At 46.3% G+C, this 101,933-nt stretch carries 81 protein-coding genes and 8 tRNA genes; 32 read left to right on the forward strand and 57 right to left on the reverse strand.

Going from position 1 to position 101,933, the window contains the following annotated elements; translation table 11 throughout:
* Nucleotides 1-38 precede the first annotated feature (38 nt).
* Nucleotides 39-1,097, reverse strand: coding sequence for an LPS export ABC transporter permease LptG (gene lptG, locus AAA952_RS18050; RefSeq protein ID WP_105251819.1), 1,059 nt, complete (start codon nucleotides 1,095-1,097; stop codon nucleotides 39-41).
* Nucleotides 1,094-2,206 (reverse strand): LPS export ABC transporter permease LptF, encoded by a 1,113-nt coding sequence (lptF, locus tag AAA952_RS18055; RefSeq protein ID WP_113939369.1) that lies wholly within the window; start codon nucleotides 2,204-2,206, stop codon nucleotides 1,094-1,096. Before lptF ends, lptG begins: the two co-directional genes overlap by 4 nt.
* Nucleotides 2,207-2,449: 243 nt before the next feature.
* Between lptF and pepA the strand changes: the two genes are divergently transcribed.
* From pepA to AAA952_RS18070, 3 genes are all read left to right on the forward strand, one after another.
* Nucleotides 2,450-3,958 (forward strand): leucyl aminopeptidase, encoded by a 1,509-nt coding sequence (gene pepA / locus AAA952_RS18060; protein ID WP_338258746.1) that lies wholly within the window; start codon nucleotides 2,450-2,452, stop codon nucleotides 3,956-3,958.
* A gap of 343 nt (nucleotides 3,959-4,301) precedes the next feature.
* Nucleotides 4,302-4,805, forward strand: a complete 504-nt coding sequence (locus AAA952_RS18065; protein WP_131523599.1) for a DNA polymerase III subunit chi — start codon at nucleotides 4,302-4,304, stop codon at nucleotides 4,803-4,805.
* Between the two features lie 20 nt (nucleotides 4,806-4,825).
* The gene (locus AAA952_RS18070) at nucleotides 4,826-7,702 is read left to right on the forward strand and encodes a valine--tRNA ligase (protein ID WP_338258747.1); all 2,877 of its coding nucleotides are present in this window, start codon (nucleotides 4,826-4,828) and stop codon (nucleotides 7,700-7,702) included.
* 604 nt (nucleotides 7,703-8,306) lie between these two features.
* Here the strand turns inward: AAA952_RS18070 and AAA952_RS18075 are convergent.
* The 13 genes from AAA952_RS18075 to recA form a co-directional block, all read right to left on the reverse strand.
* Nucleotides 8,307-8,383 (reverse strand) — tRNA-Arg (locus AAA952_RS18075).
* A 103-nt stretch (nucleotides 8,384-8,486) separates the two neighbouring features.
* Nucleotides 8,487-8,578: transfer RNA gene (locus AAA952_RS18080), tRNA-Ser, on the reverse strand.
* A 45-nt stretch (nucleotides 8,579-8,623) separates the two neighbouring features.
* Nucleotides 8,624-8,700: transfer RNA gene (locus tag AAA952_RS18085), tRNA-Arg, on the reverse strand.
* 49 nt (nucleotides 8,701-8,749) lie between these two features.
* A tRNA-Arg gene (locus AAA952_RS18090) sits at nucleotides 8,750-8,826 on the reverse strand.
* A gap of 49 nt (nucleotides 8,827-8,875) precedes the next feature.
* Nucleotides 8,876-8,952 (reverse strand) — tRNA-Arg (locus AAA952_RS18095).
* An 86-nt stretch (nucleotides 8,953-9,038) separates the two neighbouring features.
* Nucleotides 9,039-9,115, reverse strand: a tRNA-Arg gene (locus AAA952_RS18100).
* 44 nt (nucleotides 9,116-9,159) lie between these two features.
* Nucleotides 9,160-9,236, reverse strand: a tRNA-Arg gene (locus AAA952_RS18105).
* Between the two features lie 22 nt (nucleotides 9,237-9,258).
* Nucleotides 9,259-9,350: transfer RNA gene (locus AAA952_RS18110), tRNA-Ser, on the reverse strand.
* A 205-nt stretch (nucleotides 9,351-9,555) separates the two neighbouring features.
* Nucleotides 9,556-9,753 carry a carbon storage regulator CsrA gene (gene csrA, locus AAA952_RS18115; RefSeq protein ID WP_006082602.1) on the reverse strand — a complete coding sequence of 66 codons (198 nt, stop codon included), beginning with the start codon at nucleotides 9,751-9,753 and terminating at the stop codon, nucleotides 9,556-9,558.
* A gap of 118 nt (nucleotides 9,754-9,871) precedes the next feature.
* Nucleotides 9,872-11,128, reverse strand: coding sequence for an aspartate kinase (locus tag AAA952_RS18120; RefSeq protein ID WP_006082603.1), 1,257 nt, complete (start codon nucleotides 11,126-11,128; stop codon nucleotides 9,872-9,874).
* 9 nt (nucleotides 11,129-11,137) lie between these two features.
* Nucleotides 11,138-13,762, reverse strand: a complete 2,625-nt coding sequence (alaS, locus tag AAA952_RS18125) for an alanine--tRNA ligase (protein ID WP_263195720.1) — start codon at nucleotides 13,760-13,762, stop codon at nucleotides 11,138-11,140.
* 319 nt (nucleotides 13,763-14,081) lie between these two features.
* Nucleotides 14,082-14,552 carry a regulatory protein RecX gene (locus tag AAA952_RS18130; RefSeq protein ID WP_375539965.1) on the reverse strand — a complete coding sequence of 157 codons (471 nt, stop codon included), beginning with the start codon at nucleotides 14,550-14,552 and terminating at the stop codon, nucleotides 14,082-14,084.
* 17 nt (nucleotides 14,553-14,569) lie between these two features.
* The gene (recA, locus tag AAA952_RS18135; RefSeq protein ID WP_105251812.1) at nucleotides 14,570-15,637 is read right to left on the reverse strand and encodes a recombinase RecA; all 1,068 of its coding nucleotides are present in this window, start codon (nucleotides 15,635-15,637) and stop codon (nucleotides 14,570-14,572) included.
* Nucleotides 15,638-16,039: 402 nt separating this feature from the next.
* Here recA and mutS point away from each other — a divergent pair, with 402 nt between their 5' ends.
* The gene (mutS, locus tag AAA952_RS18140; protein ID WP_338258750.1) at nucleotides 16,040-18,610 is read left to right on the forward strand and encodes a DNA mismatch repair protein MutS; all 2,571 of its coding nucleotides are present in this window, start codon (nucleotides 16,040-16,042) and stop codon (nucleotides 18,608-18,610) included.
* A gap of 132 nt (nucleotides 18,611-18,742) precedes the next feature.
* Here the strand turns inward: mutS and rpoS are convergent, their stop codons facing one another.
* The 11 genes from rpoS to mazG form a co-directional block, all read right to left on the reverse strand.
* Nucleotides 18,743-19,723 (reverse strand): RNA polymerase sigma factor RpoS, encoded by a 981-nt coding sequence (gene rpoS / locus AAA952_RS18145; RefSeq protein ID WP_028761361.1) that lies wholly within the window; start codon nucleotides 19,721-19,723, stop codon nucleotides 18,743-18,745.
* Between the two features lie 80 nt (nucleotides 19,724-19,803).
* Nucleotides 19,804-20,700 carry a peptidoglycan DD-metalloendopeptidase family protein gene (locus AAA952_RS18150; RefSeq protein WP_338258751.1) on the reverse strand — a complete coding sequence of 299 codons (897 nt, stop codon included), beginning with the start codon at nucleotides 20,698-20,700 and terminating at the stop codon, nucleotides 19,804-19,806.
* Nucleotides 20,701-20,800: 100 nt separating this feature from the next.
* Nucleotides 20,801-21,436 (reverse strand): protein-L-isoaspartate(D-aspartate) O-methyltransferase, encoded by a 636-nt coding sequence (locus AAA952_RS18155; RefSeq protein WP_263199896.1) that lies wholly within the window; start codon nucleotides 21,434-21,436, stop codon nucleotides 20,801-20,803.
* A complete protein-coding gene (surE, locus tag AAA952_RS18160) occupies nucleotides 21,433-22,182 on the reverse strand; it encodes a 5'/3'-nucleotidase SurE (protein WP_338258752.1) in 750 nt (249 codons plus the stop codon). Before surE ends, AAA952_RS18155 begins: the two co-directional genes overlap by 4 nt.
* Nucleotides 22,179-23,294 (reverse strand): tRNA pseudouridine(13) synthase TruD, encoded by a 1,116-nt coding sequence (truD, locus tag AAA952_RS18165; RefSeq protein WP_338258753.1) that lies wholly within the window; start codon nucleotides 23,292-23,294, stop codon nucleotides 22,179-22,181. The genes surE and truD overlap by 4 nt, the downstream gene beginning before the upstream one ends.
* Nucleotides 23,295-23,314: 20 nt before the next feature.
* Nucleotides 23,315-23,800, reverse strand: a complete 486-nt coding sequence (gene ispF / locus AAA952_RS18170) for a 2-C-methyl-D-erythritol 2,4-cyclodiphosphate synthase (RefSeq protein ID WP_168822943.1) — start codon at nucleotides 23,798-23,800, stop codon at nucleotides 23,315-23,317.
* A 37-nt stretch (nucleotides 23,801-23,837) separates the two neighbouring features.
* The gene (gene ispD, locus AAA952_RS18175) at nucleotides 23,838-24,629 is read right to left on the reverse strand and encodes a 2-C-methyl-D-erythritol 4-phosphate cytidylyltransferase (RefSeq protein ID WP_338258754.1); all 792 of its coding nucleotides are present in this window, start codon (nucleotides 24,627-24,629) and stop codon (nucleotides 23,838-23,840) included.
* Between the two features lie 12 nt (nucleotides 24,630-24,641).
* Nucleotides 24,642-24,941, reverse strand: a complete 300-nt coding sequence (ftsB, locus tag AAA952_RS18180) for a cell division protein FtsB (RefSeq protein ID WP_105253074.1) — start codon at nucleotides 24,939-24,941, stop codon at nucleotides 24,642-24,644.
* Between the two features lie 99 nt (nucleotides 24,942-25,040).
* The gene (gene eno / locus AAA952_RS18185) at nucleotides 25,041-26,336 is read right to left on the reverse strand and encodes a phosphopyruvate hydratase (protein ID WP_105251763.1); all 1,296 of its coding nucleotides are present in this window, start codon (nucleotides 26,334-26,336) and stop codon (nucleotides 25,041-25,043) included.
* A gap of 230 nt (nucleotides 26,337-26,566) precedes the next feature.
* Nucleotides 26,567-28,204 carry a CTP synthase gene (locus tag AAA952_RS18190; RefSeq protein ID WP_338258756.1) on the reverse strand — a complete coding sequence of 546 codons (1,638 nt, stop codon included), beginning with the start codon at nucleotides 28,202-28,204 and terminating at the stop codon, nucleotides 26,567-26,569.
* Nucleotides 28,205-28,320: 116 nt separating this feature from the next.
* A complete protein-coding gene (mazG, locus tag AAA952_RS18195) occupies nucleotides 28,321-29,232 on the reverse strand; it encodes a nucleoside triphosphate pyrophosphohydrolase (protein WP_338258758.1) in 912 nt (303 codons plus the stop codon).
* Between the two features lie 508 nt (nucleotides 29,233-29,740).
* On the opposite strand from mazG, the gene aguA reads away from it, so the two are divergent.
* Both aguA and AAA952_RS18205 read left to right on the forward strand, forming a co-directional pair.
* Nucleotides 29,741-30,853 (forward strand): agmatine deiminase, encoded by a 1,113-nt coding sequence (aguA, locus tag AAA952_RS18200; RefSeq protein ID WP_338258759.1) that lies wholly within the window; start codon nucleotides 29,741-29,743, stop codon nucleotides 30,851-30,853.
* Nucleotides 30,854-30,926: 73 nt separating this feature from the next.
* Complete coding sequence (locus AAA952_RS18205; RefSeq protein ID WP_338258760.1) at nucleotides 30,927-32,633, forward strand: amidase; 1,707 nt, start codon at nucleotides 30,927-30,929, stop codon at nucleotides 32,631-32,633.
* A 173-nt stretch (nucleotides 32,634-32,806) separates the two neighbouring features.
* Here the strand turns inward: AAA952_RS18205 and AAA952_RS18210 are convergent, their stop codons facing one another.
* From AAA952_RS18210 to rlmD, 4 genes are all read right to left on the reverse strand, one after another.
* On the reverse strand, nucleotides 32,807-33,886 hold the full coding sequence (locus AAA952_RS18210) for a methionine synthase (protein WP_338258761.1): 1,080 nt from the start codon (nucleotides 33,884-33,886) through the stop codon (nucleotides 32,807-32,809).
* A gap of 55 nt (nucleotides 33,887-33,941) precedes the next feature.
* Nucleotides 33,942-34,916 carry a DUF1852 domain-containing protein gene (locus AAA952_RS18215; RefSeq protein ID WP_338258762.1) on the reverse strand — a complete coding sequence of 325 codons (975 nt, stop codon included), beginning with the start codon at nucleotides 34,914-34,916 and terminating at the stop codon, nucleotides 33,942-33,944.
* Nucleotides 34,917-35,973: 1,057 nt separating this feature from the next.
* Nucleotides 35,974-38,181, reverse strand: a complete 2,208-nt coding sequence (gene relA, locus AAA952_RS18220; RefSeq protein WP_338258764.1) for a GTP diphosphokinase — start codon at nucleotides 38,179-38,181, stop codon at nucleotides 35,974-35,976.
* Nucleotides 38,182-38,333: 152 nt separating this feature from the next.
* Nucleotides 38,334-39,686 carry a 23S rRNA (uracil(1939)-C(5))-methyltransferase RlmD gene (rlmD, locus tag AAA952_RS18225; RefSeq protein WP_338258765.1) on the reverse strand — a complete coding sequence of 451 codons (1,353 nt, stop codon included), beginning with the start codon at nucleotides 39,684-39,686 and terminating at the stop codon, nucleotides 38,334-38,336.
* Between the two features lie 100 nt (nucleotides 39,687-39,786).
* On the opposite strand from rlmD, the gene barA reads away from it, so the two are divergent.
* The 3 genes from barA (at nucleotide 39,787) to AAA952_RS18240 (ending at nucleotide 43,539) form a co-directional block, all read left to right on the forward strand.
* On the forward strand, nucleotides 39,787-42,588 hold the full coding sequence (gene barA, locus AAA952_RS18230) for a two-component sensor histidine kinase BarA (protein WP_105251754.1): 2,802 nt from the start codon (nucleotides 39,787-39,789) through the stop codon (nucleotides 42,586-42,588).
* Nucleotides 42,563-43,162 carry a YjaG family protein gene (locus AAA952_RS18235; protein ID WP_028761381.1) on the forward strand — a complete coding sequence of 200 codons (600 nt, stop codon included), beginning with the start codon at nucleotides 42,563-42,565 and terminating at the stop codon, nucleotides 43,160-43,162. The genes barA and AAA952_RS18235 overlap by 26 nt, the downstream gene beginning before the upstream one ends.
* A 143-nt stretch (nucleotides 43,163-43,305) precedes the next feature.
* Nucleotides 43,306-43,539, forward strand: coding sequence for a DUF3319 domain-containing protein (locus AAA952_RS18240; protein WP_113939354.1), 234 nt, complete (start codon nucleotides 43,306-43,308; stop codon nucleotides 43,537-43,539).
* A 20-nt stretch (nucleotides 43,540-43,559) separates the two neighbouring features.
* Here AAA952_RS18240 and lldR read toward each other — a convergent pair whose 3' ends face one another.
* Nucleotides 43,560-44,459 carry a LysR family transcriptional regulator LldR gene (gene lldR, locus AAA952_RS18245; RefSeq protein ID WP_105251752.1) on the reverse strand — a complete coding sequence of 300 codons (900 nt, stop codon included), beginning with the start codon at nucleotides 44,457-44,459 and terminating at the stop codon, nucleotides 43,560-43,562.
* Nucleotides 44,460-44,749: 290 nt separating this feature from the next.
* On the opposite strand from lldR, the gene AAA952_RS18250 reads away from it, so the two are divergent.
* Both AAA952_RS18250 and recN read left to right on the forward strand, forming a co-directional pair.
* The gene (locus AAA952_RS18250) at nucleotides 44,750-45,712 is read left to right on the forward strand and encodes an AEC family transporter (protein ID WP_113939353.1); all 963 of its coding nucleotides are present in this window, start codon (nucleotides 44,750-44,752) and stop codon (nucleotides 45,710-45,712) included.
* Between the two features lie 128 nt (nucleotides 45,713-45,840).
* The gene (gene recN, locus AAA952_RS18255) at nucleotides 45,841-47,499 is read left to right on the forward strand and encodes a DNA repair protein RecN (protein WP_338258766.1); all 1,659 of its coding nucleotides are present in this window, start codon (nucleotides 45,841-45,843) and stop codon (nucleotides 47,497-47,499) included.
* 153 nt (nucleotides 47,500-47,652) lie between these two features.
* Here the strand turns inward: recN and AAA952_RS18260 are convergent, their stop codons facing one another.
* The 9 genes from AAA952_RS18260 to glyA form a co-directional block, all read right to left on the reverse strand.
* Nucleotides 47,653-48,147, reverse strand: coding sequence for a phosphatidylglycerophosphatase A family protein (locus AAA952_RS18260; protein WP_028761385.1), 495 nt, complete (start codon nucleotides 48,145-48,147; stop codon nucleotides 47,653-47,655).
* A gap of 15 nt (nucleotides 48,148-48,162) precedes the next feature.
* Nucleotides 48,163-49,119, reverse strand: coding sequence for a thiamine-phosphate kinase (gene thiL / locus AAA952_RS18265; protein WP_049821775.1), 957 nt, complete (start codon nucleotides 49,117-49,119; stop codon nucleotides 48,163-48,165).
* Nucleotides 49,120-49,197: 78 nt separating this feature from the next.
* A complete protein-coding gene (gene nusB, locus AAA952_RS18270) occupies nucleotides 49,198-49,602 on the reverse strand; it encodes a transcription antitermination factor NusB (RefSeq protein WP_006082638.1) in 405 nt (134 codons plus the stop codon).
* An 11-nt stretch (nucleotides 49,603-49,613) separates the two neighbouring features.
* Nucleotides 49,614-50,093, reverse strand: a complete 480-nt coding sequence (ribH, locus tag AAA952_RS18275; protein ID WP_006082639.1) for a 6,7-dimethyl-8-ribityllumazine synthase — start codon at nucleotides 50,091-50,093, stop codon at nucleotides 49,614-49,616.
* A 130-nt stretch (nucleotides 50,094-50,223) separates the two neighbouring features.
* Nucleotides 50,224-51,327 (reverse strand): bifunctional 3,4-dihydroxy-2-butanone-4-phosphate synthase/GTP cyclohydrolase II, encoded by a 1,104-nt coding sequence (ribBA, locus tag AAA952_RS18280; protein ID WP_028761388.1) that lies wholly within the window; start codon nucleotides 51,325-51,327, stop codon nucleotides 50,224-50,226.
* Between the two features lie 95 nt (nucleotides 51,328-51,422).
* The gene (locus tag AAA952_RS18285) at nucleotides 51,423-52,079 is read right to left on the reverse strand and encodes a riboflavin synthase (protein WP_212599291.1); all 657 of its coding nucleotides are present in this window, start codon (nucleotides 52,077-52,079) and stop codon (nucleotides 51,423-51,425) included.
* Nucleotides 52,080-52,129: 50 nt separating this feature from the next.
* A complete protein-coding gene (gene ribD, locus AAA952_RS18290) occupies nucleotides 52,130-53,308 on the reverse strand; it encodes a bifunctional diaminohydroxyphosphoribosylaminopyrimidine deaminase/5-amino-6-(5-phosphoribosylamino)uracil reductase RibD (protein ID WP_338258767.1) in 1,179 nt (392 codons plus the stop codon).
* Between the two features lie 145 nt (nucleotides 53,309-53,453).
* A complete protein-coding gene (gene nrdR, locus AAA952_RS18295; protein WP_006082643.1) occupies nucleotides 53,454-53,903 on the reverse strand; it encodes a transcriptional regulator NrdR in 450 nt (149 codons plus the stop codon).
* A gap of 204 nt (nucleotides 53,904-54,107) precedes the next feature.
* Entirely contained in the window at nucleotides 54,108-55,361 is a 1,254-nt protein-coding gene (gene glyA / locus AAA952_RS18300) for a serine hydroxymethyltransferase (protein WP_263208868.1), read from the reverse strand.
* A 189-nt stretch (nucleotides 55,362-55,550) separates the two neighbouring features.
* Between glyA and ettA the strand changes: the two genes are divergently transcribed.
* Nucleotides 55,551-57,218: an energy-dependent translational throttle protein EttA gene (gene ettA, locus AAA952_RS18305; protein WP_338258771.1), complete on the forward strand. Its 1,668-nt coding sequence runs from the start codon at nucleotides 55,551-55,553 to the stop codon at nucleotides 57,216-57,218.
* Nucleotides 57,219-57,348: 130 nt separating this feature from the next.
* Here the strand turns inward: ettA and AAA952_RS18310 are convergent, their stop codons facing one another.
* Nucleotides 57,349-58,290, reverse strand: coding sequence for a LysR family transcriptional regulator (locus tag AAA952_RS18310; RefSeq protein WP_338258772.1), 942 nt, complete (start codon nucleotides 58,288-58,290; stop codon nucleotides 57,349-57,351).
* A gap of 282 nt (nucleotides 58,291-58,572) precedes the next feature.
* On the opposite strand from AAA952_RS18310, the gene AAA952_RS18315 reads away from it, so the two are divergent.
* From AAA952_RS18315 to AAA952_RS18345, 7 genes are all read left to right on the forward strand, one after another.
* Nucleotides 58,573-59,496 (forward strand): MBL fold metallo-hydrolase, encoded by a 924-nt coding sequence (locus tag AAA952_RS18315; RefSeq protein ID WP_198572915.1) that lies wholly within the window; start codon nucleotides 58,573-58,575, stop codon nucleotides 59,494-59,496.
* Nucleotides 59,497-59,682: 186 nt separating this feature from the next.
* Nucleotides 59,683-60,375, forward strand: coding sequence for a DsbA family protein (locus AAA952_RS18320; RefSeq protein WP_198572916.1), 693 nt, complete (start codon nucleotides 59,683-59,685; stop codon nucleotides 60,373-60,375).
* 2 nt (nucleotides 60,376-60,377) lie between these two features.
* The gene (locus tag AAA952_RS18325) at nucleotides 60,378-60,848 is read left to right on the forward strand and encodes a nuclear transport factor 2 family protein (protein ID WP_198572917.1); all 471 of its coding nucleotides are present in this window, start codon (nucleotides 60,378-60,380) and stop codon (nucleotides 60,846-60,848) included.
* 307 nt (nucleotides 60,849-61,155) lie between these two features.
* Nucleotides 61,156-62,358, forward strand: coding sequence for a metallophosphoesterase (locus AAA952_RS18330; protein ID WP_338258773.1), 1,203 nt, complete (start codon nucleotides 61,156-61,158; stop codon nucleotides 62,356-62,358).
* A 247-nt stretch (nucleotides 62,359-62,605) separates the two neighbouring features.
* Nucleotides 62,606-63,400, forward strand: coding sequence for a substrate-binding periplasmic protein (locus AAA952_RS18335; RefSeq protein ID WP_263172595.1), 795 nt, complete (start codon nucleotides 62,606-62,608; stop codon nucleotides 63,398-63,400).
* A gap of 210 nt (nucleotides 63,401-63,610) precedes the next feature.
* Nucleotides 63,611-64,720, forward strand: a complete 1,110-nt coding sequence (locus tag AAA952_RS18340; RefSeq protein WP_198572920.1) for an efflux RND transporter periplasmic adaptor subunit — start codon at nucleotides 63,611-63,613, stop codon at nucleotides 64,718-64,720.
* Entirely contained in the window at nucleotides 64,720-67,863 is a 3,144-nt protein-coding gene (locus AAA952_RS18345) for a multidrug efflux RND transporter permease subunit (RefSeq protein ID WP_338258774.1), read from the forward strand. The genes AAA952_RS18340 and AAA952_RS18345 overlap by 1 nt, the downstream gene beginning before the upstream one ends.
* Before the next feature lie 77 nt (nucleotides 67,864-67,940).
* On the opposite strand, the gene AAA952_RS18350 is transcribed toward AAA952_RS18345, so the two are convergent.
* Complete coding sequence (locus tag AAA952_RS18350) at nucleotides 67,941-68,864, reverse strand: DMT family transporter (protein WP_338258775.1); 924 nt, start codon at nucleotides 68,862-68,864, stop codon at nucleotides 67,941-67,943.
* A 193-nt stretch (nucleotides 68,865-69,057) separates the two neighbouring features.
* Between AAA952_RS18350 and AAA952_RS18355 the strand changes: the two genes are divergently transcribed.
* Together AAA952_RS18355 and AAA952_RS18360 are read left to right on the forward strand one after the other, a co-directional pair.
* Nucleotides 69,058-69,918, forward strand: coding sequence for an AraC family transcriptional regulator (locus AAA952_RS18355; RefSeq protein ID WP_338258776.1), 861 nt, complete (start codon nucleotides 69,058-69,060; stop codon nucleotides 69,916-69,918).
* Between the two features lie 115 nt (nucleotides 69,919-70,033).
* Nucleotides 70,034-70,507: a LabA-like NYN domain-containing protein gene (locus AAA952_RS18360; protein WP_006082658.1), complete on the forward strand. Its 474-nt coding sequence runs from the start codon at nucleotides 70,034-70,036 to the stop codon at nucleotides 70,505-70,507.
* 112 nt (nucleotides 70,508-70,619) lie between these two features.
* On the opposite strand, the gene AAA952_RS18365 is transcribed toward AAA952_RS18360, so the two are convergent.
* From AAA952_RS18365 to AAA952_RS18390, 6 genes are all read right to left on the reverse strand, one after another.
* Nucleotides 70,620-71,081: a group I truncated hemoglobin gene (locus AAA952_RS18365; protein WP_338258778.1), complete on the reverse strand. Its 462-nt coding sequence runs from the start codon at nucleotides 71,079-71,081 to the stop codon at nucleotides 70,620-70,622.
* A complete protein-coding gene (locus tag AAA952_RS18370) occupies nucleotides 71,078-71,947 on the reverse strand; it encodes a DUF3034 family protein (protein WP_338258795.1) in 870 nt (289 codons plus the stop codon). The genes AAA952_RS18365 and AAA952_RS18370 overlap by 4 nt, the downstream gene beginning before the upstream one ends.
* Before the next feature lie 85 nt (nucleotides 71,948-72,032).
* Nucleotides 72,033-74,339, reverse strand: a complete 2,307-nt coding sequence (locus AAA952_RS18375) for a bifunctional diguanylate cyclase/phosphodiesterase (RefSeq protein WP_338258779.1) — start codon at nucleotides 74,337-74,339, stop codon at nucleotides 72,033-72,035.
* Nucleotides 74,329-75,006, reverse strand: coding sequence for a methylamine utilization protein (locus AAA952_RS18380; protein WP_263146951.1), 678 nt, complete (start codon nucleotides 75,004-75,006; stop codon nucleotides 74,329-74,331). The genes AAA952_RS18375 and AAA952_RS18380 overlap by 11 nt, the downstream gene beginning before the upstream one ends.
* A gap of 443 nt (nucleotides 75,007-75,449) precedes the next feature.
* The gene (locus AAA952_RS18385; protein WP_338258782.1) at nucleotides 75,450-78,608 is read right to left on the reverse strand and encodes an efflux RND transporter permease subunit; all 3,159 of its coding nucleotides are present in this window, start codon (nucleotides 78,606-78,608) and stop codon (nucleotides 75,450-75,452) included.
* Nucleotides 78,609-78,621: 13 nt separating this feature from the next.
* The gene (locus AAA952_RS18390) at nucleotides 78,622-79,860 is read right to left on the reverse strand and encodes an efflux RND transporter periplasmic adaptor subunit (protein WP_338258783.1); all 1,239 of its coding nucleotides are present in this window, start codon (nucleotides 79,858-79,860) and stop codon (nucleotides 78,622-78,624) included.
* 419 nt (nucleotides 79,861-80,279) lie between these two features.
* Between AAA952_RS18390 and AAA952_RS18395 the strand changes: the two genes are divergently transcribed.
* Nucleotides 80,280-80,903: a TetR/AcrR family transcriptional regulator gene (locus AAA952_RS18395; protein WP_338258784.1), complete on the forward strand. Its 624-nt coding sequence runs from the start codon at nucleotides 80,280-80,282 to the stop codon at nucleotides 80,901-80,903.
* 95 nt (nucleotides 80,904-80,998) lie between these two features.
* On the opposite strand, the gene AAA952_RS18400 is transcribed toward AAA952_RS18395, so the two are convergent.
* Nucleotides 80,999-81,886 (reverse strand): LysR family transcriptional regulator, encoded by an 888-nt coding sequence (locus AAA952_RS18400; protein ID WP_338258785.1) that lies wholly within the window; start codon nucleotides 81,884-81,886, stop codon nucleotides 80,999-81,001.
* 90 nt (nucleotides 81,887-81,976) lie between these two features.
* Here AAA952_RS18400 and AAA952_RS18405 point away from each other — a divergent pair, with 90 nt between their 5' ends.
* Both AAA952_RS18405 and AAA952_RS18410 read left to right on the forward strand, forming a co-directional pair.
* Nucleotides 81,977-82,411, forward strand: coding sequence for a PACE efflux transporter (locus tag AAA952_RS18405; protein WP_338258786.1), 435 nt, complete (start codon nucleotides 81,977-81,979; stop codon nucleotides 82,409-82,411).
* A gap of 327 nt (nucleotides 82,412-82,738) precedes the next feature.
* Nucleotides 82,739-83,563, forward strand: coding sequence for a substrate-binding periplasmic protein (locus AAA952_RS18410; RefSeq protein WP_338258787.1), 825 nt, complete (start codon nucleotides 82,739-82,741; stop codon nucleotides 83,561-83,563).
* Nucleotides 83,564-83,591: 28 nt separating this feature from the next.
* On the opposite strand, the gene AAA952_RS18415 is transcribed toward AAA952_RS18410, so the two are convergent.
* Nucleotides 83,592-84,482, reverse strand: a complete 891-nt coding sequence (locus tag AAA952_RS18415; protein WP_028761417.1) for a LysR family transcriptional regulator — start codon at nucleotides 84,480-84,482, stop codon at nucleotides 83,592-83,594.
* 140 nt (nucleotides 84,483-84,622) lie between these two features.
* On the opposite strand from AAA952_RS18415, the gene AAA952_RS18420 reads away from it, so the two are divergent.
* A complete protein-coding gene (locus AAA952_RS18420; protein ID WP_338258788.1) occupies nucleotides 84,623-85,879 on the forward strand; it encodes an adenylosuccinate synthase in 1,257 nt (418 codons plus the stop codon).
* Nucleotides 85,880-86,031: 152 nt separating this feature from the next.
* Here AAA952_RS18420 and AAA952_RS18425 read toward each other — a convergent pair whose 3' ends face one another.
* A complete protein-coding gene (locus AAA952_RS18425; RefSeq protein WP_105251730.1) occupies nucleotides 86,032-87,012 on the reverse strand; it encodes a chemotaxis protein in 981 nt (326 codons plus the stop codon).
* Between the two features lie 352 nt (nucleotides 87,013-87,364).
* On the opposite strand from AAA952_RS18425, the gene AAA952_RS18430 reads away from it, so the two are divergent.
* Nucleotides 87,365-87,790: a thioesterase family protein gene (locus AAA952_RS18430; RefSeq protein WP_113939326.1), complete on the forward strand. Its 426-nt coding sequence runs from the start codon at nucleotides 87,365-87,367 to the stop codon at nucleotides 87,788-87,790.
* Between the two features lie 214 nt (nucleotides 87,791-88,004).
* Here the strand turns inward: AAA952_RS18430 and AAA952_RS18435 are convergent, their stop codons facing one another.
* Both AAA952_RS18435 and AAA952_RS18440 read right to left on the reverse strand, forming a co-directional pair.
* Nucleotides 88,005-89,498 (reverse strand): putative bifunctional diguanylate cyclase/phosphodiesterase, encoded by a 1,494-nt coding sequence (locus AAA952_RS18435; RefSeq protein WP_338258796.1) that lies wholly within the window; start codon nucleotides 89,496-89,498, stop codon nucleotides 88,005-88,007.
* 90 nt (nucleotides 89,499-89,588) lie between these two features.
* The gene (locus AAA952_RS18440) at nucleotides 89,589-90,431 is read right to left on the reverse strand and encodes an HDOD domain-containing protein (RefSeq protein WP_338258789.1); all 843 of its coding nucleotides are present in this window, start codon (nucleotides 90,429-90,431) and stop codon (nucleotides 89,589-89,591) included.
* A 328-nt stretch (nucleotides 90,432-90,759) separates the two neighbouring features.
* Here AAA952_RS18440 and trhP point away from each other — a divergent pair, with 328 nt between their 5' ends.
* From trhP to AAA952_RS18455, 3 genes are all read left to right on the forward strand, one after another.
* The gene (trhP, locus tag AAA952_RS18445) at nucleotides 90,760-92,127 is read left to right on the forward strand and encodes a prephenate-dependent tRNA uridine(34) hydroxylase TrhP (protein WP_105251727.1); all 1,368 of its coding nucleotides are present in this window, start codon (nucleotides 90,760-90,762) and stop codon (nucleotides 92,125-92,127) included.
* A 4-nt stretch (nucleotides 92,128-92,131) separates the two neighbouring features.
* Nucleotides 92,132-92,383 carry a YfhL family 4Fe-4S dicluster ferredoxin gene (locus AAA952_RS18450; protein WP_338258790.1) on the forward strand — a complete coding sequence of 84 codons (252 nt, stop codon included), beginning with the start codon at nucleotides 92,132-92,134 and terminating at the stop codon, nucleotides 92,381-92,383.
* Between the two features lie 521 nt (nucleotides 92,384-92,904).
* Nucleotides 92,905-94,794: a S8 family peptidase gene (locus tag AAA952_RS18455; protein ID WP_338258791.1), complete on the forward strand. Its 1,890-nt coding sequence runs from the start codon at nucleotides 92,905-92,907 to the stop codon at nucleotides 94,792-94,794.
* Nucleotides 94,795-94,903: 109 nt separating this feature from the next.
* Here the strand turns inward: AAA952_RS18455 and ubiT are convergent, their stop codons facing one another.
* Nucleotides 94,904-95,437: a ubiquinone anaerobic biosynthesis accessory factor UbiT gene (gene ubiT / locus AAA952_RS18460; RefSeq protein WP_131523260.1), complete on the reverse strand. Its 534-nt coding sequence runs from the start codon at nucleotides 95,435-95,437 to the stop codon at nucleotides 94,904-94,906.
* 138 nt (nucleotides 95,438-95,575) lie between these two features.
* Between ubiT and ubiU the strand changes: the two genes are divergently transcribed.
* Together ubiU and AAA952_RS18470 are read left to right on the forward strand one after the other, a co-directional pair.
* Nucleotides 95,576-96,586 carry a ubiquinone anaerobic biosynthesis protein UbiU gene (ubiU, locus tag AAA952_RS18465; protein WP_113939322.1) on the forward strand — a complete coding sequence of 337 codons (1,011 nt, stop codon included), beginning with the start codon at nucleotides 95,576-95,578 and terminating at the stop codon, nucleotides 96,584-96,586.
* A 37-nt stretch (nucleotides 96,587-96,623) separates the two neighbouring features.
* Nucleotides 96,624-97,511 (forward strand): U32 family peptidase, encoded by an 888-nt coding sequence (locus AAA952_RS18470; RefSeq protein WP_338258792.1) that lies wholly within the window; start codon nucleotides 96,624-96,626, stop codon nucleotides 97,509-97,511.
* 36 nt (nucleotides 97,512-97,547) lie between these two features.
* Here AAA952_RS18470 and AAA952_RS18475 read toward each other — a convergent pair whose 3' ends face one another.
* Nucleotides 97,548-98,261: a hypothetical protein gene (locus AAA952_RS18475; RefSeq protein WP_028761881.1), complete on the reverse strand. Its 714-nt coding sequence runs from the start codon at nucleotides 98,259-98,261 to the stop codon at nucleotides 97,548-97,550.
* Between the two features lie 706 nt (nucleotides 98,262-98,967).
* On the opposite strand from AAA952_RS18475, the gene AAA952_RS18480 reads away from it, so the two are divergent.
* Nucleotides 98,968-100,326, forward strand: a complete 1,359-nt coding sequence (locus tag AAA952_RS18480) for a YjiH family protein (RefSeq protein ID WP_131523258.1) — start codon at nucleotides 98,968-98,970, stop codon at nucleotides 100,324-100,326.
* Nucleotides 100,327-100,884: 558 nt separating this feature from the next.
* Here AAA952_RS18480 and AAA952_RS18485 read toward each other — a convergent pair.
* Both AAA952_RS18485 and AAA952_RS18490 read right to left on the reverse strand, forming a co-directional pair.
* Nucleotides 100,885-101,358 (reverse strand): hypothetical protein, encoded by a 474-nt coding sequence (locus tag AAA952_RS18485; RefSeq protein ID WP_338258793.1) that lies wholly within the window; start codon nucleotides 101,356-101,358, stop codon nucleotides 100,885-100,887.
* A gap of 105 nt (nucleotides 101,359-101,463) precedes the next feature.
* The coding region (locus AAA952_RS18490) for a DUF5086 family protein (protein WP_338258794.1) at nucleotides 101,464-101,933 on the reverse strand (470 nt) is incomplete at its 5' end.

The raw sequence follows: 101,933 nt of genomic DNA on the forward strand, positions 1-101,933 counted from the left end.
ACGACGCTTTTGCGTCGTTTTTTATTATCAAAGCGGTATCATCGCCGGATAAAGTAGAAGGCAACGCCAGTAAACAACAAGCTTGGCGCAACAGCCCCCACATAAGCAGGTAGCTCATACACTATACTCATGGGGCCAAAAATCTCATTACTGATATAAAAGCTAAAACCTGCTACGACCCCAAGTAATACGCGCGCGCCCATAGTCACAGTCCGCAGCGGACCAAATACAAACGACAGTGCCACTAACATCATCACTGCGACCGTCACGGGTTGCATCACCTTGCGCCATAAAGCAAGCTCATAACGGCTGGGATCTTGACTGTTAGTTTTAAGGTAATCAAGATAACCGACCAGACCCCGTATAGATAACGCCTCGGGTTTAATCGACACTACACTGAGCTTATCTGGCGTTAAACTTGATTGCCATTGGTCTTCTTCAAGATACTCAAGCACGACTTTCTCATAGCTTAAATCGGTACGTTTAACGTCAAATAAACGCCAGCGGTCTTGGGAAAATACCGCCCGGTCTGCGTGAACTACGTTGGTGAGCTTAAGTTCGCTATTGAATTTATAAAGCGTTATATTGCTGAGTTTATTGATGTTTTCAACTTCACCAATATTAACGAACAAATCACCATCCTTTGCCCAAATTCCACGGTGGGACTTAATTAAACTCCCACCAGAGAGTTTAACAGCTTGTAACTCATTCGCTTTTTGCTCAGCAATCGGTGCGCCCCACTCCCCTAAAACCATCACCAATAACATCAAAGGCACAGCAGTTTTCATCGCCGACATAGTGATCTGTAAACGGGACATGCCAGAAGCTTGCATCACCACAAGTTCGGAATTCGATGCCAACATTCCCATACCAATCAAAGCGCCTAGCAAGACGGCCATAGGGAAAAACATTTCAATATCCCGTGGCACTAAAAATAAAACATAGATGCCAGCATCCATCATGCTGTAGGTGCCACGGCCAACTAAACGCAGCTGATCAACCCATTTGATGATGCCCGACAAACCAGTCAACACCAGCAAACAAAGCGCTGAAGTGCTTAACAATATTCTGGCGATATAAAGGTCTAATATCTTCATGCTGCCACCTTCTTATTGGCAAACAAGGACGATATACGACTGAAAATAGGCCTATCTTTGCCAAGCAAGAATAACCCCATCAAGAGCGCAGAAACATGGATCCACCACATACCTAAATACAGTGGAATAATCCCATCTTGCAATGCCTTACGTCCCGCGACCATCAGTCCAAAATAGCCAAGGTACAAAAGTACTGCTGGGAACATCTTAGCGAACTTACCTTGGCGCACATTCACCCGCGCCAACGGCACAGCAATCAGTGTCATAATTGGAATCGCGAGCGGGATAGCAAGACGCCAGTGGAATTCAGCCGCGGCTTCAGCACCTTCAATTTTCACGAGTTCATCAACGGGCAGTGCAGATAACTTACGGCGACGCTCATCAACTTGCTGCTCTTTAATTTGCATTTTATAACCACCAAATTCGATCATTTGGTAGTCCTTTGCCTTCGGGCTGCCTTGATAACGCACCCCGTCATTCAAGTTCAATTGTTGAGCACCTGAACTATCTTCCTGTACTCGTCCACCTTTAGCCACCACGACATTGGTCACGCCAGTTTCATCATCAGGATCAGGTAGTTGGGCTACAAACACTTTATCTAACTCGTTATCTTTACCAATACGCTCAACAAATAATACCGCGCGACCATTGGGACTCGCCTGAAAACGCCCTTGGATTAAGGCGGCAAGACCCGCTTCGGACTGGGCTTTTTCGAGCACTTGGTTTTGCTGTTCTTCTGCCCAAGGGGCTACATAAAGGGATAAATAGCCAGTAAACAGCATATTGATCACGGCGAGGATCAGCGTTACGCGGGTGACATACCACTCACTGACCCCAACACCGTGGAGAATGACCATTTCATTTTCGGAATACATACGGCCGTGGGCCAGTAAAATACCCAAGAACAAACTTAACGGCAGCACTAAGATCACCAGATAAGGCAAGTTAAGCCCAATCAGAGTCATGATTAAAGAGGCGGGAAAATCGCCGTCGGAGGCATCGGCCAGTATACGCACGAAATGCTGGCTAATAAAAATAGTTAACAGCACTAAAAGTACCGCAATTTGTGCCTTTAAAACTTCTCGAATAAGGTATTTAAATACAATCACAGGCAGGATCCGGTCTCTAAACTTATCTTTTTGCTGGTAACAGACTAACTTTCATGTAAACTGTTTACTTTTGATAGTTTTCTGACCAGCTTCAGGGGTTCTTGGTAAACTTAACGTCACGAAATGCGTGACTCAAGCGCCGAGAATAAATCACCTTTGGAGTAATAACTTAGGCCCTTTTCGGGACAAGCAGACATTATCCAATAAATATAAAAATTTGTCTTTAAGAATCTAGGAGTGCTCATGGAGTTTAGCGTAAAGAGCGGTAGCCCCGAAAAACAACGCTCAGCCTGTATCGTGGTCGGTGTTTATGAACCCCGTCGTCTGTCGGGTATCGCGGAGCAATTAGATAAAATTAGCGAAGGTTATATCAGTAACCTACTGCGTCGCGGCGATCTGGAAGGTAAACCTGGCCAGATGTTATTGCTGCACCATGTTCCTAACGTATTGAGTGAACGTGTATTATTAGTGGGTTGTGGCAAAGAACGAGAATTAGACGAACGCCAATACAAACAAATCATCACTAAGACAATCAACACCCTTAACGAAACGGGTTCAATGGAAGCGGTTTGCTTCTTAACTGAACTGCACGTGAAAGGACGCGATACGTATTGGAAAGTACGTCAAGCGGTTGAAACCACTAATAGCAGTCTTTATAGCTTTGATGCCCTGAAGACCCGCAAAGGTGAAACACGCCGTCCACTGCGTAAATTAGTGTTTAATGTCCCGACTCGCCGTGAATTAACCTTAGGTGAGCGCGCCATCGAGCATGGTATGGCAGTATCTGCTGGTATGCATTTATGTCGCGATGTAGCCAACATGCCACCGAACATCTGTAATCCAGCCTATTTAGCTTCACAAGCTCGCCAAATGGCTGAAATACACGACACTATGCATGTCACCACTATTGGTGAAGAGCAAATGGCCAAACTGGGCATGAACTCATACCTTGCAGTCGGTCGCGCCAGTGCCAATGAATCCATCATGACTGTGATGGAATACAAGGGCGCTGTCGATAGCACAGAAAAACCAATCGTATTAGTCGGTAAAGGGTTAACCTTCGACTCGGGTGGTATTTCATTGAAGCCTGGCGAAGCCATGGACGAAATGAAGTACGACATGGGTGGCGCAGCGGGTGTTATCGGCACTATGAAAGCCATCTGTGACATGAAGTTACCTATCAACGTTGTGGGTATTCTGGCTGGCTGTGAAAACATGCCATCGGGTAATGCTTACCGTCCAGGTGACATTCTGACCACTATGTCAGGTCAAACCGTTGAAGTGTTAAATACCGATGCGGAAGGCCGTTTAGTCCTATGTGACGTATTGACCTATGTTGAGCGTTTCGATCCTGAATTGGTTATCGATACTGCAACCCTGACTGGCGCGTGTGTGATTGCCCTTGGTAAACACGCATCGGGTCTGTTCTCATCCCATAACCCTCTGGCACACGAGCTATTAAGTGCCGGAGAGCAAAGTGGTGACCGCGCATGGCGCATGCCATTGTGGGATGAGTATCAAGATATGCTCGACAGCCCATTTGCTGACATGACCAACTTAGGTGGTCGTCCTGCTGGAGCTATCACAGCAGCATGTTTCCTTTCGCGCTTTGCTAAAAAGTACAACTGGGCTCACTTAGACGTTGCAGGCACAGCTTGGAATAGCGGTGCTAACAAAGGTTCTACGGGTCGTCCAGTGCCACTATTGACTCAGTTCCTGATCAATCGTGCTGGCGTTGAACTCGGCGAATAACCGACTATCCGGCCTTAGTGTGTTAAAGGCTCGATAAATGAAAGGCGAAGATGAAAATCTTTGCCTTTTTTATTTTCTTAATTTAATCAGAAAATCGATTTCCTGAATAAATTAAGAAAATAAAAAAACTGAAAAACTAATGGTTTTAGAATCATTTTTCAAAAAGTTATAGCTCTACCCTCTTCATCTCCAACGGTTTGAAAGCATCCCATTAAGTCCCGCCAGACAGTGATAGATAAAACCTCACCGTAAGGTTTGCCCTAAGCATTAACCCATACTGACTTTTAGTGTAAACTGCTGCTTTCGTTCGCCACTAAAACAAGTGAAGCAAGGCATTGAAATCATGACTCAAGTGCTGTTTTATCTTATGCCGCCAGTAGCATCGCCTGCCAAAGCCAAGGCTGATTCACCTGTTGAAACCGCGAATGCGAACCCTGCACTTTGCGAGATGCATCTTCTGGCATGCCAACTGGCGCAACAGGCTTTTGTGAAGCAACAATGGGTCTATATCCATTGCCAAGATAAACAGCAAGCCCATGCAATTGATGAACTTTTATGGCAGTTTGAGCCAAGTGCCTTTGTACCTCATAATCTCAAAGGTGAAGGCCCGATGACGGGATCGCCGGTTGAAATTGGTTTTGATCGCCTCGGCGCCAACAAAAGTCGCCAAGTTCTGATTAATCTTGCAGACCAAGCGCCCCCATTTGCGGTAAACTTTGGCCACATTATCGATTTTGTTGCCAATGACGATCAGCATAAAGCGGTCGCTCGCGAACGTTATCGACAGTATCGCGGCTTAGGGGTCAATTTACAGACCCAAGACTTAGCAACACATCCACTTAATTAGTTTGAGACAGACACGTTCCCATGGAAAAAACATACGATCCGCAGTCCATCGAGCAAACGCTTTACCAAAACTGGGAAGAGCAAGGTTACTTCAAGCCACACGGCGATGAATCCAAAGGCAATTATTGCATCATGATCCCGCCCCCTAACGTGACGGGCAGCTTGCACATGGGCCACGCCTTCCAAGACACCATTATGGATACTTTGACCCGTTACCAACGGATGAAAGGCAAAAATACCCTATGGCAAGTCGGTACTGACCATGCGGGTATCGCCACCCAAATGTTGGTTGAGCGTAAGCTTGAAGCCGAAGAAGGCAAAAATCGCCATGACCTAGGTCGCGATGCCTTTATGGATAAAGTGTGGGAATGGAAAGCGCAATCGGGCGGCACTATCACTAAGCAGCTACGTCGTATGGGCGCTTCTGTAGATTGGGACCGCGAGCGTTTCACTATGGACGAAGGCTTGTCCAAGGCCGTGCAAGAAGTGTTTGTACGTCTGTACGAAGACGAGTTGATTTATCGCGGTAAGCGTTTGGTCAACTGGGATCCAAAGCTGCACACGGCTATCTCTGATTTAGAAGTAGAAAGCAAAGAAAAACAGGGCCACATGTGGCATCTGCGTTATCCACTGGCCGACGGTGAACTGACTGCCGATGGTAAAGACTATTTAGAAGTCGCTACCACGCGCCCTGAAACCATGCTCGGCGACAGTGCGGTTGCAGTGCATCCCGATGATGAACGCTATCAAGCGCTGGTCGGTAAGTTTATTCTGTTGCCGATTGTTAACCGCCGCATTCCTATCGTGGCCGACGATTACGTCGACATGGCCTTTGGTACTGGCTGCGTGAAGATCACCCCAGCCCATGACTTTAACGACTATGAAGTCGGTAAACGTCACAACCTACCCATGTTCAACGTGCTGACCTTAGATGCCGCCATTCGCGTGAGCGCCGAAGTAGTGAACTCTGACGGTACTTTCAACAAAAATCTCGATGGCAGCTTACCTGAACGCTTTGCTGGACTTGATCGTTTTAAAGCCCGCGATGCTATCGTCGCCGAATTTGACACCTTAGGTCTGCTCGAAAAAATCGCACCTCATGCCTTGAAAGTGCCTTACGGCGATCGCTCAGGTGTGGTTATCGAGCCGATGCTGACCGACCAATGGTATGTGGCTGTTGCGCCAATGGCGAAAACCGCTATCGAAGCCGTTGAAAATGGCAGCATTAAATTTGTACCACAGCAATACGAGAACATGTACTTCTCGTGGATGCGTGACATTCAAGACTGGTGTATTTCGCGTCAATTGTGGTGGGGTCACCGCATCCCAGCTTGGTACGACGAAAACGGCAAAGTCTATGTCGGCCGCAACGAAGCCGAGGTACGTGCTAAGCACAATATTGCCGACTCAATGACATTACGCCAAGACGAAGACGTACTGGACACTTGGTTCAGCTCAGCCCTGTGGACTTTCTCGACCTTAGGTTGGCCTGACAATTTAGAAGATTTAAAAACCTTCCACCCAACCGACGTGTTGGTGACAGGTTTTGACATCATCTTCTTCTGGGTTGCCCGTATGATCATGATGACCATGCACTTCATCAAAGATGAAGACGGTAAACCACAAGTCCCGTTCAAAACCGTCTACGTAACTGGTCTTATCCGCGATGAAGCGGGTAACAAGATGTCAAAATCTAAGGGCAACGTACTCGATCCATTAGACATGATCGACGGTATCGGCCTTGAAGATCTCGTTGAAAAACGTACCGGTAATATGATGCAGCCACAACTGGCCGCCAAGATTGAAAAGAGCACTCGCAAAGAATTTGCTGACGGTATAGAAGCCCACGGCACTGATGCACTGCGCTTTACGCTTGCGGCAATGGCATCAACGGGTCGTGACATCAACTGGGACATGAAGCGCTTAGACGGTTACCGTAGCTTCTGTAACAAGTTATGGAACGCCTCACGCTACGTGCTGATGAACACAGAAGATCAAGATTGCGGCCCTGGCTCACCAGAGCACAAAGGTGGCGAGATGGAGCTGTCGTTAGCCGATCGCTGGATTATTGGCTTGTTCAATCAAACCGTTAAGACCTTTGACGATCACATGACAGCATACCGTTTCGACTTAGCGGCCAATACCCTGTATGAGTTCACTTGGAACCAGTTCTGTGACTGGTACTTAGAGTTAACCAAACCGGTATTGCAAAACGGCACTGAAGCACAAATGCGCGGCACCCGTCACACCTTAGTGACAGTGCTCGAAGCGATGCAGCGCCTGATGCACCCTATGATGCCGTATATCACAGAAACCATTTGGCAGCGCGTTAAACCGTTAGCCGGTGTCGCAGGTGATACCATTATGCTTGCGCCGTTCCCAACATTTGATGCCGCTAAAGTCGATAGCGCAGCAATGGCCGATTTAGAATGGGTTAAGCAAGTGATCGTAGCGGTGCGTAACATTCGCGCCGAACTGAATATTGCCCCATCTAAACCGCTAAATGCCCTACTTCGTGGTGTTAGCGCGCAGGATAAAGCCCGTGTAGAAGCAAACCAAACCTTCTTCACTACGCTTGCCCGCTTAGAAAGCATGACCATTTTAGCCGATGGCGAAACTGCGCCTATGTCGACCACAGGTTTAATTGGCGAAATGGAGCTGCTGATCCCTATGGCAGGCTTAATCGATGTCGCCGCCGAAATGGCCCGTATCGACAAACAGCTTGAAAAGCTCGGCCAAGAGATAGCTCGCATCGAAGGCAAATTGTCGAACCAAGGCTTCGTGGCAAAAGCCCCTGCCGACGTTATCGACAAAGAGCGCGCCAAGATGGCCGATCTCAAGCGAGATATGGACAAACTCAATGAACAAAAATCTGAGTTTGCTAAGTTAGAAGCTTAAGCTTCTCATTTACTCTGATTCACTTGTTATGATTAGTTCTAACTGAATGAAGGGCAGCCACTTGGCTGCCCTTCTTGTATCTATATCGCTGCAATCTTTGAGCAACTATGAGCCTTAATCTACGCTTTTGAGCCAGATGCCGCCTTTAACCCGAGTCAATTCTAAACACTGCCCTTTAACTTACTACACCGCATTGAAACCACCTCACCATTCATCCTCATCACTCCCCGTGGTCTATCGCTCACGAGCTCACACGTAGCCCATCACTGCCGACATAAGTAAACACCACACATGTAGACTAAAGAACAGCTAATACCTCCAGAGGCAGCACTGAGAGACTGACATTGAGTGCAGACATGAATATCTAATGTCGTCATAGACTCTCAACACAGGCAAAAGCAGATTATTCAGTGAGTTGAACCTAAGAAAGAGAAGTGTTTAAAGCGAAATGGCTAAAGATAGCGACACCGAAGATACTAAGGTAAGGCAAAAGATGATGATGCAAAGTTAAGGTTAAACCTAAGCGGGTAAAAATATAATGAGTTAAACCATTACCGATTAAAAAATAAAAAAGCCCTGCAATTGCTTGCAGGGCTTATCTATATGGTGCGCGTGGAAGGAGTCGAACCTCCGACCGCCTGGTTCGTAGCCAGGTACTCTATCCAGCTGAGCTACACGCGCAAACTCGTTTTTGTACTTCTAATAGATCCAATCATGATTGAGTCTAGGATAAGCACTTTTATCTCGCAAATTTATTCTATTCCCCTCGACTAAGAGAATAGAATGGCGGAGAAGGAGGGATTCGAACCCTCGATGGGAGTTAAAGCCCATACTCCCTTAGCAGGGGAGCGCCTTCGGCCACTCGGCCACCTCTCCGCGTTTAACGCTTTAAATCAACAAGACGTATCTCGTTAACTATATTGGTGCGCGTGGAAGGAGTCGAACCTCCGACCGCCTGGTTCGTAGCCAGGTACTCTATCCAGCTGAGCTACACGCGCATGTTAAACGGTAAAACACTAATACGACCTAAATCATATTAATTTAAATTGGTGCGCGTGGAAGGAGTCGAACCTCCGACCGCCTGGTTCGTAGCCAGGTACTCTATCCAGCTGAGCTACACGCGCATGTTAAACGGTAAAACATTAATACGATTTAAATCATATTAATTTAAATTGGTGCGCGTGGAAGGAGTCGAACCTCCGACCGCCTGGTTCGTAGCCAGGTACTCTATCCAGCTGAGCTACACGCGCATTTTAACTCTTTGCTATAAGCAATTATCTACAAAATTTCTTATGAAATTCAAAACTGATGAGTTAAAGATTAACTAATGCAGAGATGGTGCGCGTGGAAGGAGTCGAACCTCCGACCGCCTGGTTCGTAGCCAGGTACTCTATCCAGCTGAGCTACACGCGCGACTTGTATCTAAATTTACTTTTACATCAAACACTAATAAAAAATGGTGCGCGTGGAAGGAGTCGAACCTCCGACCGCCTGGTTCGTAGCCAGGTACTCTATCCAGCTGAGCTACACGCGCACTGTTTTCTATCTTTAAGAAATGGCGGAGAAGGAGGGATTCGAACCCTCGATGGGAGTTAAAGCCCATACTCCCTTAGCAGGGGAGCGCCTTCGGCCACTCGGCCACCTCTCCGTTTTCTTGGCGCACATATTACTGTTTGACGAAAATAAGTCAAACCCTTTTTCCGAAACAGATTCCATTTGAACTGTTTTTAATCACATTGCTGTTATATCAAGCCAATGTATTGATTTACGCCAATCTTTCGGTCTAAAAAATAAAAAAGCCAGTTAAAAAACTGACTCTTCTGTTGCCGTAGTACGCTTGCCAAAACAAGGTACTAAAAGTTACCACCTTCCGATGGTGTACCTGATTTTTCAGATTGAATGCGTTGGTAGATTTCTTCGCGATGAACAGAAACCTCTTTTGGTGCATTCACACCAATACGCACTTGATTGCCTTTTACCCCTAGCACTGTAACTGTGACTTCATCACCAATCATCAGTGTTTCGCCAACACGACGAGTCAAAATCAGCATTCGATAGCTCCTTTATTTCTTAATTCAGCTTACACACGGCACTCATCCGGTAGATGGGCTTATTATAAGGTCAGCTTAGTACAAATTAATAGTATTCAATACTCAAACGGTTATTTAATTACACCTTATTTAGCTCGAAAGCGTGATGTAACGCCCGAACCGCCTTGTGTAAGTCCCTTTCATCGATAACGGTTGATAATTTACTCTCTGACGTCGTGAGTAACTTAGCATGAATAGTTTCATTACCCAAGACTTCTAACATCTTAGTCAATAATCCCATTTTTGCCTGTAAACCTTTGCCAACTAAAGATACTTTTGCACGTTGACGTTCGATAATCAATGGCCCGAGTGCGAGGCTTTCACTTAAGCCTTCGAGCTCATTAAGTAGAGTATCGACCTTAGCCTCAGCGAGCATAAAACTGACGCGACCCGAAGGATCATCCTCATGGATCCTCAATGGAGAAATAAATTCCACGTCGATTTCCAATCGAGTTAAACAGCCTAACAACGCTTGATAGCGTTCACTGGTGGTAAACAGCCCTTCAATCGTCAGCGTTGCCAGCGCCTTATTAATCGCGATACCTTGCACTAACGAGGCAATCGTTAATTCCGACTCGTCGCCAAATTGGATTAACGTCCCCTGCCCAGCTTCAAAGCTCGACAATACTCGCAGCGGTACGCGAAAACGCTCGGCGTATTCAACAGAATCGGGATGCAATACTTTAGCGCCGAGCTTTGCCATTTCGAGCATCACATCAAACCCAATCACATCGAGGCGACGTGCACTGCTATCAATATTAGGATCTGTGGTAAATACCCCAGCCACATCGGTAAAAATCTGGCATTCATCGGCTTCTAACGCTGCCGCTAAGGCTACTGCAGTGGTATCTGAACCACCGCGTCCTAAGGTGGTCACTTCGCCTTGAGGATCGATGCCCTGAAACCCTGCAACGATCGGTACAACACCATCGGCAAGCAAAGACTGCAAATATTCAGTATCAACTCGCTCGATGCTGGCGCGGCCGAATTGACTATTTGTATGAATTTGCACTTGATCGCCCGTAAGGGATTTCGCTTTTATGCCGCGACGTTGTAGCGCCATCGACATCAAAGCAATACTCACTTGCTCACCCGTTGACACTAACATGTCTAATTCGCGCGCCGAGGCCCGCGGATTAATTTGTGCTGCAAGTGCAAACAGGCGATTCGTCTCACCCGCCATCGCGGATAAGACTAAAACTTGCTGCTCACCATTGTGAGCTGACTTTGTAATCTGCTCAGCGACCGCTTCGATACGTTCAATAGAACCCACCGAAGTGCCGCCGAACTTTTTCACAAAAAGCTTGCTACCACTAAGCTTTCGTTTTTGGGGCACAGCAACCTCTTAAGCTAGACGCTCAGTAATCCAAGGTAATACTTGAGCCAATGCCGCATCCAGATTTTCTGGCTGGCTACCGCCCGCTTGAGCCATATCAGGACGACCACCGCCTTTACCGCCCACTTGTGCAGCGACCATAGCGACTAGCTCACCCGCTTTGACTTTACCGATCAGATCGTTACTCACACCCGCGATCAGGTTAACTTTCCCTTCCTGCGCAGTGCCAAGCACGATAATGGCCGATTTCAATTTCTGTTTTAATTCATCTTGCAAGCCGCGTAGTGAACTTGCCTCAACGCCGTCTAATTTTTTGATCAGTACGTTAACGCCATTAACTACAACGGCATCCCCCACTAAATCAGCACTTGCTGCGGCCGCTAACTTATCTTTCAGCTGCGCCATTTCTTTTTCGAGCTGCTTCATCTTATCGAGCTGCGCTTTTAACTTAGCCACCACTGAGTTGGCATCGCCTTTCAATAAGGCAGCGGCTTCTTCCAGTTCAGCTTGTTGCTGCGCCACATAAGCCATAGCAGCAGCGCCAGTCACGGCTTCGATGCGACGTACACCCGCAGCAATACCCGCTTCAGAGGTGATTTTGAATAAGCCGATATCGCCAGTGCGACCGACATGGGTACCGCCACACAATTCGATAGAGAAATCGCCCATAGTCACAACACGCACTTGTGAATCATATTTCTCACCAAAGAGTGCCATAGCGCCTTTCTCTTTAGCTTCATCTATGCCCATTTCAGCGGTTTTAAGTTCATGGTTACGACGAATTTGAGTGTTAACTAATTCTTCAACTTCTTTTAATTCAGCAGCTTTTACGCCTTCGAAATGGGAGAAGTCAAAACGTAAACGCTCAGGATCAACCAAAGAACCTTTTTGCGAGACATGAGTACCGAGCACTTGACGCAGTGCGGCATGCAGTAAATGCGTAACAGAATGGTTTAACTGAGTACGGTGACGCAGTTTTTTGTCCACTTTCGCTTCAATAACTTGGCCAACGCTCAAGCTACCTGTAGCCAAAACACCTTGATGGCCCGTTGCTTGACCATACTTTTGCGTATCGTTTACCGTAAACTCAATACCGTTCGCAACCAATTGGCCTTTATCGCCTACTTGACCGCCAGATTCCGCGTAGAAAGGGGTTACATCGAGCACGACAACGGCTTCATCACCCGCTTTGATCGCCGTCACTGACTCACCATTTTGATAAATCGCGGTGACCTTAGCTTGACCCGCTAATTCGGTATAACCACTAAATGCAGTTTCAGCATCAATTTTCAGCGCAGCGTTATAATCTGCACCAAAGTTACCGGCAGCTTGTGCGCGGCTACGTTGTTCAGCCATGGCGACTTCGAAACCTGCCTCATCGACAATGATGTTGCGCTCGCGACATACGTCAGCGGTCAAATCCATTGGGAAGCCATAGGTGTCATACAGCTTAAATACGGTTTCGCCGTCTAAGGTGTCACCTTTCAACTCGTTTAAGGCAGTATCTAAAATACCTAAACCACGTTCAAGCGTACGGGCAAATTGCTCTTCTTCCGCTTTCAGTGCCTTTTCAACAATCGCTTGAGTCTCAGCTAACCCTTTTGCTGCATCGCCCATCACCGCAATCAAAGACGGAACCAGCTTGTAGAAGAAAGCTTCGGTCGCACCTAACTTGTTACCATGGCGAACTGCGCGGCGAATAATACGGCGCAGCACATAACCACGGCCTTCGTTCGACGGCATAACGCCATCGGCAATTAAAAATGCACATGAACGGATATGATCGGCAATGACTCGCAGCGACTTTTCAGATAAGTCACTAACACCAATGACCTCTGCGGCTTTAGCAATCAAAGTACGGAAAATATCGATTTCGTAGTTAGAATGTACGCCCTGCATAATCGCAGCAATACGCTCAATCCCCATGCCTGTATCAACCGAGGGCTTAGGCAAAGGTAACATTTCACCCGATGCTTGACGGTTGTACTGCATGAAAACGATGTTCCAGATTTCGATGAAACGGTCGCCATCTTCTTCAGGACTGCCAGGACGTCCGCCCCAAATATGATCACCATGGTCATAAAAAATCTCAGTACATGGACCACAAGGACCGGTATCACCCATTTGCCAGAAGTTATCTGACGCAAAGGCGGCACCTTTATTGTCACCGATACGTATGATGTTCTCGGCAGCGACACCAATTTTTTTATTCCAGATTTCAAAGGCTTCATCATCTGTCTGATAAATAGTGACGCACAGACGTTCCTTAGGCAGCTTTAACGTTTCAGTTAAAAAAGTCCAACCCAAACGAATCGCTTCTTCTTTGAAATAATCTCCAAAACTGAAGTTACCTAGCATTTCGAAAAAGGTGTGATGACGTGCTGTGTAGCCAACGTTATCCAAATCGTTATGTTTACCACCAGCGCGTACACAACGTTGAGCAGTGGTCGCACGCGTATAATTGCGTTTGTCCATGCCAAGAAACACGTCTTTGAACTGGTTCATGCCTGCATTGGTAAATAAAAGTGTGGGATCGTTGCCTGGCACTAATGAACTACTGTCCACAACTTGATGACCATTGCTGCGGAAAAATTCGAGGAAAGCGCTTCTGAGCTCTGCTGTAGTTTGATACATGAAATCATCCTGAATTGGGTAAGCATTACCAGCTACGCCTTAGGCTAGCCGTATTTCTATTTGCCCAGCATTATAAGCAGACTAAGGAAGGACGACCAGTCTTGATTGGTGATATACACATCAGGAATTTAATATTTTAGCGTGAATCGCCCACACCAGAGTCACTAGAAGCAAAACGACAGGATAAAGCACAAATAAAGACGGCGTAAGTTTATCGCGGCACGGACAATATTTAAGCAAGTGAGTCTAATGTGAAGTACGAAATGGACAATACCCATTGATGATATTTAGATGAGCTTTTACAGTCTTAGCTCCAAATTTAATAATCTTCATCGAGATCATTGGGATCTGAATCTAGTGCGTAAGTGATTTGATCGTAGCTAAAGCCTTGGCCCATTAAAAAACGCACTCGTTTGGCCTTTTCCTTTGCGATGAGATCCCGAGCTTTAGAGCCCTTCACTTCTGTCACACGGGGAATGCCGTATTTTTTGGTGGCTTTATCTTTTGCTAGCTCAAACCAGTCACAATCACAATTAACCAAAGCGGCTTCAATACAGTCTTTAGATAAGCCTTTCTGTGCGATTGCTTGGCGGATGCGTATTGCACCGTGGCCTCGACTGATGTGGCTTCGCACCAACAGTTCGGCATAACGAGCATCATTAATAAAACCGGAGGATTCGCAAGCATCGAGTACAGGTTCGATATCGTTAAGTTCGAAACCTTTTTCGAGCAATTTATCGCGGATTTGTAAACGGGAATAATCGCGGCGCGCTAACAGCGCGACCGCAATTTGATGGGCTGACTGACTCAGAATACTTCGCCTGTCTCTAAATCAATATTGTCCTCAGTACTATCATCAGCTTTGGCAGCCAAGGCACTCGGATTACTCAAAAGCAACTCACGTAGCGTCTTGTCAATTTCAGCCGCAATAGCTGGGTTTTCAGTCAGATATTTGCCAGCATTAGCACGACCTTGGCCGATTTTATCACCTTTATAGCTGTACCAAGCACCCGCTTTTTCAATCAACTTATGGGCTACGCCTAAGTCAACTAACTCACCAGTACGGTTAATACCTTGGCCATAAAGGATTTGGAACTCAGCCTGCTTAAACGGCGCTGCAACCTTGTTTTTCACCACTTTAACGCGAGTTTCGTTACCGACCACTTCATCGCCGTCTTTAATGGCACCAGTGCGGCGAATGTCTAAACGAACAGAAGCATAAAACTTCAGCGCATTACCACCGGTTGTAGTTTCTGGGTTACCGAACATCACACCAATCTTCATCCGAATTTGGTTGATGAAGATAAGTAAGGTGTTAGATTGCTTTAAGTTACCCGCAAGTTTACGCATAGCTTGGCTCATCATACGCGCCGCTAGGCCCATGTGAGAATCACCAATTTCGCCTTCGATTTCAGCTTTAGGCGTTAATGCCGCCACTGAGTCGACTACGATAACGTCAACAGCACCTGAGCGAGTTAAAGCATCACAAATCTCAAGCGCTTGCTCGCCGGTATCCGGTTGCGAACACAGCAGGTTATCAATATCTACGCCCAATTTTTTAGCATAAATAGGGTCTAGTGCATGCTCTGCATCGATAAAGGCACAGGTTTTGCCTTCACGTTGCGCTGCCGCAATCACTTCTAAAGTCAGTGTTGTTTTACCTGATGATTCAGGACCATAGATCTCAACGATACGACCCATTGGCAAACCGCCAGCACCTAAAGCAACGTCCAGAGACAGAGAACCGGTAGAAATGGTCTCAACATCCATAGAGCGATCTTCGCCCAGCTTCATGATGGAGCCTTTACCAAATTGTTTCTCAATTTGGATCAATACCGCAGCAAGTGCTTTCTCTTTATTTGGATCGACCTTCATTCCTGTTCCCTCATCAAGACAAGCATTAAGCTGTCAAAAGTGATATTCAATTTACAAACGGGTAATTCAAAAAGCCGTGCTTTTCGTCTTAATTCTGCTGACTAGTATACTGTACAATCATACAGTATCAAGACCTGTGACTGAATTATTTTTAGCTCATGGGATTTTTAATATGGCCAAGGTTTTAGCGAATATCAAATCCGATATCGCATCCCTTTGACGAATATCCGTCATCAAGGGCTCAATTTTCGGTAAATTATTGCTAAGATTGGCGCAGCAAATTTTGCGTGGTCTTTTTGGCTGAAAATTGTATAGCAGTCTTCTGCTTCTCTAGCGCTTAATCCCCTGTAACCACACAAACTGTATCGCCTTTAGGCAGTCACAACGGACGATAACGATTTAATGAATGTAATTGATACCGATGATTTAGAAAAACATACTCCTATGATGCGTCAGTACTTGACCATGAAAGCAGAACATCATGACATGTTGCTGTTTTATCGCATGGGTGACTTCTACGAGTTGTTTTATGATGATGCTAAACGTGCTTCTGAGCTGTTAGGCATTTCACTTACGGCGCGCGGTAAAAGTGGTGGCGATCCTATTCCGATGGCAGGACTGCCTTACCATGCTGTGGAAGGCTATCTAGCGAAATTAGTTCAAATTGGTCAATCCGTTGCAATATGCGAACAAATTGGCGATCCCGCAACCTCTAAAGGGCCAGTTGAGCGTAAAGTGGTGCGTATCGTCACGCCAGGCACCTTAACCGATGAAGCCCTGCTACAGGAACGCCAAGACAATCTGTTGGCCGCAGTTTATCAAGGTAAAGTCGGTTTTGGTTATGCCACTCTAGATGTTTCATCTGGACGTTTTGTGATTGCCGAACTCGAGACGCGAGAGTCATTAGAAGCAGAATTACAACGCACTAATCCTGTTGAAGTTCTCTACAGTGAAGACTTTGGTGAACTTGCTCTGCTAAACGGTTTTAAAGGCAAACGCCGTCGCCCTGAATGGGAATTTGATTACGATACTAGCATTAAGTTACTGCTAGCCCAGTTTGGCACGAAAGACTTGCATGGTTTTGGTATTGCAGATGCGCGTTTATCACTGCAGGCTGCGGGGTGTTTGATGCAATATGTCAAAGACACTCAGCGCACTGCCCTGCCCCACATCAATGCCATTACCCGCTTTAATCAAACCGATAGCATAGTGCTCGATGCGGCAACTCGCCGTAATTTAGAACTCACTCAAAACCTTGCCGGAGGCCGCGATAATACCTTAGCCGCAGTATTGGATAACACGGCAACGCCTATGGGCAGCCGTATGTTGCAACGCTGGATCCATCAGCCTCTGCGAGATCCTAAGCAAATCAAGGCGCGCCAACAGGCGGTGACTGAACTCCTCGATACCGCTGCCCACGAAGATTTGCATGAGCAGTTAAAGGCACTTGGCGATATCGAACGTATCATGGCAAGACTCGCGCTGCGTACCGCTCGCCCAAGAGACTTTGCCCGTTTACGTCAAGCTCTGGGCTTATTGCCTGAATTACAACAGAGTTTAAACACACTGAGCGCGCCGCACACGACTCAATTACGGCAACACTTAGGTGAGTTCCCCGCTGAGCAAGCCCTGCTTGAGCGCGCGATAGTCGATAATCCACCTATGCTTATCCGCGATGGCGGGGTGATCCGTGAAGGCTACAACAGCGAACTGGATGAATGGCGCGGTCTGAGCGAAGGAGCGAGTGATTACTTAGTACAACTTGAAGCCAGAGAAAAAGAACGTACTGGCATCAATACACTTAAAGTCGGCTATAACCGCGTACACGGCTATTACATCGAAGTGAGCCGTCTGCAATCCTCACAAGTACCGCTCAATTATCAACGCCGCCAAACACTTAAGAATATGGAGCGTTATATCACGCCTGAACTTAAGGAATACGAAGAAAAAGTCCTCTCGAGCCAAGGTAAAGCCCTGGCACTCGAAAAGCAGTTATGGGAACAGTTATTCGATCTTATTCTGCCGAAATTACATGAATTACAGGCTTTTGCTAGAGCTGCGGCTGAGCTTGATGTACTGAGTAACTTTGCCGAGCGTGCCGAAACCTTGGGCTACACTTGTCCAGAGCTGAGCCAAGATATCGGCGTACAGATAGAGGCTGGTCGCCATCCAGTGGTGGAGCGTGTTAGCCAAACGCCGTTTATCGCTAACCCAGTAATCTTACATAATCAAAGACGTATGTTGATTGTGACTGGACCTAACATGGGCGGTAAATCAACCTATATGCGCCAAGTCGCCTTGATTACACTGATGGCCCATATTGGTTGTTTTGTTCCAGCAGATCGCGCCCTGATTGGCCCGATTGATCGCATCTTTACCCGTATTGGCGCATCAGACGATCTGGCCTCTGGCCGCTCAACCTTTATGGTAGAAATGACTGAAACTGCCAACATCCTGCACAATGCCACTGCCAGTAGTTTAGTGTTAATGGATGAAATCGGCCGTGGAACATCCACCTATGATGGTTTATCACTAGCTTGGTCGGCGGCGGAATATTTAGTCCAGCAAGTAGGGGCTATGACCCTATTCGCCACCCATTATTTTGAGCTAACTCAATTACCTGACTTAATGGCAGGTGTTTACAATGTGCACCTTGATGCCATAGAGCACGATGATACCATCGCCTTTATGCATGCAGTACAAGAAGGCGCCGCCAGTAAAAGCTACGGCTTACAAGTTGCGGCGCTTGCCGGCGTGCCAAACAAAGTGATTAAAGCAGCGAAACATAAATTGCAGCAATTGGAGAGTCGCGATCATCAACCAGAAGGAACGAGGACGCCCATTCAAAGCTTACTCGCTTTACCTGAACCGGTTGAAAATCCAGCTTTGACTAAATTAAGTAGCATTAATCCCGATAACTTAACGCCAAAACAAGCGCTTGATTTGCTCTATGAACTGAAACGCTTGAGCTAAACATCAGGTGATCTAAATAAAAGCCTAAAAATAACAACGCCCACTCTATAGTGGGCGTTTTACTTTATGACGTGATCTCACACTAAGTACATTTTCTGGATAGCTTCTCTGAAAGGCACCAGAAGACAGATTTTAGTTTCTAAATAGAGCTTCAACAGATAAACCTTGAGAACCCAATAAATCACGTAAGCGTTTTAATGCTTCCACTTGGATTTGACGAACACGTTCACGGGTTAAACCAATCTCAGCCCCCACATCTTCAAGCGTAGAAGGTTCATAACCTAACAAACCAAAACGACGGGCTAATACTTCTCTTTGTTTTGTGTTCAACTCGTTAAGCCATTTCACCACAGAGTTAGAGATGTCTTCATCTTGCACTTTATAGTCAGGGCCAACACTATCATCATCGGCCAATACATCTAATAATGCTTTCTCGTTATCGCCCCCCAAAGGCGTATCAACAGAGGTAATTTTTTCATTCAGCTTGAGCATGCGGCTCACATCAGAGCTAGAAACTTGCAGTTTTTCAGCAATTTCTTCCGCTGTAGGTTCATGATCCAGTTTTTGTGCTAATTCGCGGGCTGTGCGCAAGTATACGTTGAGTTCTTTAACAACATGAATCGGCAAACGAATAGTACGAGTTTGATTCATGATAGCGCGTTCAATCGTCTGTCTGATCCACCAAGTCGCATAGGTTGAAAAACGAAAACCTCTTTCTGGGTCAAACTTTTCTACGGCACGAATTAAACCTAAATTACCCTCTTCGATAAGATCGAGCAGTGCTAAGCCGCGGTTATTGTAACGACGTGCAATTTTTACGACGAGACGTAAATTACTTTCGATCATGCGATTACGGGATTTTGCACAACCTTTTAAGGCCTTACGGGAAAAGTAAACTTCTTCTTCTGCGCTAAGCAGTGGGGAAAAACCAATCTCACCTAGATAAAGTTGAGTGGCATCAAGATTTTTTTGCAGGTCATCTTGGACCTGTTGTTCTATTCCTAGCTCTTGGACTAGATCGGTGGCAACTTCTTCTTTTTCAAGATCAAAGTCTACGGTTTCTACGGAAAAATCTACTAGTGCTTCTGCGGCAGTGCTATTTATGCGGCTCATGATCAAATCTCCCAAACCTAATTAAACTGCTGAATTAGTGCAATTTCCTATCCTCCATTTGCCAACAAGGCCCCAAACAATCATTGTTTAGGTAAATAAGTAAGTGGGTTTACAGACTGTCCATGGTAACGAATTTCAAAATGTAACATTACCCGATTGGCACCTGTATTGCCCATTTTTGCAACAGTCTGCCCTGCGAGGACATGTTGCTTTTCTTTGACTAAGATCTTATCCGTATGAGCATAAGCACTAAGGTAATCGTCACTATGTTTAATAATCACTAAATTACCGTAACCCCTAAGAGCACTTCCTGCGTATACCACCCGCCCATCTGCAGCAGCTTTGATGATATCCCCCCGATTTCCCGCGATCTTAATACCTTTATTTCCCTGCTCATTGGCAGAATAAGTTCCGATTAACTTCCCTCTTACTGGCCACTGCCACTGACTCACACTGGCTGGCAGTGTTGAGGTGGGTGGAACCATTAGCTGGTTAACATTTTGTTGGTAACTTGTTACAAGGTACGCGGGCTTAGCTTTCTGATCAAGTGTTTTTTTCAGATCGTCACTTGACTTAGCATTAGACTGATAAACCTTATCATCTAATTGTTTTTTATCACCTTTACTTGAGTTAGCATCTGAATTACCCGTCATATTTCCATCTAAAGTCGTAGATTTTGATTGATTACTAGATTTAGCATTAGTTAAATATAAAATCTGTCCAGGGTAAATTGTATAAGGGTTATCTAATTGATTAAGTTTAGCTATTTCAGAAAAGTCTTTCCCTGCAGCCCAAGAAATAGAGTAGAGAGTGTCGCCTTTTTTAACTTTATATGAATTCGATTTAATGTGGCCTTTGCTATTTTTAGAATAGCTATGGGAAATATTTTCGACGGGTGCGGGTCTGCTGGCCTGAAAGCTACAGCCTACAAGCAGAAATATAAAGCAAAGGTTTAAGAGTAAACCCGCATTCAACAATAAAAACTCCTTGGTAAGGTTGTATTACTGTTTATGATGAGAAAATGACGCCTTCTGTGCAAAACAAGCACTTCGCTTAACACAGTAGCACAACACAAAGTTAAGCTAACTCTCCATTAATTAAAGGTACAAATTTAACCGTTTCAATAGTTTCAAAACTAAAGCGGTCAGCATTACGCGTAATACGCATCAATTGCTGAGTATCCTCTCCCACAGGTAAGACTAACACCCCTCCATCAGCCAACTGAGACAATAAAGCTTCTGGTATAGTCGCCGCCGCCGCAGTCACCATAATGGCATCGAACGGACTACGATTAGCCCATCCCAACCAACCATCACCATATTTGAACGACACATTATGCAAATCTAATCGTTTTAAACGCTGTCTTGCTTGAATTTGTAAACCTTTGATCCGTTCGATAGTACAAAGCTGAGGCACCAATTGAGCCAAAATGGCTGCCTGATAGCCCGATCCCGTCCCCACTTCTAACACTCGCTGTGGCATCTTGTGCAGTAAGAGTTCGCTCATACGGGCAACAATATAAGGCTGCGAAATGGTTTGCCCTTGTCCAATTGGCAAAGCCGTATTTTCATAAGCTTTATGGGCTAGCGCATTATCGAGAAACATTTCTCGCGGCGTATGCGATATCGCCTTTAACACGGCTTGATTACGGATCCCCGCATCTTGAAGCTTTTTAGCTAAATTCACCGCCGATGTTAAGGCAACTCGAGTCATATTTTATCTACCCAATTTTGCAATGCCGTTAGTTGTCCGTAGGCGGTTAAATCAACCGTCAAGGGCGTAATTGAAACATAGCCATTGGCGATAGCATGAAAATCAGTGCCCTCTGTGGCATCCTGCTCTTGTCCCGGTGGACCAAGCCAGAAGATTTCACGTCCGGCAGGATCTTGCGTTCGCACTATGCCTTCGGCCTTATGACGAGCACCGAGGCGAGTCACTTTGATCCCTTTAATTTGATCAAGTGGCAAGTCAGGCACATTCACATTTAAGATCTGATCTTTTGCCAAAGGCTGGGCCAACAAACCTTGAACTATCCGCCGAGCATAAACAGCCGCCGATTGATAATGTTCAAATTTTCGACCATTAAGCGAAATCGCTATTGCAGGAAAACCTAAAAAGCGTCCTTCCATCGCGGCGGCAACTGTCCCCGAATATAAGGTGTCATCACCCATATTTGCCCCCGCATTGATGCCAGACACCACCATATCTGGTTCGCCATCACATAATTCTCGGATAGCCAAATGAACGCAATCTGTCGGTGTACCGTGAACGGAAATATAGCCATTATCTAACCTATTAATTCTTAATGGATTAGTCAAGGTTAATGAGTTGCTCGCACCAGAGCAATTTCGATCCGGCCCAACAGTCAGCACAGTCGCTATTTCAGCCAAAGCCTCAGATAAGGCTTTGATACCTGTAGCATTAATCCCATCGTCATTGCTAACAAGGATACGGATCATGACTCTGCTTCAGTCTTAACAGTATCAGTGTTAGCCACTACGTTAGCGTTAATTACCTCAGGCGCAGGCTCCTGCACCAATGTCGCTTGCCATTGCTGCTCTTTAACATCTTGATAATTAACCAACTCTCTCAATAACGATGTTGCAAAACTGCCCGCAGGCAACACAAACTCCAGCACTAAGCCATCGGCGGTTTGTTCGTATTTAAGGCCTTGGGGCTCAAGCAGTAACGGACGGCGTTCTTGCTCTAATCCGGCGTGCTCTAAACCATAGCAATCGTCAGCTAACTCACTCATGGCTAAGGTTTCCACCGCAGCAGCTTCACCTTGGGGTAACATCATGCCGCGCCCCCACAATGGTGCAGAAAGTTGAATGTCTTTTTCAATCAGACGCTTCAATACGATGAGATCCCATTCAGGCGTAACAAAGAAGCTTTTGCTGCCCGCTAACATCACACAATCACCCGCTAAAGGCTTAGTGCCATGGTTGGCTAATCGGTACGACACTACAGTGTTAAACAGATTTGAGCGCACGGCAGACAAATACATGCTGCGCTTATTTCTGTCTTTGACTTTTTTACCCGCCATCATTTGGCGACCAAAGACTAAGTTTTTGCCATCGTGACCAAAGCGCTGCTCACCAAAGTAATTGGGCACGCCCACTTGAGCGACCTTTTCGATACGACTGATAATGTCTTCCACTTGGGTGACATTTCTCAGGGTAAGAATAAAGCGGTTACCGACTAAGGCACCAATTCGCAGTTTCTTGCTGTGGCGGCTGCTCGACAATATGGTCAAACGATCGCTATTGAGCTCCTTCCAAGTAGGCGTTTCTTTACCAGGAATACGCACACCGAACCATTGTTCTGTGATGGCATTTTTATCTTTTTGCCCAGCGTAGGTCACTTCCTTTGGATGCACCTTAGCAAACTTAGCGATCATTTCAGCGACTTGTACTGTATTTAGCCCTTCTTTGCGTACATGCAGCATATGATGTTCACCTTCACCCGTCGGGCTAAAAGGCAAAATCTCTTTCACGATAAAATCGCTATTTTGGGTTCTTAGATCTGCTGTACCTAAAGGCTTACCATACAGATAATGTAATTCGCTCATGGGACTTTTTTACTCTTAAGTTAATCGTGTTTGCGGGCCATAAGTACCACGGCTTCTACCGCAATACCTTCTTTACGCCCGGTAAATCCAAGCTGTTCAGTCGTGGTCGCTTTGACATTAATATCGTCAAGTTCCGCGGTTAAATCGGCGGCTAATATCTGGCGCATTGCCTCTATGTGCGGTGCCATTTTAGGAGCTTGGGCTATGATAGTGACGTCAAGATTGCCTAGCACAAAGCCTTTCGCTCTCGCTAAAGCATAGCAATGACGCAGCAATACGCGGCTATCGGCCCCCTTATAGGCGGCATCGGTATCGGGGAAATGTTTTCCTATGTCACCGAGCGCTAAAGCACCGAGGATGGCATCGGAAATCGCATGCAGTACCACATCACCATCTGAATGTGCGACTAGGCCTGTTTCATAGGGTACTTCCACGCCACAAAGGATAAGTGGCCGCGCCGCACCAAATTTATGCACATCGAAACCATGGCCGATACGGATTTTCATTTAATATTCCTAACGTATTATTTTACTTTGATTATGACTATTTAACGGCACGCATCAAAAACAGTTCGGCTAGCCCTAAATCGTCGGGATGCGTTACTTTTATATTATCAGCACGGCCCGAAACGAGTCCGGGTGATATCCCCGCCCATTCCATCGCCGAAGCCTCATCTGTGACTACCGCACCTGCCGCCAGAGCCGCATTGAGGTAATTTTTTAATTGCTGCGCTGGAAATAACTGCGGCGTCAATGCATGCCATAAATTATCGCGGCACACAGTGGCACTGATTTCACCCTGTTTATTCGCGCGCTTCATGGTATCGCGCACAGGCATAGCCAAAATAGCGCCTTGGGGAAATTGCACTCTGGATGCGAGTAACTTGTCGATATCCGTCGCGGTTAAACAAGGTCTTGCCGCATCATGCACTAAGGCCCAACTGTGCTCGGGCGCAATTTGCAGCGCCGCCAACACAGAATCAGCGCGCTCACCGCCACCTAATACTGTAATCAATTTGGGGTGCACGGCCTGTGGCAGGGTATCGAAGATAGTATCGTTCGAATGTAAGGCAACGATCACTTGAGAAATGTGCGGATGGGACAAGAGCTTATCTAAGGTATGAGCGAGAATACTCTGGCCGCACACCTCAAGATATTGCTTAGGTCTGTCGGCGCCCATACGGCTACCTATGCCTGCGGCGGGAACGATGGCAACCACAGCTTGAGTGACATGCTCAGCTTGGCGCTGCAATTCAATTTGTGTTACCAGATCAGATTGACTATCGGGATTGAATTGTTCATTTAATCCAAGATCTAAATGTCCTAGCTCTGTCATCCTAACTCCATATTACTGAGATGGACTCGATACCGAGCGCTCACCACCCACTACGCGATAGAAGGTCTCGCCTTCTTTAACCATGCCAAGTTCGTTACGTGCGCGCTCTTCGATGGCTTCTGTACCACTTTTCAGATCGATGATTTCTTCCTTTAGCACTTGGTTACGCTCATTGAGTTTGGCGTTACCTTCTTGCTGGGCGGCAATTTGTTTTTGCAGAACGAAATATTCAGGAAGACTATTACCTCCCGACCAAAGACGGAATTGCAGTACACCGAGTAGCACTATGAGTGCAATGACAAAAAATTTCATGGAGGAATTAGCGTCAGTATCTTGGATTAAAAAAATATACAGCAGATAGTACAACAAAAAAGGCCACCAAGTGGTGGCCTTTTTACATCAAATATTAAATTACGCCTGACCTTTGATCTCTTTCAAACCACGGTATGGGGCTTTTTCACCTAATTGCTCTTCGATGCGCAGCAATTGGTTGTATTTAGCGACACGGTCAGAACGACACAGTGAACCGGTTTTGATTTGACCAGCAGCAGTACCCACGGCTAAGTCAGCAATGGTTGAATCTTCAGTCTCACCACTACGATGTGAAATCACGGCGGTATAACCCGCTTCTTTCGCCATACGAATAGCCGCTAAAGTCTCAGTCAATGAACCGATTTGGTTAAACTTGATAAGGATTGAGTTAGCAATACCGTTTTCAATACCACGGGTTAAGATTTTAGTGTTAGTAACGAATAAATCGTCGCCCACTAATTGGATCTTGTCGCCCATGATTTGAGTTTGGTAAGCCCAACCATCCCAATCTGATTCGTCTAAGCCATCTTCGATAGACACGATTGGGTATTGGTCAGCCAATGATTTTAAGAAATCAGAGAAACCGTTCGAGTCGAAGACTTTGCCTTCGCCCGCTAAATCGTATTTGCCGTCTTTGTAGAATTCAGATGCAGCGCAATCCAGCGCTAACGTCACATCAGTACCTAACTTGTAGCCAGCCAGTTCAACCGCTTCTTTGATAATGGCTAACGCATCAGCGTTTGACGCTAAGTTAGGTGCAAAACCACCTTCGTCACCCACAGAAGTGCTTAGGCCTTTGTCGTGTAATACTTTTTTCAGTGTATGGAAGATTTCAGCGCCCATGCGCAGTGCTTCACGGAAAGTTTTCGCGCCAACAGGTTGCACCATGAATTCTTGGATATCAACGTTGTTATCCGCGTGCTCGCCACCGTTTAAGATGTTCATCATAGGCACAGGCATAGAATATTGGCCTGGTGTACCGTTTAATTCAGCGATGTGCGCGTATAAAGGAATACCTTTAGATGCTGCTGCTGCTTTAGCAGCCGCTAAAGACACAGCCAGAATCGCGTTTGCGCCTAACTTGTCTTTGTTTTCTGTGCCATCTAAGTCGATCATGATTTGATCAAGCTCAGCTTGTGCAGTCGCATCTTTGCCTAATAATGCAGCGCGGATGACACCGTTTACGTTAGCAACAGCGGTTAATACGCCTTTGCCTAAATAACGGCTCTTATCGCCATCACGTAATTCTAACGCTTCGCGGCTACCGGTTGATGCACCAGAAGGCGCCGCAGCCATACCCACAAAACCACCTTCTAAATGCACTTCGGCTTCAACAGTTGGGTTACCACGAGAATCCATAATCTCGCGACCAATCACGTTAATAATCTTAGCCATAACACCCTCGATTTAAGTTTAAAGATAAAAGAAAAAACCAATACCTATGGGAATAAATGGAAGTCACATACCGCAGAAAATAACCAAATTCCATTTACGGTTTGCGTCCATACAGATGCAACGGATACGCATGCTGTTTACACCCAGAAGTATTAAGTTCTTATGTTTTAAGTAGCAACGAGTGTAGCAAAAGGCCGGCCCCACTGTCGCGGGTCCGGCCTCACATATTCTTACTTCAGATCACGTTTTTGATGCGCACTTGCCGCAGCAATAAACCCTTCGAACAATGGGTGACCATCGCGCGGCGTTGAGGTGAATTCAGGATGGAATTGACCTGCAACAAACCATGGGTGATCTTTTAATTCGATCATTTCCACCAGCTTACGATCGGAGGACAAACCACTGAAGACCATGCCAGCTTGCTCTAAGCGCTCTCTGTACTTGTTGTTCACTTCGTAACGGTGACGATGGCGTTCAATACAAGTGCTGCCTTTATAGGCCTGAGCCGCTTTTGAGCCATCGAGTAGATGACATAACTGGGCGCCTAAACGCATAGTGCCACCTAAGTCAGATGCCTCATGGCGCTGCTCTAGGTTACCTTCTTCGTCAACCCATTCGGTGATCAAACCCACCACTGGGAATGGCGTTTCTTTATTGAATTCAGTGGAATGAGCATCAGCCATACCTGCGACATTACGCGCAAATTCAATCAGGGCGACTTGCATACCTAAACAAATACCAAAATAAGGTAGTTTGTTTTCACGGGCAAATTTTGCCGCCAGTATCTTACCTTCAACACCACGCTCGCCAAAACCGCCTGGTACTAAGATACCGTCTAAGCCCTGTAGAACTTCATCGCCTTTGGCTTCTACGGTTTGTGAATCAATATACTTGATGGTCACAGATACACGGTTTTTAAGGCCAGCGTGTTTTAACGCTTCGTTGACTGACTTATAGGCATCTGGCAGTTCAATGTATTTACCCACCATACCAATCACGACTTCGCCGTTTGGATTAGCTTCTTGATAAATCACATTTTCCCACTCAGACAAGTCAGCTTCACGGCATTCTAAACCGAAACGCTTAACCACTAAGTCATCCAAACCCTGCGAGCGCAGCAGCGCTGGGATTTTATAAATGCTATCAACATCTTTTAATGAAATAACCGCACGCTCTTCGACGTTACAGAACAGCGAAATTTTGGCTTTTTCATTAGCAGGAATCGCACGATCACCACGGCAAACCAGCACATCTGGTGCAATACCGATAGAACGCAGCTCTTTCACTGAGTGTTGAGTTGGCTTAGTTTTCACTTCGCCAGCAGCACCTAAGAAAGGCACTAAGGTTAAATGCATGAACAGAGTACGATCACGACCCAGCTCAACACCGAGCTGACGGATAGACTCTAGGAACGGCAAGGATTCGATATCACCCACAGTACCGCCGATTTCGACGATAGCGACATCATGGCCTTCGCCACCTGCTAATACTTTTTCTTTAATTGCATTAGTGATGTGTGGGATAACCTGAATAGTTGCGCCCAAATAATCGCCACGACGTTCTTTACGTAATACTTCTTCGTAAATACGACCGGTAGTGAAGTTGTTACGACGATTCATCTTAGTACGAATGAAACGCTCGTAGTGACCCAAGTCGAGATCTGTTTCTGCACCGTCTTCAGTAACAAATACTTCGCCATGTTGGGTTGGGCTCATGGTACCCGGATCAACGTTAATGTAAGGGTCCAGTTTCATGATGGTTACATTGAGACCGCGGGCCTCTAAAATTGCAGCTAATGATGCTGCTGCAATGCCTTTACCTAGTGATGAAACAACGCCACCAGTAACGAAGATATACCTTGTAGTCATGCTGAACCTGAGAAAATGAGTTTGAAAATACGTGCTTGTAAGAAAGCACTAGGACGGGGCAGTAGTATACCAAAGGCGGCGCGATTCGACAAACACCAATCGGGATAATTTGCCGTTTATCTCGTCTCTGTCGCTTTTACTTGGTCCCAATAGGCATCGAGCTCTATTAATGTGTGCTCTTCCATGCTTTTACCGCTGTCACTAGCCAACTGTTCAACGCCGCGAAAACGGCGTTCAAATTTAAGATTGGCTTGTCGCAACGCTTGTTCTGGATCGACCTTAAGATGGCGAGCTAAATTCACCACGGCAAACAGCAAGTCGCCCATTTCGGACTGCACTTTAGCTTGGTCTTGCTCGGGTTGATTCACTTCATGCAAGACTTCATCGATTTCTTCATGGATTTTAGCGACCACGGGCTCAAGCTCGGCCCAATCAAACCCGACTCGCGCCACCCTTTGCTGAATTTTGATTGAGCGCGACAGCGCAGGTTGGGTACGCGGAATATTGTCTAACGCAGAAACCACAGTATCAGTTTGGGTTTTACCCGCCACTTGCTGGGCCTTTTGTTCACGCTCAGTCGCTTTTATCGCCTCCCAATTGGCTTTCATCGCTTGGGCGCTATCGCCTATTTGCGGATTTTGCTCACCGAACACATGGGGATGACGACGGGTTAACTTGTCGCTAATTTTCTCAATCACGCTCGTAAAGTCAAACTTGCCTTGCTCTTTACCGAGCTGACAATAGAATACGATTTGAAATAACAAATCTCCGAGTTCATCGGGTAACTCATCCCAGGCTAAACGCTCTATGGTATCGGCAACTTCATAGGCCTCCTCTAAAGTAAAAGGCACTATGGTTTGAAAGGTTTGCGCTTTGTCCCAAGGACAGCCCGTGTGCGGATCACGCAGTTTTTCCATAATGTTAAGCAGCGGCTCAACATCTGTTATAGACAGTTCTGTTGTAGAAGTTTCAGTGAGAGAAGGTTCAGTAGTAGAAAATGAGGTTAATGGCGCCGTGTGGGAAGTCATGCTGATATCCTTTAAAGATAAATACTGCAACGGGCGAATATTGAGAAAGAACAAAAAATACGCCTGTGCAGTGTTTTTTAGCAAAAGGCTACAATAAAGCGATGATGATAAGCTAGGTAAAATAAAAGCGCTATTTTGATGCTGAGATCAGATTTTAGTGACGTATTTCAACTAAGACTTATTTTAACTAAAGAGCGTTCGCTCCATTTCGTAATTCACTCATCTCGTGAGCAATAAATTGACAACCTTCCTCCCCAATAAATTCTCATCTATGTCCTGCATACAAGTATTTAGCGCAAGCCATCTTAAATGATAAGATACGCAGCAATATTTCAATGAAGCTAAAACTCACCGAGTGAAGACCTGACAATTTCGGCCAAACTATGTACATGATAAATGCGGTCCTTCAATTTATTCATTTGATTGATGTTAGGTATATTTCGATTCTGTCGTCCGATGTTAGGACGCACACCCTTATCGTTTTTAAGCATTACTGGAGACAAAACTCATGACAAACGTGACAGTGGATGCCACGCAGTTAACGACTAAGCCATCCCAAGATGGTTTTTATATGCCTGGCGAATGGGCTGCGCAGCAAGCGGTGTGGATGATTTGGCCCTATCGTCCTGATAACTGGCGTGCAGCTGGTGCTTATGCTCAGGCGACCTTTGCTAAGGTGGCCGATGCCATTGGTGCGGCAACTCCAGTGTATATGGGTGTCCCAAAAGCCTTTTTAGCACAAGCCAAAACGGTTATGCCATCCCACGTCACTCTGGTTGAAATGGATAGCGACGACTGCTGGGCTCGCGACACTGGGCCAACCGTCGTTGTGAATGATAATGGCGAATGCCGTGGTGTTGACTGGGGTTTTAATGCTTGGGGCGGCCATAACGGTGGTTTGTACTTCCCATGGGATAAGGACGAGCAAGTCGCGCAGCAAATGCTTGCGCAGCATGGTTTTGCCCGTTATCGCGCGCCGCTGATCCTCGAAGGTGGCTCCATCCATGTCGATGGTGAAGGCACTTGTATGACGAGTGCCGAATGTTTACTTAACGCCAACCGTAACCCAGAACTGACGAAAGAACAGATTGAAAATTTACTGCGTGACTATTTGAATGTTAAGCAGTTTATCTGGTTGCAAGATGGCGTATATATGGATGAGACCGATGGCCATATCGACAATATGTGCTGTTTCGCGCGTCCTGGTGAAGTGATCCTACACTGGACCGATGATGAGACTGATCCCCAGTATCCTCGCTCAAAAGCCGCGCTGGAAGTATTGCAAAACATAGTAGACGCCCAAGGCCGTAAGTTAAAAATCCATCTATTGCCACAACCGGGCCCGCTGTATTGCACTGAAGAAGAATCAAAAGGCGTGACCGAGGGCACTGGCGTACCACGTACTGCGGGTGAGCGTTTAGCGGGTTCCTATGTGAACTTTTTAATCACCAATCATCGCATCGTATTCCCGCTGCTTGACCCTGCAACCGATGATATCGCCGCCCAAAAACTACAGGAAATCTTCCCTGAGCATGAGATTGTGGGTGTGCCAGCCCGTGAGATTTTATTAGGTGGCGGCAATATCCATTGTATTACTCAGCAAATCCCGTCTGGAAAGTAACCCAAGGAGAACAGCATGACGATTGATGTCACTGTTAATGCACCACAATTGGCTTTCAGCGGGAGGGCGTAAGATGTTTGAAGTTACTGAAGTTTCTATTGCCGAGCTGCGTGCAGCACTCGAATCTGGCCGCACCACCGCAGTGGAGTTGGTTAAATCGTTCCTCGCGCGAGTTGAGGCGTATGACGGTCCTGCGACAAAGACTAAGCTCAATGCGTTAGTGGTACCCAATCCCGATGCGCTCAAAGAAGCCGAAACCTCAGATGCGCGCCGCGCTCGAGGTGAAACCTTAAGCCCGCTTGATGGTATACCTTACACCGCTAAGGACAGCTATTTGGTGAAGGGACTGACGGCAGCTTCTGGCAGCCCAGCCTTTAAAGATTTAGTGGCGCAATATGATGCCTTCGCCGTTGAGCGCCTACGCGCCGCGGGTGCCATTTGCCTAGGCAAAACCAATATGCCACCCATGGCCAATGGTGGCATGCAACGTGGTCACTATGGCCGCGCTGAAAGCCCATACAATGCTGATTATCTTACTGCACCGTTTGCTTCGGGCTCTTCCAATGGGGCGGGCACGGGCACAGCCGCGAGCTACTCATCATTTGGCCTTGCCGAAGAAACTTGGTCGAGTGGCCGTGGCCCTGCGTCCAATAATGGTTTATGCGCCTATACGCCGTCTCGCGGCGTGATTTCCGTGCGCGGTAACTGGCCGTTAACCCCGACCATGGATGTCGTCGTGCCTTATACCCGCACTATGGCGGATATGCTTGAAGTGCTGGATGTGATTGTGGCCGACGATCCTATCACCCGTGGCGACCTCTGGCGTCTACAACCTTGGGTTCAAATCCCTAAAGCTTCTAGCGTTCGCCCAGAATCCTATCTGGCGTTAGCCGCTAACGCAGACCCCCTTAAGGGTAAGCGTTTTGGCGTGCCGCGCATGTACATCAACAAAGATGAATTGGCAGGCACCAGCGAAAATCCGGGCATTGGCGGCCCAACGGGTCAACGTATTTATACCCGCCAATCGGTTATCGATCTATGGGAAGCGGCACGTAAAGCCTTGGAAGCCGCTGGCGCCGAAGTGATTGAAGTCGATTTCCCGTTGGTTTCCAATTGTGAAGGTGACCGCCCGGGTGCGCCGACTGTGTTTAACCGTGGCATAGTCACGCCTCAGTTCCTCCATGATGAATTATGGGAACTCTCAGGTTGGGCATTCGATGAATTCCTGCGTGCTAACAATGACCCTAAACTCAACAAGCTTGAAGATGTGGTGGGGCATTTGATATTTCCCCATGATCTTGGCACCTTGCCTAACCGTGAAGGTGACTTAGCGGCAGGCATGGAAGAGTACGTCAACATGGCTAAGCGTGGTCTTAAATCCTATGACCAGATCGACAGTATTCCCGATGGTCTGCGTGGCTTAGAGAAGACGCGTAAGCTAGATCTCGAAGACTGGATGGACGAGCTTAAGCTTGATGCCGTGTTGTTCCCAACCGTGGCCGATGTCGGCCCTGCCGATGCCCATGTGAATCCGGCTTCCGCCGATATCGCTTGGAGCAACGGAGTTTGGGTCGCTAACGGTAACCTCGCAATTCGTCATTTAGGCGTGCCGACTGTGACTGTGCCTATGGGCGTGATGGCCGATATTGGCATGCCAGTGGGTTTGACCTTCGCAGGTCGTGCGTATGACGATAATAACCTGCTTAAATTTGCAGGTGCATTTGAGTCAACAGGTGACAGGCGCATGATCCCGCCACGTACACCAAAGCTTGGTGAATAAGCGCTAAGACAATGCATAAGCCCAAGCACTCAATGTAAGAGCTTAGAAATGAAAACGGGATTGGCATCAGAATGCCAATCCCGTTTTTTTTAATACTTACGTCGCTATTCTTTCAACAAAGCTGGATTCATGCTGCTATAAAACATGCTGCTGTAAAAAAGACAGCAACCGTCTTATCTTAATGCCAAGAGCTCTTTTCTGACGATCTCTGCGCCTGCACTTAAGGCGTTGAGTTTACCTCTTGCGACTTGATGGGATAAAGGCGTCATGCCGCAATTAGTACAAGGATAGAGCTTGTCGGCATCGACAAATTTAAGGGCTTTTCGTAGGGTGTCGGCGACTTCCTCAGCGGTTTCAATCGTGTCGGTGGCGACATCAATCGCGCCGACCATGACTTTCTTACCGCGAATGAGTTCAAGTAGCTCCATTGGCACATGGGAGTTGTGACATTCTAGCGAGATAATATCGATATTAGACCTTTGCAGTTTAGGAAACACTTCTTCATATTGGCGCCACTCTGAGCCCAAGGTTTTTTTCCAATCTGTATTGGCTTTGATGCCGTAACCATAACAAATATGCACCGCCGTTTCGCATTTTAGCCCTTCAATGGCTCTTTCTAAACAGGCAATACCCCAATCGTTTACCTCATCAAAAAACACATTAAAGGCAGGCTCATCAAATTGGATAATATCAACACCCGCAGCTTCTAATTCTTTGGCTTCCTCATTAAGAATTTTGGCAAATTCCCAAGCGAGCTTTTCGCGACTTTTATAATGGTCATCAAAAAGCGTATCTATCATGGTCATAGGGCCAGGCAGCGCCCATTTAATCGGTTGCGTTGTTTGCTTGCGTAAAAATTTGGCATCTTCAACAAACACCGACTTTTGGCGGCTCACTGGGCCGACAACCGTGGGCACGCTCGCATCATAGCGATCACGAATTTTAACGATTTTGCGTTTTGAAAAATCAACGCCGTTGAGGTGTTCAATAAAGGTAGTGACAAAATGCTGCCGCGTTTGCTCACCATCACTGACAATATCAATCCCCGCTAGCTGTTGATCCTGTAATGACAAACACAGTGCATCGTGTTTACCGGTAATTAATTCCTCTCCTTGCAATTTCCATGGAGACCACAGCGTTTGAGGCTCTGCAAGCCATAAAGGTTTAGGCAAACTGCCTGCCGTTGAAGTCGGTAACAGTCTGTTGTTAATCAGGGTTTGGTTAAGCGATGTTTTATTAAGTCGTGTTGTCATAATAATGATGCCGTATTGGGTTAATTATTGAGCGTGACGATTAGGAGCAGAGCGACTAAAGGTAATTAGCAGGCCATTGTTCAAAAAACGTTTGGTAGGGCTTAATAAAGTGCTCGGCTGCAAATTTGCCTTGCTCATTCGCCAATTGACTGCGTTCTGCTCGGTCATAAACAATTTGAGTCAGTGAATGATCCAGATTTTTCAAATTAGGTTGATAGCATTTCCCTGCAACAGCATTGGCATTATAAATCTCAGGGCGATAGATTTTTTGAAAAGTTCCCATAGTGCTGATGGTGCTTATCAACTCAAGATGGGTGTAATCATTCAGTAAATCACCAAAGAAATAAAAAGCTAAAGGCGCCACGCTATTTGGTGGCATAAAATAGCGCACCTGTAAGCCCATTTTTTTGAAATATTGCTCAGTTAAAGACGATTCATTTGGCTGATATTCAACCCCTAATACGGGATGCTGATTCTCAATTCTATGGTAGGTTTTATTATCCGACACACTGAGGCAGATAACCGGTGGCTTATTAAAATTCTGTTTGTAAGCATCAGAATTAACAAAAGACTGAAATAGCTTGCCATGCAGACCACCAAAATCATCTGGAATACTAAATTTGGCTTGGCCCTTATTATGCTCTGCCAGTAATACGCTAAAGTCATAATCGCGTACGTAAGATGAAAAGTTATTGCCGACAATACCTTCAATACGCTTATTAGTTTTATGATCAACAATATTGGTTTTCAAAACTTCAATCGATGGGAAGGTTTGACCGCTGCCGTCAATATCCAAATTAACGGATATAATTTCAAGTTCGACAGTATAACGTTCACCTTTGGGGTTATCCCAATGCGCTAAGGCATTAAAACTGTTGTCAATCATCTTTAACGCGTTGCGTAAGTTCGCTTGGCGATGACTACCTCTGGCCAAATTAGCAAAGTTGGTCGTGATACGCGTCTTGTCTGAGGGATGATAATTTTCATCAAGACAAATGCTGTTAATCGTAAATGTAAAATGCTTATTCATAGTGATCCAGTATCCCATTGTCTGATTTCAAACCTGAGTTTATGCCCTGCGCTTCTAGCTTCTCGACCCTACTCTGATAGACATTATTAGTGTTCTGTCTGAGGTTCTATTTAACTTAAGTGCCGATGACTTAAGTCCTGATGGCTTAGCTAGGGTGCAACTTCAAGCTTGTCTAATATTTCGCTTGGAGTCATTTATACGTGGTTCGGCACATGAACAAAAACGGTTTTATTTCACATAGAACATGAGCCATATTCATGATCAATTAGCATGCCGTTGTGGATTAACCTGAACTTGGGATAGGGAAAGCAGAAAAGCAGGAGCAGCAATATGTTTTCGAGTTAGTTCTCCTAGAGCCGGCTTGTAATAGCCGATTACACATATTTTCCCAAAGCTCGTTGTATTACCTGTTGCGCGATATTTATTGTCATTGTGCCCCCAGTGACTCGCCGCCTATTTATTTTAAAAGAAGCATCCCTGAGGGCTCTACTAAAACATGTTTTAGTAGGTCACTGGTGCAACAATGCCAATCTTAACTAACCCTCTCGCTGCTCGTTTAGCTAAAAAGCTATTGCATCATTGTGAGCTATGACCGATTAATCACTCAGTGCGCAGAGGATAATTTGACTTACATTTAGTCATTCCAAAAATATGGAAGTAAAGACAGATTACACCTCTATCTAAGTGACTAAATTTAGCGTACCAGTACACCATCTCGTAGTAACACGAAAATGTCCAAAAGTTTCTTATGTTCAATCGAATGACTTCGCTCAAGTCTAATCAGGTTGAACAATTTAACAGAATACTTATGACTTAGTTTTTGAACCTACGGGTTACGCTAATACTTGAAAGGTGCGCCATGGTGATTTGCGAGACGACCGTCCGCCCCATGGACGTGGCGGTCGAGCATCCAAGGACGGAGTGACTACGCGTCGGGGAGCAAATGCCATGGCAAACCATGGCTCAGAACGATGAACACTCCCTACCGCCCCAATCCTTTATCTCTTGCTTCTAGATGGCTTCTAGATATCGCTCGCTTCGATAGGCGTTGCTAGCCTTAAAGTCGTCTTGCCTCAATCACGCTATCGACTTGGGTCAGTTTAGATAACACCCGCGATAAACCATCGAGGTTATAAAGCTCCAGTTCCAACTCAATCGCGGCGGTCTGATTTTTAGTGTCCGATGACGAACTCATGGCCAGTACATTGGATTTTTCAGCAGCCAGCACTGAGGTTAAGTCGCGCAATAAACCACTGCGATCGTGGGCTAATACCCGCAGACGCATGCGATAACCGCCGGAGTAATTTTCGCCCCAGACCACATCGACACCACGCTCTGGGTGAACCCGCATTAACTCTTTAACTTGTTCACAATCAGCGCGATGCACCGAAATACCACGGCCTTTAGTGATAAAACCTAAGATCTCATCACCGGGAACGGGCTGACAACAACGGGCGATATGGTTAAGCAAGTTACCCACACCGTTAACTTCAACCTGACCACGGCCACTGGAGGTCGGCTTATGTTGGCCTTTCTTAACTAACTCTTCGACGGCATCTTCTTCTGACACTTCGTCGAGTCGCAGACGGCTTTGAATATGGTTAACCACTTGATGCAGACGCACATCACCGCCGCCAATGGCCGCCAGTAAGTCATCCATGCTCGCCATATTAAAGCGCTCGACCGCGATGGCGGCGTCTTTAATTTTAAGGCTCACCCGCGCCAGTTCAGATTCAAGCATTTCTTTGCCGGCGACAATATTCTTGTCTCTGTCCTGCTGCTTAAACCAATGCTGGATTTTCGAACGCGCCCGCGAGGTACGGATATAACCTAAGTTAGGGTTAAGCCAGTCGCGCTTGGGGTTGGGCTGTTTCGAGGTGATAATCTCGATACGCTCGCCCGTTTCAACCTGATAGGTGAACGGCACAATACGGCCATCGACCTTAGCGCCAATACATTTATGTCCCACTTGGGAGTGAATGTAATAGGCAAAGTCGAGCACGGTTGAGCCCAGTGGCAAGTCGACAACTTCACCGCTTGGGGTGAACACATAGACTCTATCTTCAAACACTTGGCTACGTACTTCTTCGACCAAGTTGCCACTTTCGACCACATCTTCCTGCCATTGCAGAATTTTACGCAGCCAGTTAATTTTTTCTTCGTAGCCGCTTTGCTTACCTGAATGATTGCCTTCTTTGTATTTCCAGTGCGCGGCCACACCGAGTTCTGCATCTTCATGCATGTCTTGGGTACGAATTTGAATTTCAACGGTTTTGCCCTCAGGCCCCACCACCACGGTATGAATCGATTGATAACCGTTAGGTTTAGGGTTAGCGACATAGTCGTCAAATTCCCGTGGAATATGGTGCCAAAGCGTATGCACAACACCTAATGCACCATAACAATCCTGCAGACGCTCAGTCACGATACGCACAGCGCGCACGTCAAACAACTCATCAAATTTGAGGTGCTTGCCCTTCATCTTGCGCCAAATACTGTAGATATGTTTCGGCCGGCCGTAGACCTTAGCGCGAATTTGATCTTCATCTAATCTTTGTTGCAACTGACTGACAAACTTGTCGATAAAGACTTCACGATCCAGTCGTTTGCCATCTAATTGCTTAGCGATGTCTTTATAGGTATCTGGATGCAGGTAGCGAAAAGAAATATCTTCCAGCTCCCACTTCAATTGTCCAATCCCTAAACGGTTAGCCAGCGGCGCATAAATATCGGCAATTTCACGGGCCAGCAGCACGCGAGTTTCTTCGTCGGCATTTTTCACCGCCCGTAGCAAACACACACGCTCAGCAAGCTTAATCACCACGGCGCGCACATCTTCGACCATAGCCAATAACATGCGGCGGATATTGTCGATTTGCGGCTCGGTTGAACGAGTATTAGGATTGATTTTCAAGGCGCCGATGGCGTTCATGGTCACGACGCTCGCCACTAAACGCGCCAGCGGCTCACCAAATTTCTCTTGGATGGCGTCTTCGGTCAGTAACCCAGCATCGAGCACAACAAACAAAATTGCCGCCTGCAGGGTTTCAATATCCATGTTTAGTGGTGCGAGGATTTCAATCATCTCTCGAGCACGTTCGAGCAGTTCTCTCTTCGCCGCAGGACTCTTGGCGGGTAAGGCGTCAATCTGCCCTATCAAGGAGAGCAGCATCTGCGCTTCATTGGCATGAGCGACATAGCGAGCCACCCAATCTTCTAAGTGAAAATCGGGATCATTAAAGTGCGCTTCGCGAACAGAGACCATCTAATTTATTTCCTTATCCGTGCTCAGAGAGAAAGTGGGCACCACTTCAGCTCTCCTATCTTCAGCATTGGCGCGAACTTGTCAAACCCAACCGACGTAATAATCACATTTTTTACGTTATTCAAACGCTTTGCTTACTTTGCCAGCGCAAATTACTTGGTTAATTCAAACAGTGCCATGGCTTCGATATGGTGTGTTTGTGGGAACATGTCGATAAGTCCCAGTTGCTGTAATCGGTAACCGCGCTCTAACAGTACAGCGCTATCGCGGGCCAAGCTCGCAGGATTACAAGAAACATACACGACTTTGCGCGGCTTCATTTTCTTTAGCCATTGCAAGCTTTCAAATGCCCCAGCACGGGCAGGATCGAGCAGTAATTTATCAATTTTACCCATCCAAGGCTCAAGGGATAAATCCGCGCTTAAGTCGCCATGGTAAAAGGTCAGTTTATCCAAATTGTTGGCTTTCGCGTTCACCCGTGCCTGAGTCACCATTTCGGCAACCCCTTCGACGCCAATCACATCCGCGCCCATTTTCGCTAAGGGCAAACTGAAATTACCCATGCCGCAGAACAAATCCAAAATGCGCTCATCTGGCGCTGGCGCTAACCAATCCATCGCTTGAGCGACCATGGCCTTGTTAATCTGTCCGTTCACTTGCACAAAGTTACCTGGGGTGAAGCTTAACCTCACCGCATCCGACTCAGCTTTGTCATCTAACAGCTGATAAACCGGTAACACTAACTCTGGGCCAACGCCTTGGAATTGGCCTTCGTTGTCCTGCAGACAAATGTGAATTTGATGCAGCTCGGCAAAGGCTGACAGCTTAGCGAGATCTTTATCGTTGAGCGCCTTAGTGACACGCAGCACAGCGAAATGACCATTATCGGCGGCAATTAACTCAAGATGGCCTAAGCTGGCTTTAGCCGACAATTGGTTCAGCAACTTAGCAAAGGGGACGATCAAGTCCGATAATGGCTTAGCTAACACCAGACACTGACTGATTGGCACCACATTGCTGCTACTGGCGGCGCGAAAGCCTAAACTTAAGTGCTTGGTATTTTTATCAAATAAAGTTGCAAGACGGGCGCGGCGACGATAATGCCAACCTTCCCCCGTGAGTGCGGGCGATAAAGCACCGCCTTCAGTGCCGGCAAACTTAGCCATAATATCCAGCAACGCGGCTTCTTTATGCTCACGCTGACCCGATAATGACATATGCTGTAAGTCGCAGCCGCCGCAGGTGTGGTAGTGTGGACACTCAGGCTCAACGCGCTCAGGACTTGATGAATCGACTTTAATCAACTTGGCACGGGCATAATTTTTCTTTTGCTCGGAGAGCTGTACCGTCACGGTTTCATCGGGCAAAGCGCCAGGGATAAACACGACTTTACCTTGATGTTGTGCTATACCAGCACCTAAGTGATCGAGCTGTTCTACGCTCAGCGATAACTTAGCCGACAACTGTTTGGAACTATTTGGTTTTGCTTTAAAAAATTGCGCCATTTCGGCCTCTAAATCAATAAAATACTGGCAAAGACCGCCCTCTTTCTGGCAGTCTTATAAAATTATCTTAGTCTCTGTCACAGGAAACACCGCCGCTGCTATGAACCCTGTCAACAACATGACCAAATACAGCCTACGTTCTTGGGTTCTTGTGCTGGCGCTCGCGCCAACAATCTTGGTCGGTATCCTTCTGGGCAGCTACTTTACCATAAACCGTTTTTATGAGCTCGAAGATACGCTCGTCGAACAGGGCAGCAATATTATCGAGCCGCTGTCGATTGCCAGTGAAATCGGCTTAGTGGCGAATGATCGCGAGGCGACCAAACGCTTACTCGCGGCGGCGCAGCTCAACAAATCCACCTTAGTAAAATCCATCGCGATTTTCGATGCCAATAATCAACTCTTTGTGACCTCCCACTATCACAAAGACTTTGAGATTATGCGCTACAAAGAAGCCCTCAACACGCTGCATAAAACCGAAATTGAACATGTGGACGACAGCCTTATTTTACGGACGCCCATTTTTGCCACAGGCCCCATTGCTGCTCCCGCTAATTACGACATCCAGACAGACGATGGTCATCTTTTAGGTTATATCTCGATAATAATCAATAAAGAACGCGCCTTGTTAGAGCAACATAGAGCCGCAGTCGCCGCCTTTATTATCGTGTTGATCGGCGTGCAGTTAAACCTGCTATTTACTTTCCGGCTAGTGAAAAACGTCACTCAGCCCATTACTGAAATGGTGCGCGTCGTCGCTAAAATCCGTGAAGGTAAATTAGACGCCCGCTTAGATGGCAACTTGATTGGTGAGCTAGACTTACTCAAACGCGGTATCAATGCCATGGCGGGGTCGCTATCGGAATACCATGATGAGATGCAGCAAAATATCGACCAAGCAACGTCGGATCTGCGGGAAACCTTAGAGCAGATTGAAATCCAAAACGTCGAGCTGGATTTAGCTAAAAAACGCGCCCTAGAAGCCAGCCGAATTAAATCTGAATTCTTAGCGAATATGTCCCACGAGTTACGTACACCACTCAATGGTGTTATCGGTTTTGCGCGGCAATTAGTCAAAACACCATTGCATTCGAGCCAAGTCGATTACATCAAGACCATAGAACGCAGTGCCACTAACCTGCTGGGTATCATCAACGACATTCTCGATTTTTCTAAACTCGAAGCCGGTAAAATGGTGTTAGAAAACATGCCCTTCGGCCTTAGGGAAACCATAAGTGATACTATTACCTTGATCTCGGGCAGCGCACAGGCCAAAGGCCTAGAACTCGTCGTCGATATCGCCCCCAACGTGCCCGACAATGTCAATGGCGATGCCATGCGCGTATGCCAAATCATCAATAACTTGGTTGGTAACGCGATTAAATTCACTGACTCTGGCAGCGTGATGGTCAAAATCGAACTGCAGAGCCAGTCGGATGAACAAGTGGTACTGCGCTGTGATGTGGTCGACACAGGTATTGGTATCGATGAAAGCCAACAGGACTTTTTATTCCAAGCCTTTGGCCAAGCAGACTCGTCGATTTCGCGCCGCTTTGGTGGCACCGGCTTAGGTTTAGTGATCACTAAACGTTTAGTGAATCAAATGGGCGGCCAAATCGGCTTTACTTCATCCCCAGAAAAAGGCTCAAACTTCTGGTTCAGTTTGCCGCTCGGCTTAGGTCAATTCCAAATCGGTGACTCACTGCCGCTCGAAAAACTCAAAGACAAAACTATACTGTTTTACGAACCGCGAGTGCTGACTCATGCTGTCTTGAGCCGCCAATTGAATCAATGGGATACAAAAGTCACCCATCATCAGCATATCCCAAGCTTGTTGACTACGCTCACCACGGCTGAAGCGCCATACGACTATGTTCTCTTGAGTTGCCATGGGTTTAGCGATTCAGCACAACTGGTGAGTACACTAAACTTAGCGAAGACCAAAACAGATTGCCTTATCGTGCTATACGATTGCCAAGAACAGGATGCCTTAACCCAATTTATTCGCCCGAATGCCGATGTGGTGTTGTCTCTGCCAGTCAGTGAGCATCAGCTTGCGCGCAACTTACTCTATCCACCGATGGAGTACGACATCATAGCCCCTGCGACAATATCAACGCCGGTTGCGCGCCAATCTTTAACTGTGCTCGCGGTAGATGATAACTTTGCCAACTTAAAACTGATTGATACTTTACTCAGCGAATTAGTGACGACTGTGGTTGCCGTCAACAGCGGTGATGAGGCAGTTAAACAGGCGAAGACTCGCACCTTCGACTTGATCTTTATGGATATCCAAATGCCTGGCACAGATGGCATTAGCGCCACGAAGCAAATTCGCCAAGGCTCGATGAACCGCAACACGCCGATAATTGCCGTGACAGCCCATGCCATTGCCGAAGAACGCGAACTGATTTTAGGCAGTGGTATGGACGGATATTTGCCTAAACCTATTGATGAAGCGGCGCTCAAAGATATTATTCATCGCTGGATCACTCGACCTAAGTTCACCCATTTTGACCTGCATACGCTGAACTGGGATTTATGCTTAACCCAAGCCAATCACAAGGCCGATCTCGCCTTAGATATGCTCAGAATGTTGCTCGACTCATTACCGCAAACCGTGGCGACGATTCAAACGGCGCTAAGTCAAAACGATCACCCAGTCATGCTCAGTACTATCCATAAGCTGCATGGTGCGAGCTGCTACTGCGGCGTGCCCACCACACAAAGGTTATGCCAAGAAATTGAATCGGCACTAAAACGTGAAACATCGGTTGAAGATCTCGAACCCGAAATACTAGAGTTACTTGATGAGTTAACTAAGGTAGAATCTGCGGCAAATCAAGTGATATCACAGCTATCAGCGGAAATAACAGATGACCAAAAAAACGGGCTTCTTTAAACGTCTCAAGGCGTTAACACTGCCACAAAAACAACTCTTTGCCACTGCACTTTGCCAACGTATGTTGCCCAACTATCAACTGTTTTCCGAAGTCTGTGAGTTTGGCGATCCTACTGTGTTGAGTACCGCATTAGAACTATTGTGGCAATCCCAGTACGACTCCAAGCTCAAATTCAATGTCGATGTGCATCTGCAACGCCTGGAAGATAACACCCCAGATCCTGCTGATTTTGAAGCCTATGGCGTCTATCCTGCTATGGATGCAGTGGTCGCCATATCGACCTTACTGGGTGCGATCCAAGGCAAAATTGAAGAAGATATAGTCAATATCAGCAAATTATCATCCAGCACAGTGGCTAACTACATCGAAGCGATCAGCGATGTCGATTTGGTGGATGAAGCATTAGATGATTTCGTTTTCGCCCATGAAGTCATGGAGGAAGAGAAAGAATTACAAAATTCTCTGTTGGAAATTATTGAAGAAAATCCAAAGATCACCGCAGAACTGGTCAAAGGTTTACGCAAAGACATTATCGAAGCTGGCGTATCAAATATCGGTATCAGCGTCGCTTAATTGATGGGGGTGCTTGGGGTTACTCAAGCACCTATTATCCATGCAGAATAAGAAAGGGATCATCGTTTTACACCTTCACCAACGAATCCCGTCAAAGATATCCAGTTGCTATAAATAGCATCAATAAAGATTGAGTTATTCCAATGAAAAAGATTGTTTATCAAGGATTTGTCTTAACCAATGGCGAAGGACGCACCGACAGTTGGAAACTGACTATCAAAGATCAACAGCGTATCGGTTCTTTATTTGAACTACGGCGTTTAGTGGGATACTTCTTAGAACTCGGCATACTGCCCGCGACACGCTCCAGCCTGCAAGATGCAAAACAAACGCAAAATACTATGAGCAAAAACACCGTAAAACCTAAAAGACGCTAAAAATCAGTTCCCCTATTAAATCAACGCATAGAGAATAACTCCGGCGCCTTTGACTGCATAAACTCAATAAAGACTCTTACCTTTAGCGGCTGCTGGCTGCGCTGATGATATAAAATCGAAATTCGCCTCTGTTCGCCAATCCATTCAGGCAGTAATACTTTAAGTTTTCCCTCTTTAATCTGCTGTTTTACAAATAGTTCAGGACCATACAAGATCCCGCCATGGCCTAAAGTAGCCTGAATCGCTCCGTGTAAGTCCGTGAGGGTGAGCTTAGTCGGGCCATTAAAATAAAAAGACTCGCCGCTTGGATGCTTTAAATGCCAATTAAACAGCGGCCAGACTTTTATCAGTTGATGGGCTTCAAGATCATCGGGATGCTCAAGTTTAGGTGCCTGAGCCAAGTATTCTGGCGTGGCAAACAGGCAATAGTCGAGCTCGCCTAAGGTACTCGACACCCAAGAAGAATCAGGCTGAGCCCCGCCAACAATCGCCACATCTATGCCTTTATCGATCAAATCGACTAACTCATTACTCTGGGAAATGTGCAAACGGATATCAGGATACAAACGGCCAAACTCATTCAATGCTTGAATAAACACGATGGAAATAATCGAAATCGGCGCGGCGATGCGTAAGGTTCCCTCGGGTTTATCACTACCTAAACCACTTAGTTCATCAAATTGAGCAACCACACTCTGGTAGCGTTGAAAGAGCGCCAGCCCTTCCTCCGTCAATCGTAACTTGCGGGTACTGCGCATAAAGAGCTGTTTATCGAGCTTCTCTTCCAACTTCGCTAACTTGCGGCTCACAGTGGCGATAGGCATATCGAGCTCCTTCGCCGCCTGCGAAAAACTACCCGCATTGACTAAATGCACAAAAAGATAGACAAGTTGTAGTTCAGCGCCTAAATCATCACTCATTGCATATCCTAATTTCACATATTGGGTATTGACGTTAAAACGCTAAATTCACTAAGTGATTGTGTTTTAAACATTGAATTATTCACTTATACGACCATAGCGCAATAGCCTTAGATTGAAATGGTATGTTATTTTGTGGCGAGTTTTACTGCGCTGGCGCTAAATCTGGCTCTAAAGTGACATAAAAAGAAGCAAGTGCTGTAACTCTGGCCACCAAGAATCAAAGCAACAGTAAAATGACGACGGTGGGCGAGTTTATTCAAATTTAATCGTAAGGATGAGTGAGGGAAATGACCATTTTAACCCCTCTGTTTGCCGTCTTCGGGATCATGTTGCTCGGTACACTAGTGCAAAAACTAAAACTCTTGCCCGTCGATACGGATCAAGTGCTAAACCAATATGTCTACTATATTGCGTTCCCTGCAATCATGCTTATCGCCCTCGCCCAACAGCCGATTGACGAGATTTTGCAATGGGGATTTATTGCGGGCTACAGCACAGCTATGGTGATCACTTATCTTGTCTGCCTAGGGCTATCGCTGATAGCTAACCCTAAACAGCATGCAGTTGCCGCCATTCGAGCCCTCAATGCCACCTTTGGTAATACGGCATTTATTGGTATTCCACTGCTCATCATCCTCTTTCCGCAGCAGCAAAGTGCGTTAGTCGCCGCCGCGATTGCCAGCTTATTATCCGTGCTGATGTTTGCCGTCGCCTTAGTCTCGATGGAACTGGCCACTAACACCCAAAGACAACACCACGCCTTAGTCATAATGGCGATGGCGGTAGGTAAAAACCCTATCGTTATTGGTAGCTTAATTGGCGTCGGCATTTCGGCGCTAGAGATAAAACTGCCGTCAGGGCTGGCGCTAATGATCCAGCAAATAGGCAATACCTCAAGCCCCTGCGCCCTATTTGCTATCGGCATGGTACTCGCCAAAGCGATGCGCTACCAGAAAGATAGCAGCGTATTTAGCCCCAAGAATTTTATCGAACTGAGCCTTATCAACCTCTTCAAGCTGACTATCCAACCGGCACTCGTTTACTTTATGCTTAACCGTTTTGGAGTAAGTGGTGACTACCTGATCATGGGCGTGATCTTGAGCGCACTGCCCACCGCGGCTAGCGTGTACTTACTCGCCCAGCGTTATAACACTCAGGCTTCAACCAGTGCTCAAGGCATTCTATTTGGCACCTTAGTCACTTTCTTCAGTTTACCTATCTTAGAAAGCTTAGTAAGAACCTATGCATAATCAGTTAATTAAAAATATTTACTGTCGATAATGCCGATTTTTCACCCAAGCCACTTTACTGTATATAAAATCAGTATATACTGTTTATCAATACAGTGGTTTGGTATGTTTTTCGACAGGAATTCACTATGCTTTGCCAACTCAGCATTAATAACTTCGCTATCGTCCGTTTTTTAGAACTGGATTTTCGCCCCGGTATGACCAGCATCACAGGTGAAACCGGTGCGGGTAAATCGATTGCCATCGATGCGCTAGGCCTATGCCTAGGCAATCGCGCCGATGCCAGCAGTGTTCGTCCCGGAGCCAATAAAACCGAGGTCAGCGCCCGCTTTTCCTTGGATGATATTCCACTGGCAAAACGTTGGTTAGAAGATAACGATCTTGAACTCGATGATGAGTGCATTCTACGTCGGACTATTGGTAGCGATGGCCGTTCACGCGCCTACATCAATGGGAATCCAGTGCCGCTGACGCAGCTAAAATTACTGGGTCAGTTGCTTATCGGTATTCACGGTCAACATGCGCACCATGCAATGTTAAAAAGTGAACATCAACTCACCCTGCTCGACAGTTATGCCAACCACAGATTGCTTATCGATACGGTTGCCGCTAGCTTTCAACGCTGCAAGCAAATTGAGGCCGATCTAAAACAACTCGAAGCCTCACAGCATGAACGTATTGCCCGTAAGCAATTAGTGCAATATCAAGTAGAAGAACTCGATGAGTTTGATCTTAAAGTTGATGAGTTCGATGAGATTGAGCAAGAGCACAAACGTCTGGCCAATGGCACTGAGTTGATTGATACCTGTCAGGCGAGCTTAGATATACTCACAGAGGGCGAAGAGAACAATATAGAGTCGCTGCTCAATCGAGTCGTTTCCCTCGTCGAAGATCTGCAAAGCTACGATCCTGCATTAAGCAATATCAACACTATGCTCAATGATGCCTTAATCCAAGTGCAAGAAAGTGCCGGCGAATTGCAGCACTATTTGAGTAAGCTCGAACTCGATCCGACCCATTTTGCCTATTTAGAAGAACGGCTATCAAAAGCCATGCAACTGGCGCGTAAGCATCATGTTAGCCCGAATAAACTGGCCGAGCATCATTTAGCATTAAAGGCTGAGCTAAGCACCTTAGACAGTGACGAAAGCAAGCTAGAAGAAATTCAGCTTCAAGTCGAGGCAAGTAGAGCCGCTTATCTTAGCAATGCGCAAAAGCTCAGCCAAAGCCGTGCCCGCTATGCTAAAGAACTCGACAAACTGGTGACTCAGTCAATCCACGAACTGAATATGCCTAAGGGTAAATTTACGATCGAAGTCAATTTCCACCCCGAGCAAATGTCAGCCAATGGCAGTGACAATATCGAATTTATGGTCACCACTAACCCTGGCCAACCTTTGCAACCGATTTCGAAAGTCGCGTCTGGCGGTGAGCTCTCACGGATAGGGCTAGGGATCCAAGTGATTACCGCGAAGAAAGTTGCCACACCGACATTAATTTTCGATGAGGTGGATGTCGGGATTTCCGGCCCCACCGCAGCAGTGGTGGGCCGCATGTTACGCAGCTTAGGGGAATCGACCCAAGTACTGTGCGTGACTCACTTGCCGCAAGTTGCGGGCAATGGTCATCAACACATGTTTGTCGATAAATTTAATAAGGCAGGCAGTACTGAGACCACAATGAAATCGCTCGATCGTGAGCAGCGTATCCAAGAGCTTGCAAGACTGTTAGGTGGCGATACTATCACCAGCAATACCCTAGCAAACGCAAGGGAACTGCTGCAATAGTAGTATGGATCAAATAACGAATGAGGTCGCTAAACGCTTGAATCTACACACTGTATATCACAAGCTAAGGGGCTATATCAAAAACTAAGGGTTAGTTGTTGACCATGCTAACTAACATGCCGGGTTAACTATCATGTTAGGTTAGCGATAATGTTAGCTAAAACACCAGACTAGCCCTTGCAGACAAATAAACGAAAACACGCCCGCTAAGACATCGTCAATCATAATGCCAAAGCCACCATGAACTTTGGCATCGAGCCATCGAATAGGCCAAGGTTTGATGATGTCGAAAAAGCGAAATAGACCAAAGCCGACTAACAACCAACCCCAGCCTGCTGGTGCCGCTATCATAGTGATCAGTAGTCCAACCACTTCATCCCACACAATCGCACCGTGATCGTGTACCCCCATATCTTGAGCGGCTTTACCGCAGATATAAAATCCCGCAAATGCGCTCAATAAGGTTAAGCCGATATACCAAGTGAGCGGTAATGGCGCCATCAATAAATAGAGGGGAATGGCTGCTAAGGTACCGAAAGTACCAGGCGCTTTAGCGGCGAGTCCGCTACCAAAACCGAGTGCCAAAAAGTGGACAGGATTTTTTAATGACAGGCGCGTTAGCACCTGATCCTTTGACAACCATTTCATTAACATGCTCTTCGCTTAAAAGTGCTCGAAACCGTGATACGGTGGTGTAAACGGCTCACCATTGAGTTGCAACTTGAGCTTACTGCCTGCACAAATTTGTCCAACGCGAACAAACTTTGCTCCTGCATGGCTCAACGCTGTCTCAAGCGCACCTTTTTGCGCTTCAGGAACGGTGAACAGCAGTTCATAATCTTCGCCCCCCGTAAGCGCATAACCTAAGGCATGCTCCTCGCTGACGGTATCTTGCATCGCCCGTGAAAGCGGGATGCAATTAACATCGACAACCGCACCAACTGCCGAAGCCTTAAGCACATGACCGATATCCGAGATAAACCCGTCGGAAAGGTCGATAGCACTGGAGGCAAGCGAACGTAAAGCTTGGCCCGCTAAGACTCTTGGTGTTGGACGATAATGGCGATTGATCAGGAATTCTTTATGCTCGGCTCTAGCCTGTTGCGCGCCGCGAATGATATCCAGACCTAAGGCCGAATCTCCGAGCGTGCCCGTGACATAAATCCAATCACCCGCTTTAGCACCATGACGCGTGAGTGCCTTACCCTGTGGGACTTGGCCGTGCACTGTGATGCTAATCGCCCGTGGACCACGAGTCGTATCGCCGCCAATTAAGGCGATGCCATAGTAATCGGCCGCTTCAAACAAGCCTTCACTAAAACCACTGAGCCAAGTCTCATCGACTTCGGGTAGCGTTAAGGCAAGCGTCATCCACGCGGGTTCAGCGCCCATGGCAGCCAGATCAGATAAATTTACCGCTAAAGCTTTGTAACCTAAGGCAGCGGGAGGCATATCGGGGAAGAAATGGACATTTTCAACTAAGGTGTCACAGGAGATAGCGATCGACTTGTTTTCTGCGGGTTGCACTAAAGCGCAATCGTCACCGATGCCAAGCTTCACATCACGGCGAGTGGGGCCGCGGTTGCTAAAATAACATTCAATTAATTGGAATTCTTTCACTGTACAGTTTGGCACGACTTACATCGGCCACCTTTGTTAGCAATGAAAAACGGTATCCTAAGATACCGTTTGTCTTTATTACTTGCGTGCAACCAGTTTGTCGAGCAGTCCGTTCACAAACTTATGACTCTCGTCCGCACCGAAAGCTTTTGCCAACTCAATCGCTTCGTTAATCGCGACCTTGTATGGCACATCTTTACGGAAAGTCAGCTCATAGGTCGCTAAACGAACTATGGCTTTCTCTACTGGAGACACTTCATCAATCGGGCGTTCCAGATGCGGGATGATCAGCTCATCCAATTGGGTTTTCTTCGTTGCAACGCCTGAAAATAGCTCACGAAAATAAGCTACATCAACACCGTCGAGACTTTGTTCAGTTAAAAACTCATGCTCGACATCGGCAATATTATTCCCGCTTAGTTGCCATGAATAGATGGCTTGAACGGCTAAACGGCGGGCCTTGCGGCGCTCAGAAGGCTTCATTATTTTTCCTACTATAACAACTGTTGTTCAAGTTCTTGCAGAACATTGACCATTTCAAGCAAGCTTAGAGCAGCTTCGCCGCCTTTGTTACCCGCTTTGGTACCTGAACGTTCAATCGCTTGTTCAATGGTATCAGTGGTCAAAACACCGAAAGCAACAGGCAGATCAAATTCTAAAGCAACTTGAGCTAGACCTTTATTACATTCGCCTGCAACAAAATCAAAATGAGGAGTACCACCACGGATCACCGCACCTAATGCGATAATACCGTCGAATTTACCACTGGCAGCTACGCGACGCGCAGCTAGCGGCAACTCAACCGCACCTGGTACACGGACAACAGTGATATTGTCGTCGCTGACTTGGCCAAAACGTTTCAGCGTGTCAAGTGCACCTTCAAGCAAGCTCTCAACTAAAAAGCTGTTGAAACGCGAAATTACAATCGCAACTTTGGCATTTTTCGCTTCGATATTACCTTGAACTACGTTCATTATCTTACCTAATTTAGCTAAAGCACCCAGCTCGGGGCGAAAAGTGGCGACATGATATCACAGCCAATTGCCCAGAGCCCTATGCAAATTATCAGAAATTGTTAATTTTACTTCAGTGTAACTTTGGGTTTCAGTCCGCCACATACTCAGTCACTTCAAGGCCAAAGCCTGAAAGTGAATGGTAGCGTTTAGGCGAGCTGAGCAGGCGCATCTTAGTCACGCCAAGGCTAGCGAGGATTTGCGAACCCACACCCACACGGCGCGACGTCCCCTGCCATTTTGCAGAAGCAGGCGCTTGGCCTTGATCTTCAGCTTCAAAGGCTTTCACCTTAGAGAGAATTTCACAGGGATGTTCTTGATTCCCGAGTAAAACCAATACGCCACCTTCTGCAGAAATACGCTCCATCGCCTTTTCGAGTGGCCAGCTGCGTTGCTGATCGCGCTCTGAGTGGAGTAAATCGTTGAAGGTATTTTGCAAATGCACGCGCACCAAACAATCTTCTTTCACCTCACCTTTGACTAAGGCAAAGTGCAATTGATTGTCGATAGTGTCTCTAAAAGTCACCATATCGAACTCACCGAAACGGGTTGGTAATTTGCATTTAGCTTCGCGCACAACCGTGGTTTCTTTGGTATTGCGATACTCGATTAAAGCCGCGATAGTGCCGATTTTGATGCCATGCAACTCGGAGAAAATCTCCAAATCTGGGCGACGTGCCATAGTGCCGTCTTCGTTCAAAATCTCAACGATAACGCCCGATGGCTCAAGTCCCGCAAGACGGGCTAAATCACAGCCAGCTTCAGTGTGGCCAGCGCGGGTTAATACGCCGCCATCCTGTGCCATTAGCGGGAAGATGTGCCCTGGTTGCACTAAATCAGACGCTTTAGCCTCTTTAGCCACAGCCGCTTTCACCGTTACAGCGCGATCGTGGGCCGAAATACCGGTAGTCACACCTTCTGCCGCTTCAATAGAAACCGTAAAGTTAGTCGAGAACTGGGCGTTATTATTCGTCACCATTAAGGGGAGATTTAACTGCTGGCAACGGGCTTTAGTCATGGTCTGGCAAATAAGCCCACGGCCATATTTCGCCATAAAGTTAATCGCTTCTGGCGTGACCATTTCGGCCGCCATGATCAAATCACCTTCGTTTTCTCTGTCTTCGTCATCCATCAAAATAACCATTTTGCCTTGACGAATATCTTCGATGATCTCTTCTATACTGTGCAGCGCCATTGTAGGACCTTATGATTTTGCTGTTATTATGAAATTCTATACCTAAATAACCTAAGCTGCCGATAAGCTTAAGTTAAATAATCTGCTCCTGTGCACTAACGCACAAAGCCGGCACGGGCTAACATTTCCATGGTGACGCCACCGCTCTTGCTGTCTTTGCCATCATAATTCATCAAGCGTTCAAGATAACGGGCGATTAAATCCACTTCGATATTCACCTTATCGCCCGCTTGCAGGTCGATTAACGTGGTTTCACCTGCGGTATGCGGCACTATGGTCAAGCGGAATCGACTGCCGTCCACTTCGTTAACCGTCAAACTCACGCCATCAATGGTAATGGAACCTTTATGGGCAATGTAACGCCCAAGCTCTGCGGGTGCGGCTAACCAAAATTCAATGGCTTGACCACGCACTAAGCGTTGCTCAACCGTTGCAATACCGTCAACATGGCCGCTGACCATGTGGCCGCCTAAGCGTGTGGTTGAGGTAACGGCCTTTTCAAGATTTACCTTAGTGCCCACTTTGTAGTGAGCAAAGCCGGTTAGACTCACGGTTTCGGCAGAGACATCAGCCACATAGCCGTCGACTAATTGCTGCACAACCGTTAAACACACACCGTTGGTGGCAATACTGTCGCCTAAACGCACATCGTTTAAATCCAGTTTGCCGCTCGCCACGGTAAGACGAATATCATCGCCTTTACGCTCCAGTTTGCGCAGGGTGCCAACGGCTTCAATAATCCCAGTAAACATGGTTAACTCACTTAATTAAATAAAGAAGTAATAAGGCATAAGACTCAAGGTTAAACGGTTATCTTGCTCCAATTCGATTTAGATAAAGAGGTATCAAGCATAACGCTCAAAGTTAAACGGGTATCTAGCCCTAATTTGCGCTCATCTACCAAAATTAGTGCAGGAATGTGTGCCATGGTTTGATAATCGGGCAATTGCAGCAGATTACGCCCATACCCACCGAGGATTTTCATCGCTTGGTACAGCACTAACTCATCGGCAAGCCCCTGCGCTAAAAATGCGCCCGCTAAGGTTGCACCCGCTTCCACCAGCACGTGATTACAGCTTTGGCCTAAATAGCTTAATAGTTCAGGCAATGAGACGCGACCTGCAATTGCAGGTAACACGAGGCAACTCACATGGGAGGGCAATTGTGCTTGAAACTCTGCGGAATAAGCCACGGTCGAGACCAAGAGTATGGGCGATACGATAGCCAAGCAGGCGGCCGATAACGGCAAACGGGCACGGCTGTCGAGTATCACTCTTAATGGCTGCAGTAATTGCGCCTCGGTTACACTGTCATTTAAGCTGCCAAGTTCCTGATAACGCACATTAAGTAAAGGAGCGTCTGCCAGTATGGTTTCGATCCCCGTGACCAGTGCACAAGAACGTAAACGTAATCGCTGCACGTCGCGGCGAGATTCTGGACCAGTTATCCATTTAGACACACCGTTAGACAGCGCGGTTTTACCATCAAGACTCGCAGCCAATTTGACTGTAACTCTGGGTAAACCCGATTCCATGCGCTTCATAAAGCCTAAATTCAAGGCATAGGCTTCATCGCGATGTAATCCCACATCCACTTCAATGCCGGCATCGCGCAGCATTTGAATACCGCGACCAGCCACTTGCGGATTAGGATCTTCAACCGCCACCACCACGCGTTTAACGCCAATATTGATCAGCGCCAAGGCACAGGGTGGCGTGCGGCCATAATGGCTACAGGGCTCTAAGGTGACATAGGCCGTTGCGCCGCGGGCGTGTTCACCAGCCATACGTAACGCATGCACTTCGGCGTGGGGCTCACCCGCTTTTTGATGATAACCTTCGCCGACAATCTGATTATCTTTAACGATAACGCAGCCCACACTGGGATTGGGCCTCGTGGTGTAAAAGCCTTTGCGCGCCAATTGAATCGCGCGGCTCATCATTTGGGTATCGAGTACGGACCAACTTATGTTCAAGCTCATGTTCAACCCTGTTGTTAAAGGTTTCGGCTTTCACCAGTCTTACAAATCTGTTTTTAAAACCTGTCTTGCAGAAGCTATTAATCAAAAGCCTCTTTTAAAGCTAGCGCAACTAAACACCGATAGACTAGCCACAAAAATCGAATAACTACTTTTGTAGCTTGGCGATGGCTTCGCCAAATTCAGACACGTCTTCGAAGGCGCGGTACACAGAAGCGAAACGTATGTAGGCGACTTTATCTAGGCTCATCAATTGCTCCATCATTAAGTTACCCACCATTTCTGACGGCACTTCCCGCTCGCCAGTGGCGCGCAGAGTAGACTTGATTTTGCTGAGTGCTTGCTCGATTTCATCCATAGATACGGGGCGTTTTTCAACGGCGCGTAACATGCCACCTTGGAGTTTTTCTTCATCGAAGGGTTGGCGTGAACCATCGCGCTTAATCACCCTAGGCATGACTAATTCGGCGCCTTCGAAGGTGGTAAATCTTTCATGACATTCGGTGCATTCTCGACGACGGCGCACTTGGTGGCCTTCTGCCACTAATCGGGAATCGATGACTTTAGTATCTGTCGCGCTACAAAATGGACAATGCATTGAGCCTCCTGCCAGAGAATGGTCGTAAAGCGTTAATGGGTTTACCTGTTAAATCTCAGTCAAACGCAATGGATTTAAGCCTAAGATTTTACCAATAAAAATGGCCGCAAGATGCGGCCATGGGATTTTATCCTATTTATGGGCTGAGGTTAACCACCTGATGCTTGTTAGGCTCAGCACCACAAAAAGGAGACTATTTACAGATTAACCGTAAACAGGGAAACGTGCACACAGTGCCAATACTTGGCCCTTAACACGCTCAATCACAGCAGGATTGTTCGCATCATCAAGGATGTCACAAATCCAGCCAGTCAGCTCTTTCGATTCCGCTTCTTTAAAGCCGCGGCGCGTAATGGCTGGCGTACCGATACGCACACCTGAGGTCACAAAGGGTGAACGTGGATCATTTGGCACTGAGTTTTTGTTCACGGTAATGTTAGCGCTACCTAAGGCGGCATCGGCTTCTTTACCCGTTAAGTCACGACCAATCAGGTCAACTAGCATTAAGTGGTTGCTGGTTCCGCCAGAGACGATTTTGTAACCGCGCTCAAGGAACACTTCAACCATAGCTTTAGCGTTGTTAACCACTTGCTGTTGGTAAACTTTAAATTCTGGCTCTAGGGCTTCTTTGAACGCCACCGCTTTACCTGCGATAACGTGCATCAATGGGCCACCTTGACCGCCAGGGAATACCGCAGAGTTCAACTTTTTGTACAAGTCTTCATCGTCAGCAGCAGATAGGATCACGCCACCACGAGGACCCGCTAAGGTTTTGTGAGTCGTAGATGTCACAACGTGTGCGTGTGGTACTGGGTTTGGATAAACGCCCGCAGCAATAAGACCGGCAACGTGTGCCATATCGACAAATAAATAAGCACCGATTTTGTCTGCGATTTCACGCATTTTTGCCCAGTCAACGATACCTGAATAGGCAGAAAAACCGCCGATCATCATCTTAGGCTTGTGTTCTATGGCAATACGTTCCATCTCGTCGTAGTCAATTTTGCCAGACTCGTCGATACCATAAGGAATGATGTTGTACAGTTTGCCAGAGAAGTTAACGGGTGAACCGTGGGTCAAGTGACCACCATGGGCTAAGTTCATGCCCAGTACGGTATCGCCAGGTTTTAACAATGCCATGTAAACCGCGCTGTTTGCCTGTGAACCTGAATGAGGTTGTACGTTAGCGTAAGTTGCGCCAAACAGTTGTTTAGCACGTTCAATCGCTAAGGTTTCAACTACGTCCACATACTCACAACCACCGTAGTAACGCTTGCCAGGATAGCCTTCAGCGTACTTATTGGTTAACTGTGAACCTTGCGCTTCCATCACGCGTGGACTGGTGTAGTTTTCAGAAGCAATCAGCTCAATATGCTCTTCTTGACGCAGAGTTTCATTCTGAATTGCGTTAAACAGTTCCGGATCATAATCTGCGATATTCATATCTTTTTTCAGCATTGCTTACTCCAGCTGCCAATTCTTATAGGTAGGGTTGCGCGGTATTCTACTCGGAACGCGGTCACAATCCCAGTATTTGAAACATGAAATTCCTGCAGATAGTGCTTGAACTTGGCTCATTGTCGAGTTGAGTTCGGCGCGCAATCGAGTAGAATTAGCCGCATCATTAGTCACTTAAGATAGAGAAAAATGGCTCAGTTTGTTTACAGCATGCTGCGGGTGGGTAAAATTGTTCCGCCTAAGAAGCAGATCCTTAAAGATATTTCTTTAAGCTTTTTCCCCGGCGCCAAAATTGGCGTACTCGGCCTCAACGGTTCAGGTAAGTCGACGCTACTGCGCATTATGGCGGGTATCGACACCGAAATTGAAGGTGAAGCGCGCCCAATGCCGGGATTGAAAATCGGTTACCTGCCGCAGGAACCTAAACTCGATCCGAATCAAACCGTGCGTGAAGCGATTGAAGAAGCGGTATCAGAGGCAAAAAATGCCCTGACTCGCCTCGATGCCGTTTACGCAGCCTACGCCGAGCCGGACGCCGATTTCGACGCCCTTGCAAAAGAGCAAGGCGAACTCGAAGCCATTATTCAAGCCCAAGATGCCCATAACTTAGAGTATGTCCTTGAGCGCGCCGCCAACGCCCTGCGTCTGCCAGATTGGGATGAGAAAATCGAAGTATTATCCGGTGGTGAACGTCGCCGCGTGGCGATATGTCGTTTGCTGCTTGAAAAGCCAGAAATGCTGTTACTGGACGAACCCACCAACCACTTGGATGCGGAATCCGTGGCTTGGCTTGAGCACTTCTTGCAGGAATATGCAGGTACTGTGGTCGCGATTACCCACGACAGATACTTCCTCGACAATGCCGCTGGCTGGATTTTAGAACTCGACCGCGGTGAAGGTATTCCGTGGGAAGGTAACTATTCTTCATGGCTTGAGCAAAAAGATGCCCGTCTGAAGCAAGAATCGGCCACCGAAAGCGCACGTCAAAAAACCATTGCCAAAGAATTGGAATGGGTACGCCAAGGTGCGAAAGGCCGTCAGTCTAAGGGCAAAGCCCGTATGGCGCGCTTTGAAGAGCTGAACACTAACGATTACCAAAAACGTAACGAAACCAACGAGCTGTTTATTCCGCCCGGACCTCGTTTAGGTGACAAGGTTATTGAAGTGAATAACCTGACCAAATCTTACGGTGACCGCGTTTTGATCGACAACCTGTCGTTCTCTGTGCCTAAGGGCGCGATCGTCGGCATTATCGGTGCCAACGGCGCGGGTAAATCGACCCTGTTCCGCATGTTATCCGGCGCAGAAAAGCCAGACAGCGGCAGCATTGAGCTGGGTGATACTGTGCAACTGGCCTCGGTTGAGCAGTTCCGCGATTCGATGAATGATAAGAACACCATTTGGGAAGAAATCTCCGGTGGTCAAGACATCATGCGTATCAACAACATGGAAATCCCGAGCCGCGCCTATGTAGGCCGCTTCAACTTCCGTGGTGGCGATCAGCAAAAAGTCATCGGTACTTTATCTGGTGGTGAACGTAACCGAGTGCATTTAGCCAAACTGCTGCAAGCGGGCGGTAACGTCTTATTACTCGACGAACCCACCAACGATTTAGACGTTGAAACCCTGCGCGCACTGGAAGAAGCGATTCTGGAATTCCCAGGTTGCGCTATGGTGATTTCGCATGACCGTTGGTTCCTCGACCGTATCGCGACCCACATTCTGGATTACCGTGACGAAGGCCAAGTGAACTTCTACGAAGGTAACTACACAGAATACTCGGCATGGTTGAAAAACACCTATGGCGCCGATGTGGTTGAGCCACACCGCTTGAAATACAAGCGCATGATAAAGTAAATCTAGAATCTAGAATCTAGACAAGTGTAAATCTGAGGAGTTTAGCTCGAAAGGGTTAAGCTCCTTTTTATGGCATTCAGTTACGCTATGAGTGCCGTAGACTTTGGTGCTATTTCAAACTGAAACTATTTCAATTCAAGCTGGCAAAGTAGGCCACCAGCATGTCCATCATCACCCTAAGTGCAGGCTGCATATGTTTGCGGGATTGATACACGCCATATACACCGAGGGACTGCGGCTTAAACTCCATTAATAAAGGCACTAGCTGACCCGAGTCTAAATAGGGTTTCGCCGCCCAAACGGGCTGCATAGCGATCCCCTCACCTGCCAGCGTGGCATTGAGCACCACCATGGAATCATTGGCGCTAAAATTCCCATTCACAGGCACGTTAAATACTTGACCTTGGTTTAACTTAGGATCGGAGTTATGCGTCTGGGCCTGTTTCGCAGCCACATCGCTTTGATAAAACCGCCACATCACATCGCCAAAATAGGAATAGGTTAAACAGTTATGCTGAGTTAAATCCTCAGGATGCAGCACGGCGGCGCGCGCGGCAAGATAACTCGGGGCAGCGCACACAACAGATTCACACTCCCCTAAGCGCCTAGCGATAAGATTGGGATCGAGTTCATTGGTGATGCGAATAGCCAGATCAATACGCTCGGCGACTAAATCGACGGTTTGGCTGCTCACGTGGAAATTCACGCTCGCCTGCGGATAACTGGCTAAATATTGCTGTACCACGGGCGCTAAAATCTGATGCGCCAAAAACTGGGAGCAACTAATACGTAGCAATCCCCGCGGAATCGCCACAGCGGCGTGGCTTACCGCAGGTACTTCATTAGCCAATTCGAGCAGTCGATGGCAATAATCCAGCACTTGCTCACCCGCGGGCGTTAAGCTGAGACTGCGCGTCGAACGATGCAACAATCTAGCGCCGGACCATTCTTCCATTTCGCTCAAGTAACGGGTCACCATAGAACGCGACATATCTAAGGCATTGGCGGCGCTGATCATGCTGCCGCGCTCAACAATAGTCACAAACACCTTAGCCGCTTCGAGTCTATCCATGATTTATCTCCACTCACATTCAATCAATAACTTTCAATCACTCGAAGGCCCACTCACATACTCGCGTATCCACATAGCTAATAGCTATATAGTTAATAACTAAGAGTGCAATAGTACACGCAGCAATTCATCCGATTAATGCAACAAACATGGGCAGATACTCGCATTTATCTATTGATTTTTGCAACCTATACTTAACTCACTTTTTGCAGCAGCTGCAAATCAATGAATGCTAAATCGAACCTTTTACTCTTTCACCCTGTGACTATAAGTGAGCCCCAAATGAACACATCAACCTATGCAATACGTAACACAGTTAACGCCACATTGAAGGCCTCATCTAAAATCGGCCTAGCCGCCACTTTACTGCTAGCAGGATTTGGCACGGTCAATGCTGCGCCATTGCAAGTGAGCCATTTTAATCCGGGCGAAAACAGCATCTTTGCCGTGTCATCAAGCTTTATCAGCGGCGAGCGTGAAATGATGTTAGTCGATGCGCAATTTCAAAATAACGATGCCCAAACATTGGTCGACACCATTAAGGCCAGCGGTAAAAAGCTGACTCAGGTGTATATCAGCCATAGCGATCCTGATTTCTATTTCGGCTTAGCCGTGATTAAAAAGAATTTCCCCGATGCACAAATCGTCGCGACTCAAACCACAGTCGATGCGATTAAAGCCTCAATGGAAGGCAAACTCGCCTACTGGGGGCCGATTTTAAAAGATAATGCGCCAAGCGAATTAGTGTTACCTAAGGCGATTCACAGTGACACTTTTACTATCGACGGTGAGCAAGTGATTATCAAAGGTTTTAATGATAAACACCCTAAACACACTTTCCTGTGGGTGCCATCGGCAAAAACTATTACAGGTGGCGTAGAAGTATTTGATAACACGCATGTTTGGATGGCTGACACTCAAACTGCCTCTGAGCGTCAGGAATGGTTAACCCATTTAGATGCAATGGAAAAACTGCTGCCGACCACAGTGATCCCAGGGCACTATTTAGGCGAAGCGCGATTTAATACCCACGCCATCGGTTTTACTCGTGAATATGTAAAAGCCTTTGAAATCGCTGCAAAAGCCTCGAAAGATTCCGCCGAATTAATCCAAAAGATGCTGGCGCTATACCCACAAATGCCAGCCGATGCAGGGCTTGAGATCAGCGCCAAAGTTTACATGGGCGAAATGACCTGGCCTATGTAAGCCCAGCCATATCTATCTAGGCGATTAGATACAAGCATTTAAGTGAAAACAGTTAAAGACAGGCACGTGAGCGATTGCGTGCCATTTTTTAGCTAAATAACGGTACCAACCTAACTATTTTAATCGATGTTCTCAAAGGGCTTAAGTCGCTAATGTCGCGACGAACTTAAGCCAAAAGGTTTAACTATGACTCAGCCAACAACCCATCCAACTAGCACAACCAGCAGCACAGCAACGGCCAAAGAGCGCACTCTGCACGCCATTATCGACCCTTTATGTGGTTGGTGTTATGCCGCAGCGCCTTTACTCGATGCCGCCGCAAAAGCAGGCTTTACCATTAAGCTCCACGGCGGCGGTATGCTCACGGGCCCAAGACGTAAACAAATCGATGCTAACTGGCGCGACTATGTTATGCCCCACGATCTGCGTATTGCCGAGCTAACCGGACAACCTTTTGGGGAAAACTATTTTGATGGTCTGCTGCGCGATACCACAATCGTACTCGACTCGGCGCCTCCTATTAAAGCCATGCTCGCAGTCGATGCTATGGGTGGCGACAGTTTGGCCTATCTACACTCAGTACAACTGGCCCATTACCGTGATGGTCACAGCGCCAGTGATGAAGGTAATCTCGCAAGGTTAGCCGCTGAACTTGGGCTCGACCCTATAGGCTTTGCGCAACATTATGCCCAAGGTGAAGACAAGCTATATGAGCATATTGTTGAATCCAGAGCATTACTGAATCTGATAGGTGCCCAAGGTTTCCCTTCAATGGCTATAGAGGATGATGACGGCAACATAACCGCCATTAATATCAACCGCTTTTATGGCCAACCCGCCCAGTGGTTAAGCCATCTTGAAGCACAGTTTGAGTCGTAATCATGCCAACGCTTAATGGTGTTCCAACAAACTCTTTAGTGAGTGAGCCTGCTCAGTTAAATCTTATCGAAACAGCAAGGCAAACTGATGCGAATCTTGCACTTGTCAAAAGTACTTACGCAGGACACAGCTCTGCCGAAAATGCCAAAAATCTTGAGCATGCACTGGCAAATGACGCACGCTGGACAGAGGCGGTAGGTTTTCCCTATGCGGGCACTTACATAGGTTTTAGCGCGATAGCCGCCAATGTGTTCGCCCGCCTCGAAAAAGAATGGGATAACTATTGCGTCGATATCGAAGACTATGTGGCGCAGGGTGATAAGGTTTTTGCCTTCGGCACTTATTCAGGTACTTATGTCAAAACGGGCAAACATTTTACCGCTCGAGTCGCCCATTTATGGAAGATACACAGCGGAAAAATCGTCAGTTTTGAGCAGTTTGTTGATAGTTATACCGTCGTCAATGCCATGTAATTGCCAATACCCATAACAACAGTTATGCACGATAGAAATGCCATGATGGAATAACTGAATCACGAGGCGGGCAAGTTTAATTTAGCCCGCCCCACGACTTGCCGATGTTAAGCCTTATCCGTATGATTTAGTGTTTTCAATAGGTTGAGCACTTGACATTAAGTACTTAAGATTAGGCACTTGCGATTAAGCGTTTGGATTAAGCGCTTGAAATTGAATTCGTCAAGCTGCACGTTCGAAGACTCATCAACTCAAGTGTCTAAAATGAAAAAATGAATAACTAAAACAAGAACAAGGATGCGGTCTAATGCAAATCAATTCGATGCCAGTCGGGGCTCACCCAATCACGCTATCTATGACGCGACTTAGCCGAGCCAGCCAATGGATACTCAAGCAACAGAGAAAATTCACGCCCCTGTTATGGCTTGTCACCGCACTCCCCTTTACCTCACTTGCGTTTATCTCACTGACGACCAATGCAAGTGAAACTGATACAGAGTTAAAAATTCAAGAAAGCAGCATCACCGATGGCCCTTATGTGTTTTTAGATGATGCTCAAAAAGACACAGCCTATTGGATTTGCCAGAGTGAACTAAAACAAACGCCGATTGCGAAGGCGCAGTTAACTCGCCCTGCCAGTTGCGGTGAATTACCCCAACCGCACCTTTATACACAAGCTGTCACGGTTGAGCCAGATACCTTCACCCATGTCAGCAAAATTGTCGCCCTTAGCGATGTACACGGCCAGTTTGATGTAATGATTAACTTGCTAAAAGCCCATCAGATTATCGACAAAGATAACCACTGGGCCTTTGGTGACGGTCATATGGTGATGACGGGCGACATGTTTGACCGTGGTCATCAAGTCAATGAAGTATTGTGGTTTTTATATACCTTAGATCAAGAAGCCCAAGCTGCGGGCGGACGCTTACATCTACTCATGGGCAATCACGAGCAAATGGTGTTTCGCGGCGACTTACGCTACGTCAACGAACGCTATCAAGTCTCGGCAGATTTACTCAAACGCAGCTACGATGCGCTCTACAACAAAGACACCGAAATAGGCCAATGGCTTCGCAGCAAACATACTTTAGTCAAAATCAATAATATCTTGTTTATGCACGGCGGCATCAGCCCTGAATGGGTCGAGCGTAAATTAAATATCAGCGATGCTAACCAATTATTTCGTCAGCATTTAGATGATAAAAAAGCCGATTTGAAGCAAGACGATTTACTCAACTTTTTGTTTTTTACCAATGGTCCAACTTGGTATCGCGGCTACTTTAAAGATGAACTGAAAGAGTCGGATATCGATAGCATACTGAACTATTTCAAGGTCGATCATATCGTCGTAGGGCACACATCGCAGGAACAAGTGCTTGGGATTTATCATAATAAAATCATTGCGATAGATAGCAGTATTAAGAATGGCAAGTCCGGTGAGCTGTTACTTATCGACGCAGGAAAACTCCGCCGAGGTTTGTATCAGGGTGAGCAGGTTTCGCTATAACCTGCCTCACTAATATCTTTTGCCCCAATACGTGAATGAGCTAGCGCCTTAATCCATGAATGCGCTGGGGCAATAAGGCATGAATGAGCAAGGGTAAAATGGACGCCCACCATGGTACTCAATCGGCATAACTCTCAATCGTATGGCGCTCAATATGCACTCATCTTTATATCCATAAGTTCGCCTGTTCTAATTAACTCTGACTATACTCAAGCCAAGTGCGACTCACCTAAGTGCTGGAGTAGAAATGGGGAAGAAATTACTCACATTATCTAGCTTTTGCTTGTTTCTATTCAGCTTCTATCCCCCTGCATTTGCGGGCAGGGAACTCCAATTAGTCGCCACTAACTATCCTCCTTTTTATGCCGATGCTTTACCTGAACAGGGCGGCGTTGCGCAAGTCGTCAAAGAAGCTTTTAAACGCAAAGGTTACACTGCCAGCCTCAAGTTTTATCCCTTCGCCCGCGCGGCTTTACTCGTTAAAACAGGCCAAGCTGATGGCATCATTGGGCTCTGGTATCGTAAAGAGCGCGAGCAATGGGCCCAATATTCTGCGCCTATCCAACCCGTACAAATTGTGTTTTACAAACGTAAAGATTCACCGCTGAGTTTCAGTCAACTTTCAGATCTTAAACCTTTCACTATCGGTATAGGTCGCGGTTACGCTAATCCACCAGAAATCTTCGCCGCGGGGCTCACCACAGAGGAAGGAAATTCGGATGAGATGAATCTCAAAAAGCTGTTTTTAAAGCGTATTGACTTAGTCTTGATTGGCCATAACTTAGCGAGGTATTTAATTAAAAAAGGACCAAGTGAATATGAGGGTGCCTTTGAGCAAGTCGGCCCACCCATAGCGACTGAGGTATTTCATTTAGGGATCTCTTTGGCTGTAGCGGATCATCCGCAGTTAGTGACGGATTTTAATCAAGGTTTAGAGAGTATGCGCCGCGATGGACGATTAGCGGCAATTTTAAGCCAATATCCTCAGGTTGAAACGACTCAAGCGCCGATTGAAAAAACGCGAACTGAAGTCCATCCCTAAAGTCCGTCCAGCTTTTAAAAAGCAATAACAGCACAAAAAAACAGCACAACTCTCGTTGAATTGTGCTCAATGCTCAAAAAACACAATTTCTTTCATTTTCGTTCGCTTACCTTTACAAACTTTTACCCAACTGGCGTACGTTATTCACTAGAATAGCGCCATTAGAGCGATTACCTTTTTAAACTGCCTTTGCGCGAGATAATAATTACAATGAAAAAAACCATTATTGCCATTGCCCTGCTTGCGATTATCGCCACAGCGGTGAGTTTTAGTGATGTCCTTCAAGCGGCTAAACCCGAGAACGCACCACATCTTATGCGTACCGTTCCTGTGGTCACGGGTGAAGTGATTGAATATCCATTAGCGCAATCTATCTCTCTTATCGGCAAACTCGCGGCTGAACGTGCAGTGATCATTGCACCGCAAGTCACAGGTAAGATTAAACAAGTCGCAGTGACCTCAAACCAAGCGGTAAAAAAAGGCCAGTTACTGATCGAACTCGATGATATGAAAGCCCAAGCCGCCGTCGCCGAGGCCAATGCTTTCCTCAATGATGAAAAACGTAAACTCAAAGAGTTTGAAAAACTGATCAGCCGTAACGCCATTACCCAAACCGAGATTGACGCACAAAAAGCCAGTGTTGATATCGCCCAAGCACGCTTATCCTCCGCCCAAGCAGATTTACATTACCACTCGCTTATAGCGCCGTTTGCGGGTAATACTGGCCTGATTAATTTCAGCGAAGGCAAGATGGTCAGCATGGGCACTGAGTTGATGTCGCTAGATGATTTGTCCAGCATGCGCCTCGACTTACAAGTGCCTGAGCATTTCCTATCGCAACTGAGTATTGGCATGCAAGTGTCAGCCACCAGTCGCGCTTGGCCGAATGAAATCTTTACTGGCAAAATGGTGGCTATTGATCCCCGCGTCAATGAGGAAACCTTAAACCTCAAAGTACGGGTGCTATTCGATAATCCGAAGAAACGCTTGAAACCGGGCATGATGATGTCGTCAACCATCACCTTCCCAGCGATTTCAGCACCTATGGTGCCAGTACAAGCTCTTGAGTATTCAGGAACTAAACGTTACGTATACGTAGTTAGCGCCGACCACATTGCCCACCGCACAGAAGTGACACTAGGGGCACGTATCGATAACCAAGTCTTAATCGAAAGCGGTTTAAACATAGGTGACAAAGTCGTGGTACAGGGCTTAGTCAATATGCGCGATGGCCTGCAAATCAATGAAGTCACGCTCGATAATAAAGCCTCAGCCCGTGCAACAGAGCTTTCAGGTCCTAAAGCAACGGAGACGAAATAATGTGGTTATCCGATGTTTCGGTTAAACGCCCTGTCGTTGCCATCGTTTTAAGCTTACTGCTATGTGTATTCGGCATAGTGTCGTTCACTAAACTGTCGATACGAGAAATGCCCGACGTCGAAAGCCCTGTGGTCACCATCAGCACCAGTTACTCGGGTGCATCGGCGGCGATTATGGAAAGCCAGATCACTAAGACTTTAGAAGATGAGCTAACAGGGATCAGTGGTATTGACGAAATCACCTCGACCACACGTAACGGTAGCTCGCGTATCACAGTTAAATTCCTCCTCGGTTGGAACTTAACCGAAGGAGTCAGCGATGTGCGTGATGCAGTGGCCCGCGCCCAACGCAGACTCCCAGAAGATGCAAAAGATCCCGTCGTCTCAAAAGACAACGGCTCCGGCGAACCCTCTGTCTATGTGAACCTAAGCTCGAGTGTGATGGACCGCACTCAATTAACGGACTACGCCCAGCGAGTACTCGAGGACAAATTCAGTTTAATCAGCGGCGTGAGTTCTATCAGCATTTCCGGCGGCTTGTATAAGGTCATGTACGTCAAGCTCAGACCCGAACAAATGGCAGGACGTAATGTCACCGCCACAGATATTATTAACGCCCTGCGCAAAGAGAACATAGAAACGCCCGGCGGCCAAGTGCGCAACGACACCACAGTGATGTCGGTGCGTACCAAACGCTTGTACTACACGCCGAAGGATTTTGACTATCTTGTGGTGCGTACCGCCAGCGATGGCACGGCTATCTACTTAAAAGATGTCGCCGATGTGGCTGTTGGAGCACAAAACGAAAACTCGACCTTCAAAAGCGACGGCATAGTTAACATCAGTTTAGGCATTATTGCCCAGTCCGATGCCAACCCTCTGCTCGTTGCCAAAGAAGTGCATAAAGAAGTTGATCGCGTACAAGACTTCCTGCCCGAAGGCACTAGCCTAGTGGTCGACTTCGACTCGACCGTATTTATCGACCGCTCGATTAACGAAGTGTATAGCACCCTTTATGTCACAGGTGCCTTGGTCGTACTCGTGCTGTATATCTTCATTGGACAAGCGCGAGCAACGTTAATCCCAGCTGTGACTGTTCCTGTATCTTTGATCTCGGCATTTATCGCCGCCAACATGCTAGGTTATTCGATTAATCTACTGACATTGATGGCATTAATTCTCTCTATCGGTCTAGTGGTGGATGATGCGATTGTGGTGGTTGAAAACATTTTCCACCATATCGAAAAAGGTGAAGAGCCCTTGCTCGCCGCCTATAAAGGTACTCGAGAAGTGGGCTTTGCCGTTATCGCCACTACGGCGGTACTGGTGATGGTATTCCTCCCAATTTCCTTTATGGAGGGCATGGTCGGACTACTATTTACCGAGTTCTCCGTGATGCTGGCGGTGTCAGTGCTGTTCTCCTCCTTAGTGGCACTCACACTTACGCCTGTACTGAGTAGTAAATTACTCAAAGCCAACGTCAAACCGAATCGCTTTAATCGTTGGGTCGACAGCGGCTTTGCTCGCATGGAAAGCGTTTATCGCGTCGCCGTGACTCGAGCGATTAAACTCCGTTTACTCGCGCCCTTAGTTATCCTCGCTTGTATTGGTGGCAGCGCTTGGTTAATGCAACAAGTACCGTCACAACTCGCGCCGCAGGAAGACCGCGGCGTGTTGTTCGCCTTTATTAAAGGCGCCGAGGGCACCAGTTATAACCGTATGACAGCCAACATGGACATAGTCGAAGACAGACTCATGCCCTTGCTAGGTAAAGGTGTGTTGCGATCCTTCAGTGTACAAGCTCCCGCCTTTGGTGGCCGTGCTGGCGATCAAACTGGCTTTGTCATCATGCAGCTAGAAGATTGGGAACACCGCGATGTGACTGCGCAACAAGCCCTTGGAATTATTAGTAATGCCTTAAAGGATATTCCAGATGTAATGGTTCGCCCTATGATGCCAGGCTTTAGGGGACAATCGAGCGAACCCGTGCAATTTGTACTTGGTGGTTCGGACTATGCCGAACTGTTTAAGTGGGCGCAGATATTGAAAGAAGAGGCTAACGCTAGCCCTATGATGGAAGGGGCTGACTTAGACTACGCAGAAACAACGCCAGAACTCATTGTTACTGTCGATAAAGAGCGCGCCGCAGAACTGGGGATCAGTGTCGACCAAGTATCGGAAACCTTAGAAGTCATGCTGGGTGGCCGCACCGAAACGACCTTTGTTGATCGAGGCGAAGAATACGATGTGTATTTACGCGGTGATGAAAACAGTTTCAACAATGTCGGTGACCTGAGCCAAATCTACATGCGGTCAGCTAAGGGCGAATTGGTCACTCTCGATACTGTCACCCATATAGAAGAAATTGCCTCGGCACAAAGATTAAGCCACACCAATAAGCAAAAATCGATCACCCTCAAGGCTAACGTCAGTGAAGGTTACACCTTAGGTGAAGGCTTAAAGTTCCTTGACGCTAAAGCCATTGAATTATTACCTAAGGATATTTCGATTGGTTACACGGGCGAATCCAAAGACTTTAAAGAAAACCAAAGCAGTATCTTTATCGTATTTGGTTTGGCTTTACTGGTTGCCTACTTAGTATTAGCCGCACAGTTTGAGAGCTTTATCAACCCGTTAGTGGTGATGTTTACTGTGCCTATGGGTGTATTCGGTGGTTTCTTAGGACTACTGATCACCAGCCAAGGGATCAACATCTACAGCCAGATAGGCATGATCATGTTAATTGGTATGGTGACTAAAAACGGTATCCTCATCGTGGAATTTGCCAACCAATTGCGCGACCGCGGCTTTGAACTCGATAAAGCCATTATCGATGCGTCATCCCGTCGTTTGCGGCCAATCCTAATGACAGCCTTCACCACCTTAGTTGGCGCTGTGCCGTTAATTTTCTCGACGGGTGCAGGTTCAGAAAGTCGTATAGCTGTGGGTACTGTAGTATTCTTCGGTATGGCATTCGCCACCTTTGTGACCTTACTGGTGATCCCCGCCATGTATCGATTAATCTCGGCCACAACGCACTCCCCTGGTTATGTTGAAGCTAAACTCGAAGCGGCGATTAAAGCACAAGAGTTAGCGGCACAAGAGTTAGCGGCAAAACAGCAGGAACTCGCACCTAAAGCCTAGCGCTAATCATAGTTGTTGATAATCGAATAACAAAAAGCCAAGACACTCAATGTCTTGGCTTTTTTCTCATTAATGTTTTAAGCGTTTTTTGCTTTATTGGCTAAGCCTAAAAGTAAACCGAGACCAGCACCAAGCGGTCGTTGACGGCGCGTTAACATATTTCCGAGCGCGACCAGCAAGAGTCCCACGCTTGAATACCAAGTCCACTGATAATCCTCAAACACGCTAGATACGCTCAGTGCCACCACAGGGGTTATCACCAACAGATACGCAGCGGCATTAGCGCCAATTCGCTCAACCAAGATCAAATAAGCGGTAAAGCCAATCACAGAGGCGATAACGGCTAAGTAAAACAAGCTGCCAAGATAGCTGGGTGTCAGCAGTAAACTAAAACTTAAATCTTTAAACCAAATGATGAGCAATAACGCCGCACTGCCATAGCACATGGCATACGCTGTTGAAGTAAAGGGCGACACATTATCGCGCGAGTTGCGCATACTGATCATGTTACCAATCGAGAAAAACCACGTACCTAGCAGCGAAAACAATAAGCCCCACACTAAATTTTGTGACCACTGAGTCGCGAGCAAATCGGCACCAAAGAGTAAGCTAATGCCACCCAGACCGACACCGACGCCTAACCAAAAATTGCGACTGGTGGGAGTACCGTAAAAAATGCGGCCATGTATCGCATTAAAAATGGGGGCAGTGGCCATAATGACCGCTGTTAAACCGCTGGCGATATAATGTGTTGCGGTATAAAACGCGATAAAGTTCAAACAAAATAGACACACGCCTTGTAACGCAAACCAAGGATGCTGCCTAAGCTTTACCGCTTGCAGCTTGTTAAAGGCAAAGCCAATGGCGAACATCAAGAGACTCGCAATCGCAAACCGATAGAAAATCGAGACTTCCGTCGCCACCTCACCGTGCTGCCACTTAATGGCAATCCACGAAAAACCCCACACAAAAATCATCAGCAAATACATCACAACAGCCATAATGAGTCCCCTACACCTTCATAAAATGCTTAATGAGGCAAACTATACAGCGATGGCTTTCATCCTTATGTCACCATCTTGTTGGCCATAACACGATATTGCGGTTTTAATCGCGAGCGGACGTTGAGCCACGCCCATAAGTGCGATAATTTGGACAGACAAAATGCTTAGCCAGTGAGATCACTAGGAACCCATGGAGCCCAAATACATCAGTTTTGATAAATCCGCCAAAACCTGTATTCGTAAGCAAGCGATTACGGAGGATTTATCTTGGGCCCATTATCAAAATGCGGGCGAGCGTCTGTATTACCAAAACGATGCACAACATACGCTGAGCATGTATCTGGATGGCGGCTACGAAACCCACAGAACCGATATCAAGGCCGACTATGGCGCGCCCAGTAAGTTTTGCCTTATGCCCCAAGGCTGCCAAAGCCATTGGCAACTGGGACAACCGCAGCAGTTTATGCATTTGTATTTTAGCGATGAACATCTTAAAAAATTGGCGGTGCGAGTATTTGATAAAGATCCACGCCAAGTGCGTTTACCTGAGTTGACCTTTGTCGATAATCCGAGATTAGAGGCGCTGTTTCGGCACCAAGTTGCCGGGCTCGATTGGCAGACGAGTGATCACCATCTGATGATGGAACAAGTAACCGACACTGTGCTGGTGACTTTGCTGCAAAGCTCAGACTTTAATTTGTCGGTGGGGCCAATTAAGGGTGGGCTCGCACCTAAAGTGGCTAAAGCGATCAAAGAGTTTATTCATTGCCATTCCCATCGACAAATTTACTTGTCTGAGTTGGCCGAGCTTGCCCAACTGAGCGAGTACCATTTTTGTCGCATGTTTAAATCCCAATTTGCGATGACGCCGCAGGAGTATTTGCTGCAAGTGCGCATTGAAAAGGTCAAACAAAGCTTGAGTCATTCAACGCAATCATTGACCGATATCGCCCTCAGTAATGGCTTTGCCAATCAAAGTCATATGGGGCGTTACTTTAAAAAACTCAGTGGCATGTCACCGGGCGAATATCAAAAATACCATAGAAGCTAACATACGCTTTGGGTTCACAATCTCGACGGCTGAACCCAACACTCTAACATCCTTGAAAACCCTATTGCCTCGATATGCTATAGTGCCCTTACTCCCCTAGCCGCTGGAAAACGCCTTGAAAAAAATCGCTTTATTTGTCGATGTACAAAATATCTATTACACCTGCCGCGAAGCCTATGGCCGCCAATTTAATTATCGTAAACTGTGGCAGCACTTAGGCTACGAGGGAGACATAGCGTTGGCCGTGGCTTATGCCATCCATAAGGGCGACGATGGGCAATTGAAATTCCAAGACGCACTAAAGCACATAGGTTTTGAGGTGAAGTTAAAACCGTTTATTCAGCGCAGCGATGGCTCAGCCAAAGGCGATTGGGACGTGGGGATCACCATAGATATTATGGAAGCGGCGAGTGAAGTGGATACAGTGATCTTATTGTCTGGTGATGGCGATTTCGATTTATTGCTGCAAAAAATTCATCAAAAGTATGGCGTTGAAACCCAAGTGTATGGCGTCCCTACCCTAACAGCTAAATCCTTAAGGGATGCAGCGAGCCAGTTCCATCCCATAGATGAGGCGTTATTGCTCTAGTCACAAGACAAAAATGCGGCTATCCATCACGCTACCGTATCTGACTCATTCACTCTTTCGCCCCTCAATGTAGAGACGCTATGTTGAGCTTCTACTTTAAAGATGAAGCAAATCACTGATAGGTAATGTCCGTATACATAGGGGCGAGACGTTTTAGAAAGGCATTACGGGTCGATAGCGGAATATGTTGCTCTTTCATCGATTCAATCAAATGACCGACTAAGGCATCAAAATCCGCTTGAGTAATATTCAATCCTCTATGACTGTGCTGCATACTTTCGCCGTGATACACGCAGCCGCCATCGGCAACCAGACAAAAATGTTCAATGGCACGCTCACGAAATAACGCAATATCTGTCTCTTGAAAGTGATGCACTATGCGTGGATCTGTGGCAATACGTGCCAGCAAACCATCGACTATCGCCGATACGCCTGCGTTACCACCTAAATCTTGGTATAAGGTTTGACGACTAGAGTGAGTTTGTGATGCTGAGGTTTCGGTCGTTGGCACCGCACAGCCAGTGAAAAAAAATACTACGACGAAAGGTAATAGCTTCATCCGTAAACGCCTCATAACGCCCCCTCCACCGACAGGTACCAACCCCGTTGCTCTTCAAACCCTGCAATGCTGCCCAAATTCGCATAGGCCGTCACCACGGAAAAATGCTTATTGATAAACCACGCTAAAAACACATCCTGCCAATCATCTTCACGGGCAAAAGCTAACTCATTGGGTTTCTGGCGATATTCGATACCCAGCGCCACATTATCCGTCAGCAATACTGCCGCAGACGCTTCGAGCACAAACTGGTAGTCATTACTGGCTTGGGTACCAAAACCCAATAAACCCGTTTGATTCGCCTTGGTCGCGCGCACGGTACCATTAAGTAATAAATTGCGCCCCGCCACCGCATCGAAAAATACTTTGCTGGCCGCAATATACACATCTAACCCCCAATCATCCCGCGCCCCAACCGCCAGAGGAATCGCAAAGTCATCGACTCTTTTATACTGAGCACCTAAGGTGATTTGCGGCATAGCCGTATAAAGTAACTCGCCGGCAAGCTTGTATTTTACCCCAAAGATATCTTGGCCTAACTCGCCGCCCATAGTATCTAAATCAAAGGTTTGCCGCGCAACGCTGAGCTCGAATCGATTATCAAAACTCAAGGAAGCGCCAATCACTTTCAGCGTAAAGTCATCAACATAAACGCCTGTCGCCATCGCCGTAGCGGACCATTCATCGCTACTGCCATAACCGTTGATCACCGCCCACGGCACTATGCCACCGCCAGCACTGCCCTCAATCGTCGTCCCGCCGCCAGTCGCAACCACGCGGCTACCTTCGGCAAACGCAGGAACTGTGCCCAATAGTAAACACAGGCAAGGCAAAGCCTTCACATAATTCCAAGCTAATGAATTCAACTTCAATGCATTCATGGCAATGTTCACTCGCTACTCCGCTTTATTCTTTCGAATACGTCTAATTTTAACGCCTTTCGTGCGCTTTCTTGGGCAAATTAACTTATGTGTCTGAGGGATTTGCATGGTTAAACGCTTCAAACCACAGATCAAATTCAGCCGCTTTTAAGGGTTTTGAAAACACATAGCCTTGGATGATGTCGCAATTGAGGTTACGCAGAATTTCAACGCCTTCTGGTTCCTCAACCCCTTCGGCCACGACGGTAAAACCTAGGCCGTGGATCAATTTAATACTCGTATCGACTATCATCACATCTTGGCTATCCGTGAGCATGTCTTTGATAAAGCTGCGATCAATTTTCACTTCATTAACAGGTAAAATTTTCAAATAGGCTAATGATGAATGACCTGTACCAAAATCATCAATGGCAACAGACACGCCCATGTCACGGAATCGCTGTAATACACTCACCACTGTCAGTGCATCTTTCATCACGGCGCCTTCAGTGACTTCGATACAGAGTGCACCGCTTGGCAGATTATTATCTTTCAGTAAAATGGCGATTTGATTTGGTAAGCGAGTATCGACTAAATCATGGGCCGACAGGTTAATAGCCAGTTTTAGCACTATACCCCGCCGCTGCCATGTCACTAATTGCTGAATTGCCTGCTTCAATACCCACTGGCTAACAATATCAATGTTGCCTGAATTTTCAGCCAGTTGAATAAATTCATCGGGCGGAATAAACCCTAGCGTAGGATGTTGCCAGCGGATCAATGCTTCGGCGCCAGTGCACTGGTTTAGGTGTAAATCCACTTTAGGTTGGAACACTAAATACAATTGGTTTTGCGCTAAACCTATAGGCAAATCACGGATAATCGTCAGCTCACGCTGATACTTTTCATCGGCGCCTTGACGATAACTGACAATACGTTGCTCTTCGAGACAGGCTTGATTGAGGGCAATTTCGGCGCGGCGCACTAACACATCGATATCAGCACCATTACCATCGATTTCAAGTAATCCCGCACGCACGGTAAGAGAGATGTTTGAGCCTTGGATTGGAAATGGCGACTCCAACATATCCAATGATTTCAGCAAATGCTCGGGGCGGATCCCTTGACTGTAAAGGAGTAAAAATGAGTCACCATCTAAACGCGCCAGTAAATCCGGTGTCGGTGCTAATTGCTCTAGGCGACGAGCAAAAAGCAGTAATAAAGTATCGGCGTTGGCAAAACCAATAATATCGTTGATATGGCGGAAATGTTTAATATCTAACAACACCATAGCACCGGATAATTTATCGTTAAGATCCGCCAAATGCTGTTTTGCGGCAAAACGATTGAGTAAACCTGTCAAGCTATCGTGGCGAGATTGGTAGACTAAATCCTTTTCCCGCGCTTCAATATCATCGCGCATTAAGGATAAACTCTTAGCCAACACCCTCAGCTCTGCTGGCGCACCTTGAATATTGGCAGGCTGCTTACCTTGACCGATTTTACGGGCATAATTCACAAGTTGATGCACAGGTTCAGTCAAACTGCCCGACAACCAAATCGCAATCGCAATCGCCAGTGCTAAGGTCAAAGCAAAAATTAGCAGCATATTATTGCGTAGTTGCTGATAACTTTGCTGCCACTTAAGGTTTGATTGATGTAGTAGCGCTAATTGGCTGCCGTTGTGATCATAAAGTTTGATGCCCATAGACAGATGATCTACGGGAATACTTTCACTAGGCATTTTCAGCAAGCTAGGCAATAAGCTCGCCTGCTCAATTACGCTTAACTTTTCATTATCTGATAAGGTTGAAGCGATTTCAGTGCGGCCCGTTGCCTGATTGACAAAACTCACATCGATGCCCGTAATAGCTTTAGCTTGTTGGGCGACCTTCTCATCCAATAAAAAACCCATGCCAACCCAAGCAATTAAGGTCGGCGCCTTCACCGGCTGCAGCACAAACTGATAGCTAGCATGATCAAAATTAAGGATAGCTAACGCATTATGATTGCTGGTGGTCATATTAAATAAGGATTGAATATCATCCTGAGTGAGTCCGGGCAAACTCGAGGTCAAGAGCTCCCCTTTAGGTGATAGCAATACAGCGGCGTCGGCACCAATACGAGATCCATGATTAGATAACACTGACTCAATGGTTTCTTGCTCACCAGTAGCAATCGCGCGCTTAAAACCAAAATCGGCACTGAGTACGGACAAACTTTGACTGAGCTGAATACCGCGATTCGATAACACTTCGAGAAACACATTCGCGCCAATATCGAGGCTTTTCTGTTGCTGTAAAAAGTTATCTTTTTCGGTCGCTGTCAACACAGAAAATGCTGTGGCAAATTGCACTAACGTCAGCACAATAAAGAAAACTAAAATCAGCCGAGCGCGAAAACTATTTAGCATGTAATGGCTTACCTTCAGAATCGTAGTGACCAAATCCCGACGGCGGAGCCGACGGTTTAGCTTGACGCTCAATGTCTAAGGACAGACTAAGTTGATTAGGACCATTAACTATCAGTAAATCCGTTGGCTCTGATGCCGCCTTCTGCCATGGATGCCAGCGCTTAACTTTATATTGACCGGCGGTAAGTCCCTTAAACTGGATCTCACCTTTTTCGTCCGTCACAGCGACAATAGGGCTATCTGCCACATAGATAAATGCCTGCATATAATCGTGAATATTACAGCCAAGCGCGACCAAACCGGGTTTATCAAACTGAATCGGCGCTTCGGCCTGACCCACATACAATTTAAGTTCGAAAGGTTTAGCTTCTGAAAAAGAATATACATGGTGGCGAGTACGATCTAAGTTGGGGAAATCCACCTTTGCACCTTTAGGCACCGCCAGTACAAAGGGGATAAAGGTTCGATTTTTTTGCGACATTTCATAATGTTCGACAGGTATCGCATTATCGGGCATCACTGCAGGGATCAGCTCCACGACAGTATCGGCAATGGCCTGTTGTTGCAGATCTACTACATTAATATTGAGTTCAGCAGCCATGACTTGAGGCGTGAAATAGATCAAAACGCAAAGTACTAACGCATATAAAACGCGATATAGGATCATCCGTTACCTCGGGCATAGTGATGCAAGGCCAACAAGTACCTTAGCTGAGTTCTGCGTAAAAAAACGATCTAGATTCATCTAGCATTGTACATTACTAATGTATTGAATAATCATCAAATTATATAGAAAAGTCGTAAAATAGTAACCATTCTAATCATACTGTGATAATGACGCGCTCAAGTGGCAATAAGTTATAAGCTAACAGAATGGTCTGGTAATAGTTATTCATTGTTTCTTATTGATGATCCAGAAAATACCAACGATATTCCTCATTTCTGGTTTTAGTTTTAATCTGGCGAGCAATACCATCACTAAGCATCAATTGACCTAATGTTATTTAATCCCAGCTAAAGATAGTCAAATCTAATCGCTCTCGCCGTGAATAAACAAAAAAGGCCTACTCAATGTAGACCTTTCATGTGTTTTTCAACTAGAAAACAAGCTTAACCGACTGTTATCTCTTTATACTCATCGGCTTTTTTATCGCCTCTCTTTGCTAAGGCATAGTAAAACAGCGGCGTTAGGATAAGACCAAAAACTGTCACCCCTATCATACCTGCGAATACTGCCACGCCCATGGCTTGGCGCATCTCGGCGCCCGCGCCAGTGGAGAACACCATAGGCACCACTCCCATGATAAAGGCGATAGATGTCATCAAGATAGGACGTAAACGTAATCTTGCTGCCTCTAATATCGCCTCCATAGGTGCCATACCATGGTCTTGTTTCTCCTTTGCAAACTCGACAATCAAAATAGCGTTCTTAGTCGCCAGCCCCACCAGCACTATCAGGCCAATTTGGGTGAAGATATTATTATCCCCACCGTAAATCAGCACACCACTGAGGGCTGAAAGTAAGGTCATTGGGATGATTAAGATAATCGCCAATGGCAAGCTTAAGCTCTCGTACTGGGCGGCTAGCACCATAAACACTAAGATGATCACCAGCGGGAAAACCAAAAGACCCGTATTGCCCGCGAGAATTTGCTGATAGGTCAGCTCGGTCCACTCATAAGTCATACCATTAGGTAACGTTTCAGCCAAAATTTTCTCAATCGCCGCCTGCGCTTGGCCTGTACTCACTCCGAGCGCTGGGCCACCGTTGATTTCAGCAGTCGTAAAGCCGTTATAGTGCATCACTCTGTCTGGGCCTGAACTTTGGCTGACGTTGATGAACGAACCTAGCGGGATCATGTCACCATTCAGATTCGGCACCTTTAGCTGACTTATCTGTTGCGGACTTTGACGGAACGCCTCGTCGGCTTGCATATTCACCTGATAAGTTCGACCGAAACGATTGAAGTCGTTGACATAGGTCGAGCCCATATAGGTTTGTAATGTCTGGAAGATTTGATCGAGCGACACTGCCTGCTGTTTCGCTTTAGTCCGATCGATATCCAGTTCAAGTTGTGGCACGTTCACTTGATAGCTAGAGAAAACGCCAGCTAACTGAGGATCGGCCCACGCCTTGTACATCACTTGTTGGGTCACCTGATACAAGGCCTCATAACCAAGGTTGGCTCTGTCTTGAATTTGCAGACGGAACCCTCCTATAGTGCCGAGGCCTTGCACAGGTGGCGGCGGGAAGATGGCAATAAACGCGTCTTGAATAGCAGCAAATTGCTGATTCAATTGTCCTGCAATGGCATTCGCCGACAGTTCAGGACTGGTACGAGAGTCAAAATCATCGAGCGCAACAAACACCACGCCTGAGTTAGGACTATTGGTAAAACCGTTGATGCTAAGGCCAGGGAAGGCAATCGAGTGCGCTACTCCGGGGTGATTTAGCGCAATCTCAGACATCTTCTTGATCACACTATCCGTACGTTCAAGGGATGCCGCATCGGGCAACTGGGCAAAGGCCACTAAATACTGTTTATCTTGGCCGGGCACATAACCCGTTGGTGTATTGGCAAATTGCACACCCGTTAACGCCACCATGCCTAAATACACTAGACCAATAATGCCGCCAAAACGGATAACCTTACGCACTAAGTAGCCATAACCATCGGATGCACGGTTAAATAAGCGATTAAAAGGCACAAATAACCAAGCACCAAACAACTTATCCATTAGACGCGTTAAGCCGTCCTTAGGTGCATCATGGCTCTTGAGTAACAGCGCCGATAATGCCGGACTTAAGGTCAGTGAGTTAATCGCCGAGATAAAGGTCGAGATAGTAATAGTCAAGGCAAACTGTTTATAGAACTGCCCGGTTAAACCGCTCATAAAGGCCGTTGGAATAAACACCGCCGCCAGCACTAAGGTGGTTGCCACAATCGGGCCAGTCACTTCCTTCATCGCCTTTTGTGTTGCCGCAACTGGGCTTAATCCTGCGGCAATATTACGCTCGACGTTTTCGACCACCACGATGGCATCGTCAACCACAATCCCGATGGCGAGCACCAGCCCAAATAGCGACAAGGCGTTTAACGAGAAACCGAGCAGATGCATAAAGGCAAAGGTACCGACCAAAGACACAGGCACGGCCACCAGCGGAATAATCGATGCGCGCCAAGTTTGCAGGAACAGTACCACCACTAACACCACCAGTAACACGGCTTCGAGCAGGGTTTTTACCACAGCTTCAATTGAGCCACGCACGAACACTGTTGGGTCGTAAACGATTTCGTATTCGAGTCCTTCAGGGAATCCTTTAGACAGCTCTGCCATTTTGGCGCGTACATCGTCGGAAATCTGAATCGCGTTAGAACCCGATGCTTGGAATACAGGAATGGCCACCGCATCCTTATTATCGAGTAAAGAGCGCAGCGCATAACTCGTTGCACCCAACTCGATGCGGGCAACATCCTTTAGGCGGATCACCTCAGCATTCTGACCAACTTTGATGATGATATCTTCAAATTCAGACAGTTCAGTTAAACGGCCTTTCACGTTAATTAAAAGTTGAAAGTCAGCACTGCCACTGGGCTGTGCGCCTAAACTGCCCGCTGCTGCCTGTTGGTTTTGCTCACGTACGGCGGCAATAATGTCTGCGGGCGATAAACCCAGCGCCGAGACTTTATTGGGATCAAGCCAAATTCTCAGGCTGTATTCGCCGGCGCCAAACAAACGTACAGCACCGACACCGTTTATCCGCGCTAACTCGTCTTTGACGTTTAGCGCCGCATAGTTAGACAGATACAACATGTCGTAACGGTTATCCGGCGATAACAAATGCACCACCATGGTCAAGTCTGGCGATGATTTTTCGGTGACTATACCTAAGCGCTGTACTTCTTGCGGCAGACGGGGCATAGCGCGATCCACTCGGCTCTGCACTTGGGTTTGTGCCTTATCCACATCCGTGCCAATCGCAAAGGTGATAGTCAAGGTCATGCGTCCATCGGACGTCGCCTGCGATGACATGTACAACATGTCTTCGACGCCGTTAATTTCCTGCTCCAACGGTGAAGCCACAGTTTCGGCAATCACTTTAGGATTTGCGCCAGGATAATTAGCAGTGACCACTACCGTTGGTGGCACTACCTCTGGATATTCGGTAATAGGCAACTGCCAAACGGCAATCGCCCCCGTGATAAGAAACAGCAATGACAGCACGGCTGCAAATATCGGTCTTTTAATGAAAAATTGCGACAACATAGTGTGTTATTCCTTAACCGCGGCTCGCCGTTTCGACCGCTTGCGCCGTCAAATGCTCTTGGTTTTTATCGAGTATTAACTGGGCTTGGCGTAGTGCCTCGAGCTTGTCGCTGTCGACCATGTCCACTATGTTTGGCTCAATTTGCATCTTAGGGCGTACGCGTTGCATACCATTGACGACGATCTTGTCTTCGGCCATCAAGCCTTGGGTCACGATACGCAGTCCTTGGACTTTTTCGCCTAAGGTCACACCGCGATATTCGACCGTGCCATCATGAGCGACGACCAGCACAAACTTATTATTGAGATCTGTGCCAACCGCTTTATCGTCGATCAAGATCCCCTCATAGGCGCCACTGCCCGCAGTACGAAGACGCGCAAACAAGCCTGGCAATAGGTTATTGTCTTCATTGTTAAAAGTCGCACGAACTCGAATAGTACCCGTCTGCTTATCCATCGCATTATCCACAAAGTCGACCATGCCAATATGGTGATAATCGCGCTCATTGGCTAAAGCCATGTAAACAGGATTATCGCCAGCACGGGGATCGTTACGTTTGTTCTGCGCAGTTAACTTCACGTATTTAAGGTAGGTTTGCTCGTCCACATCAAAATAGGCATACATGCTGGCGGTAGAGACTAAGCTGGTCAGCACACTCTGCCCTGCGGTGACATAGTTACCCGCAGTGACGTTGGCGTAGGATACTCGGCCATCAATCGGCGCTTGTACTTGGGTATAAGCTAAATCAAGCTCGGCGCGCATGAGTGCTGCTTTCACCGAAGCGACTGCAGCTGCAGTCTGACGTTTGTTTGACTCACGGGTATCGAGTAATTCGGCGGATACCGCTTTTTGGTCAAACAATTTATGGGCTCGTTCGAAGTCATTGGTGGCCAGTTGCTCTGCAGAGAGTGCGCTAGCAAGATCTGCTTTTAACCGGGCCACTTCCACTTCAAACACGCTTGGATCGATGCGAAATAACACCTCGCCTTTTTTCACTAAGGCGCCTTCTTTAAAATTTACTGAGTCGATATAGCCCGACACCCGCGGGATAAGGGTGACACTTTCTGGCGCCTGTAAACGACCGGTAAACTCATCCCATTCGGTGACTCGCTCATGTAATACCTGAGCTACATCCACCTTAGGCGCACTCGGTGCAGGTCCCTGCTGCGCTGTTTGCTCACCACAAGCTGAAAGGACGAAAGCAGCCACTGCCGTTAACATCATTATTCGTAAAGGTTTGTTACTCATCATATTACTATCCTCAAAGTGGCGGGCATTTCACGCTGTTCGAACCACACACATGCAGCTGTGTTACAAACCAAACCAATTAAATACCGACTGGTAAAAAACATTCTGTACTGGACGGTAATATATAGCGTAAAATGATGCTGTCAACAAATTTATGTACCGAACGGTATTTAATTAAAAGTGTGCACTTACCCTAGGCATACAATGCGTCCAGAGGCAAAAGGCTACGAGTTTGAACGGCAAAGCATTTTGATGAATATTGAAGCAAATACTGACTAACGCAGATAACATGCTGAACTTAGGTGACAACTTGAATGACTAAGTAGACATATCCCCCCTAAGTCCGTCATCAGTGGCAAGTGTGGCTGGACAGGGACTAAACCCATGTCTATCCTAGGGGCAATTGAGAATTGAGGAGCCTAATGATGTCAACCGTCACCCAGACGCCCTGTGTTGGTCGCCCACGAGCTTTTGACACTGACGATGCATTAGCAAAAGCCTTAGAAGTCTTCTGGCTCAAAGGTTTTGAAGGTACATCGTTAACCGATCTCACCCAAGCTATGGGCATTAATAAGCCAAGCCTTTATGCCGCCTTCGGCAATAAAGAACAGTTATTTCTCAAAGCGATAGAATTATATGAACAACGCCCCTGTGCGTTTTTCTATCCCGCACTTGAGCAGAAAACCGCCTATCTGGTGGTCGAGTCGATGCTGCTCGGGGCCGCGAGCTCTTTTGTGGATAAAAGCCATCCGCAGGGATGTTTGATTGTTCAAGGGGCATTAACCTGCAGTGAAGCAGGGCAAGCGATTAAAGACACTTTGATTAATCGTCGCCGCGACGGTGAAATCGCTCTGTGCGAACGACTGCAACGCGCCAAAGATGAAGGAGATTTGCCCGCAGATGCCGAGCCATTACTGCTTGCCCGTTATGTCGGCACAGTATTGCAAGGCATGGCCGTACAAGCGACCAGTGGGATTTGCCCGAATGAATTACGCAAAGTCGCCGAGCTAGTGCTCGCTAACTTTCCGCGCAATGATGAGTCCTGAACCATAAATCCTAATGCGCACAAACAATAAACCCCAGTTGAGTCCTCACTTAACTGGGGTTTAATTTATGCTTTGCTTTATTTCTGTCCAAGCATTTACTTCTGTCCAACCAAGAGTTCTCTAAACAGTTGCCTGAGTCGTTTCAATAATGGCAGGCTGCTTTTATCTTGATGCTGGATCACATCGACGTTTGCATACCAGCCTATCTGCTCAAATTCTATGGGGACCCGAGTTAAGTTACCCGATGAAACTGAGCTGGATGCCATGTGCTCTGGCAACAGACACCAACCATGGCCCTGTAATGCGAGCTCCAATAACACATAATAGTTATCGGCATACCAAACATCAGGACTGAACGCCTGCTGAAAACTACTGGTTTTAGTATTCCGTGAGCGGATAAGTAATTGTCGATACAGTCGCAATGAGTCCATGTTCGGTGCAACTGATTTTGCTAAGGGATGCGAACTCGCCACATAAAGATCGAATTGAATCACCCCAATACTCTCAAAATCTATACTACTTGGCATAGATAATTCACTAAAAATCAATCCTGTAGATGCTCTTCCCGAATGCACCATGTCGATAATATCTATGCTTGAGGCACTGAGAAACTCGAGTTCGATATTAGGGAAATCACCTTCTAACAACCGAATAATTTCAGATATTCTCTGTATCGGAATGCCTTCATCCATCGCAAGGCACACTTCTGAAGATTGACTACTGAAGAGCGATAAGGCGGTATGTTTGAGCCTACGATGTTGAAGAATCGTCGCTCTTGCGTAGGGCAGTAATTTACTACCTTCGGCCGTTAATACCGGATAACGACCCGAACGGTCAAATAACTCAACCCCACAGTCAATTTCAAGATTCATCACATGCTGGCTAATCACGGATTGTGCTTTCTTAAGTTGCCTTGCAGCATTCGAAAATGAACCAGATTCTACGGTTTCCATAAAGGCTTCGAGTTGTTCGAGACTAAACATATCGCTTTTACCGATACTATCTAACTATAACTTATCCCTATACTAGATAAAATTATGGCCATAGTCACATTAAATGAATGGGAAATAGCCATGAAAACGACAGAACGTATCTTTAACGCCTTACTCTTTGAAGCGATTGCACTCGCTATTATTATCCCCGTTTCTACCCTTATATCAGGCAAGGGAACCAGTGAACTCGCCATAGTTGGTATCGCTTTGAGTCTTTATACCGTGGTATGGAACTACTTCTACAACCTAGGATTCGACAGGGTATTTGGGGCAAATCGAGAGCAACGTACTTTGAAAACCAGAATACTGCATACCTTTGGATTTGAAGGGGGACTTATTTTCATTAGCATACCGACCATCGCCTGGTTTCTACAGATAGGTTGGTTGGCAGCCATGGGCTTAGAAGCGGTTTTTTTGATCTTTTTCTTTTTCTACAGCACCCTATTCCATTGGTGCTATGACAAGTATCAGCCCTACAAGACTTGGTTTACTATGCAAGCCACTAAGGTCAAATAGCGCAGCTAAGATCAACACACATCACCATCAAACGAACCTCACTAAACAATTTAGCGATTCGTTTGATGGCAGCATTGAAACTTATCCATTTCAATTTCTTCTACTCAGCAGAAAAGCTAAGCCAGAATATTCGTTGCCCAGCGCAAAAAACCACTTAAACACAGTAAACAAAAGTAATAGACCCGCACACAGTGAACTGAGGCTGTTGAAAGATCCTATAAACATCACAAAAGTACTCGCTATCAATAATTAATATTCAAATCATTAGTCTAGATATAATTCTTTATGCTATAAAAGCCATATATTAAGCAGGGAGATGGAAGCAAAATGCGTGTAGGGAACCGAGTGAGGCTCAGGATGCAGCAGGCATTAAATTTGCCATCAGCATTGATACTTAGCATCGTTTTATTACTCGCACCCATGGCTTACAACATGGCATTCGCCCAAGAAAGCAATGCAGTGCCCGCAGAATCACAGCCTCAGGCGATAACCTTAGCCGCAGAAGACAGTTGGCCGCCCTTTGCCAATCAATTCGGCCAAGGCATTTCCCATCGTTTAATCCAAGCCGCCTTTAAACAGTCGCATATTGAAGTGAATAGCTTAGTCGTGCCCTATTCTCGCGCCTTGATGATGGCGGAAAAAGGTGCAGTTGATGGGGTGTTTAACGTCACCCGCGAAAACAGTACTGAGCAACGCTTCATCTTTGGAAACACCCCATTATTTATCGCCACGGCTTCTTTTTATCAAAAGAAACAAAAACCTATTCTTGCAGACAATAAATGGGCGCTACCTAAAGGCACCGTTATCGGCGTGATTAAAAGCTATGAATATGGCGATGAATTTCCCACATTAGTTAAACAGCAACAGCTCAATATCGTCACCGTCGCCAACCAACAACAGCTCATCAATTTATTATTGATTGGTCGCATAGATGCCGCCTTGATGTTCGACTTAGTCGCGAAGGAAAACCTGAAAAAAATGGGGGTAGATGATGAGATTATTCCTGCATTTGCTAACCACAGCAGCGATATTTTTTTGGCCTTCTCGAAAGGAAATCCGCAAGCACAAACCTTAGCGACCCAACTTGACGCTGGCTTATCACAGCTAAAAGCCACAGGCCAATACGACAAACTGCTCTTAGTCGCTGACTAATCCACTATCGTTACAAGCGAATGATAGATTACCGCTGCGAGCGAATGATCTCTTGATTCACCCAATATAACAGCTGCTTAATAGCCTTCGACAGGATCTGATTCTGGCGCACAATATAACCTAAACTCGTAGTAGGGAATTGCGGTAGAGGAGTGACTTTAGTGGTGAGATTCGCCTTAGTGTAAACCGAAAATTCCGGTACGATAGCCACACCAAATCCCGCCTCAGCCCAATCGATTTGCGCGTCAACACTGCCGACTTCCATTATTCTGTAATTCGATAAGTTCAGCGACGGCAATGCGGGATCTAACAATTCGCGGGTTCGCGTATCGTGTCCTAATAAAATCAACGTCGGTTGCTCGGCTAAGGGCGTATCCACAGAGGGTTTTGCCTGCTGCCATTGCTGTAAGTTATCTCCGATTGCACACCATTTAATCTGTTGTAGCTCAGTAAAATGCAGTGGCTGACTTTCCTTCTGCGCAATCACAAACCCTAAATCGGCCTCGGCATTTTTTACCAGTTCAGAGGCTTGTGATGAGGTTGTGTTGAGCAGAGAGAAATCTATTCCCGGAAACTCCGCCTTAAAGAGCTGAAACGGCTGGATTAACAATAACCGCGAGATAATATCGCTGGCGGCAATGGTCAAGGTGCCTTGGCTAAGGTCATTAATCGCATTGAGATCCGCCTGACAGATTTGTAGCTCCATCAAAGTCTTTTGACTGCTCTCTAACAGGCGAAATCCCGCTTGCGTTAATCGAAAGGGATTACGGTCAATCAACTTGACTCGAGTGCTTTGCTCTAACTGCTTAATATGCAAGCTAACATTGGGCTGCGTCATGTGCAGCGCTGTGGCCGCTTTCCCAAAATGCTTGTATTCAGCCAAAGTCACGAAGGTCTTTAACCAATGGATATCGAGCATAACGCCACCTTTTGCAAAGTATTAGAGTTAATGATAGCCAATGATATATGAAATTCTTATTGGGATGATAACCATAATTAATTTCTCTTATTCAAATGACGGGTCTAGCATAGCGTCTTAATCAATGAGGAGATGTTGTTATGCCGTCGATCGTGGTTGTGGGTGCAAATTGGGGTGATGAAGGCAAAGGCCGCATCGTAGATTATTTAGCCGCGGATGCCGCTGCCAGTATTCGCTTTCAAGGTGGTAACAACGCTGGCCATACCGTCGTCAACGACTATGGCACCTTTAAATTACACCAATTACCGAGTGGCATTTTCAACCCTAACTGCGTTGCAGTTTTAGGCCCTGGCATGGTGATCAGCCCTGAAAAACTCAGTGTAGAAATTGCTGAAGTGCAAGCGGCTGGCATTGAAGTCAAATTATGCATTTCTGACCGTGCTACCTTGTGCTTACCTCTACATGCATTAGAAGATACCTTAGAAGAACAACGTCTTGGCGACCTCGCCTATGGTTCAACCCGTCAAGGGATTGCGCCAGCCTATGGCGATCGCGTGATGAAAAAAGGCATTTTAGTCGGCTGGTTAAACCAACCTGAAGTGCTGCAAGAGCGCATTCAATTTATGCTCGACTGGAAATTACCGCAGTTAAAAGCACTTTATCCAAGTTGCGATTTTAATCAAACCGCCGCCGAAATGACCGCATGGTTATTAGAAGTGACGGCACCTTGGCGTCCGTTTATTTGTAACGTGACAGAGCCATTAAAAGCATTACAAAAACAAGATGCGAGCTTACTGTTTGAAGCGCAATTAGGTGCTGGCCGCGACTTAGTCTACGGCGAATATCCTTATACCACATCTTCAAACGTGACTGCGGCTTACGCGGGTATCGGCAGCGGTTTACCAGCCCTGCGTCCAGAGCGCGTAATTGCTGTCGCGAAAGCCTTTAGCTCATCAGTCGGCACAGGCACGTTAGTGACCGCAATGGAAGAGCAAGACGCCTTCCGCGAAAATGCCAACGAGTTTGGTGCAACGACCGGCCGTCCACGTGACATGGGATATTTTGATGCTGTTGCCACCCGTAATGGTGTTGAGCTACAAGCAGCAACCGAAATTGCCCTGACTAAGATTGATTGTCTTTCTGGCATGAAAGATCTGAAAATCTGTGTTGCCTATGCTGGTGAACACACTGAGAACCCAATTTGGCCACAAACTGCTGCGTTAAGCCCAGTGTATGAGCAAATGCCAAGCTGGAGCGAAGATATTACTGGTTGTCGCACCTTCGAAAGCCTGCCTGTCGCCGCACAACAATATGTTGAACGTATTGAAGAGTTAATGGGTGTACGCGTTAGCATGGTTTCTGTTGGACCAGAGCGCGATCAAATGATCATTCGCTAGTAAACAACGTTTACCCTACAAAAAAGCCATATTCGCCTCGGTGAATATGGCTTTTTACTTTGATATGGTTTGTCATTGAAGAATCACTCAAGACGTTGATAGCAATGACTCGAATACCCCATATTCAAATATCGCCGCTAAGTGAAATAGCATTACTCTTCGAATACGTATTTATCTATCATACCGACCATACGACCAATTTCTGGTTTAGTAATGGTATCGTTAGCACCTAATGCCATCGCCTTTGTGCGGTTATCTTCACTCATTAAAGAGGAAAACATCACAATTGGCATTTGTCGATACGCCTTGGATTCTCTTAAGCGTTTCACCAAATGCATGCCATCCATGCGAGGCATCTCAACATCCGTAATAATGGCGCTGACAAAATCAGAGATAGAAGCATTATCTTGGTCAGCAAGATTCTCAAATTCCATCAGCATTTCAAGGGCATCACCACCATCTTTGGCTGTGATAATGTTGTAACCTGCGCTACGAAGGGTATTTTCGATCATCTTACGAATAAAAGCGGAATCATCGACAATTAAAATCGTTTTCGCTTCACGTTTCGCCAGCATTTTATCATTGATCAGTACACTTCTATCGAGCGTGACATCGTACTTATCCATACTCAGTTCAGGATTAATATCAGCAATAATTTTCTCAAAATCCAATATCATAATGAGCATGCCATCACGGCGCACTACGGCAACGACACAATCATTTTCACCCGCTTCTAAAAATTGACTCGGCGATTCAACTTGCTCCCACGACACTCTATGGATGCTACGAACACTATCGATTAAGAACCCATTAATCATCTTATTAAAATCAGTCACTATGACCACTTTGTGGGTTAAATCCTCAGGTGTCGATATTCCGAGCCAACCGGCAAGATCGACCAAAGGGATCAACTTTTCTCGCAGCGAGAACACCCCAACCATGTGCCGCTGGGCATTGGGATAATCTGACGTTTCTGGCACCCTAATGACTTCTCTCACTTTGGCGACATTAATACCGTAATGGCACACTTTATGGCCACCATTGGGAAGTGTCTTATGTAGATGAAACTCAATAATTTCGAGTTCATTTGTGCCACTCTCAGTCAATATTTCTGATTTTTTAATTTCGCTCATATAAAGCTCTCAACCTAGCAAATCAACGTAAGAAAGGGATTGCAGTTATCAGTATAGGAAGGGATTAATGAATTAGGCACGATAGTGTGATTTTACTGCCTGATTAGCGTGATATTTTTTGGGTAACAAGCATTTTATCTATAAGCAGAAAAGCGTCCCATAATCGAATCTAATGACGATTTCAGTCGTCACATTGTCAATCATCTCCAGATTAAGCATCGCCGTTGCTGACCTAAAGTAGTCTGCACATTTCCCTTAACAGCGATTTTGTCTCTCCGCATTAGAGGTTTTGTTTTAAGAGATAAGCCGCTAAACTATTGCGCAATAAAACTATCTAGAATAGCCGTACCCCATGCCGCAATTTAGCCCGACCTTTTCTTTCCCAGTGCAAATCTACTATGAAGATACAGATTTTTCTGGCGTGGTGTATCACCCCAACTTTTTGAAATACTTCGAGCGAGCCCGTGAGCATGTGATTGGTGCTGAGCGTTTAAGTGCATTATGGCAACAAAACCAACTGGGTTTTGCTGTGTATCGTAGCGATATGTTGTGCCATGAGGGGGTGGAATTTGCCGATATTATCGATGTTCGCACTAAGTTTTACTTTGAGAGTAAGTACCGCACTGTGTGGCAGCAGGAGATTTGGCGTCCACAGGGTAAAAAGCCTGCGGTCACGGCAACCATAGAAATGGTGTGTATGAATCAAGCCCGCCAACTAGCGCCTATGCCGGCAGAGTTAATCGCCATATTAAGTCTTGGTTTCACATCAAGCGAATAAAGCTAATACTCTTACATACAAGTACACGCGCGATTTCCTGAGCTTATTTCGACATAAGCAAAGGCAACAAAAATCACTCAAAGAAGTACAACTCAAATAACGATAACTGGACAGTATTAAGGCTCGACTGCAAGCCTTAGTACTCTTGATTTAACGAGCATTTTATTTGACGAGCATTTGATTTAACGAGCGCTTACTTTAATGAGCACAAGGTTTAGATTGTATTATGTAGTTGGGCCCAGTTCATTTCGAGTTCGGCGGCACTCATGGGCTTCGCGTAATACATGCCTTGTATAGTATCAACCCCCATAGCCACTAACCTATCTCTAATCTCAAGCGTTTCAATTCCTTCAACAGTTACCTCATAACCGAGTTTTTTGGCAATATTAATACTGGCTTCGAGGATGTATTCCGACGGTTTATCCTGCTCCAGATCCTTTAAAAAGGCTTTATCAATTTTGACTTCATTAACGGGTAAATGCTTTAAATAAGCTAAGGAAGAATGACCCGTACCAAAATCATCAATTGCAAGCCTAACCCCTAAGGCACGTATCTTTCCTAACGTCTCGACCGCCTTAGTTAAATCGGCCATTAAAGTGCTTTCAGTAATTTCGATCATCAAGGATTCGGGAGGGAGCTGGTAATAGGCTAATCTTGCAGCAATTTCTTGGGGTAAGGTTTCACTGTCAAGATCCCGTGTCGACAGGTTAACTGCAACACACAATTGTATCCCTGCCGCGCGCCATTTTGCCTGCTGTGCTAAAACCTGATCGAGTGCCCATTGGCTGACTAAATCAATCATGCCAGCATATTCGGCTAAGGGAATAAATTCTCCAGGAGAAATAATCCCGAGTTCGTCATGCTCCCAACGCATCAAGGCTTCAACCTGAAAACATCGACCCGTGGCAATATCCTGTTTAGCTTGATACACCATATATACTTGATTACGTTGCAAACCTTTAGGCAAACTATCGATAATTTTCAGTTCCCTTAACTGACGAATATCATCATTTTGGGCATAGTATGCAATCGCGCTACGAGAATGGCGGGCTTTCTTCAGCGCCAAATCGACTCGACGTAGCATCTGACTCGTGTCGGCATGGTGTTCTTGTAAATGCAGACAACCGATTTGAAGCTTAACGCTGACAGGTGTGTTCTTAATGCTAAAAGGCACTTGCAACCGCCCTCTTAGGTGGACTAATTGCTCCTCAGTCAACGCTTGCTCGTAATATAAACAGAATTCATCACCATTGAGGCGTGCGATTAATCTCGGGGATAAACTTAAGCTGTTTAAGCGTTCGGCAAATTGCTTCAGCAGGATATCGCCAAATACAAAACCAAAGAGATCATTCACATAGCGAAATCGATAAATATCAATTAGCACTAATGTCCCTTGAGTCAGCGGCATCATGCCAGTAAGAGTACGTTTCAAGCCGACACGATTAACAAGTCCTGTTAACTTATCCTTGCCCACACTTGCCGGTAACGCCTTTAATAATTCATTTAAAGTATGGTAGAGAGGAGCAAACGCTTGGGGGACGATGCCAATGTCTAAAGCTTGGCGTTCAACCTTTTGCTGCTCTAGCTGGGTACAAAGCTGTGCTAAAAATTTTTGCTGCGACCGTAAAGATCTGTACTTTGACTGCAGGATATACAATGAAAATATCAATAAAGCGAGAGAAGCGACAACTAACCCGATTACGAACATACCTTGGCCTCTGCCATACCACGTAAGCTTGTTCTCAAATGACACGATAAAGAATATCAGCGCCATTTGAATTCCATTTAGGCCTAACGATTATTGGTAACTTTCTCTAATTGAATGGAATTTTTCCATAAACTCATCACTGGCTAAATCATCGGTCGTCACAGGTAATCCACGGGCGACAAACACACCGAGACGTTGCTCTAGTTCAGTGCCCGCTCGCAATTCACCGGTATAAAAGGCCGCTGCACGAATAAAGTCGAGATAGGTGACATGATCGGGTAGATAAGGTAAATCAGCCCAACGCTCAACCACTTCCATCACTTCGGTAGAGAAATCCCAACTTTTCAAAACTGCACGACCCAAAGGCCCTTGCATTTTACGTACGAGCGCGCGTAATTGATCAATGCTAGTGAATAAATGGGGATGCGCCTCCGCTTCTGTTAATACAGGTAAGGCGCCAATGTTATGCACGAGTCCAGCTAAGGTTAAGGTGTCTAAATTTAATCGACTACTTGAATGACGTTTGTTATACATCTGCAACATGGAACAAGCGGCGGCGGTCACATCAATTGAGGTACGCCATACTTCATCCATCACTTCCCACACCATTTCATTGGTGGAAATGAATAATTGCTCCATCGCCACCGAAGTGGCAATGCTTTTAATCTGGATTAACCCAATACGAGAAACCGCACTGTTGATACTTTCAGCGGGTACGCCTCGGCTATATAACGCGCTGTTGGCGACCTTAATAATACGCGCAGAAATCGCGGCATCTTGGCCGATCACTTCAGCCACTTGTTTAAGGCTCGCATCGGAGCGTCCAACCACTTCTTGCACCCGCATCGCCACTTCAGGCAAGGTCGGTAGTACTAAGGCATCGTCTTTTAGTTTTTTTAATAAACTGACTAACAGTAGATGTTCGGTAGACATCTTAACTCCCATCAATCTGTAAACATCAACATTGGATTGTTGGAGTATATCAGTTGGCTGTCATTAGATGCCTAGAAAAAACTGCAGACGTTAATAATTTGTATGATTGCGTTATCAATTTTGCCTTACTTATCTGTCTTGAACATCGACCTCAATCATCACTCAAGTTGAAATATTCCGCTCCAGTTGATCTAAGCCAAACTCACTATATTCGTAAAATGTGAAGTACAGCTAAAGTTAACTAAGGCAATTTGCATACCCCTACTTTCATTGTGTAAAATGCCGCCCCCGCGCACCGCGTCATTTATTAACCCATTTGAGAGTGATTATGTTTAAACCTGAGCTGCTGTCTCCAGCTGGAACCTTAAAGAACATGCGCTACGCCTTTGCCTATGGCGCAGATGCAGTGTATGCCGGTCAGCCAAGATATAGTCTAAGGGTACGTAACAATGACTTTAAAATGGAAAACCTTGCCACTGGGATTGAAGAAGCCCATGCACTCGGTAAAAAGCTGTATGTGGTGAGCAATATCGCGCCCCACAATGCCAAGCTAAAAACCTATATCAAGGACATGGAACCCGTAGTGGCGATGAAGCCTGACGCACTGATCATGTCCGATCCCGGTTTAATCATGATGGTGCGTGAAGCGTTTCCTGATCAAGTGGTGCATTTATCCGTGCAAGCGAATGCCATCAACTGGGCCTCGGTAAAGTTTTGGCAAACCCAAGGCATCAAACGCGTGATCCTGTCACGCGAATTGTCCTTAGATGAAATCGAAGAAATTCGTCAGCGCTGCCCCGATATCGAGCTTGAAGTGTTTGTGCATGGCGCCCTGTGTATGGCGTATTCAGGCCGTTGTTTACTCTCAGGTTATATCAACAAACGCGATCCTAACCAAGGCACCTGCACTAATGCTTGTCGCTGGAAATACGATGTACACGAAGCGCAGCAAAATGACAGCGGTGACATCATTGCCATGCCAAATGCGGTGCAAATTGAAACGCCAACGACCTTAGGCGCAGGCGCTCCCACAGATCAAATTTACCTACTACAGGAAGCCAATCGCCCCGGCGAATACATGCCCGCCTTCGAAGATGAGCACGGCACTTATATCATGAACTCTAAAGACTTACGGGCCATTCAGCACGTTGAGCGCCTGACTAAAATGGGCATAGACTCGCTCAAAATTGAAGGCCGCACTAAGTCCTTCTATTACGTTGCCCGTACAGCACAACTGTATCGCCGCGCGATTGAAGATGCTTCATCGGGTAAAGATTTCGACCGCAGCCTAATGAATCAATTAGAAGGCCTAGCCCACCGTGGTTATACCGAAGGCTTTTTACGTCGCCATGTGCATGATGAATACCAAAATTATGACTATGGCTACTCAGTTAGTGACACCCAACAATTTGTAGGTGAACTGACGGGAAAACGTAATCTTGCAGGATTGGCCGAAATTGAAGTAAAAAACAAGTTCTCCGTTGGCGACAGTGTTGAACTGATGACGCCGCAGGGCAATATCAGTTTGACGATTGAACAACTCGAAAATCGCAAAGCTGAAGCGGTTGAAGCCGGTTTAGGTTCGGGGCACACTGTGTATCTACCCGTGCCGAAAGAAGTCGATTTGAGCCACGGTATTTTGCTGCGTAACTTGCCCCAAGGTCAGGATACTCGCAACCCACATGAACTAGGTTAAGATCATGGCACTACTGATCGACGATAGCTGCATCAATTGCGACATGTGTGAACCTGAATGTCCTAATCAGGCCATCACTATGGGCGAAGAGATCTATGAAATCGATCCAGACCGTTGCACCGAATGTGTGGGTCACTACGACAAACCGACTTGCGTGTCTGTCTGCCCCATTGATTGCATCGACCCAGATCCAAACCGTATCGAATCTAACGACGAATTGTTAGTGAAATTTGCCGTGTTAACGCAAAAAGCTTAATCACGTCACCTGACCGAGTGGTTATAATGCCTCTCGGTCAAATCTACCCTAATACCTGCCATAACCTGCGCAAAACAACCCGCATAAAAAATCACAATAAAGATGCATTTAACGGTATGAGGAACCTTTAAATCGCTTAAATCCAAGCCTTTATTTCAGCATTAGTCAAAACACTACTTTAGACTGACTTCTTTTCAGCGGTGAATGTCAAAAAAGTAGCAGACGGAATTTATCGCTACTGCACGGTTTGTGATTCGGACAAAATGTCGCTTGATAAATCACCACTTTTACAAACTCGGTTGTTTTAATAGATTAATAGTTATTATTTTGACGCTTATTTGTACACCTCACTCTTTAGCTAAGTAAAAAGTCACTTGCGGTCAAATTGTAAATCAAGTGTTACATTTTAACCTTATAAATTAGGTATACCTTAATCATCAAACTGGGCAGGTTGAAAATACCTTCTACATTGAATTATGTCTCGAAGTCCGTGGAGACATAAAAAGAAAATGGAGTTCAACATGCATAAGAAACATTTAATTGCAGTCGCGGTCGCAACTGGACTTGCTTACTTCCCTGTTAACGCTAATGAATACCAAGCGAGTATGGTAAGTGTCCCACAATCTAAAGCCATCAAAGATACTTACATTGTTGTATTCAATACCCCAAGCGTTCTTAATCTAAGTAATAACAACACCATAGCTGAATTCGCGACGAAACAAGCCGAGAGTTTAGTCAACCAATATGATGTCACTGTGATGAAAAACTTTGGCAATGTGCTCAATGGTGTACTCATCAAGGCCAGCGCCCAACAGATTAAAGCCCTGCGTAAAGATCCAAATGTGAAATACATAGAACAAGATCAAATCATGTCAGTAACGCCTATGGTTGAAGCCAATGCCAATCAACCGAGTCCGACCTGGGGCATAGACAGAATCGATCAACGAAACTTGCCATTGGATAGTAACTATCACACGGATTTCGACGGCTCTGGTGTCACCGCCTTTGTGATCGATACTGGCGTGCTTAATACTCACAATGAGTTTGGTGGTCGCGCCAGCAGTGGCTATGATTTTGTGGATAATGATTACGATGCGACTGACTGTAACGGCCATGGTACCCATGTGGCAGGAACTGTTGGCGGTGCTACTTACGGTGTGGCTAAAAACGTCAATCTTGTGGGCGTCAGAGTACTCAACTGTTCAGGTTCAGGCAGTAACTCTGGCGTAATTGCAGGGATAAACTGGGTGAAAAACAATGCTTCCGGCCCCGCCGTCGCGAATATGAGTTTAGGAGGAGGAGCCTCCCAAGCAACTGATGATGCAGTCAATGCCGCAGTTGCCGCAGGGGTCACTTTCGTAGTGGCGGCAGGTAACGACAACAGCAGCGCTTGTAACTACTCACCCGCACGGGCGGTAAATGCCATCACGGTTGGTTCAACCACCAGTAACGATTCCCGCTCGAGTTTTTCTAACTTCGGGACTTGCCTTGATATCTATGCGCCAGGTTCGAGCATTACGTCCGCTTGGTATAACTCAAATTCAGCGACTAATACCATAAGTGGTACCTCAATGGCAGCCCCACATGTGGCAGGCGTTGCCGCATTATACTTAGATGAAAATCCAAATCTCTCTCCCGCACAGGTGACAAACTTACTTACGACACGCGCCACATCTGGTAAAGTCACAGATGCTAAGACAGGCTCACCGAATAAGTTACTGTTTTCACTTGCAAGCGATGATGGTGGCTGTGGCAATAATTGCCCCGTCGATGAAACACCGCTGCAAAATAATGTGGGTGTCGCAATCAGTGGTGCCACAGGTTCTGCGACGTATTACTACATCGATGTCCCAGTCAATGCGGCAAGTTTAGGGATCAATCTAGCGGGTGGTTCTGGTGATGCGGATATTTATGTCAGCCAAGGGCAAAAACCGACGACAACAAGCTACCAATGCCGCCCTTATCAAAATGGCAACAACGAGAGCTGTAACTTCACCACACCTACGGCGGGTCGGTGGTATGTGATGGTGCAAGGCTATAATAATTACGCCAATGCCCAACTGACAGCCAGCTATAACCTGAATGGTGGCGGAAGCTGCACCGATGCAAACTGCTTAACCAATGGCGTACCTGTCACGAATTTAAGCGGGGCAACAGCAACAGAGAAACTGTATAAGATAGTGGTTCCTGCCAATAGCCAACTCAACATTGCCACCAGTGGCGGAACTGGAGATGTTGACCTGTATGTTAAAGCAGGCACTACCCCAACGACCACCAGCTATGATTGCCGTCCCTATAAAAACGGGAACAATGAAAGCTGTTCGATTACCGTGACTCAAGCGGGAACTTACCATGTGATGTTACGCGCTTATTCGAGCTACTCGGGACTACAACTGAGTGCAAGCTACTAACTCATTGACCAAACCATACAATAAAGTTTAAATAAAAATAAGCCCACTAAGATAACAACTTAGCGGGCTTCTTTATGGAATTAGCAGTGTGTAGTCTCACTAAATAACGTTAAAAGCTTGGGGATTTGGCGAGAATAATTGTCGGTTTCGCTTCAATTTGCAGACGCTCAATCACAGCGGCAAGCTTTTCAACACTAAGACGAATTGGGGCTGGCATACTGGCAAATTCGATACTTAACAGCAGGTTTTTCACTTCAAGTCCTAATTCAGTATCACCTTGAATACTCAGCTTACGCTGGAAGAATAGCGTGTCGGGATCTTCCTTCGCCGCCGCCACTAACACTAGCTCAGCAGAGTTGGCACTAAAGGTCACCTGCGCATCCGTGAGCTCTCTGACTTGCCACTTGCCATTAAAACTGACTTCGAAGGCTAAGTTTAGATCTTCCACTCGAATCGCGACCCATTTATCCGTCAAAAATCCAAGCTCATCGTCAGCAGCTTGCTCGGCAAGTAAGAGTTCAAGCAATTGGCTGATGGCTTTTGCTTTGAGGCTAAACGGCATCTTAGCAAGGGGAAAGCCGATGGCTTTTGGGGTGAACTCTAAAAGTTGCTGAGCAAATTTTGCGAAAAAAACAGCGGACATGGTGGGAACCCTACAAGAATAAAACATGATATATCCCAGTTTATCGGGATTTTATGATCTTAAACCTGTTTTAAATCAATTCATCGCCATTCAATCTTACCTACACTCAGCGGCTATCATTTTATCGGGAGCATCACTATGGAGCTGTTGTGTCCAGCAGGAAATCTGGCCTCGCTAAAGTCGGCATTACATGCCGGAGCCGACGCTGTGTATCTAGGGTTAAAAGACGACACCAACGCGCGCTCGTTTGCAGGATTAAACTTCACCCCCGCAAAATTGCAAGAAGCCACTGAGCTGACGCAAAAGCACGGCAAAAAAATCTTTTTGACCTTAAATACTTTTCCAAAGCCCGGTGAAGAGCATCGTTGGTATCAGGCTATCGATTTAGCGGCAAAACTGGGTATGGATGCATTAATTGTCGCCGATCTTTCTTTACTCGATTATGCCCATAGGCACTATCCAAACCTGCCACTGCATTTATCGGTGCAGGCCAGTGCAACCAATCTGGGTGCGCTGAGCTTTTATAAGGAAGCCTTTAACATCGCCCGAGTAGTATTGCCAAGGGTGTTATCCATGAAACAAGTACGGGATCTTGCTAAAGTCAGCCCAGTGGATTTGGAAGTATTCGCCTTTGGTAGTCTGTGCATTATGGCCGAAGGGCGTTGCCAGCTATCATCCTATGTAACGGGCCAATCACCCAACACAGGTGGATCTTGTTCACCGGCAAAACACGTTCGCTGGCAAGAAGAAGGACAGAACCGATTAACCCGGCTCAACGATGTGTTAATTGATAAATCGGCCCTCGACGAACAAATGGGTTATCCCGTGGTATGCAAAGGCCGTTACATCACAGCAGATCAAGATTCGCCGCAATATTTACTCGAATCACCAACCAGTTTGAATACCTTAAGCTTACTTCCAGAGCTAGCCAAGGCGGGCATAGTGTCGCTGAAAATCGAAGGACGTCAACGCAGCCCCGCCTATGTTGAACAAGTCACTCGAGTATGGCGTCAAGCCATAGACACCTATCTAAATAATCCAGCGCTGTACTCACAAAGCCAAAATCAACCCCATTGGGAACAAGCCCTAGCGAAAGTATCCGAGGGTCAGATCACTACGCTTGGCGCCTACGAGCGCGATTGGCAATAAAAGGTAAATAGAGAGCAAGATTGACAAAGGACACCTTATGAAGATTTCCCTAGGACCACTGTTGTATTGCTGGCAGAAACAGCAAGTCGCTGACTTTTACCAGCAAGTCGCCGCCAGTCAAATTCCCTTAGTGTATTTAGGTGAGGCGGTTTGTAGCCGCAGACGCGAACTCAAGTGGGGCGATTATCTAGAGCTGGCGCAAATGCTCAAGCAGGCGGGTAAAGAAGTCGTGCTTTCGACGCTGGCCTTAATCGAAGCGCCATCTGAATATACTGAGCTCAAACGCCAGGTCGATAACGGTGAATTTATCGTCGAAGCAAACGATATGGCGGCAGTGTATCTTGCCAAAGAACGTAAGTTACCCTTTGTCTGCGGCGCGAGTATCAATAACTACAATCGTGCTAGTTTAGATATCTTGCAGCGGTTTGGAATGCAAAGATTTGTGATGCCAGTGGAGCTATCTAAGGCTTGGTTACAACAAGTGATTCAAGAACAGCCATCATTTGAGGTGGAAGTGCTCGGCCACGGCTATTTACCACTCGCCCATTCAGCACGCTGCTTTACCGCTAGACACAAACAGCTCACGAAAGATCATTGCGAAACGGTGTGCCGTGAATACAGTAAAGGACTACTCGCGCAAACCCAAGAGCAGCAACCTTTACTCAGGCTCAATGGAATTCAAACCCAATCCGCTAGCTGTTTAGATTTACGCAGTGAAATAGCGGCAATGACACAGATGGGGGTCGATGTGTTTCGAGTATCACCCAATAGTCTTGACTGCATCACTAAAGCCAATACTTTGGTCGATACGATTCAAGCGACTAAAAATACTCAGGATTTCTCAATGAATAGCAACCTTGATATAACCCAGTGCAACGGTTATTGGTTTGGTGAAGCGGGCCTTGCTGTGCATGTGAATCCATAGCCTAGAGCTGAAGATAAGTCTAAATTCAAAGATAACTCAGCCAATGATTTTGGGATCTTGGCTGAAGCTTAACTGGCTAAAAAGCAGCACACTTGTCCAACACAATAAACTTCCCAGTCCAATCCATTCTAGTAGGGCTGGCCACCACAAAGTAGGACGCGGCAGTTGCAATACCATCTCCTGATAAAACGGTCTATCGCCTTCGGTCAAACCTAAATTGAGCTGTGGCGCATACAGAAACGTCAACATGCTACATAAGACGATTAACGCCAACAACCCAGTCCAACGGCCAAAGTTAGACTTGCCGAAACAGACCAAGGCTAAATAGAAGATCGCACTCAAACTCCCCAGATAGAAAAACCATTTCAGCCCAAGAACATGCAAGTGATACACGTTCACCGGAAATAATCCCACGCTCGCTAAAGCCAGAAAAGTGAGAGCCAAACTGATAAAGAAAGGGTATCCCCAGCAAGAAGTCACCTGCTGCAAAGAAGACAAACAATAGAAAACGAGGCTTAAACTGCCAAAAAACAACCCACCGTTGAGAATGACAGCGAAAGACGAATGACCATAAGTCCCTAATTCACTTAGGGTGTGATTCAAAAAATTGAAGCGATGGAATTCAGAATCATCGAACCCCAAAACAGTAATAACAATGCCAATTAAAAGCCCAAAGATCCCCAAAAAACCAAACTTAATGGCCAGTGTTGAGCCGCCTTTAATCGTAACCTTCTGTACTTTTGCGATCATGAATACTAGAGCTGGATGGGAGTAATACTAACTTACATGGAAATGAGAAGATTTAAAGCGGCGGGTATCCGCTTTATGAATAATATTTTTACTTTCATCGTTATTTGCGACTTTTTAGTCAATCACAAAAGCATCAAGATAATGGAGAAGGTCACTTTTAGAGATAGGTCGATTTAAAGGCTTATCGCATAAAAATGTGTCCTAGTGCCCAAGACTCCTTAACATTACCGCGATATGCACAACAGGTTCTCGTCAACGCTATATAGCCAGAGTTATCTCTATTGCACTTTCAAATCGAACAGAAAACCAGCCAACATGGCGGTAGGGCTAAAGTTGCTGATGTTTTTTTGTGCAGAAATAACATCTAGATAGTTTCACACACATCAGTAAACAAGTAATTAACCAGTCGTTAACCCACCTAAGGTAAGTGATGGTAATACTATGTTTAATAATACTTTTATAGTAATGCAAGCCAATATAACCACTCTTAATTTATCGACAACTAAAGTAAAATAACTATGCTGTTTTGCTGCTTATATCAAACTAACTAGCGAATCGTTTTACATAGAGAAGCTAAGCGAGTAATCTTCCCCATTCTCGTTTTTGAGTTGAATTTAAATGCACCTTAATTAGCGTCGACAGCTTGTTACGTGCGGCTATTTATTCAAATTTACCATGTACGACTCGTACTTTAAGGTGTACAACATTGGCTACTGAAAATAAAAACCGAAACATTAAGACGATACTCACCTTTATCGTCCCTTCGCTGATTGGTCTGTTGTTATTTATGACCCCTATCAGCTACAACGATGCGATCACAATTCCTATCGCTATCATATCTAAAGCACTGCAAGGCGCATTGAGCGGTGTGCTAACCCTCATAGTGACTATTATTGTTGTGACTACGGCGCTGGCCTCTTTACTGTCAAAAGTGTTTAAGCCCACATTCGTTAGCCAAAATCACTTCCTTAATGGTTTATTGAATGTCAGCCCTATGTGGTTGACGACTCGGATCTTAGGTGCAGTGTTTATCGTACTGACTTACTTAGGTTTAGGTCCAGAGATCATCAACTCCTCGAGCACTGGCGCATTAGTCTTAAACGACTTATTACCTGTGTTGTTCTCGGTATTTATCTTTGCTGGTATGTTACTGCCGCTGCTGCTGAACTTCGGCCTACTCGAGCTCTTTGGCACACTCTTAACGAAAGTCATGCGTCCTGTGTTCAATCTACCGGGTCGTAGCGCTATCGATTGTATGGCCTCATGGTTAGGTGATGGCAGTGTCGGTATTTTGCTGACCAGCAAACAATACGAAGCCCGTTTTTATACCCAGAGAGAAGCCGCAGTTATTGGTACAACCTTCTCGGCGGTATCGATTACCTTCAGCTTAGTGGTGATCTCACAAGTTAAGTTAGAGCATATGTTTGTGCCCTTTTATTTGACTGTGTGCCTCGCGGGTTTTGCCGCCGCTGTGATTGTGCCTAAGTTGCCACCATTATCGTGGAAGAAAGACAACTACATAGATGACACACCACGCATGCCAGATGATGAGCTGATCCCCGCTGGACATGGCGCCTTATCTTGGGGCTTTGATAAAGCCTTAGAAAAAGCCGCCAGTGCTGGTGGCATAAAAGCTGTCTTAAATGAAGGTATTAAAAACGTTGTCGATATGGTGTTTGGTATTATCCCTGTGGTAATGGCCATTGGTACGCTGGCACTGATTATTGCCGAGCACACACCCATATTTAACTATCTGGGGATGCCGTTTATTCCATTACTCGAATTACTGCATATTCCAGAAGCCACTGAAGCCTCTAAAACAATCGTGGTCGGTTTTGCGGATATGTTTATTCCGTCAATCCTTGCCAGCTCAATTGAATCAGATATGACCCGCTTTGTAATTGCAGCCTTATCTGTGACTCAGTTGATCTATATGAGTGAAGTCGGTGCACTGCTTATCGGCAGTAAAATTCCCGTCAACTTCGTTGAGCTTTTCGTGGTGTTTATTCTACGCACTTTAGTGACACTGCCTGTTATCGCAGGTGTAGCCCATTTATTGTTCTAACATTACGCTAGTTTGGGCCTAACGTAGGTTTTAATGTAAGTCCAACAAACGTTCTAAAAAAGGGGAGTCAGATTAACTGACTCCCCTTTTTGCACTAACTCATACACGAACTGGCTGTTTTGATTATATAGCGTGACTTAATCGTACAATCTCCACTCGACACCACACAACTCACTTTTGGACAGAAGGTGTAGGCAAATTGTACTGGGTGACCTGCTATTTCAGTCACAGGGATCTAAGTGTTGGCTGGTATTCAATCATATAGGCTTGCCATGGCATTCACTCTCCGACACGCAGCTAGTCCGTCCGTGGATGCTCGACCGCCCCATCCATGGGGCGGACGGTCGTCTCGCCAATCACCATTGCTCACCTTTTGGGCACTAGTGTAACCAGTCTGTATGAAGGAGATACCCAGCACGCTTTTGGACAAAAGCGTGTTAGATTCCTAACTCTAATTCGTGAATTTCGGATTAAAATTTCTATGGGTAACGTTGCGTTCACCTGCGGATTGTTAGTAGTGCGTTGAGATAAACTTAGCGCAGCGATATTGCAAAAGCGCTACTTACAATGCGTCAGGTGCAATGCCTTGTTATATTTATTTTTAACAGATTGAGCACCAAAATAAAAACCAATGATGACTGTTAAAGAGTTTGCAAGAATATCTGGTATTGGCATTTGTTTGATAGCAAGATAACCAATTGCCAAAGTTAACACCATAGCAATACTGCCTGAAGTACCATATACATCAGCAAATTGCTTTAAAGACGAGCCTTTGCTTTGACGTTTAGATATGTCATGTAGAAATTCGTTTTGAAATCTATAGTGGTGTGTGTTTTTACCGTCATGGTATATATAGTTTTCTAAGGCAACATCAACTTTTTTATCAGCTTCACCGGCCTCAACTTTAAAGCCAATCGTGACCAAGTTACCACCAAAAAAATCTTCGTAAGTGTGGTGTGTATTGAACTCTTTTCCTTGAGGATTTCGTTCTTTTACTATTTCAAGGGCCGCTTGTTCGATTTCCTTGCTCATAATTTACACTCTACGATTTAAATATAACGCCAAGTTCAGTGGTGGCCGGAACGGAGTGCCTACTTGCACATTGTCGGGCATCCACTGCAACGCCTGGTTATGCATTTACATGCACTCTATTAAGGATGTGTCGCAAATTGCCCCACCCTTGCCATTGTTTTCTTTCTGCCAAGACGAATAAGCATTGTCAAAAGATTCAGGATAAACACCGCCTTTATTCAGAGAGTCTTTAACACTGGCCTTCAATACTTTTTCTGTGATTGCCATATGGCGAACTAGGCGCTCGACTTGCCAAGCAGCATTGCCATGTTTTCGACCAATCACTTCAATATGAAATACACCGGTAGTCGCTGCGCTCTCAAGGTTATGAATGATGACCCACCGACTCATATTTTCGGTAGATTCAATAGTCCAGATTCCGGCCTTGTGTGTAGCTAGATCTGAAGCAAATGCGCTACTTGCAAGCAGGCCAGAGATCAACCATAAAATTCTGTGCACATAAACCTCAAGATGCATAACGCTTTGCTCACCGGAAAATTGGGAGCGTAGCGAGTAATTTTTCCGCGTGCAGCAAC

The organism is Shewanella sp. M-Br (genome assembly GCF_036245925.1).
GTDB lineage: Bacteria > Pseudomonadota > Gammaproteobacteria > Enterobacterales > Shewanellaceae > Shewanella > Shewanella oncorhynchi.

Bases quoted from the DNA above. Each gene is read 5' to 3' on its own strand.
- lptG (WP_105251819.1), bottom strand. From the start codon at position 1,097: ATGAAGATATTAGACCTTTATATCGCCAGAATATTGTTAAGCACTTCA.
- pepA (WP_338258746.1), top strand. From the start codon at position 2,450: ATGGAGTTTAGCGTAAAGAGCGGTAGCCCCGAAAAACAACGCTCAGCC.
- AAA952_RS18065 (WP_131523599.1), top strand. From the start codon at position 4,302: ATGACTCAAGTGCTGTTTTATCTTATGCCGCCAGTAGCATCGCCTGCC.
- AAA952_RS18070 (WP_338258747.1), top strand. From the start codon at position 4,826: ATGGAAAAAACATACGATCCGCAGTCCATCGAGCAAACGCTTTACCAA.
- csrA (WP_006082602.1), bottom strand. From the start codon at position 9,753: ATGCTGATTTTGACTCGTCGTGTTGGCGAAACACTGATGATTGGTGAT.
- alaS (WP_263195720.1), bottom strand. From the start codon at position 13,762: ATGTATCAAACTACAGCAGAGCTCAGAAGCGCTTTCCTCGAATTTTTC.
- recA (WP_105251812.1), bottom strand. From the start codon at position 15,637: ATGAAGGTCGATCCAAATAAAGAGAAAGCACTTGCTGCGGTATTGATC.
- mutS (WP_338258750.1), top strand. From the start codon at position 16,040: ATGAATGTAATTGATACCGATGATTTAGAAAAACATACTCCTATGATG.
- rpoS (WP_028761361.1), bottom strand. From the start codon at position 19,723: ATGAGCCGCATAAATAGCACTGCCGCAGAAGCACTAGTAGATTTTTCC.
- AAA952_RS18155 (WP_263199896.1), bottom strand. From the start codon at position 21,436: ATGACTCGAGTTGCCTTAACATCGGCGGTGAATTTAGCTAAAAAGCTT.
- surE (WP_338258752.1), bottom strand. From the start codon at position 22,182: ATGATCCGTATCCTTGTTAGCAATGACGATGGGATTAATGCTACAGGT.
- truD (WP_338258753.1), bottom strand. From the start codon at position 23,294: ATGAGCGAATTACATTATCTGTATGGTAAGCCTTTAGGTACAGCAGAT.
- ispF (WP_168822943.1), bottom strand. From the start codon at position 23,800: ATGAAAATCCGTATCGGCCATGGTTTCGATGTGCATAAATTTGGTGCG.
- ispD (WP_338258754.1), bottom strand. From the start codon at position 24,629: ATGACAGAGCTAGGACATTTAGATCTTGGATTAAATGAACAATTCAAT.
- ftsB (WP_105253074.1), bottom strand. From the start codon at position 24,941: ATGAAATTTTTTGTCATTGCACTCATAGTGCTACTCGGTGTACTGCAA.
- eno (WP_105251763.1), bottom strand. From the start codon at position 26,336: ATGGCTAAGATTATTAACGTGATTGGTCGCGAGATTATGGATTCTCGT.
- AAA952_RS18190 (WP_338258756.1), bottom strand. From the start codon at position 28,204: ATGACTACAAGGTATATCTTCGTTACTGGTGGCGTTGTTTCATCACTA.
- mazG (WP_338258758.1), bottom strand. From the start codon at position 29,232: ATGACTTCCCACACGGCGCCATTAACCTCATTTTCTACTACTGAACCT.
- aguA (WP_338258759.1), top strand. From the start codon at position 29,741: ATGACAAACGTGACAGTGGATGCCACGCAGTTAACGACTAAGCCATCC.
- AAA952_RS18205 (WP_338258760.1), top strand. From the start codon at position 30,927: ATGTTTGAAGTTACTGAAGTTTCTATTGCCGAGCTGCGTGCAGCACTC.
- AAA952_RS18210 (WP_338258761.1), bottom strand. From the start codon at position 33,886: ATGACAACACGACTTAATAAAACATCGCTTAACCAAACCCTGATTAAC.
- AAA952_RS18215 (WP_338258762.1), bottom strand. From the start codon at position 34,916: ATGAATAAGCATTTTACATTTACGATTAACAGCATTTGTCTTGATGAA.
- relA (WP_338258764.1), bottom strand. From the start codon at position 38,181: ATGGTCTCTGTTCGCGAAGCGCACTTTAATGATCCCGATTTTCACTTA.
- rlmD (WP_338258765.1), bottom strand. From the start codon at position 39,686: ATGGCGCAATTTTTTAAAGCAAAACCAAATAGTTCCAAACAGTTGTCG.
- barA (WP_105251754.1), top strand. From the start codon at position 39,787: ATGAACCCTGTCAACAACATGACCAAATACAGCCTACGTTCTTGGGTT.
- AAA952_RS18235 (WP_028761381.1), top strand. From the start codon at position 42,563: ATGACCAAAAAAACGGGCTTCTTTAAACGTCTCAAGGCGTTAACACTG.
- AAA952_RS18240 (WP_113939354.1), top strand. From the start codon at position 43,306: ATGAAAAAGATTGTTTATCAAGGATTTGTCTTAACCAATGGCGAAGGA.
- lldR (WP_105251752.1), bottom strand. From the start codon at position 44,459: ATGAGTGATGATTTAGGCGCTGAACTACAACTTGTCTATCTTTTTGTG.
- AAA952_RS18250 (WP_113939353.1), top strand. From the start codon at position 44,750: ATGACCATTTTAACCCCTCTGTTTGCCGTCTTCGGGATCATGTTGCTC.
- recN (WP_338258766.1), top strand. From the start codon at position 45,841: ATGCTTTGCCAACTCAGCATTAATAACTTCGCTATCGTCCGTTTTTTA.
- AAA952_RS18260 (WP_028761385.1), bottom strand. From the start codon at position 48,147: ATGAAATGGTTGTCAAAGGATCAGGTGCTAACGCGCCTGTCATTAAAA.
- nusB (WP_006082638.1), bottom strand. From the start codon at position 49,602: ATGAAGCCTTCTGAGCGCCGCAAGGCCCGCCGTTTAGCCGTTCAAGCC.
- ribH (WP_006082639.1), bottom strand. From the start codon at position 50,093: ATGAACGTAGTTCAAGGTAATATCGAAGCGAAAAATGCCAAAGTTGCG.
- ribBA (WP_028761388.1), bottom strand. From the start codon at position 51,327: ATGGCGCTGCACAGTATAGAAGAGATCATCGAAGATATTCGTCAAGGC.
- AAA952_RS18285 (WP_212599291.1), bottom strand. From the start codon at position 52,079: ATGTTTACTGGGATTATTGAAGCCGTTGGCACCCTGCGCAAACTGGAG.
- ribD (WP_338258767.1), bottom strand. From the start codon at position 53,308: ATGAGCTTGAACATAAGTTGGTCCGTACTCGATACCCAAATGATGAGC.
- nrdR (WP_006082643.1), bottom strand. From the start codon at position 53,903: ATGCATTGTCCATTTTGTAGCGCGACAGATACTAAAGTCATCGATTCC.
- glyA (WP_263208868.1), bottom strand. From the start codon at position 55,361: ATGCTGAAAAAAGATATGAATATCGCAGATTATGATCCGGAACTGTTT.
- ettA (WP_338258771.1), top strand. From the start codon at position 55,551: ATGGCTCAGTTTGTTTACAGCATGCTGCGGGTGGGTAAAATTGTTCCG.
- AAA952_RS18310 (WP_338258772.1), bottom strand. From the start codon at position 58,290: ATGGATAGACTCGAAGCGGCTAAGGTGTTTGTGACTATTGTTGAGCGC.
- AAA952_RS18315 (WP_198572915.1), top strand. From the start codon at position 58,573: ATGAACACATCAACCTATGCAATACGTAACACAGTTAACGCCACATTG.
- AAA952_RS18320 (WP_198572916.1), top strand. From the start codon at position 59,683: ATGACTCAGCCAACAACCCATCCAACTAGCACAACCAGCAGCACAGCA.
- AAA952_RS18325 (WP_198572917.1), top strand. From the start codon at position 60,378: ATGCCAACGCTTAATGGTGTTCCAACAAACTCTTTAGTGAGTGAGCCT.
- AAA952_RS18330 (WP_338258773.1), top strand. From the start codon at position 61,156: ATGCAAATCAATTCGATGCCAGTCGGGGCTCACCCAATCACGCTATCT.
- AAA952_RS18335 (WP_263172595.1), top strand. From the start codon at position 62,606: ATGGGGAAGAAATTACTCACATTATCTAGCTTTTGCTTGTTTCTATTC.
- AAA952_RS18340 (WP_198572920.1), top strand. From the start codon at position 63,611: ATGAAAAAAACCATTATTGCCATTGCCCTGCTTGCGATTATCGCCACA.
- AAA952_RS18345 (WP_338258774.1), top strand. From the start codon at position 64,720: ATGTGGTTATCCGATGTTTCGGTTAAACGCCCTGTCGTTGCCATCGTT.
- AAA952_RS18350 (WP_338258775.1), bottom strand. From the start codon at position 68,864: ATGGCTGTTGTGATGTATTTGCTGATGATTTTTGTGTGGGGTTTTTCG.
- AAA952_RS18355 (WP_338258776.1), top strand. From the start codon at position 69,058: ATGGAGCCCAAATACATCAGTTTTGATAAATCCGCCAAAACCTGTATT.
- AAA952_RS18365 (WP_338258778.1), bottom strand. From the start codon at position 71,081: ATGAGGCGTTTACGGATGAAGCTATTACCTTTCGTCGTAGTATTTTTT.
- AAA952_RS18370 (WP_338258795.1), bottom strand. From the start codon at position 71,947: ATGAATGCATTGAAGTTGAATTCATTAGCTTGGAATTATGTGAAGGCT.
- AAA952_RS18375 (WP_338258779.1), bottom strand. From the start codon at position 74,339: ATGCTAAATAGTTTTCGCGCTCGGCTGATTTTAGTTTTCTTTATTGTG.
- AAA952_RS18380 (WP_263146951.1), bottom strand. From the start codon at position 75,006: ATGATCCTATATCGCGTTTTATATGCGTTAGTACTTTGCGTTTTGATC.
- AAA952_RS18385 (WP_338258782.1), bottom strand. From the start codon at position 78,608: ATGTTGTCGCAATTTTTCATTAAAAGACCGATATTTGCAGCCGTGCTG.
- AAA952_RS18390 (WP_338258783.1), bottom strand. From the start codon at position 79,860: ATGATGAGTAACAAACCTTTACGAATAATGATGTTAACGGCAGTGGCT.
- AAA952_RS18395 (WP_338258784.1), top strand. From the start codon at position 80,280: ATGATGTCAACCGTCACCCAGACGCCCTGTGTTGGTCGCCCACGAGCT.
- AAA952_RS18400 (WP_338258785.1), bottom strand. From the start codon at position 81,886: ATGTTTAGTCTCGAACAACTCGAAGCCTTTATGGAAACCGTAGAATCT.
- AAA952_RS18405 (WP_338258786.1), top strand. From the start codon at position 81,977: ATGAAAACGACAGAACGTATCTTTAACGCCTTACTCTTTGAAGCGATT.
- AAA952_RS18410 (WP_338258787.1), top strand. From the start codon at position 82,739: ATGCGTGTAGGGAACCGAGTGAGGCTCAGGATGCAGCAGGCATTAAAT.
- AAA952_RS18415 (WP_028761417.1), bottom strand. From the start codon at position 84,482: ATGCTCGATATCCATTGGTTAAAGACCTTCGTGACTTTGGCTGAATAC.
- AAA952_RS18420 (WP_338258788.1), top strand. From the start codon at position 84,623: ATGCCGTCGATCGTGGTTGTGGGTGCAAATTGGGGTGATGAAGGCAAA.
- AAA952_RS18425 (WP_105251730.1), bottom strand. From the start codon at position 87,012: ATGAGCGAAATTAAAAAATCAGAAATATTGACTGAGAGTGGCACAAAT.
- AAA952_RS18430 (WP_113939326.1), top strand. From the start codon at position 87,365: ATGCCGCAATTTAGCCCGACCTTTTCTTTCCCAGTGCAAATCTACTAT.
- AAA952_RS18435 (WP_338258796.1), bottom strand. From the start codon at position 89,498: ATGTTCGTAATCGGGTTAGTTGTCGCTTCTCTCGCTTTATTGATATTT.
- AAA952_RS18440 (WP_338258789.1), bottom strand. From the start codon at position 90,431: ATGTCTACCGAACATCTACTGTTAGTCAGTTTATTAAAAAAACTAAAA.
- trhP (WP_105251727.1), top strand. From the start codon at position 90,760: ATGTTTAAACCTGAGCTGCTGTCTCCAGCTGGAACCTTAAAGAACATG.
- AAA952_RS18450 (WP_338258790.1), top strand. From the start codon at position 92,132: ATGGCACTACTGATCGACGATAGCTGCATCAATTGCGACATGTGTGAA.
- AAA952_RS18455 (WP_338258791.1), top strand. From the start codon at position 92,905: ATGCATAAGAAACATTTAATTGCAGTCGCGGTCGCAACTGGACTTGCT.
- ubiT (WP_131523260.1), bottom strand. From the start codon at position 95,437: ATGTCCGCTGTTTTTTTCGCAAAATTTGCTCAGCAACTTTTAGAGTTC.
- ubiU (WP_113939322.1), top strand. From the start codon at position 95,576: ATGGAGCTGTTGTGTCCAGCAGGAAATCTGGCCTCGCTAAAGTCGGCA.
- AAA952_RS18470 (WP_338258792.1), top strand. From the start codon at position 96,624: ATGAAGATTTCCCTAGGACCACTGTTGTATTGCTGGCAGAAACAGCAA.
- AAA952_RS18475 (WP_028761881.1), bottom strand. From the start codon at position 98,261: ATGATCGCAAAAGTACAGAAGGTTACGATTAAAGGCGGCTCAACACTG.
- AAA952_RS18485 (WP_338258793.1), bottom strand. From the start codon at position 101,358: ATGAGCAAGGAAATCGAACAAGCGGCCCTTGAAATAGTAAAAGAACGA.